This window comes from Micromonospora echinaurantiaca (assembly GCF_900090235.1).
GTDB classification, from domain to species: domain Bacteria; phylum Actinomycetota; class Actinomycetes; order Mycobacteriales; family Micromonosporaceae; genus Micromonospora; species Micromonospora echinaurantiaca.
Map to the genome: position 1 here is coordinate 1,881,036 of NZ_LT607750.1, position 115,343 is coordinate 1,996,378.

Sequence of the window (115,343 nt, forward strand, 5' to 3'; positions counted from 1 at the left end):
GTGCTGCGCGGCGTCGTCGACCCGGTCCGGGTGGAGGCGGCCGCCCGCGGGCTGCACGACGCCGGCCTGTGCTGGGACGGCGCCCGGCTCGCCGGGCAGGCGGCGATCCGCACCTCGGACCGGCGGGCGATGACCGCGCTGCTGGACTGCGCCCGGATGTTGCAGGGACGGCCGGCCGGCGCCAAGGGCGCACCGCGGGCCGAGGACGCCGAGGCCATCGCCAGCCCCGCACCGCACCGGCTCAGCGACCGGGAGCGCGAGGTGGGCGAACTGGTGGTGGCCGGGCTGACCTACCGCGAGATCGGCGACCGGCTGTTCATCTCCGCCAAGACGGTCGAGCACCACGTGGCCCGGATGCGCGCCCGGCTCAACTGCGCCAACCGGGCCGAACTGCTCGCGCTGCTGCGGACGCTGCTGGCCGACCGCTCGGGCGACGCGTCCGGCCGGCCCTGGCCGGAGAGGCCGACGCCGTGAACCGCGCCGACGCGGTGCGCCCCGCCGACGCCGTGAGCCGTGCCGACCCGGTGAGCCCTGCCGACGCCGTGAGCCGTGCCGGCGCCGTGGGTCGCGCCGGCGGGGTGGACCGTGCGGCTGCGCTGGCCTGGCCCGGCGATCCCCGGATCCGCCGGCAGCTCGCCGCGCTCGCCGTCGTGCTCCTCGCCCTCTGGTCGTACGCCGCCTTCCTGACCGGCCGGGACGCCGCCGACCTGCTCCGGGTGCGGGCGCTCGCGGAGACCGTCGGGCAGCCCACCGACCAGCTGATCCTCGATCTGCAGGTCGAACGCCGGATCAGCGCGGCGGCGATCGCCGGGGACGACCGGGCCCGTGCCGCGCTGACCGGCGTACGGGCGGACACCGACCACTCCGCCGGCGTCCTGCGGGCGGCCGCCGACGGTGTCGACCTCCGGTTGGTCACCGCCGGTGCCGTCCGGGACCGGGTCGACGACCTGCTCGGACGGCTGGCCGGGCTGCCCGGGCTGCGCGCCGAGGCGGACGTCGGCCGGGCCGCCGCGGTGGCCGGCTACCACGGCCTGATCGACGCCGCCTTCGCCGTGTACGGCCCGGAGTGGGGGGCACGGGAGAGCACCCTGGCCGCCGAGACCCGCGCGGTGATCGGGCTGGCCCGGGCCCGCGAGCTGCTCGCCCGGGAGGACACCCTGGTCACCGCCGCGCTGGCCAACGGCTGGCTCACCGCCGACGACCGGCTCCGGCTGACCGAACTGGTCAGCACCCACCGCCACGTCCGGGCCGAGGCGACCGCCGGGCTCTCCGTCGCCGACCGGAACGACCACCGTGCCCTGGTGGAGGGGCCGGGCTTCACCGCGTTGCTCTCGCTGGAGGATCGGCTGCTGCGCGCCGGTGAGGACGGGCCGGTGCCCACCGGCGAGCAGTGGCGCGCGGCGGTCGACCCGGCCCTGGCCGGGCTGCACCGGCTGGTGACGTCCGCCGCCCGGGGCAGCGTCGAGCGGGCCACCCCGGGCGCGGCGCTGGTGGTCACCCGGACTGGCGTGGTGCTGGGCCTCGGCCTGGTCGCGGTGCTCGTCGTGCTGGTCGGCTGGGTGGGCACCGTCCGCCGGCTGGCCGCTGCCGCCGGCGCCCCCGCGTCGCCCCGGCCGGGCGTGCCGACCGGCGACCCGGACCGCCGCAACGGCGCCCTCGCCGGGCCCGACCCGTCGACCGCCGGGTTCGCCGGCCACCTGGTCGGTCCCGCCGCGGCGGCACCGTCCACTAGGGACATCGTCGACCGACGCCCGCCCGAGGTGGCGGTTCGGCACGGCGGGACGGCGGTCACCGAGGCCATCCGGCCGGCGCCGGGTGCGGGGGAGCCGGCCCTGCGCGAGCTGTTCGTCCGGCTGACCCAGCGCAACCAGGTCCTGCTGCGTGACCAGCTCACCCTGTTGGACGCGCTGGAGCGCCGCGAGCGTTCGGCCGCCGAGGCCGCCGAACTGTTCCGGCTCGACCACCTGGCCACCCGGATCCGGCGCAACGTGGAGAAGGTGGTCACCCTTGCCGGCGGCACGCCCGCCCGGCGCTGGCGACGGCCGGTGCCGCTGCTGGACGTGGCGCGTGGCGCGGTCGCCGAGGTGGCGGACTACCAGCGCGTCCTCGTCGCGGCGCACTGGCCGTGGACGCTCGCCGGCCCGGCGGTCACCGACCTGGTCCACCTGCTGGCCGAGCTGATCGAGAACGCCCTGGTCTGCTCGCCGGCGAGCAGCACCGTGCGGGTCGCCGCCGAGGCCGCGGCACCGGGTTGCGCCGTCCTGGTCACCGACGACGGGCCGGGGCTGGACGCCGCCGCGCTGGCCGAGCTGAACCGCCTGCTCGCCGCCCCGCCGCCGGGCGGCCCCCCGGCCGGCCAGGCGGGGTTGTACGCTGCCGCACTGCTCGCCACCCGCCACGGCGTCCGGGTGTCGCTGCGGCCCGGCCCGCGGGGTGGCACGACAGCGGTCGTGTGGCTGCCGGCCGGCCTGGTCGCCCCGACCAGCCCGGATGGCGTCCCGGCCGCGACGGCTGACGAGCCGACCCGGGTGGGTGGCGTCCCGGCCGGGGTGGGCGGCCGTCCGGGCGGGCTGGCTGGCGCGCCGGCCGGCGCCGGTGGCCTTCCCGCCGGCCCGGACGGCGGACCGGACGGCGGGCCCGAGCGACCACCGGCCCGGTCCGGCGGGCCGGGCGACAGCGGCGGTCTGCCGGTACGAGACCGCAGACCCGGGTCGGTGCGGCCCGGGCCGGGCACCATCGGCTCCGACACGGTCGAGATGCCGGTTCCCCGAGCACCGAGAGGACGATGATGACGCAATCCTTGGTCAGCGCCGACAGCCTGACCGCCGCCCTGAACGACCTGGTCGACCGGGTGCCCGGGGCCGAGTTCGCGGTGGTGCTGTCCCCGGACGGGCTGCTGCTCGGCGCCTCCCGGGACGTCGACGACGAGCTGGCCGCCCAGCTGTCCAGCATGGTCGCCGGGCTGGAGGCGCTGGGCATGGCGGCCACCCGGGTCTGCGTCGGTGGCGCGCTGCGCCAGGTCGTGGTGCAGATGTCCCGGGCGTTCCTGTTCGTGGCCACCACCCGCAACGGGGCGATCCTCACCGTCCGGATCGGCGGGGACGCCGAGGTCGGCGACATGGCGTACGAGGTGGCGCTCTTCGTGGGGCAGGCCGAACGGCACCTGCCGGTGTACCTGGAACCGGCCTCGATGGCGACGAACGGGGGCCCGGGTGCGGGCGACCGGCGACGCTGACGAGGCGTGGTACGACGACGACGCCGGCCCGATCGTCCGGCCGTACGCGATGACGCGCGGCCGCAGCGCGCCCGACCAGGGGCGGTTCGACCTGATCACCCTGGTGGTGACCCGGCCCGCCGCCCCCGCCACCCAGCTCTTTCCCGAGCAGGCGCGGATCGTCGAGCTGTGCCGGCGTCCACTGTCGGTGGCCGAGGTCGGCGCGGAGCTGGACCTGCCGGTGGGCACCGTCCGGGTGCTGCTCGCCGACCTGGCGGCCGCCGGGCTGATCGAGACCCACGAGCCGCCGATGCTGTCCGCGCTGCCGACCGAGGCGCTGCTCAAGGAGCTGCTCGCCGGGCTTCGCGCACTGTGACCGGGCCGGGGCGGCCCGCCGCCCGCCGGGGCGGCAGCGTGCCCGGCGGACGATCTGTAGGGGGAAACGCAATGCCGGCAGCACCGCCGCAGCCACGGCGGACCGTGGCCATCATCGTGCTCGACCGGATCATGGCCGTCGTCGCATCGGTGCGGCAGGTGGCCACCGGCCGGGCTGACGGGGCGACCGTGGCCCGGCTCGCGTTGCTCGCCGCGGTGGCGGTGCTGGTCGCGACGGCGGTCGCCGTCGTCGTGGTGCTGCGGACCCCGGAGCGCCTGGCGCCGGTGGCCCTGGGCCCGCCGCCGGCGGTCGCGGTGCCGACCGGTCCCCCCGCGGGCGGCTCCGGGGTGCAGGCCGAGCCACCCAGCTCCCGCCCGACGTCGGCGCGCCCGAGCACGGCGACCTCCTCGGCCGCCCCGGCGACGAGCGGGTCCACGGCGACGCCGCCGGCCACCGGGCCGGCGCTCGGCGCCGAGTTCGCCATCGAGGAGCGCGCCCTGCTCAGCTACGGCGCGGCGGTGACCATCAGCAACCCTGGGCCGGGCCGGGTGACCGCCTGGACCCTGGTGATCACGTTGCCCCGGGAATCCCTGGAGGTCACCTCGGTCAGCGGTGCCCGGGCCAGCCGGGACGGCGCGACGTGGAGCTTCGTGCCGGACGGCGCCGGCGCGGCGGTGCCCGCCGACGGCTCGGTGCGGGTGACCTTCCGGGTGACCGGTTCCCCGGTCAGCGCCGGCCCGACCGCCTGCACCATCGACGGCACGCCCTGCACCGGCCTGAACTGAGCCGCCGGTCGCCGCCGTGCCCCGCCCGGGCCGCCGCCCCCGCGCCGTCGTGCCAACCGCGATCCGGGGCGGTGCGGCGGGGGTGTGACCCCGTCCCCGGGTGCCGGGCGGTGCCGGCGGCGCTGCCGGGCCGCCGGCGCGGCGGCGCTCAGCGCTCCGGGTGGCGGCGGACGAAGTCCTGGTACGTCTCGTTGGCCAACTCGATCTCACGAACCTGCGCGGCCAGCTCGGCTCGGCGGATCTCCGCCGTCGCCCGGGCGCGGGCCAGCCGCAGCTCGTGCCGCCGGTCGCGCCGGCGGGACCAGCCGCGGGCGGCGGCCCAGGCGATCCAGCCGCCCGACGCCGCCAGCCCGGTCAGCCCGAAGGCGAGCAGGAATTCCACGGTGCCTCCTTCCGGCTGCTCAGCCGACGTCCCGGCGGACCGCCAGCCAGGTGCCGAGCCCGAACGTCAGCAGGACGTATCCGGCCAGCACGGTGGCCGGCAGCACGGCGCTGGTGGCGTCGAGCACGCCGGGCGTACCGCCGTCGAACTGGGACCGGGAGCCCAGCGCGCCGGCCAGCGCGCCGGAACTCGGCGCCAGCAACAGCTTCTGCGGCACCGTCAGCGGGTCGAGGACGAGGGCGAGCCCGCTGACCGCGTTCTCCAGCACCAGCGTCCACACCAGACCGACGGCGATCGCGGTGGCGGTGCTGCGGAAGGCGATCGCGAGGAACCAGCCGACCCCGGCGTGGGCGGTGCAGATCAGCCAGGCGGCGGCCACCGCCCCGGCGACGTTCCCGGCCGGCGGCCAGTCGGGTCCCCGCCCTTCGATCGCGGCCAGCACCCCGGTGACCAGCGCCAGCGCCGCGAAGGTGGCGACCACGACCAGCAGGGTCAGCCCGCACAGGACGACGGCGTGCCCGGCCATCACCTGCGCTCGCCGCGGTCGCTGTGTGAAGATCAGGTTCAGCGTGCCCCAGCGGTACTCGTTGCCGACCACCAGCGCGCCGAGGATCACCACGATCGCCCCGCCGAAGAGCGGGAACAGTCCGATCCCGGTGGTGACCAGCTCGCCGGGCAGGACGGCGGCGAGCAGCGACTCGGCGGCCTCCGCCTGCTCCGGGTCGCCGGCCAGCGCCAGGTGCACCAGGTAGGGGATGCCGACGCCGAAGGCGAGCGCCAGGATCGTCCAGGTCGCGGTGATCGTCCACACCGCCGGTCGCTTCCGGTCGGCGAACCAGGCCGCGCGGATCGAACCGATCATCGGGCGCCTCCCGTCACGGTCGCGGACTCGTGCCGCTCGCCGGGCGCCGGCTCGTCGGGCTCCGGGGCCGCCGGCTCGGCGCGGTCGCGGCCCGGCGACCGGTCGCCGGGTGCGGCGGTCAGTTCCAGGAACGCCTCCTCCAGCGAGTGGCGCAGCGGGCGCAGTTCCCGTACGTCGACGCCGGCCTCGACCAGGCGTCGGTTGAGTTCCGCGGCCAGCGCCGGATCGGTGGTGACCCGCAGCAGCCCGTCGACCACCTCGACCGCCCGGACCCGGTCGTGCTCGCGCAGCTGGGCGACCGCCGCGTCCACCGGGTCGGCGTCGATCAGCAGCACGGCCCGGCCCAGCGCCTCGCGCAGGTCGTCCGGGCTGCCGTCGGCGACCAGCCGGCCGTGGTCGATGACCGCGATCCGGTCGCAGATCTGCTCCACCTCGCCGAGGACGTGGCTGGACAGCAGCACGGTCCGGCCCTGCTGCCCGAGCGAGCGGAGCAGCTCCCGGATCTCGGAGACGCCGGCCGGGTCGAGGCCGTTGGTCGGCTCGTCCAGGATCAGCAGGTCCGGTTCCTTGAGCAGCGCGGCGGCCACCCCGAGTCGCTGCTTCATGCCCAGCGAGTAGGTGCGGAACGCCGAACCCGCCCGCCCGGCCAGGCCGACCTCGGCGAGCACCCGCTCGGCGGCGCCGTCGGGCACCCCGGCGTAGCGGGCGGCCAGCCGCAGATTGTCCAGCCCGGACAGGTGCGGGTAGAACGTCGGCGACTCGATGAGGGCGCCGACCCGGGCCAGTTGCCCCGGCGCCCCGGGCGGCAGGCCCAGCACCCGGATCCGTCCGCTGGTGGGCCGGACCAGCCCGACCAGCATGCGCATGGTGGTTGTCTTGCCCGCGCCGTTCGGCCCCAGGAAGCCGAGCACCTCGCCCGCGGGCACCCGCAGGTCGAGGCCGTCGACAGCGGTCACCCCGCCGGGATAACGCTTGGTGACCCCGGCCAATTCAATGGCAAATCGGTCATTCCTCAACGCGGCGCCGCAATCGTACGCCCTCGCGCGAGGTTTCCGACGGCCCAATTTGACGCAATGTTCATCCGGCAGTCCTTAGAATTCCTGACCGCGACACAGGGTTAATTGCGTGCGGTCAACTAACTGCTCGTTAAGGCAACTGCCCAGGTCGCGACGGGGGTCGGGCCTGGGCCGTGTCATCGTGCCGCCGCCGGTCGCGGCCCTTGCCGTGTAACGATGTAAAAGCCTCTGACCTGCGGCGGGGCCGATGACGCCCACAGCGTAGCGGAGGTCGATCGTCGCCGGAAGGCCCCTCGGCGCGTGCCGCCCATCGATTTTGTCTTAGCCGCAGCTCAGCCCGTACGAATTCACCGTCACCACTGGTCGACGCGAAACATTCTGTTGACGAATGAATTGATCTTGGGCAGCATGAAGGCACTTTCGAGTTGACCGTGGTCGTTGGCATGGGGGCCGAAGATGAGCCAGTCGCCGGACGGTGGAATGACCCTTGAAATGCGTCCCAAGCTCCGGCACGACGTGGTGTTCCTGGACGCTCCGGCGGGTGCCTACCTGCGCGGCCCGGACACCGCCTTCCTGATCAAGGGACGGTCCGCCTTCCGGTGGCTGAGCTCGCTGAGCCCCTACCTCACCGGCGAGCACACCCTCGCGCAGCTCACCGCCACCCTGGAACCCGGCCAGCGGCAGACCGTGCTGACCCTGGTCCGGGCGCTGGTCGCCCGCGGCTTCGCCAAGGACGCCGGCGACCGTACCGAGCTGCCGGAGCCGGTGGCCCGCCGCTTCGCCGCCCAGATCGAATTCGTCGACCACTTCGCCGACGACGCGACCGGCCGGTTCCGCCGCTTCCACGCCGCCCGGGTGGCGCTCGGCGGTGGGGGAGCGCCGCTGCTGGCCGCGGCGGCCGGCCTGCTCCGCAACGGGTGCCTCCGGCTCGACCTGCACCCGGACGACGACCCCGCACCCTACCTCGAGGCCCTGCGGCCCGAACTGGACGAGCTGCGCGCCGACGGGCTGCCGGTCGAGGTCACCGTCGGCACCGGGCCGCTGGCCGCCACCGGCGCCGACGCGGTGCTCCACTGCGCCGGCCCGGACGGGCTGGCCGGCCTGGCCGAGCTGGCCCGCGCCAGCCACCGGGACGGCCCGCTGCTGGTGCCGGTGGTCTGGGACGGCGACCGGGCGGTGGTCGGGCCGACCGTGGCGGCCGGACAGACCCCCTGCTGGTGCTGCGCCCAGCTACGGCTGACCGCCACCGCCGAGCCGGCGGCGGCCGCCGACTTCTGGCGCCGCGCCGCCCTCGGCACCGGCGAGCCGGTCTTCCTGCCCGAGGTGACCGGGCGGATGCTGGGCAACGCCGCCGCCTTCGAACTCTTCCGCGCGCTGACCGGCGCCGTGCCGCCGGACACGGCCGCGGGCGTGCTGCTGCTCGACCCGACCACGCTGGAATCGAGCCGCGAGCGGGTGCTGCCGCACCCCGCCTGCCCGGTCTGCCGGGACGTCGAGGTGACCGCGCCGGCGGCGCCACCCGCCTCGGACGACGAGACCTACCAGCGGGCCGAGGCGCTGGTGTCCCCGTACGCCGGGGTGTTCACCCGGTTCGTGGACGACCCGCTGGAGCAGGCCCCGCTGAAGACGGCCCGGCTGCGGCTGCCGGGGCGGCGCGGGCCGCGCGAGGTGACCGCGTTCGACGTGCACACCGTGATGAACGCCCGGCTGGCCGCCTACCGGGTCGCGGTCCGGGAGCACGCCGCCCGCCATCCGGACCCGGCCGCCGTGCGGACGGCGTCGGCCGTCGAACTGCGCGAGCAGGGCGAGCATCCGGTCCCGTGGTTGGAACTGGACTCGGCCACCGGAGCGCCCCCGATGGACCCGGCACGGCGGACACGTTGGCTCCGCGCGGCGGTGCTCGGGCGGCCGGAGACCGTCTGGGTGCCGGCCGCGCTGGCGCTGCCCACCTCCGCGCTGAACGCCGAGGGCTGGGCCGAGCCGACCGTGGCCGGCGCGGCCGTCGCCGCCACCGTCGACGGCGTGATCGACCAGGGGCTGGCCGACGCGCTGGCGTACCGCGCGCTCACCGCCGCCCTGCGCGGCCGGGGCGACCTGCGGTCGCTGGCCGAGGAGGACCTGGTCGGCGACGACGACACCGCGTTCGTGGTCAAGGCGGCGCGCCGGTTCGGCCGGCGGCTGTCGGTCTTCGTCCTGGGCGCCGCCGCCCCCGCGCACGCGGTGCTCGCCGTCACCGAGGCCCCCGACGGCGGCGACCGCGGCTGGGCGCTGGCCGCCGGCTTCGACCCGGTGTCCGCCCGGCTGGCGGCCGTGCGGGACGCGGTCGGCCGGGTCCAGGTGCGGCACTTCGAGGGTACGGACGCCGACCTCGGCGACCCGCTGCTGCGCGACTTCGACCCGGCGGCGGTCACCGTCCACGCCACCACCGGCGCGGCCGCGCCGGCCAGCGCCACCGACCGGGCCACCGTGCTGGCCGCGCTGGCCGAGCGGGGAACCGACGCCCTGCTGGTCGAGACCACCACCCGCGACGTCCGGGCGAGCGGCGCCTTCCGTAGCGGGGTGGTCCTGCTGCGCCACCACGGCCGAGCGGCCGACTGAACCACCACACCAGTGGTCCCGGCGAGGCACGCACCCTGGAAGGAGGTGGACACATGCCGATCACCCTGAACGACGAGCTCCGTGAGCTGGAGACCGAGACCTTCGAGATCGAGGAGGTCGAGGACGGCGGCGAGGCGCTCGCCGCGAGCAGCTCCAGCTGCTCCTGCTCCAGCTGCTGCAGCTGCAGCACGTCGAGCTGCTGCAGCACCAGCACCAGCACCTCCAGCTGCGGCTGACCGGGCGTCCGGGGTTGACGCCCCGACGCCGACGACCTCCAGTCCTGGTGGGACACCGCAAGACGACGCACCATCCGCCGCCGGCCGACACCGGCGAGTAGCCCCTGCGTGCCTCCGCTGGATCCACCGTGGTGGTGCGGGCAGACCCACCGACGACTGGCACCGACCGCGGCTCAAGGAGAGGCCCGTGCCGACCCAACCCCTGACATCCGGCGCACTGCCCGACTCGGTCCGCAGTGAACTGCGCGATCTGCAGACCGAGACGTTCGAGGTCGAGGACATCGCGGATCTGTCCGCCGACCTCATGGACATCTGCAGCAGCAGCACGAGCACGTCGAGCTGCTCCAGCTGCAGCACGTCCAGTTGTTGCAGCTGCACCTCGTCGAGTTGCAGCAGCACCAGCTGAGCCGTGGCGCCGCCGGCCGCTCCGGACGGCCGGCCGGCGTCGGGGCCCCGAAACACCGAGGGGAGGTAGAAGTGCCGGAACTGACTGAGGAACTGCGCGCGCTGGAGACGGAGACGTTCGAGATCGAGGACGTCGACGCCGTCGACGCGATGGTCATGGACTGGTCCAGCTCCAGCTGTTCCTGCTCCAGCTGCTGCAGCTGCAGCACGTCGAGCTGCTGCAGCAGCAGCACCAGCACCGGATGCGGCGGCGGCTGACCGTCGCCACCGTCCCCGCCGGCGAGCCACGCCGGCGGGGCACCCCGGTCCGCCCCGCAACCGCAGCGAGCCAGACAGGTGAACCGCATGATCGTCGACGTCCGGACCACCTCCACCGGGTGGGACTCCAGCCTCAAACACCTCGGCGAGGCGTTGCACCAGCGACGCCAGGACCTGGCGCCCCGGCCCGCCGGCCCGCCGCGGCTGGACGGGATCACCGTCCGCGTCGCGGCCCTCGGCCTGACCGACCTGCAGCGCGACGACGCCGCCGGGCCGACCGGTGACGTGGTGCCGATCTGGCTGCACGGCGCCACCGCCCTGGTCGGCCCCCGCTGGTCGCCACCGGTGGGCGGGCAGCGGCCGGGCCCGTGCCCGGTCTGCGTGCAGCGCCGCTGGCAGGCCATCCGGCTCCGGGACGAGCGGCACGCCCTGGAACACGGCGCCGCCGTCGGCACCGTGGCGGCGCTGCCGCACCTGACCCCGTTCGCCGTCGACGCGGTCTGGCAACTGCTGCTCGACGCGTGCCGGCCGCAGCCCGGCCGGCCCGGCGTCGGCCGGTTGCGGCAGCTGCGGATGGACACCCTGGAGACGTCGATGGTCGAGGTGCTGGCCGACTCGGAGTGCCCGGCCTGCGCCACCCCGGCGCCGGACACCGCCGAGGCCGCGGTGATCCGGCTGACCAGCCGGCCCAAGCCGGACGTGTCCGCGTACCGGCTGCGGTCGGCCCGGGAGCTGGACCTGCCGGTCGGGGCGCTGGCCAACCCGGTCGCGGGCGCGCTGGGCGGCAACGCGCTGCGCGCCTACAACGCCACCGCCACCGCGCCGGTCACCGGCTACTTCCGGGTCCGCAGCCGCTACGACCTGCACGAGATGTGGTGGAGCGGGCACGCCGACAGCTACGGCGCGAGCGAGACGTACGCGCTGCTGGAGGGGCTGGAGCGGTACGCCGGGCAGTTCCCCCGCGCCCGGCGGACCACTGTCTTCGACAGCTACGCCAACCTGGCGCCGGACGCGCTGGACCCGGCCGGGCTGGGCTACCACCCGGCGTTCTACCACGGCCACGGCCTCTACTACGCCCCGTACTCGCCGACCGAGCCGATGCACTGGGTGTGGGGCTGGTCGCTGCGCGACCGGGCCCCCCGGCTGGTGCCCGAGCAGCTCGTCTACTACCTGGACCGGCGCACCGACCAGCGCAAGTTCGTCCAGGAGTGCTCCAACGGCTGCGCCAGCGGCAGCTGCCCGGAGGAGGCCCTGCTGCACGGCATGCTCGAACTGGTCGAGCGGGACGCCTTTTTGCTCGCCTGGTACGGCTCGGCCCGGCTCGCCGAGATCGACCCGGCCACCTGCCGCGACGAGCGGGTGCACTTCATGCTCGACCGGGTGGACCTGCTCGGGTACGACATCCGGCTCTTCGACACCCGGGCCGACCTGCCGGTCCCGGTGGTCACCGCGGTCGCGGTGAAGCGCGGCGACGGCCTCGGCCAGCTCTGCTTCGCCGCCGGCGCCAGCCTCGACCCCGAGGACGCGGTCCGCGCGGCGGTCTGCGAAACCGCGTCCTACGTGCCCGGCTTCGACGAGCGGGTCGCCGCCAGCGAGCCGGAACTGCGCGAGATGACCCGGGACTACACCAAGGTCACCGAGCTGAGCCACCACGCCCTGCTGTACGGGCTGCCGGAGATGACGCGGCACGCCCGGTTCCTCTTCGACGACCCGCCGCTGCGCTCGATGACCGAGCTGTACGGCGACTGGCTGGCGACCCGGCCGACCCACGACGACCTGCGGGCCGACACGGAGTACCTGTGCGGGCTGATCGCCGGACTGGGCGGCGACGTGGTGGCGGTCGACCAGACCTGCCCCGAGCAGGAGATCGCCGGGGTGCACACGATGGCGGTGGTGGCGCCCGCCCTGGTGCCGATCGACTTCGGTTGGCAGCGGCAGCGGGTGCTCTGGAGCGACCGGCTGGCCCGGCACCTGGCCCGCGGCCCGCAGGGGCCCGACCGGCTCGGCGCGACCGGCCGCAACCCGAACCCGCACCCCTTTCCCTAGGAGCACCGACATGCAGCAGCAGGCGATCGAGGTGGTCCGGGACTACGCCGGGGCGGTGTTCCGCCGGGCCCGGGTGCCGATGGAACCGCTCGACTACGAGGTGGACTGGGTCGACCAGCCGTCCCGGCACACCAGCTACCCCGGCGCGCCCCGGGTGCCGCTGCCGGCCGACCTGCCGGCGCTGCCCACCCTGCGCGAGCTGTTCACCGGGGAGCACCCGCCGCCGCGGGCCGGCTGGTCGCTGCCCCGGCTGGCGACGCTGCTGCGGCTGTCGTACGGGGTGCTCGACCGACGGCTGACGGTCAACTGGAACCAGGACGTCGCCAAGCGGACCCACTTCGAGCACGCCGTGTGGGGCCGGGGCACCGCCTCCGGCGGAGGCATGTATCCGGTGGAGCTCTACCTGGTCAGCGGGGCGTCCGGGCCGCTGCTGCCCGGCGTGTACCACTACCACACCGGCCAGCACGTGCTGGAGCGGCTGCTGCTCGGCGACGTCACCGGCACCGTACGCGGCGCCCTCGACCCCGCCGGCCGCCCTACCGGTGTCGGGGACAGCTTCCTGCTGGCCGCCATCCGGTTCTGGAAGAACTCCTTCAAGTACAACAGCTTCTGCTACCACGTGGTCACCCAGGACCTGGGCGCGCTGCTCGGCTCGTGGGAGCTGCTCGCCGACGCGCTGGGCGTACCGCTGCGCCGGCTGCTCTGCTTCGATCCGGCGCCGCTGGACCGGCTGCTCGGCTTCGACAGCGACCAGGAGGGCGTCTTCGCCGTCGTCCCGATCGAGTGGTCCGCCGACCGTCCGGCCGTCGATCACCCGGCCGCCGGTTACCCGGCCGCCGGTTACCCGGCCGCCGGTCACCCGGCCGCCGACCGCCCGGCCGGCGCCGTCCCGACCTCCCGCCCACCCGGCGAGATGTCGACCGGCGTCGCCCCAACCGATCGCGGTTTCGGGGACGGCCCGAACGGCGGGCCGTCCCCGGACGGGGCCGGGCTGGCAACCGAGCTGCGGGTGCGGTATCCGGCCTTTGAGCGGTCCCGGCAGGTCCGGCGGTTCCCGGCCGTCACCGCGGTGCACGGGGCGGCGGCGATGCCGACCAGGCCCGCCCCGGGCGCGCTCGCCGACGCCGCCCCTCGGCGGTGGCCGGGTGAACCCGTCGCCCTGCCCGAGCCGGCGCTGGCGTCGCTGGACCGTCCGCTGTCGACGGTGCTGGCCAGCCGGTCGAGCAGCTTCGGCCGGTTCCGCCGGCCGCCGGAGCTGACCGCCGCCGAACTCGGCACCACGCTGGCCTTCGCCGCCGCCGGCCGACCCCACCCGGCCGACGCCGACCCGGTCGCACCACCCCCGGCCGGCGCCGATCCGGTCGCGCCACCCCCGGCGGACGCCGCGCCGCTCGGGCCGCGCACCGGCACGGCCGAGCCGCACCCGGCCGGCACCACGGCGTCCGGCCGCGACCCGGGCAACGGTGCGGCGGCCGGGCCCGACCCGGCCGGCGGCACCGGGTCCGGCGGGCCGGCGCTGACCCGGCTCTGGGTCTTCGCCAACCACGTCGACGGCCTCGCCACCGGCAGCTACGCCTACTGCCCCCGCCGGCACGCGCTGCTGCCCGCCGGGGCGGCCCCCGAGGGTGGCATGTCCGCCTTCCTGCAACAGCAGTACTTCCTCACCAACTACACGATGGGGCAGGTGGGCGCGGTGCTGGCCGTCTCCGGCCGGCTGGACGCCGTGCTCGACGCCGTCGGCCCGCGCGGCTACCGGATCCTGAACGCCGAGATCGGCGCCGTGGCGCAGCGGGCGTACTGCGCGGCGACCGCGCAGCGCATCGGCTGCGGCGCCGTCCTGGGCTTCGACAACGTCGCCATGGACGAGGCGCTCGGCCTCACCGGCACCGACGAACGGACGGTGTTGTTCCTGCTGCTCGGGCGGCATCCGGACGCCGTCGCCGACCTGGCGTACCGGCTGTGACGTCCACCCCGCCGACGAAGGGAATCACCGTGACGGTCGCCCTGCCCGCGCCTTCGGCCACCGAGGTGTCCTGGCGGATGCCCGAGGTCTTCATGCTGCGTACCGCCGGCCTGCCGCTGGAGGTCGCCGACCGGCTGGCCTTCGACCGCAGCGCCGCCTGGGCCCGCCGGGTCCTCGACCTGGAGGACCAGCTCCGGGCCACCGGCCGGGAGCTCGCCGACGACCTCCAGGGCGCGGTCGCCCGCAACCTCGACGACGAGCGGCTGCGGCGGCGGCTGATCCGGCTCCGCCGCGACGTCTACAACCTGCGCCGGCCGGACCCCGACGACCCGGCCGGGTGGCCGGTGGAGCCGCTGGGCGAGCCGACCCACCGGGCGTTGGCCGACTGGCTGACGCGGCACGCCGCGTATCGGCGCGAGCTGGCCGGCGGCCCGGCGGTGCTCACCGAGGAGCTGGCCGAACGCCGGGGGCTGCTGCGCGACCTGGCCGACGACCCCGACCTGCGCGGCGGGATCCTGCTCGCCTCCCCGTCGCTGGACCAGTACCTGCCCGGCTACCTGGCGACGCCGGGCCGGCTCGGCAAGCGGGCCCGGCGGGTGGAGCGGTCGTTGCTGGAGTACGCGCTGCGCACCGCCTGCAAGACCAGCCCGTTCAGCCGGCTGACCACCGTCAACGTCGGCACCTTCGGCCCCGGCACCGGGCCGTTGCTCACCGCCGAACCGGTCCCCGGCGCGGCCGCCGACGCGAAACAGGGGGTGGCCCGGCTCAACCTCGCCGCGCTGGGCCGGATCTCCGCCATCGTGCTGGCCGACGAGACGCTCCGCGCCGACCTGCCGGTCACCCTCACCACCGGCTGGCGGATCGAGCGGGGCCGGCTGCGCTACCTGCGCCGGCGCCGGACCGGATCGGAGGACGGCGACGCGGCGGTCACCCTGGAGTCCATCCACGAGTCGCTCTTCGTGCTGCCCACCGGTCGGGTGCTGCACGACATCCTGGCCGCGCTCGCCGGCGGCCGGGTCCGACGGATGGCCGACCTGGTCACCGAGCTGGCCACCGCCGACCGCCCGGCGGCCGAGGTGGAGCAGTACCTGCACCACCTGCTCCGGGTCGGGCTGCTGGTGGTGCCGAACCTGCACCTGGACATCCACGCCGCCGACCCGGTCGACGGCTACCGGCGGGCGCTGCGGCGGATCGGCCGGGACTGGGCGGACCGGCTCGCCGACCGGGTCGGCATGGTCAACCGGCTGGCCACCGGCTACCCGGCCCACGACGTCGCCGGGCGCCGCCAGGTGCTCGCCGACATCCGCCGGGAACTGGCCGCGGCCCACGCCGACCTGGGTCGCTCCGACGTGCCGGCGCCGCGCACCCTGCTCTACGAGGACGCCACCCTGCGTACCCGGAGGCCGGTCACCGCCGCCCGCGGCAGTTGGGAACGGGACGTCCTGCCCGGGCTGCGGGCGCTGGCCCGGATCATGCCGGTCTTCGACATCAACCTGCCCCGCCGGCTGGCCACCAAGGGCTTCTTCCGGGCCCGCTACGGCGTCGGCGGCCGCTGCGACGACCTGCTCACCTTCGCCCACGAGTTCCAGCAGGACTTCTTCGAGCACTACACCGGGCGGATGATGCGCCGGCGTGCCTTCGACGCGGACAACGCCTACGTCCGGCAGGAGAACTGGTTCCGGCAGGACGAGATCACCGCGCTGGACGACGCCCGGATCGAGGTCGCCCGGCGGATCAACGAGGCGTACGGCCGGCTGCCGGCCGGCGCCGAGGAACTGCGCCTCGACGACGCGTTCCTGGCCGACGTCGCCGCGATGGTGCCGGAGAGCCTCGGCACGCTGGACCCCCGGTCCTTCTTCCTCCAACTGGCCGACCAGGGCGACCGGCACCGGGTGGTGGTGAACCGGGTCTACTCCGGAATGACCCTGCTCTTCTCCCGGTTCGCCCACCTCTTCGCCGACGCGGACCTGGCCGGCGCGCTCCGCGCCGAACTGGCCCGGTTGCAACCGCCCGGCGCGGTGCTCGCCGAGCTCAAGGGCGGGTACGACGCCACCAACCTCAACCTGCACCCGGCGGTCACCCCCTACGAGCTGGTCTGCCCCGGCGAGATCAGCTTCCGGCCGGACGCCGAGCAGATCCACATGGACGACCTCAGCGTCGAACACGACCCGGCGAGCGACCGGTTGCTGCTGCGCTCCCGCCGGCTCGACGCCGAGGTGATCCCGGTCTACCTCGGGTTCCTGCTGCCGATGGCGTTGCCGGAGGTGCAGCAGGTGCTGCTCACCTTCGCCTACCTGGGCATGGCGCAGCCGGACCTGTGGGCCGGCACCACCGTGCCGCTGCCGGGGCGGGGCATCGCCGGCTACCCGCGGATCGTGCACGGCGACCTGGTGCTGCAACGGCGGATGTGGAAGCTGCACCCGGACCACCTGCCACCGCCGCGCACCCCGGAGCAGGACGACGCGGACTGGTTCCTGCGCTGGCAGCGGTGGCGGCGCGACAACGGGCTGCCGCGCCGGGTCTTCGCCACCCCGGAGGGGACCCGGCTCGCTCCGGCCGCGGGCGACGAGACCGCGCAGCCCGGGGCGGCCGGCCGGCCGGACCACAAGCCGCTCTACGTCGACTTCGACAGCCACTTCTGCCTGCAGCTGCTGGAGGCGACCGGACGGGCGGCGGGCAGCCGGCTGGTGCTCACCGAGATGCTGCCGGACCGCGACGAGCAGGTGCTCCGCGGGCCCGGCGGCACCCACGTCACCGAACTCACCGTCGAACTCAACGGCGTCCGAGTGGGAAAGGCGGACCGATGACCAGGTATCCCTCGCCGACTGCGCACGGCTGGCTCAGCGTCCACGTCTTCTACGCCAGCAACGCCAACCCGATGCTGGTCGAGGGCGTCCGGCCGCTGGTGGACGAGCTGCGCGCCGAAGGGCTGATCAGCCGCTACTTCTTCATCAAGTACTGGATGGAGGGCCCGCACGTCCGGCTGCGGGTGCTGCCCGCCCCGGGCGTCGACCCGGCGGTGGTCCGGGCGCGGGTGGACGCCGCGATCGACGCGTTCCTGCGCCGCCGTCCCGCGCTCTACGAGGTGGACAGCGACGGGCTCGGCGACCTGTACAAGCAGATGTACCTCGCCGAGTACGGCCGGCAGCGGTGGGACGAGGAGTACGGGCCGGACGGCGTGATGCCGATGCGGGCGAACAACAGCCGGCACCACATCCCGTACGAGCGCGAGTACGGCCGCTACGGCGGACCGGTTGGCATCGATCTCGCCGAGTGGCACTTCGAGCACTCCAGTGACGTGGTGCTGGACCTGCTCGCCACCACCAACGTGCACGTCCGCCCGGTGCTGCTCGGCCTCTCCGCCCAGCTGACCATGATGATGTGCGCGGTCTTCCTCGCCGACGACCGGCGGATCGCCGGGTTCCTCGACGAGTATCGCCGGTTCTGGGAGGTCGCCTACGCCGAGCCGAGCGACGACTACCACGACAGCTTCGACACCAGCTACCGGCGGATGGACGACGCGCTGCGGGCCCGGCTGGCCGACATCCGGGCGGCCGCCCGCCAGGCCGCCGACGTACGCCCCGCCGGGGTGGAGGGCCGCTGGTCGGCGCACTGCCGCGAGCTGCGGGACCGGGTCGTGGCCGCGGCCGAGCGGGGTGACCTGGTGTTCCAGCGCGGCGCCGGCGAGCCCACCGTGGTGCGCGACCTCGACGCCGCGCTGCCCATCCTGCTCAGCTCGTACGTGCACATGACCAACAACCGGCTCGGGGTGAGCATCCTCGACGAGATCTACCTGTCGTACCTGATGCGGACCGCACTGCTGGACGACCTCGCCCCGGCGGCCCCGCGATGACTACCGTGGACGCGACCTGGGTCCGACCCCGGCTGCGGGCCGGGATCGTGCTCGGACCCGGCCAGTGGCGTGACGGGAAGCTCGTCCACCACGTCAAGGACCCGGAGACCGGCTGGTTCTACCGGATCGGGCCGCGCGAGCACTTCCTGCTGTCCCGGATGGACGGCACCCGGACGCTGGACGACCTCGCCGCCGAGTACGCCACCAGCTACCGGCGCCGGCTCGGGCCGGAGAACTGGCAGCAGCTCTTCGGCATGCTGCACCAGCGGCAACTGCTGGACGGCGCCACCGATCCGCAGGCGCTCGCCCGGCTGACCGCCACGGCCGCCGAGAACGCGACGCGCACCCGACGCGGGCCGCTGTCCGCCCGGTTCCCGCTGTTCGACCCGGAACGGCTCTTCACCCGGCTGCTGCCCGCGATGTCGCCGCTGTTCAGCTGGTGGTTCGTCGTCCCGGCGCTGCTGGCGGTGCTGGCCGTCGCCGGGTACGTGGTGGTGTGCCTGCCCGAGATGCTCGCCGGGGTCGGGCGGGGCGGTAGGCCGCTCGCCGCGGTGCTGGCCGCCGTGGTGATCACCTGGGCGGTGGTCTTCCTGCACGAGTGCGCGCACGGGCTGACCTGCCGGCACTTCGGCGGGCGGGTCACCGAGATCGGCGTGATGTGGCGGTTCCCGATGCTGGCCCCGTACTGCAAGGTCGACGACATCGTGCTGTTCACCCCGCGCCGGCGGGTGGCCACCGCGTTCGCCGGCGTCTTCGTCAGCATGCTGGCCCTGGTGCCGTTCGCCGTGCTGCACGGCTGGGGCCCGGCCACCGGCGGGCTGCACGACCTGGCCGGCGCGATGCTGCTCTTCGGCACCGCCACCGCCGCGATCAACCTGGTGCCGTTCCTGCGGCTGGACGGCTACCACATGCTCGGCCACGCGCTGAACCTGGCGGACCTGCGGGGAGACAGCTACCGGTTCTACGGCCGGCTGCTGCGCCAGGGCGCCGGAGCGGTACGCGGCTACCGACCGCGGGACCGGGCCGCGTACGCCCTCTACGGCCTGGCCTCGGCGGTGTTCGCGGTGACCGTGCTGACGCTACTGGTGCGCTACTGGTACGACGCGTTGCACGGCTGGGTCGGCGCCGGCTGGGCGGTCACCATCCTGGTCGCCGAGGCGGTGCTGGTGGCGGCGCTGCTCGCCCGCTTCACCGCCCGCCGCCCGACCGCGACGACCGGGACCGGCTGACCGGCCGCCCCGGTTCGGCGGCCGGCCGGCTTACTCGTCGGCGCCGGCCCGCTGCCGCAGCAGGGCGATCGCCTCGTCCACCCGGCCGTGTTCGGTGAGCAGCGTCAGCAGCAGCGGCAGCGACCGCCAGTCGTCGTCGGCGACCGCCTGCCGCAGCAGGCTCATCGCCTCGTCGTGCCGGCCCTGACCGGCGAGCAGCGCGGCCAGTTCGTGCCGGGCCCGGGGTTCGCCCTGGTCGGCGGCGATCCGCCAGTAACGCTCCGCCTCGTCGTCCCGGCCCCGGGCGGCCAGCAGCGCGGCGAGCCGGGAAGCGGCGTGCCAGTCGCCGTGCTCGGCGCGCAGCCGCAGCTCCTCGGTGCGGCCCCGGTCGGCCAGCAGGTCGACCAGCACACTGCCCGCGCCGGTCGCGCCGGTCTCCCCGGAGGCGGCCAGATCGCGCAGGTAGCCGGTCGGATCGGGGACCGCGACCAGCCCGGACGCCTCGGGGCCGAAGAAGCGGCTGCCGCCGAACTCCTGCCGGAGCTGGTCGTCCAGGTCGTCGGCGAGCTCGATCATCGCGCGCAGCGCCAGCAGCAGCTGAGTGGGTTGGAACTCCTGCCCGAACACCGGGATGGAGGCCCAGACCGTGTCGCCGGTGCAGTAGACCCGGCCGATCACCAGGCCGTTGGTGAGGTCGGACAGTCGCTGGTAGAGGGTCTCGGTGGCGTCGACGCCGGTGAGCAGCGGCGAGAAGACGTCCACCAGCGGCGGGTCCTCCTGGGTACGTACGAAGATCATGGCGGAGCCGGCCCGGATGCCGACGTCGCCGTCGGAGTCCACCCGCAGCTGGTCGGCGGTGGTGCCGAGGATGCCGGCCAGCACCTCCCGGACCCGCTGGGTCAGCTTGCCGTCGTGGTAGCGGTCGGCCAGCGGCGGGACCGGCCCGGAGCCCGGCCGCAGACCGGCCACCGGACGGGCCGCGAGCGCGGCGGCGAACCGGGTCCGGGTGGGCGGCGGGACGGTGGTGGCGGTGGTGGCCGGCCGGGCGGCCAGGGCGTCGGCGAGCCGGCGCAGGAAGCTGTCACGCGGCGTCATCGTGGCTGCCGTTCGGGCCGTCGCCGCTCGGGTCGGCGGGGCGGTCCGCCACCCGGAACTGGTCGAACATCTTGGCGATCACCAGCGGCGCGGCCACCCCGAAGGTGAAGCTGGCGAAGGCGGTGGTGGCCAGGCCGCCGGCGCCGGCCGCGGCGGCCAGCCCGGTGCCGGCCACCATCCGCAGCAGGACGGCGAAGAGCACGATCGGCCGGTCCTGCGGATCCCGCCACGGCCACTGCCACCGGTGCCCCGACTCGGTGGTCGGGCGCATCATCCCGTAGAGGTTCAGCGCCTCCGCCACCGCGCTGCCGACCAGTCCCCACATCGCGGCCATCCATAGAGACACATCCCTACCCTACTGATCGCCGAACCGGCTCCCGCACCAGCCCTCGGCGCGGGGGTGCCGGGCGTGCCCGGTTGGTAGCGCCGACTCCGACGGTAGGCAGCCGGGGCAACCGGCCCGGGGGAGGGGCGACGCCGCCGGTGCCGGGCCGACGCTGACCGCCAGGCGGGACGCCCGGCGGTCACCGTCCGTCGTCCGTCGGTCAGGCGATCCGCCGGATCCGGCGTACCGCGAGCAGCAGCAGGAGCGCGGCGAGCGCGACGAAGATGCCCGTCTCGATGTACTGGAACGCCCAGTACCGGTCCGCCGGCTGGTAGAGCTGCCAGTTGTAGGCGCCCGGCTCGAGGCCGAGTTCCGCCCCGCAGCGCCCACCGCTCGGCCCGGTTGCGCCGGGCGGGCAGGCGATCTGGGCGTTGGCCATCACCATGGTGCCCTCGGCGTCGCGGATGCCGTTGGCGAGGATCCAGTCGCCGTGGGCCTGGTGCGGCATCGGGCTGTCGCTTTCCACGGGGAAGGTACGCGTCCGCGCCGCGATGTAACGCGGCCGGGCGAACTCCGCCAAGGCGACGCGCAGGCCGATGAAGCCGGCCAGGGTGGCCCCCATGGCCGGCAGCATCCGCGGCCACAGCGTGCCGGCGAAGATCCCGAGCGCGACCGCGAGCACGGTGTAGCCGACCGGAACCAGCCCCTGCATGTCGAAGAGGAAGGGGTCGAGGCGGCCCTGCCGCTCCGCCTGGAGCAACGGGGTGAGCCACCAGGACATGCCCAGCCCGTAGCCGGCGGCCGCGACGATCGCGCCCGCCCCGACCAGCCCGAACTTGACAGCGGCCCAGCGGCGCCGGCTGACCCCCTGGGTCCACACCAGCCGGTGGGTGCCGTGCTCCACCTCCCCGGCGACCAGCGGGGCACCCCAGAACAGGCCGACCAGCAGCGGCAGGACGAGGAACAGCACGCCCACCAGGTTCAACGTGTCGTACTGGTTGCTGAACTGGTCGAACGCACGGTTGCAGGTCTCCACCACGCCCGGCGCCAGCTCGGAGCGGGCCAGTTGGCGGACGCACTCCGGACCGCCGAGGTCGGCGAACCGGTTCCGCATGGCGAGGCCGGTGGGGACCAGCACGGCGGCGAGCGCCGCCAGGCCGGCGAGGGTGAACAGCGCCTGCCGGCGGTGTTGGCGCCAGGTCAGCCAGATCATGCCGGCACCTCCCACTCGGCGTGGCTTGCCCCCGCGTCGCCTTCGGCGAGGTAGCTGAGGATGACGTCCTCCAGGGACACCTCGCGGACGGTCCAGTTCGGGTCGACGACCGCTCCGTCGGTACGCACCAGGAGGGTGGACTGGCGGTCGGTGTGGCTGGCTCGGACCACTGCCGCCACGCCGGGGATCGGCTCGCCACCGTGCCGCGGCCCGATCAGCTGCCGGTGCTCGGCGACCAGGTCCTCGACGGCGCCGATCAGCCGGGCCTGGGCGGCGTGCAGCACGATCAGGTAGTCGCAGACGCGTTCCAGGTCGGCGAGCAGGTGCGAGGAGAGCAGCACCGTGGTGCCGGCGTCGGCGACGCTGCCCATCAAGGACTGGAGGAACTCCCGCCGGGCGAGTGGGTCGAGGCTGGCCACCGGCTCGTCGAGCAGCAGCAGCCGGGGGCGCTTGGCCAGCGCGATGGCGAGCGCCACCTGGGCCCGCTGGCCACCGGAGAGCTGCCCGACCGGCTTGCGGGGCGGAATGCCCAGTTCGGCGAGGCGGTTGCGGGCGAGCGCCCCGTCCCAGCGCCGGTTCAGCTTGGCGCCCAGGGTGAGCAACTCGGCCGCGGTGAAGTCCGGGTAGAGCGGGGTGTCCTGCGCGACGAACCCGATCTCGGACAGGACGGCGGTGTTGCCGTACGGTGCCTCGCCGAAGATCCGCACCGCACCGGCGTCGGGCCGCAGCAGGCCCACCGCCAGGTGTAGCAGGGTGCTCTTGCCCGCGCCGTTCGGCCCGACCAGGGCGGCGATGCGGCCGGCGGGCAGCTGCAGCGTGCAGTCCTGTAGCGCCCACTTGTTTCTATATCGCTTACCGAGCTGGTCGGTCTCCAGCACGACGTCCATCCGGACTCCTCTCATCTGCTCACGCTTGCCTGTGGCGGCTCGGCCGGGAGGGTGGCCCGGATCGTCGTCTCCACCAGGGCGGTGATGTCCTCGTGGCCGAGCCCGGCGGCCCGCGCGCGGTGCAGCCAGGCCACCAGGTCGCCGCGGAGCTCGGCCTGGTGCGGCAGTGAATCGCCGGCGAGGGTGCGCCGGACGAACGTGCCCAACCCGGGGCGACCCTCCACCAGGCCCTCGATCTCCAGCTCCCGGTACGCCTTCAACACCGTGTTCGGGTTGATCGCCAGGGACTGCGCGACGTCACGGACCTTCGGCAGTTGGTCACCAGGGGCGAGCAGGCCGACCCGCAGCGCCTGCTTCACCTGCTGCACCAGCTGCACGTAGGTGTTCACCTTGGACCGGCCGTCCAGCACGAACTCGATCACCCGGAACGATCCCTCCTATTGTCCTACGTCAGTAAGACTATAGGACAGACGGATCGGCGAACAGCCCGGAATTCGTGGTGTGTTCGAAAGTGGAGTCAGCGCGGACGACGCCCGGACGCGCGGCGGCACCCGTGATCGCCGCGACCGGCCGGCGACAGCGAACGCTAAACCGGCTGATCGCCGCGGCCGAACGGGTGGGGTCCGGGCAACCGACGGGGATGCCCGGACCCCACCCGGCTCACCACCGTGCCGGTGGCGGCGGGGGTACGACCGGCGGCCGGTCGTCGCAGGTGATGGTGTTCGGCAGCTGCCAGGGAGCGAGCCAGCCGCCGTCGTTGCCGCCGAGGTCGGTGAGGGAGAACTCGGAACCCGCCGGGGTGAAGTGGAACGAGCCGCAGTTGTTCACGCCGACGGCGCCCACGTGCCGCGCGTCGACGTTCTGGAACGACGCCGAGCCCGCGGTCCGGGCGCTCACCACCGAGGTGCCGGCGCCGTCCACCCGGATGTCCCGGAAGTGCACGTCGCTGATCGAGTGGAGGTCCTTCACCGCCCACTCGCTGACCAGCATGATCGCGTTGTAGGTGTTGTCGAGGTACGCGTCCCCGACCACCTCGATCCGCGCGTCGATGCTGCGGTCCAGCGCGTAGAGCCAGATCGCGCCGAGGCCGATCTTCCAGTTCAGCTCGTACGTGCCGGCGCGGACGGTGGTGTTGTCCCGGATCCGGACGTACCCGGTGAACGGTTCCGCGCCGAACCGGGAACCGAGCTGGATGGCGCTGCCCTCGCGGACCGGGTCGGCGATCAGGTTGCCGGAGACGGTGTTGTCGGCGCCGCCGTAGAGGGCGATGCCGTTGGCGAGCACCGGCGACTGCACGGTGTTGTTGGCGAACGTGTTGCGGGCGTTCGCCGTCGACTCCGACCACATGGCCAGGCCGTCGTCGCCGGTGTTGCGGACGAAGTTGTGCGCGACCAGCGAGTCGGTGACGCCGGTGTGGAAGTTCAGCGCGTCCGCGATCTGGTCGACGATGATGTTGTTGGTGATCCGCACGTTGCGCATCGGCCCGTCGAACCACATGCCCACCTTGGTGTGCCGCAGATACAGGCCGTCGATGGTGGAGTCGCTGAGGGCGCCGCCGATCCCGTTGACCTGGTCGGTGTCGATGCGCTCCCGGACGTCGCCCTCGATAGCGAACCCGGAGAGGTGCACGTTCCGGCTGCCGCCGTCGGCGGCGGCCCGGCCGTAGAAGCCGACTCCGGTGTGCACCGAGCCGTCCGGCGCCGGGGTGGGCAGGGCCACCTCGCGGCCCTTGATGACCGTGTACCAGTTGCCGGCGCCCTCGATGGTCACGTCGTCGACGAGGATGTGCCGGTTGACCTGGTAGGTGCCGGGTGGGAGGTAGACGGGCAGCCCGGTGCGCCGGGCGAAGGCGATGGCCCGCTCGATGGCCGGGGCGGCGTCCCGGCGGCCGGTCGGGTCGGCGCCGAAGGCCAGCACGTTCGCCGCCGCCAGCCGCACCCGCGGCGGGCCTACCAGTTCGGAGTCGAGCAGGTCGATGACGGTCCACGCGGCGTTGCTGCCGGCGGGGACGGTGAGCCGGATCCGGTCGCCCGCCCGGTAGGTCCGGCCGAGCGGCAGGCGCTGCTCGTCGTAGAAGTGGCTGGGGCGGAACGGCTTGGCGATGCTCGGGAACGGGGTGGTCGCGGCCGGCACGCAGGAGCACTCCGTGATCCACCAGTCGGGGTGCAGCAGGTCGGCCTGCGGGTCGTTGGTGAACGGGTACTGGTTGTACAGCCAGGCGTACTGCGAGGTGAGGGTCATGGTGCGGACCCGCTTGCGGTTCACCGCCACGTCCAGCGGCGCGGTGATGCCGCCGCCCTCGGGCGCGTCCGGGATGCTGTAGCGCACGGTGATCGCGTTGGCCGCGGCGGGCAGCACGAACTCCACGTGCTGGCCGGGGGTCAGCCGCACCGCCCGCCGGCCGGACGCCTCCGACGGCAGCGTGTAGGCCGTCCGGTCGGGACCGATGACCTCGCCGTCGGTGTACGCGTTCTCCGCCTCCTGCTCGAGGAAGTCGACCCGGGCGCCCCGGCCGGCGACCAGCGCCGGGTCGAGGGCGGCCCGGGTCACGACCGGGCGTTGGCCGGAGCGGCCGGCCGGGTCGGCGGCGGAGGAGGCGGGCGCGCCGGCCAGCACGCCGACGGCGAGCGCCACCGCGGTGGCGGACGCCACGGTCCGCGCGGGCCGGCGCCGCCGCAGCGACCGCGGCGGACCTGGTCGGAGCATCGGCGAGCCGATTCTGTCGGTGCGGGCGGAAGCCGGCGGGACGGAACCGATCAGCTTGCGGCGGGAGAGCGCCATGACAACCGCCCCTTCACCAGGCCGGCGAGAATTGACGGCCATCATGCCAGCGCCGGACACCGTCACGCAATAGACCGATCAACGAACGAAAAAACATGTGTCTACATTGCAAGAAACGGTTGGCTGGTGGAGTTGCGAGGTCGGGTGGTGGCGGCGGGCACGAGGGCTTCCGCTGGATCCGATCGGGACCTGAGTGCCTCGGCCGGCTGGCCTCAGCGCGCACCGAACCGGGCCGGACCTCGGGCGCCGATCGTCGGTGCACCGGTGCACCGGTGCCGCGGTGGCTCGCCGGCACGGGCCACAATGGCCGGGTGGATCCGGAGGAGGTGACGGCCGAGGCGGTCCGGCCGCTGCGCCGGCCGGTGCTGGTGCAGCGCTGGGAGGATCTGGCCTTCCTGCACTGGCCGGTGGACCCGGCGGTGGTGGCGCCGCTGCTGCCGGCCGGCACCCGACCGGACGTCGTCGACGGGCGCACGTACGTCGGCCTGATCGGGTTCCGGATGGTCGGGCTCGGCCTGTTCGCCGGCCCGGGCCTGCCCTACCTGGGCACCTTCTGCGAGACCAACGTGCGGCTGTACAGCGTGGACGTCGCCGGCCGGCGGGCCGTGGTGTTCCGGTCCCTGGACGCGTCCCGGCTGCTGCCCGTGCTGGTCGCCCGGGCCAGCCTGCGACTGCCGTACCTGTGGTCGCGGATGCGCCTGCGCCGCGACGGCGACGTGCTGACCTACACCAGCCGCCGCCGCTGGCCGGGGCCGCGCGGCGCGGCCACCGCGTTCAGCGTCCGGGTGGGTGCGGCGATCGCCGAGCCGACGCCGCTGGAGCACTTCCTCACCGCACGCTGGGGGCTGCACACCCGGGCGTACGGGCGCACGCTGCACCTGCCCAACGTGCATCCCCGGTGGCCGCTGCACCGCGCGGAACTGGTGCGCCTCGACGACGGGCTGGTCCGCGCCGCCGGCCTGCCCGACCCCGGGGCGGCGCCGGTCAGCGTGCTCTACTCGCCGGGCGTCCCGGTGCGGTTCGGCAGCCCCGCCGTCGTCCGCTGACCGCGCCCTCCCGGGTCCGCCGCAAATCGAGCGCCGGGACTGGTGATTTCACCGATGCGGACGGCCACCGGCGCGCCGAAGACTGACTGACGTCGATATCCCCGACCTCAGGGAGTGCCCGACGTGTCCGCACCGACCACCACCCGTACCCGTCCCCTCGCTCGCGTCACCCGGCTGGCCGTGGCCACCGTCCTGGCCGCCGCCGGTGTGCTCGCGGCGGCTCCGGCGCAGGCCGCCGACAACCCGTACGAGCGCGGCCCCGCACCGACCGCCGCGCTGCTGGAAGCCAGCCGCGGCCCCTTCGCCACCGCCTCGCAGAGCGTCTCCTCGCTCAGCGTCTCCGGCTTCGGCGGGGGAGTGATCTACTACCCGACCAGTACCAGCGAGGGCACCTTCGGCGCCATCGCCATCTCGCCCGGCTACACCGCCGCCTGGTCCAGCATCAGCTGGCTCGGCCCGCGGATCGCCTCGCACGGTTTCGTGGTGATCGGCATCGAGACCAACAGCCGGCTCGACCAGCCGGACAGCCGCGGCCGGCAACTGCTCGCCGCGCTCGACTACCTGGTGCAGCGCAGCTCGGTGCGGGGCCGGATCGACGGCACCCGGCTCGCCGTCGCCGGTCACTCGATGGGCGGCGGTGGCAGCCTGGAAGCCGCCGTCTCCCGGCCCGCCCTGCAGGCCGCCGTGCCGATCGCACCGTGGAACCTGGACAAGACCTGGTCGGACGTCCGGGTGCCGACGCTGATCATCGGCGGGGAGAGCGACAGCATCGCGCCGGTCTCCTCACACTCGGTGCCGTTCTACAACAGCATCCCGGCGTCCTCGGAGAAGGCGTACCTGGAGTTGAACGGGGCGAGCCACTTCTTCCCGCAGACGGTCAACACGCCCACCGGCCGGCAGATGGTGGCCTGGTTGAAGCGGTTCGTCGACAACGACACCCGCTACGAGCCGTTCCTCTGCCCGGGCCCGAGCGGCTTCGAGATCGAGGAGTACCGCAACACCTGCCCGAGCGCCTGACCCGCCTCGGGACAGCCGCCCACGCGCAGCAACCCCGGCCCGTCGCCGCCGTACCGCGGCGGCGGGTCGGCGTCGCATCTGGAGTGCAGAATGCTCTGCCGCCTGCGAGCCGGCGGCTTGCGTCCGTGACGGCGACGATCCAGGCGCATCGGGGGCTATCGCCGTTCGGATACCGGCGGTGGGCATCGAAGGTATTGACGCGAGACTCGAGAAACGTACACTCCCAGTGTAAATAACGCCCCGCCGGAGCGAGGGATGGGTCAATGGAGCAAGGGCTCGCGCTGCACCACATCGGGGTGCGTTTCGGCGGCCTCACCGCCCTCGACGACGTCTCGCTGCGGGTGCCCCCCGGCCGGGTGGTCGGCGTGATCGGCCCCAACGGAGCCGGCAAGACCACCCTGTTCAATGTGGTCTGCGGCTTCGTCCCGCCGGACACCGGCACGATCACCCTCGACGGCCGGCCGCTGCGGCCCCAGCCGCACCGGCTGACCCGGCTCGGCATCGCCCGCACGTTGCAGGGCACCGGGCTCTTCGCCGGGCTCACCGTGCTGGAGAACGTGATGGCCGGCGCCACCCACACCGCCCGCGCCGGTTTCCTCTCCGCGCTGCTCGGCCTGCCGCGCAGCGACCGGGACGAGCGCCGGCTGCGCCGGCACGCCCTGGACGTGCTCGACAGCCTGGGCATCGCCGGGCACGCCGACGCCGCGCCGGGCACCCTGCCGTTCGCCGTACGCCAGCGGGTCGCGTTGGCCCGGGCGATGGCCGCGCGGCCCCGGCTGCTGCTGCTGGACGAGCCGGCCGGCGGGCTCGGCGGCGACGACATCGCCGAGCTGGCGGAGCTGGTCCGGCAGCTGCCCCGGCGGGACACCGACCTCTGCGCGGTGCTGCTGGTGGAGCACCACATGGACCTCGTGATGTCGGTCTGCGACGAGATCGTGGTGCTCGACTTCGGCCGGGTCATCGCCGCCGGCACGCCAGACGAGATCCGCGACGACCCGGCCGTCACCGACGCCTACCTCGGTGCCGCCGTCGACGAGGCGGCCGCATGAAGCGAGCGGAGCGAGCGGATCAGCAGGCTCAGCACGGTGGTGCCGGCATGAGTGGCGAGGACCTGCTGGTGGTGCGCGGGCTGGTGGCCGGCTACGGCGCCGCGCCGGTGCTGCACGGGGTCGACCTCACCGTGCCGGCGGGCACCATCGCCGCGGTGGTGGGGGCGAACGGGGCGGGCAAGACCACCCTGCTGCGCGCCCTCTCCGGCATGCTGCGCCCGCTCGCCGGTCGGGTCGCGCTGGCCGGCGACGACCTGCGCGGCGTACCGGTGGAACAGCTGGTCCGGCGCGGCATGGCGCACGTGCCGGAGGGACGGGGCGTGGTCGGCGAGCTCACGGTGGACGAGAACCTGCGGCTCGGCGGGTTGTGGCGGCGCGACCGGGCCGACGCGACGCGCGCCCTGGACGAGGTGTACCAGCTGTTCGAGCCGCTGGCCCGGCGCCGGCGGCACCTCGGCCACCAGCTCTCCGGCGGCGAACGGCAGATGCTCGCCCTCGGCCGGGCGCTCGTCGGGCGACCCCGGCTGCTGCTGCTCGACGAGCCGTCCCTCGGCCTGGCGCCGCGGGTGGTCGCCCAGACCATGGCCCTGCTGCGCCAGTTGCGCGACCGCACCGGGCTGACCGTGCTGCTGGTCGAGCAGAACGTGCGCAGCGCGCTGTCGGTCGCCGACCAGGGCGTGGTGATGGCGCTGGGCCGGGTGGTCAGCACCGCGCCGGCCGCCCGGCTGCGCGACGACGACGACCTGCGCCACGCCTACCTCGGTTTCTGACCACCTCGTCCCCGCGGGAGGACTGTTGGACCGCTTCGTCTTCCTCACCCTCGACGGCCTGTCCCGGGGTGCGGTCTACGCCGCGTTCGCGCTGGCCCTGGTGCTCATCTGGCGGGCCGCCCGGATCGTCAACTTCGCCCAGGGCGCGATGGCCGTGGCCACCGCGTACGTCGCCTACAGCGTGTCGGCCGCGACCGGCTCGTACTGGCTGGGTTTCCTGGCCGCGTTGGTCGCCGGGCTGCTGCTCGGCGCCGCGGTCGACCTGGCGGTGATGCGCTTCGTCGACCACCGGTCCCCGCTCAACCCGGTGATCGTCGCGCTCGGCCTGGTGCTGCTGATCCAGGCGGTCCTCGGCATGGTCTACGGCAACGAGTTCCTGCCCGCCGAGGCGCCGTTCTCCCGGTCCGCGCTGACCGTGGCCGGGATCGCCGTGCTCTCCCCGTACGACCTGTTCGCGTTCGCGGCGGTCGGGGTGGTGGTGGTCGGGCTGGCCTGGATCTTCACCCGCACCGCAGTCGGGTTGCGGATGCGCGCCGCGGCGTTCGCCCCCGAGGTGTCCCGGCTGCTCGGGGTCAACGTCGGCGGCATGCTCACCCTCGGCTGGGCGCTCGCCTCCGGGGTGGGCGCGCTGGCCGGCATGCTGGTCATCCCCACCGAGCTGGGCCTGCACCCGCACGCGATGGACCTGGTCTTCGTCTCGGCGTTCACCGCCGCCGTGGTGGGCGGGCTGGACAGTCCACCGGGGGCGGTGGTCGGCGGGCTCGCGGTGGGCCTGCTGCTTTCCTATGTCAGCGGCTACGCCGGCAGCGACCTCACCCCGCTGGCGGTGCTCGTGCTGCTGCTGGCGGTGCTGCTGGTCCGTCCCGGCGGGCTGTTCGCCCCGGTCGCCGCGAGGCGGGTGTGAGCGCCACCCGGGCGGCCACGCCGCCGCGCATCCCGGCGCCGGAGGTCGGCACCCGCCCGGCTGGTACGCACCGCGTCCCGACCCTGCTGCGCCATCTCGGCGTCGCGCTGGTCGCCGCGCTCCTGCTGGTGGTGGTCAGCTACGGCCTGGATCCGTTCCGCAACTTCCAGTTCGCGACCGTGGCGGCCTACCTCTGCGCCACCGCCGGGCTGACCGTGCTGACCGGGCTCAACGGGCAGCTCTCGCTGGGGCACGGCGCGCTGATGGCCACCGGCGCGTACACGGTGGCCTTCTGTCAGACCGCGTTCCTCGACGCCGGGCTCACCGGCGGCTGGTGGCTGGCCGTCTCGCTGGTCGCGGCGGTGCTGGCCGCGCTGGCGGTCGGCGCCGTGGTCGGGGCGGCCGCGGCCCGGTTGCGCGGCCCGTACCTGGCCGGGGTGACGTTGGCCGTCGCGGTGGTGGTGCCGGCGTTGACCGTCACCTTCGACGGCCTCTTCAACGGCGAGCAGGGGCTGTCGGTGCCGGTGGAGCCGCCGCCGGCCGCGCTCGGTGCGTACTTCCCCTACGAGCGCTGGCAGCTCTGGGTCGCCGCGGCGGCCACCCTGCTCGCCCTGGTGCTGCTGGCCAACCTGGTCCGCAGCCGGTACGGCCGGACCTTCCGCGCGGTGCGCGACGACGAGGTCGCCGCCCGCCTCGCCGGCATCCACGTGGCCCGCACCCAGGTGCTCGCCTTCGTGGTCAGCGCGGCCGGCGCCGGGCTCGGCGGCGCGCTGCTGGCCGTGCTCGCGCAGAGCGTCTCGCCCGGGGCGTTCTCGCTGACCCTGTCGCTCTTCCTGCTGATGGCGGTCGTCATCGGCGGCCTGGGCAGCCTCGCCGGCGCGCTCTGGGGCGCCGTCCTGCTGGTGGTCCTGCCCGACCTCACGCACAGCCTGACCGAGCAGCTCACCCTCTCCCCAGCCGTGGCGCAGCGGATGGAGGGCAACCTTCCGCTGGCCATCTTCGGGATCACCCTGATCGTCGTCATGATCGCCGCGCCCGGCGGTGTGCAGGGCCTGCTGGCCCGCCTCGGCCGGGCGGTGGCCGCCCGGCTGCCGGGCCGCCGGCGGTCCTGAACCGACCCGGGCCCCCGTCCGCACTCCGCTCCACCCCGCCACCCGCCAACCAGAACCGGACCGAGGAAAGGTCGGTGTCCCCATGCCACCCTCGACACGACGTGCTCTCGCGATCGCCACCGCCATCACCCTGCTCGCCACCTCCGCCGCGTGCAGCGGCGACGGCGGCGGGTCGTCGGGACGCGGGCCGGTGCCCGGCGTCACCGACGCCGAGATCGTGGTCGGCACCCACATGCCGCTGACCGGCCCGGCCTCGGCCGGCTACTCCAAGATCGCGCCGGCCACCAAGGCGTACTTCGACTACGTGAACGCCAACGGCGGCGTGCACGGCCGGAAGATCACCTACAAGATCATGGACGACGGCTACAACCCGGCGAACACCCAGCAGGTGGTCCGCCAACTGGTCCTGCAGGACAAGGTCTTCGCGGTGCTCAACGGGCTCGGTACGCCGACCCACACCGGCGTGCTCGACTTCCTCAAGAGCAACCGGGTGCCGGACCTCTTCGTCGCCTCCGGCAGCCGCAGCTGGGACCAGCCGGACAAGTATCCGGGCACCTTCGGGTTCAACCCGGACTACACGGTGGAGGGCAAGATCCTGGCCAACCACGTGAAGACCGCGCTGCCCGGCAAGAAGGTCTGCTTCCTGGGCCAGGACGACGACTTCGGCCGGGACAGCCTGGCCGGGGTGGAGCAGGTGCTCGGCGCCGGCGCGGTGGTGGCCAAGCAGACGTACGTCACCAGCAACACCAACGTGGCGCCGCAGGTCGGCGCGTTCAAGGCCGCCGGCTGCGAGGTGGTCGTGCTGGCCACCGTGCCCGGCTTCACCGCCCTCGCCGTCGGCACCGCGGCCCGGCTGGGCTTCAAGCCGCAGTGGCTGGTCTCCAACGTCGGCGCCGACCACCCCACCCTGGCCAAGCAGCTCGGTGACGCCGCGCCGCTGCTGGAGGGCATGATCGGCGTCAACTACCTGCCCATGCAGAACGACACGGCGAACCCGTGGATCCAGCTGTTCAGCAAGGTGAACAAGGAGCACAACGGGGACGCGCCGTTCGACGGCAACACCGTCTACGGGATGGCCGTCGGCTACCTCTTCGTGCAGGTGCTCCAGGCCGCCGGCAAGGACCTCACCCGGGAGTCGGTGCTGGCGGCGGTCAGCAGGGGCGGCTACCAGGGCCCGGGGCTGGCGCCGCTGCGCTTCAGCGACACCGACCACTCCGGCTACGGCGGCGAGCGGCTGACCCGGGTCAGCGGCGGCGTGCAGGCGTACTTCGGGCCGGCGTACGAGACGGACGAGGGTGACGGCCCGGTGCGGGAGTACGCCGTCGCCCCGGTTGCCCCGCCGGCCAACGGGATCCCCGCCGCCTCCTGAGCCCGGTGCCGGGTGCGGTCGGCTCGACCGCGCCCGGCACCGGGCCGGCCGGGCCCGGTCAGCTCAGCCGTTCGACGATCATCGCCATGCCCTGGCCGCCGCCGACGCACATGGTCGCCAGTCCGACCTGCCGGTCGTGCCAGCGCAGCGAGTTGAGCAGCGTGGTGGTGATCCGGGCGCCGGTCATGCCGAACGGGTGGCCGACCGCGATCGCGCCGCCGTTGACGTTGAGCCGGTCCCAGTCGACGCCGAGCTCGCGGGCGCTCGGCAGCACCTGGGCCGCGAACGCCTCGTTGATCTCGACCAGGTCGACGTCCGCGATGGACATTCCGGCGTGGCGCAGCGCCCGCCGGGACGCTTCCACCGGCCCGAGCCCCATGATCTCGGGGGAGAGCGCGCTCAGGCCGGTGGCGACGATCCGGGCCAGCGGGGTGACGCCCAACTCCCGGGCCCGTACGTCGGACATCACGACGAGCGCGGCGGCCCCGTCGTTGAGCGGACAGGAGTTGCCGGCGGTCACCGTGCCGTCCGGCCGGAACACCGGCGGCAGCGCGGCCACCGCCGCCAGGGTCACCCCGGGACGCGGTCCGTCGTCGGCGGCGACCACCGCGCCGCCGGGCACGGTGATCGGGGTGATCTCCCGCGCCCAGAAGCCGTCGGCGATCGCCTTCTCGGCCAGCAGCTGCGACCGTACGGCGAACTCGTCCTGGCTCTCCCGGGAGATCCCGCGCAGCTGGGCCACGTTCTCCGCGGTCTGTCCCATGGCGACGTAGACGTCCGGCAGCTCGCCGTCGGCGCGCGGATCGTGCCAGGCCGGCCCCGCGCCGCCGGCCCGGGTGGCGGTCCGCGTCACCGCGTCGCCGAACCGCGGGTTGGTGCTGTCCGGGTGCCCGTCGCTGCGACCCCGGTGGTAGCGGGAGACGCACTCCACCCCGGCCGAGACGAACACGTCGCCCTCGCCGGCGCGGATGGCGTGCAGGGCCATCCGGGTGGTCTGCAGCGACGAGGAGCAGTACCGGTTGACGGTGGTGCCGGGCAGGTGGTCGAGGCCGAGCAGGACGGCCACCACACGAGCGAGGTTGTAGCCCTGCTCGCCGGCGGGCTGGCCGCAGCCGAGCATCAGGTCGTCGATCCCGGCCGGGTCGAGCTGGGGCACCTGGTCCAGGGCGGCCCGCACGATGGTGGCGGCCAGGTCGTCGGCGCGCAGTTCGCGCAGCGAGCCCTTGTTCGCCCGACCGATCGGTGATCGGGCGGCGGCGACGATGACGGCTTCCGGCATGGTGGGGTCCTTTCCGGGGGAGTTATCTGCACTGACGGTGCGGTTACTACGGTGGCCGTGTCAACGGATTGTGAGATGGTCATCGGCATTCGTCGTTGACGAGTCGGTTCCGTCCTCCTACTATCTGCATCGTGAATGCAGATTCAGCTCGGTTGGCCGGTCGGGTCGCGCTGGTCACCGGGGCGAGCCGCGGCATCGGCCTGGCGGTCGCCCGCCGGCTGGTCGCCGAGGGCGCCCGGGTCGGCCTGACCGCCCGCCACCCGGAGCCGCTGGCCGAGGCGGTCGCCGAGCTGGGCGGCCCGACGCGCGCGGTGGCGGTGGCCGGTCGGGCCGACGACGCCGAGCACCGTCGGGCCGCGGTGCACCGGGTCACCGAGGCGTTCGGGCCGGTGGACGTCCTGGTCAACAACGTCGGCATCAACCCGGTCCACGGGCCACTGGCCGAACTGGACCTGGCCGCGGCCCGCAAGATCCTCGACGTCAACCTGGTCGGCACGCTCGGCTGGGTGCAGGAGGTCCGCGCCGCGGGGATGGCCGAGCGCGGGGGCTGCGTGGTCAACGTCTCCTCGATCGCCGGGCTGACGCCGTCGCCGGGCATCGCGTTCTACGGCGTCAGCAAGGCCGCCGTCAACCACCTCACCGCCTGCCTCGCCGTCGAGCTGGCCCCGGCGATCCGGGTCAACGCGGTCGCCCCGGCCGTGGTGAAGACCCGGTTCGCGGCCGCCCTGCACGAGGGCCGGGAGGACGAGGTCGCCCGGGCGTACCCGCTGGGGCGGCTCGGCGTACCCGAGGACGTCGCCGGCGCGGTCGCCTTCCTCGCCTCCGCCGACGCGGCCTGGATCACCGGGCAGACCCTGGTCCTCGACGGCGGGGTCGGCCTCGCCGGCCGGATCGCCGGATGACCGCGCCGGCCGCACCCCGCGGCCTGGTCGTGGCCGGGGCCGGCGTGGTGGTCACCGGGGCCGGCTCCGGCATCGGCGCCGCCCTGGCCACCCGGTTCGCCGCCGACGGCGCCCGGGTGGTGGTCAACGACGTCGACGCCGCGGCTGCCCGGGCGGTGGCCGCGCGGATCGGGGGGTACGCCTGCCCTGGCGACGCGGCCGACCCGGCCGCCGTGGCCGCCCTGGTCGGCTTCGCCCGCGACCGCCTCGGCGCGGTCGACCTGTTCTGCGCCAATGCCGGGGTGGCCCCGACCGGCGGGGCCGACGCCTCGGACGAGGCGTGGCAGCGGGCCTGGCAGGTGAACGTGTTGGCGCACGTGCTGGCGGCGCGCGAGCTGCTGCCGCACTGGCTCGCCGCCGGCCGCGGCCGGCTGCTGGTCACCGCCTCGGCGGCGGGCCTGCTCATCCTGCTCGGCAAGGCGCCCTACTCGGTGACCAAGCACGCCGCGCTGGCCTTCGCCGAGTGGTTGCGGGCCAGCTACGCCCACCGCGGCATCACCGTCCAGGCGCTCTGCCCGCAGGGGGTGCGGACGCCGATGCTGGCTGCCGCCGACGACGCCAGCGCCGCCCTGCTGGACGCGACCGCGGTCAGCTCCGAGCAGGTGGCCGACTGCGTCAGCGCGGCGCTGGCCGACGACCGGTTCCTGGTGCTGCCGCATCCGGAGGTCGCCGCCTGGTACGCGCGCCGCGCCGCCGACCCGGACCGCTGGTTGCGGGCGATGAACCGCACCCAGCGCGACATCGAGCGGCGCGGCACCGACCGGCCCGAGCCGCGGCCGGAGCCGCCGGACCTCGACCCGCGGCCGGCGGCGGCCGGCCCCGACCCGCACCGGAGCGCCTGATGGACTTCCGCTACGACGAGACCACCGAGCGGCTGCGCGAGAGACTGCTCGCCTTCATGGCCGAGCGGATCCATCCGGCCGAGCCCGTCTTCGCCGACCAGTCGGCGGCGCGCGTCGACCGGTGGGGCGCCCCGCCCGTGGTCGCCGAGTTGCAGGCCGAGGCGCGCCGGCACGGCCTGTGGAACCTCTTCCTCCCGGGCGAGCACGGCGCGGGCCTGACCAACCTGCAGTACGCGCCGCTGGCCGAGATCACCGGCTGGTCGCCCGAACTCGCCCCGGTGGCGCTGAACTGCGCGGCGCCGGACACCGGCAACATGGAACTGCTGGCCCTGTTCGGCACCCCGGAGCAGCGGGACCGCTGGCTCACTCCGCTGCTGGACGGCCGGATCCGCTCGGCGTTCGCGATGACCGAGCCGGCCGTCGCGTCGTCCGACGCCACCAACATCGCCACCCGGATCGAGCGCGACGGCGACGAGTACGTGGTCAACGGCCGCAAGTGGTTCGTCACCGGGGCGCTCGACCCGCGCTGCGCGGTCTTCGTCGTGATGGGACGGACCGATCCCGACGCGCCCCGGCACCGGCAGCAGAGCCAGCTGCTGGTGCCGCGCGACACCCCCGGGGTCACGCTCCGCCGGGGTCTGCGCACCTTCGGGTACGACGACGGCGACCACGGCGGCCACGCCGAGATCGACTTCGTCGACGTCCGGGTGCCGGTGGGCAACCTGATCGGGGCGGAAGGCGACGGCTTCGCCATCTCGCAGGCGCGGCTCGGGCCGGGCCGGGTGCACCACTGCATGCGGCTGGTCGGCATGGCCGAGCGGGCCGTCGAGCTGATGTGCCGGCGGGTGGCCGACCGGCACGCGTTCGGCGGGCCGCTGGCCACGCAGGGGGTCATCCGGGACTGGATCGCCGAGGCACGGGTCCGGCTGGAACAGGCCCGGCTGCTGGTGCTCAAGACGGCCTGGCTGATGGACACCGTCGGCAACCGGGCCGCGCACACCGAGATCCAGGCGATCAAGATCGCGGTGCCGGAGACCGTGCAGTGGGTGATCGACCGGGCCGTGCAGGCGCACGGCGCGGCCGGGGTCAGCCAGGACACGCCACTGGCCCGGCTCTGGGTGAAGGCCCGCGCGCTCCGGTTGGCCGACGGCCCGGACGAGGTGCACCGGCAGTCGTTGGCCCGTCGGGAGCTGCGCCGGCACCAGCCGGTCCGGCCGGCGGCCCGAGGCTAGACTCCCGGGGCGGTGGGGACGACGTGGCAGCGGTGAGAGGGAGAGCGCGGATGGGCGGGGCCGACGCGCCGGGCCGGGTCGACGGGCGGACCGCCCGGGCCGAGCGCACCCGGGCGGCCATCGTCGAGGCGCACCTCGCGCTCATCTCCGAGGGCGACCTGCGGCCGACCGGCGAGCGCATCGCCGAACGGGCCGGCATCTCGCTGCGCACGCTGTGGACCAACTTCAAGGACATGGAGACGCTCTTCGAGGCCAGTGGCGCGGAGGTGCTCCGCCAGCAGGATGCCGCGTACCGGCCGATCTCGCCGACGCTGCCGCTGGCCAAGCGGGTCGACGCGTACTGCCGGCAGCGGGCCCGCCTGCTCCAGCTGGTCGCGCCGTCGGCGCGGGCCGCCCAGATGCGCGAGCCGGTCTCGGCGCAGCTGCACCGTAACCGGCTCAAGCACATCGACCGGGTCCGCGACGAGGTCGAGCAGCTCTTCGCGGCGGAGCTGGCGCAGGCCGGGCCGGGTCGGGAGCAGCTGGTGCACGCGCTGGTCGCGGTGAGCATGTGGCCGGCCTGGTCGATGCTGCGGGACGGGCTGGGGCTGGGCGTGGACCAGGCCCGGGCGGTGATGGCCCGCACCGTGGGCGCGCTGCTGACCGACGTTTCCGAGCGCTGACCGACGCGCCGGGGCTGTTGCCGGCTGGCCCCCGCGCCGGTTGGGCCGCCGCGCCGGTTGGCCGCCACACCGGTCGGGTCGCTGCGGGGTTGGCCGGGGCGGCTCGCGCGGAAATCGACTCTTTCCTTCCGGTTTCCGATAGGTGACACTCGATGCATGGTTACTGCATCGACAGTGCAATTAACCGGGCTGCGGGGCCGCGACGCCGAGTGTGCGGCCATCCGGCGGCTGCTCGACGGACCACCGGACGCCGGGGGCGCGCTGCTGCTGTGGGGCGAGCCGGGCGCGGGCCGCAGCGCGCTGGTCGGCTACGCGCACCGGCAGGCCGGCGCCCGTACCGTGCTGGCCGGCGCCGGGCTAGCCGAGGAGGCGCTGCTGCCGTACGCCGGACTGCAACGCCTGCTCGACCCGCTGCTGGACCGGGCCGACGCGCTGCCCGAACCGCAGCGTGGGGTGCTGCGGGCGGCGCTGGCCGGCGCCGGCTGCCCGGCCCACCGCCGGCTCGCCCTGTCGATGGCCGTGCTCGGGCTGCTCACCGCCGCCGCCCGGGAGCGCCCACTGCTGTGCACCATGGACGACGTCGACCAGGGTGACCCGCAGACCGCCGAGGTGCTCGGTTTCGTGGCCCGGCGGCTGCGCGAGCTGCCGGTCGCCGTCCTGCTCACCGCCGGCACCGACGCGGTGGCCGGGGGAGTGCCCCGGCACCGGCTGCGGCCCCTCGACGACCGGGCCGGCGCCGCCCTGCTGGCCGACCGGCTGCCCCGCCTCGACCCGGCGGTGGCGGTGGCCCTCACCGCCGTCGCCGGGGGTAACCCGCAGGCCCTGGTCGACCTGGCCGAGGTGCTCACCCCCGGGCAGTGCCGGGGCGACGAGCCGCTGCCCGAGACGCCGCCGGTCGACGGCGCGCTGGGCCGCGGCTACCGCGCCCGGCTGGGCCGGCTGCCGGCCGACACCCGGCGCGTGCTGCTGCTCGCCGCGCTCGACCCGGACGGCGACCCGGCCACCCTGGCCCGGGCGGCGCGGGCCGCCGGCACCGCGGTCGAGGCCCTCGCCCCGGCCGAGGCGGCCGGCCTGGTCCGGGTCGACGCCCGGCGGGTCACCCTGCCGCAACCGCTGGCCCGCGCGGTGGTCGCGCAGAGCGTTCCACTGGCCGCGCGGCGCGCCGCCCACCTGCTGCTCGCCGGCGTGCTCGACGGCACCGACCAGCGGCTGCGTCGAGCCCTGCACCGGGCCACCGCGGCGGAACCACCGGCTCCGGCCCTGGCGGCGGAACTCGAGGCGGCAGCCGGCGACGCGGCTCCCGCGGCCGCGGCGGCGGCGCTGGCCCGGGCCGCCGAACTCAGCGCCACGCCCCGGCAGGCCGCCGCCCGGCTGGTCGGTGCCGCCCGGCACGCCTGGACCGCCGGCCGGCCACAGTGGGCCCGCCGGCTGCTGGCCGACTCCCGGGTGCGCGGTCCGGCCGACCCGACCACCGCCGCCCGGGCCGGGCTGCTCCGCGGTGAGCTGGAGCTGCGCTGCGGCGCGCCGTCGGCCGCCTCGGCCACCCTGCTGGCCGCCGCGGCGGCCGTGTCCGGCGTCGACCGGCTCGCCGCCCTCGGCGCGCTGGTCCGCGCCGGGGAAGCGGTCTGCTTCACCGGCGACCAGTACCGGTACGCCGAGGTGGCGCGCCGGGCGGCGGCGCTGCGCCGGCCCGGGGACCCGCCCGCCGCCGAGCTGATGACCGCGCTGGCCGCCGGAGTGGCGGCGACGCTGCGCGGCGACCACGAGCGGGGCGGGCCCGCGCTGCGCCGGGTCGTCGTCCTCGGCAACCGGTTGACCGGGCCGGCGCTCACCCCGGCCGCGCTGACCTGTGCGGCGGTAGCCGGCCTGCTGGTCGCGGTGGACGGCGCCGCCCACCGGCTCGCCGAGCGCGCCGTCGAGGTGGCGCGCGCCCGTGGCGAGCTGTCCCTGCTCTCCCGGGCGCTGGAGCTGCGCGCCATCGCGGAGTACTGGCTGGGCCGGCACGACGCGGCGGCGGACACCTCCCGCGAAGGGCTGCGGGTGGCCCGGGAGACCGGCCAGGTCACCTGCGCCGGCGTGCACCTGGGCATGCTCGCGGTGCTGGCGGCGGTACGGGCGGACCGGGACACCAGCCTGCGCCGGATCCGGGAGATCGGGGAGGCGGCCGCGCCGTACAGCCGGCCCCGGGCGCTGGCGCAGTGGGCCCTCGCGGTGCTCGACCTGGTGGACAACCGGCACGACGCCGCCGCCGCGCGGCTGACCGCCCTGGCCCGCCCCGGCATCGGCCGGGGGCAGGTGCTGATCCAGGTGATGGCGACCCCGTACCTGGTGGAGGCCGCCGCCGGCACGGCCCACCGGCCGGCGGCCACCGCCGCGCTCGCCGTCTTCGACCGGTGGGCCAGCAGCACGGCGAGCCCGTCCCGCCGGGCGCTGTCGGCGCGCTGCCACGCGCTGCTGGCGCCCCGGGGGAGCGCCGGGGCCGAGGACGGGTTCCGCACGGCGCTGCGGCTGCACCCGGCGGACGCCGGCGCGTTCGAGCGCGCCCGCACCGAGCTGCTCCTCGGCCGCGAGCTGCGCCGCAACCGCCGCCCCCGGGACGCCCGGGAACACCTGCACACCGCCCGGGAGACCTTCGGTCTGCTCGGCCTGACCGCCTGGGCCGAGCAGGCGACCACCGAGCTGCGGGCGGCCGGGGAGTCGGTCGGCACGCCGGACCAGCCGGCGGCGCGGCTGCTCACCGGCCAGCAGCTACGGATCGCGCAACTGGTCGCCGAGGGGGCCACCAACCGGGAGATCGCCGCCCGGATGTTCCTCTCCACCCGTACCGTCGACCACCACCTGCGCAACATCTTCCACCGGCTCGGCATCCGCTCGCGTACCGAACTGGCCCGCGCCCTCACCTGACGACCGCCTCGGCGGCCCGAGCCGCGGCGCCGTTCCGAGCGGTCCCGGTCGGGCCGGTGGCGAGCGGGGCGGTCAGGGCAGGACGACGGTGCGGGCGCCCTCGCCCCGGGCCATCCGGTCGAACGCCGCCGCCGCGCCGTCCAGCCCGGTCCGGTCGGTGATCAGGGGGGCCAGGTCGAGGGCGCCGTCGAGCACGGCCCGGGCGAGTTCGGGCACGTCCCGGTCCGGATCGGACGATCCGTAGACCGAGGAGCGCAGCGTCCGCGCCGAGTGGAAGATGTCCAGCGCGCTCAGCCCCACCACGTCGTCCTTCGCGCCCATGCCCACCACGGTCACCTGCCCGCCGCGCCGGGTGGCCCGCCAGGCGGTGCGGATGGTGGCGCCGCGTCCGACACACTCCAGCGCGTGGTCGACGCCGCGGCCCCCGGTCCGCGCCCGGATCGCCCTGCCGAGCGAGTCGTCGGCGAGCAGGAAGTCGGTGGCGCCGGCCGCGCCGGCCAGCTCCGCCTTGGCCGGCGACACGTCGACCGCGAGCACCGGATCGGCGCCGGCGGCCCGGGCGGCGGAGACCACCGACAGGCCCACCCCGCCGAGGCCGATCACCGCCACCGAGTCGCCGGCGGCCACCCGGGCGGTACGGCGCACCGCGCCGACTCCGGTGAGCACGGCGCAGCCGAGCAGCGCCGCGGCGTCGAAGGGCAGTTCCGCCGGCACCGGGATGACCGCGTCCTGCGGCACCACCACCTCGTCGGCCAGCGCGCCGAGACCGAGCGTGACGTGCAGCGGCTCGCCGGTCGACGTCCGGCCCCGCGCGGCGGCCGGGGAGCCGGCCCGCTCGCAGAGCCACGGCTCGCCGTGCCCGCAGTACCAGCACTGCCGGCACGGCGGCGCCCAGTTGAGCACCACGTGCGCGCCGGGGGCGACCCGGTCGACGTCGGCGCCGGCCTCGACCACCACGCCGGCGGCCTCGTGCCCGAGCACCAGCGGGTACGGCGGCGCCAGGGTGCCGTTGACCATGGACAGGTCGGAGTGGCAGACCCCGGCGGCCCGGATGGCCACCCGTACCTCGCCGGGCCCGGGGGCGGGCAGTTCCACCTCCTCGACCAGCAGCGGCCCGCCCACCGCCCGGGCGACCAGCGCCCTCACCGCTGGATGGCCTTGGTCTGCAGGTACTCGTCCAGCCCGTAGCGGCCCAGCTCGCGGCCGAGCCCGGACTGCTTGTAGCCGCCGAACGGGGCGAGCGGGTTGAACGGCGCGCCGTTGATGTCGACGGCGCCGGTGCGCAGCCGCCGGGCGACCCGCAGCGCCCGCTCCTGGTCGCCGGACCAGACCGCGCCGGCCAGTCCGTACCGGGAGTTGTTGGCGACGGCGACGGCCGCGTCCTCGTCGTCGACCGGGATGACCGCGAGCACCGGGCCGAAGACCTCCTCCTGGGCCAGCGCGCTGTCCGGGTCGACGTCGGCGATCACCGTCGGGGCGACGAAGTAGCCGCGCTCCGGCAGCGGGGCGTCCGGGCCGCCGGCGACCAGCCGGCCGCCGTCGGCCAGCCCCCGGGCGACGTGCCCGGCGATCCGGTCCCGCTGGGCGGCGGAGACGACCGGGCCGAGCCGGGTGGCCGGGTCGAACGGGTCGCCGAGCCGGTAGCCCTCGGCCACCTTGGCGGCCAGCGCCAGCGCCTCGTCGTAGCGGTCCCGGTGCACCAGCATCCGGGTCCAGGCGGTGCAGGTCTGCCCCGAGTTGAGGAAGGCGTTGCCCACCCCGACCTTGACCGCGGTGGCCAGGTCGGCGTCGTCGAGGATCACGTTGGCGGACTTGCCGCCGAGTTCCAGGGCCACCCGGGCGATCCGGTCGGCGGCCAGGTGGGAGATCCGCCGCCCGGTGGCGGTCGAGCCGGTGAAGGAGACCATGTCGACGTCCGGGTGCGCGGCGATGGCCTCGCCGACCTCCGGGCCGGTGCCGGGTACCAGGTTGACCACCCCGGGCGGGAAGCCGGCCTCGTGGATCGCGTCGACGAGCAGGTACGCGGTGAGCGGGGTCAGCTCGCTCGGCTTGAGCACCACTGTGCAGCCGGCGGCCAGGGCGGGCGCCAGCTTCGCCACCACCTGGTGCAGCGGGTAGTTCCACGGGGTGATCGCGCCGACCACCCCGACCGGCTCGCGGACGACCAGCGAGTTGCCGACCGACTCCTCCGCCGGTGGTTCGGCGGCCAGGTCGACGTAGCTGCGCAGCACGGTCAGCGGCAGCCCGGCCTGCACCCGGACGGCGATCTTCAGCGGGGTGCCCAGCTCCGTCGCGACGGTGTTGGCGACCGTGTGGGCCCGCGCGGTGAGCGCGGCGTGCAGCCGGTCCAGCGCGGCGGCCCGCTCGGCCGGGGCGGTGTCGGCCCAGCCGGGGAAGGCGGCCCGGGCCGCCGCGACGGCCCGGTCGACGTCGGCCGCCGTGCCCGCCGGCACGGTCGCGACGATCTCCTCGGTCGCCGGATTGCGCACCGCCAGGGTCTGCCCGGAGGAGGCGGCGACCCAGGCGCCGTCGAGGTAGATGTCGGTCCGTGTGAGATCCATGGCGCCCCTCACGTACGTCGGCCAAAACTAGCGGTGCAAGTTTTGACTCTAGTACGCCGTGCCGGCCGACGGGAGGGGCGGCAACGGCCCGATGTGCTCCTCGTAGGTGCGGGAGAGCCCGTCGATGAGCGCGTCGAGGCCGAGCGCGAAGGCGCCCTCGTCCACCCGCTGCTGGTGCTCGGCGAGCCGGTGCGCCTGGGTCAGGTGCGGGTACTGCTCGGCGTAGAGGCTCGGGTCCTCGACGAAGCCGCGGGCGAACGACCCGAGCGCCGAACCGGCGACGAAGTAGCGCATCAGCGCGCCGATGTGGGTGGCCCGGGCGGGCGGCCAGCCCGCGTCGACCAGTCCACCGTAGACGGCGTCGGCCATGGCCAGCGCCGCCGGGCGGCGCCCCGGCCCGCGGGCCAGGTACGGCACGATGTTCGGGTGCGCGGCCAGCGCCGCCCGGTACGAGTGCCCCCACCAGCGCAGCGCCTCGCGCCAGTCGACGTGGCCGAAGAACGACACGTCCACCTGGCCGGTGACGCTGTCGGCCACCGCGTCGAGGATCTCGTCCTTGGTGGCGAAGTGGTTGTACAGCGACGGCCCGCGTACCCCGAGTTCGGCAGCGAGTCGGCGGGTGGAGAACCCCTCCAGGCCCTCCGCGTCGATCAGCGCGGCGGCGGCCTCGACGATCCGCTGCCGGCTGAGCAGCGCCTGCCGCGGCCGGGGCATCCGTCCCTCCCTCGCTCGATGGTCCGCCGCAAACTCTGCCACAGCCGGGTCTGGACGGAATTAAACTTGCAGCGCTAGTTTATCGGCCATGGACCTTCAGCTCTCCGCCGAGCAGGCGTCGGTCCGCCGGCTCGCCGCGGAGTTCGTCGACCGCGAGGTGACCCCGCACGCTGCGGCCTGGGACCGGCGCGAGTCGGTAGATCCGGAGATCGTCGGCAAGCTCGGCCAGCTCGGCTTCCTCGGGCTGACCATCCCCGAGGCCGACGGCGGCTCCGGCGGCGACCACCTCGCGTACTGCCTGGTGCTGGAGGAACTGGGCCGGGGCGACTCGGCCGTGCGCGGCATCGTGTCGGTGTCGCTCGGGCTGGTGGCCAAGTCGATAGCCGCGCACGGCACCCCGGCGCAGCGGGCGCAGTGGCTGCCCCGGCTCTGCGCCGGCACCGCCCTCGGCTGCTTCGCGCTCACCGAACCGGACAGCGGTTCGGACGCCGCCGCGCTGACCACCCGGGCGGTCCGCGACGGCGGCGACTGGCTGCTCACCGGCACGAAGACGTTCATCACCAACGGAACCACCGCCGACGTGGCCCTGGTCTTCGCCCGCACCGGCGGGCCCGGCCACCGGGGCATCACCGCGTTCCTGGTGCCCACCGACGCGCCCGGGCTCACCCGGTGCGAGATCCACGGCAAGCTCGGCCTGCGCGGGCAGGCCACCGGCGAGCTGCGCCTCGACGGCGTGCGGGTGCCGGACTCGGCGCGCCTGGGCGAGGAGGGCGGCGGCTTCCGGCTGGCGCTGGCCACCCTGGCCAAGGGCCGGATGTCGGTCGCCGCCGGCTGCGTCGGCATCGCCCAGGGCTGCCTGGACGCCGCGGTCGGCTACGCCGGGCAGCGCACCCAGTTCGGCAAGCCGATCGCCGGCCACCAACTGGTGCAGCAACTGCTCGCCGCCATCGCGGTGGACACCAACGCCGCCCGGCTGCTGGTGTGGCAGGTCGCCGACCTGATCGACCGGGGCCAGCCGTTCGCCACCGAGGCGTCGATGGCCAAGCTCTTCGCCAGCGAGGCCGCCGTCCGCGCGGCGAACAACGCCGTCCAGGTCTTCGGCGGGTACGGCTACATCGACGAGTACCCGGTCGGCAAGTACCTGCGCGACGCCCGCGTCGCCACCCTCTACGAGGGCACCAGCCAGATCCAGCAGCTGCTCATCGGGCGCGCGCTCACCGGCGTGAACGCCTTCTGACCCCAGGGAGCAACCGTGACCAGATTCGCCGACCGGGTCGCCGTCGTCACCGGCGCCGCGCAGGGCATCGGCGCCGCGACCGCGCGGCGACTGGCCGCCGAGGGCGCCGCCGTCGCCGTGGTCGACCTCGACGCGGAGCGCAGCCAGGCCGTCGCCGACGAGATCACCGCGGCCGGCGGCCGGGCCGTCGGGATCGGCGCCGACGTGACCGACCCGGAGGCGGTTGCCGCGCTGACCGACCGGGTGGTGCGCACCTACGGCGGGCTGCACGTGCTGGTGAACAACGCCGGCATCACCCGCGACGACCTGCTGTTCAAGATGCCGCTGCAACGCTGGGAGGCGGTGCTGACCACCAACCTGACCAGCATGTTCCTCTGCTGCCAGGCGGCCCAGCAGCACATGGTCGCGGCCCGCTACGGACGGATCGTCAACCTCAGCAGCCGCTCCGCGCTCGGCAACCGGGGCCAGGTCAACTACGCGGCGGCCAAGGCCGGCGTGCAGGGCTTGACCGCCACCCTCGCCATCGAGCTGGGGCCCTTCAACATCACCGTGAACGCGGTCGCCCCGGGCTACGTGGCCACCGCGATGACCGCCGCCACCGCCCAGCGGGTGGGCGCCAGCCCGGAGGAGCACCAGCGGATGGTCGCCGAGCACACCCCGCTGCGCCGGGTCGCCCAGCCGGCCGAGATCGCCTCGGTGATCGCCTTCCTGGCCAGCGACGACGCCTCGTACGTCAGCGGCCAGACCCTGTACGTCAACGGCGGCGCGCGCTGAGGCGCGCGTACCAGCTCAGCACCCGGAGGGGACATGGACTTCGCGCTTTCCGACACCGAGCGGGCCATCCGCGACACCGCCCGCGACTTCATCACCAAGGAGGTCATGCCGCTGGAACAGGAGCTGCTGCGGCGGGAACGGGCGCACCGGCCCGGGCTGGAACCGGCTGAACTTCGCGAGTTGCAGCTCAAGGCGCGCGCGTTCGGCTTCTGGGGCCTGGCCACCCCGGAGGAGTACGGCGGCATGGACCTCTCCGCCGTCACCCAGTCGCTGATCTGGACCGAGATCGGCCGCTCGTTCGTGCCGTTCCGGTTCGGCGGCGAGGCCGACAACATCCTGTTCCACTGCAACGAGGAGCAGAAGCGGGAGTACCTGATCCCGACCATCGAGGGCGAGCGGCGCAGCTGCTTCGCGATCACCGAGCCGGGCGCCGGGTCGGACGCGGCCAACATCAAGCTCAGCGCCCGCCGCGACGGCGACGACTGGATCCTCAACGGCGAGAAGACCTTCATCACCGGCGGCAACGAGGCCGACTTCGCCATCGTGATCGCGGTGACAGACCGGGAGAAGGGGGCGCGCAACGGCGGCGCCACCGCGTTCCTGGTGGACCGGTCGATGGGCTGGCGGTCGGAGTTCATCCAGACCATGGGCGAGGGCGGGCCGGCCTCGCTGGTGTTCGAAGACGTCCGGGTGCCCGGGCGCAACATCCTCGGCGAACCGGGCCAGGGCTTCGCCCTCGGCATGGAGTGGATCGGCAAGGGCCGCTACACCATCCCCTCGCACGCGGTGGGCATCGCCGAGCGGGCCCTGCGGATGGCGATCGACCAGGCCAACAGCCGGCAGACGTTCGGCCGGCCGATCGGCGAGAACCAGGCGATCCAATGGATGATCGCCGACTCGGAGACCGAACTGGAGGCGGCCCGCTGGCTCATCCTGCGGGCCGCGTGGACGGTGGACCAGGGGATGGACCCGCGGCACGCCTCGTCGATGGCGAAGCTCTACGGCGCCGGCATGGTCAACCGGGTGGTCGACCGGGTGCTCCAGATCCACGGCGGGATGGGCTACACCCGGGAGCTGCCGATCGAGCGCTGGTACCGGCAGGTCCGGCTCTACCGGATCTTCGAGGGCACCGACGAGATGCAGCGGCTGATCATCGCGCGGGACCTGCTGCGTGGCTACACCAAGTTGGGCGGGCACCTGGCATGAGGACCTTCGCCTCCCTCGACGAGCTGGCCGCGGCGGTCGGCGAGACCATCGGCCCCGGCGACTGGCAGCGGATCGACCAGAGCCGGGTCGACCTCTTCGCCGACGCCACCGACGACCACCAGTGGATCCACGTCGACCCGCAGCGGGCCGCCGCCGGCCCGTTCGGCGGCACCGTCGCGCACGGCTACCTGACGCTGTCCCTGCTGCCGGCGCTGGCCGGCGGCCTCTACCGGGTGCAGGGCGTGCGGATGGGGGTCAACTACGGGCTGAACCGGGTGCGGTTCCCGGCCCCGGTCCGGGTCGGCAGCGCGATCCGGGCCAGCGCCACCATCGCCGAGGTGTCCCCGGTGGACGGCGGGGTGCAACTGGTCGCCGCGGTCACCGTGGAGAGCGACGCGGGTGGCAAGCCGGTCTGCGTCGCCGAGACGGTCAGCCGCCTCTACGCGTGAGTCGCGCGCCGGCCGGGCCCGGGTGGCCCGGCCGGCGGCCGCACTAGAAGGCGTACCGGATGCGGCAGTACGGCGTCCGGGCGGCGATCAGCTCGGTCAGCGCGGCGACGTAGCGACCCTTCTGGCCGGTGCGGTAGCGCACGTTCCAGCCGCCGGTCTGCGAGCGCTTCGGCTGCTGCAGGTCCGGGCGCCAGAGCAGCTCCTCGGCCTTCGGGTGCCAGCCGAGGTTGACCTCGTGCAGCCGGTCGTTGTGGGTGAGGAAGACGACCTCGGCGGCGAGCTGCGCCCGGGCCCGGGGCCCGATCCCGGCGTCGAGCTGGTCGAGCAGCTCCGCCCAGTCGTCGAGCCAGCCGTCGCGGACCACCACCGGGCTGAAGTTGACGTGCACCTCGTACCCGGCGGCGACGAAGTCGTCGATGGCGGCGATCCGCTCGGCGACCGGTGAGGTGCGGATGTCGAGCAGCTTGGCGTCCCGGGCGGGCATCAGCGAGAACCGGATCCGGGTCCGCCCGCGCGGGTCCCAGTCGAGCAGGTCCCGGTTGACGTGCTTGGTGGCGAAGCTGGCCTTCGCGGTGGGCAGGTCGCGGAAGCAGGTGACCAGGTCGCGGACGTTGTCGCTGACCCGGGCGTCCAGCGAGCAGTCGGAGTTCTCGCCGATGTCGTAGACCCACGCGTGCGGGTCGCACTGGTTCGGGGCGTCCTTCACGCCCTGCCGGGCGACGTGCCGGGACAGGTAGCCGGTGATCCGCTCGATGTTGGCGAAGACGGTGATCGGATTGCTGTAGCCCTTGCGCCGGGGCACGTAACAGTAGGCGCAGGCCATGGCGCAGCCGTTGGCGGTGGACGGGGCGATGAAGTCGCTGGAACGCCCGTTGGGCCGGGCGGTGAGCGACTTCTTCACCCCGAGCACCAGGGTCTCGCTCTTGATCCGCACCCAGCGGGCCACGTTCGTCTCGTCGCCGTACAGCTCCGGGATGCGGGTGTGGCTGTCGATCTCGATCCGCTCGGCGTCGGGGAAGCGGGCCAGCACCTGCTGGCCGCGCGGGAGCGCGGCGGCCTCCGGCTCCACGAAGATCCGCCGGATGTCGAGCAGCCGGGACTGCGGGACGACGTCGGTCACAAACCAGTACAACTGCGGACCGACCGCCCGTCTTCCCACCGGCGGCGACGTTTCCCGTCGGGCCCGCCGGGTATCCGCCGCCATGCCCGCACTGTCCCGCCGAGGCCGCTGACGTGCCCGAAGGGCACCTGATCCACCGGTACGCCCGCGAGCAGCACGCCGCGCTCGCCGGGCAGGTGCTGACGGTCTCCAGCCCGCAGGGCCGGTTCGATCCCGGCCCGTACGACGGGCGCCGGCTGCACGCCGTGGAGGCGTACGGCAAGCATCTGCTCTACCACCTGGACGGCAGCCCGACCCTGCACGTGCACCTCGGCATGCGCGGGCTGTTCCTGCGCCACGACGACCCGACCGCCGCCCCGCGCGCCGGGGTGCGGCTGCGGCTGGCCGGCGCCGCCGTCGCGTACGACCTGATCGCCCCGATCCGGTGCGAGCCGCTCCCGCCTGGCGGTGAAAGCGCGCTGCGGGCCTCGCTGGGGCCGGACCCGCTGCGCGCCGACGTCGACCCGGCGGAGGCGGTCCGCCGGCTGGCCGCCGCGCGGGGCGCGGTCGGCGCCGCGGTGCTCGACCAGGCGGTCTGGGCGGGCATCGGCAACGCCTGGCGGGCCGAACTGCTCTTCCTCGCCGGCCTGGATCCGGACACCAGGGACGTCGGGCCGGAAACAGCTCGGCGGCTGTGGGACCTTGCGGTCCGGTACCTGGCCCTGGGCCGCGACGCCGGGCAGGTGGTCAGCGACCCGGCGGCCCCGGACGAGCGGTGGGTCTACAAGCGGCAGGCGTGCCGCCGCTGCGGGGCGCCGGTGCGGGTGTGGGAGCTGGGCGGGCGCTCGGCGTACGCCTGCCCGGTCGACCAGCCCCGCGGCTGACCCGGCCGCGGCGGGGTTCAGCCGGCCCGGACGGGGGCGGCCGCCGCGCGCCGGGCCGAACCCGCACCGGCCTGCCCGGGCCCGGTGGGCCGAGTCGGCCGGGACACCTCCGCGACGGCCTCCTCGACGGTGTCGAAGACCGGGAAGAGCCCGTCCACGCGCATCGTGTGCAGCACCGTGCGGATGTAGCGGGACGGCGCGGCGAGGCACAGCACCGCCCCGCGCTCGCGGGCGTCCCGGTGGGCGCGGACCAGCAGTCCGAGCCCGGTGGAGTCGATCAGGTGGACCCGGGCCAGGTCGACCACCACGTGCCCGCGCACCTCGACCGCGCTGTGCAGCGCCGCCCGGAGCGCGTCGCCCCCGTCCAGGTCGATGTCGCCCGCGACGCTCACCACCGGCACGTCCTCGAGGTAGTCGATGCCGAGCACCTCGCCCGGGTGGCCACCGTCGGTGGGGTCGGTCGGGTCGGGCGGCAGCGGGGCGCAGCGCGGGCAGCGGTGCGGCCCGGTGGCGAAGGGCGAGCCGCTCCAGCCGTGCTCGGACACCAGGGTCCAGACCACCTCGGCGTCCGGCAGCACGCAGGCGGTCGCCCGGACGGTGTCGCCGCAGGCGTCGCAGATCAGCGTCATCAGGTTCTCGTCGGGTACGACGGTCATGTCCTCTTCCTCGCGTTCTGCCCGGGCCCGGCGGCCCTCGCGTCCCGGTCGCCGCCCCGCCGGCGTCCGTCGGGCGGGCCGCCGGAGCGGCCGGTCCGGCCCGGCGGCGGAATGGCCGGGCCGGGGAACCCGGATCAGGTCGGGTCGGATCCCTCGCGGCCGGTGGTGAGCGCGACCAGGGCGACGCCGGCCACGGCCGACCCGACCTGCACGACGAGGTCGAGCGGGCCGAAGCGGCCGCCGGCGTCGGCCAGGCCGACCACCACCGTGCCCAGCACCGCGGTGACCACCCCGACCACCAGCGCCAGCCAGACCGGTACGGCCCGCAGGCCCGGTACGGCGAACCGGCCCACCGCCCCGACGGCGAGGCCGATGGCCACCGCCGTGCCGAGACCGGTCGCGGTCATGCTGTCCTCCTCGGTACTCGGCCCGCGGCCGCTGCGCGGGCGATCACGACGGCGAGGCGACCGCCGCCCTGCCGTACGGGCGACCGTTCGGGCCGCTGGAGCGGCCCGCCCCACCGGCCGGCAGGGGGGTGGTGCCGGCCGGTGGGGGAGCCGTGCCGGCCGGCGGGGGAGCCGGACCGACCGGTGGGGGTGGCGCGTCGGTGGAGGGTGGCGCGTCCGCGGGGCGGACCGGCTGCGCGGTCTCGGTCACCGACAGCACCTGGTCCAGCCGGGCGGTCTGCAGGATCTTCCGGATCCGCGGGCTCGGGTCACGCAGGCTCAGCACCGCCTGTCGGCGGGCGAGCCGGCGGTGCACGTCCAGCAGCAGCCCGATGCCGGCGGCGTCGACGTGCCGGCAATCGGCGAGGTCCACCACCACATGCCCCGGGCGCAGCGCCAGCACCCGATCGAAGACCAGGCCCGTCACCGACAGGGCGGCCCGGTCCAGTTCCGTGCTGAACGCCACCTCGATCAGCGGCACCGACCACCCTGCCTGCTGTTCCGACACCGGTCGCCCTCCCCGCCCGTCGACTCCGGGACCCACCCTGCCGGCCGGCCTTGGCACTGGACGCGCGGTTGCATGACAGTTATGTGACAAATCCGTCCGGCGTCGGCCAGGGCTGGGCGCCCGGCAGGGCGCCGGGGATGATGCGGGTATGACGGGCGTACTGGTGATCGAGGACGACGACCGGATCCGTCTGGCCCTGCTACTCGCCCTGGAGGACGAGGGGTACACGGCACGTGGGGCGGCCACCGCGGAGGAGGGACTGCGGGCGCAGCGTCAGGACCCGGCCGACAACGTGCTCGTCGACCTGATGCTGCCGGGGCTGGACGGCTTCGAGTGCATCCGGCAGCTGCGCCGCGACGACGACGTGCCGATCGTGGTGATCAGCGCCCGCGACGACACCCACGACATCGTCGCGGCGCTGGAGGCGGGCGCCGACGACTACGTGGTCAAGCCGGTCGCGATCAAGGAGCTGTCCGCCCGGCTGCGCGCCCTGCGCCGGCGCGCCCGGGCCGCCGCCCCGGCGGTGTCCGTGCTCACCTTCGGCGAACTGGAGATCAGCCCGGAGGCCGGCGAGGTACGCCGCGACGGGCAGCCCGTGCCGGTCACCCGCACCGAGTTCCGGCTGCTCTGCGAGCTGGCCGAGCACGCCGGACGGGTGCTGTCCCGGCAGCAGCTGCTGAGCCGGGTGTGGGGCTACGACACCGGCGACGAACGGCTCGTCGACGTGCATGTCGGCCGGCTCCGGCAGAAGATCGAGAGCGACCCGGCCAACCCGCGCCACCTGGTCACCCTGCGTGGGCTCGGCTACAAGTTGCAACGATGAGGCGGCTCGGCCTGCGGGCCCGGGTCACCGCCGGCTTCGCCGTCGGCGCGCTGCTGCTGGCCGCCTCGATGGCCCTGGTGTCGTACGAGCTGACCCGGCGGTCCCTGCTCGATGAGCGGGAGCGCACCGCGCTGCGGGCGGCGTACTTCGACGCGGCCGTGGTGCGCACCGGCCTGGACGCCGAGGCGCCCGACGTGGCGGAGGTGCTGCGGTCGCTGGACACCGGCGGCAACCGCCGCCCGCTGCTGTACCGCGACGACCAGTGGTACCTGCGCACCGCCGACGACGGGCTGACCGCCGCCGTCCCCGCCGAGCTGCAACGCCTGGTGCGCGACGGGGAACCGGCGGTGCAGCGGGTCCGGATCGACGGCCAGCCGGCCCTGCTGGTCGGCGTGCCGCTGGCCGAGGCGGTCGGCTACTACGAGGTGACCTCGCTGCGGGAGCTGGAGGAGACCCTCCAGGTCCTCGCCCTGGCGCTGACCGCGGTCGCCATCGTGGTCGCCGGATCGGGCGCCGCCGTCGGCTGGTACGCCACCCGGCACAGCCTGCGGCCGCTGACCGCGGTCGCCGACGCGGCGGAGAAGATCGCGGCGGGCAGCTTCACCGCCCGGCTGGCACCGACCACCGACCCGGACCTGACCCGGCTCTCCACCTCGTTCAACCACATGGTCGACCAGCTCGCCCGGCGGATCGAACGGGACCGCCGGTTCGCCGCCGACGTCAGCCACGAGCTGCGCTCACCGTTGCAGACGCTGTCGGCCGCGGCGAGCGTGCTGGCCAACCGCCGGGAACACCTCGACGAGCGGACCGCGCTGGCCGCCGGCCTGGTGGCCGACGAGGTCGCCCGCTTCCAGCAGCTGGTCAACGACCTGATCGAACTGGCCCGCAGCGACCGGCCCGCCGACCGGGCGCCGGTCGACGTGGCGGCCCTGGCCCGGGAGGCCTGCCGGTCCCGGTCCCTGCCCGACTCGCTGGTGCAGGTCGCGCCGGGCACCGCGACGACCTGGTCGGTGGACCGGCGCCGGGTGGAGCAGATCCTGGTCAACCTGCTCGACAACGCCGTACGGTACGGCGGCGGGCCGGTCGCGGTGCGGCTGGCCCGGCGGGGCGGGACGGGCGTCGTCGAGGTCGACGACGAGGGTCCCGGCGTGCCGGTCGCCGAGCGGGAGGCGGTCTTCGACCGGTTCGTCCGGGCCCGGGCCGCGCACGCCCGGGCCGGCGGCGACGGCAGCGGCCTCGGGCTGGCCCTCGTCGCCCAGCACGCCGCCACCCATGGTGGCCGGGCCGAGGTCGGGGACCGCCCCGGCGGCGGGGCCCGGTTCCGCGTCGAACTGCCGGAGGCCCTCCGATGAGCCCTGACCGCGCCGGAACCGTCCCGGGCTCGGCCGCCGGAACCGGACGCAAGGCCGCCACGGCCCGGCGCACCGCAGCCGGGATGCGTCCGGGCCGCCGGGCGGCGGCTCTCGCCGCGTTGGTAGTGCTGCTCGCCGGCTGCGGGGTGCCGGTCGAGGACGCTCCCCGCACCGTGCCCGCGCCGCGCGGCCCGTTCCCGTCGGCGGCGAGCGGCGAGGCGACCTCCCCGGCGGGCCGGGTCGCCGAGGTGCTCTGCTTCGTCCGCGACGACCGACTGGTCCCCGTCGAGCGGCGGTTGGACGCCGCCCCGACGGCCGACGCCCAGCTGGCCCACCTGCTCGCCGGCCCGAGCGCCGCCGAACGCGACCGGGGGCTGACCAGCTCGCTGCCCGGCGCGGTCGGCGGGGCCACCGTCCGGGTCGCCGACACCCGCGCCGAGGTCGAGGTCGACGCGGTCGACGACGAGGCCGGCCGCAGCGACGAGATGCTCGCCTTCGGGCAGCTGGTCTGCACCCTGACCGCCCGCGCCGACGTGGAGACCGTGTCGTTCCTGCGGCGCGGGCAGCCGCTCGGCGTACCGCGGGCGGACGGGTCGCTGTCCCGGCAGCCGCTCAGCGCGGCCGACTACACCGATCTCATCACGCCGCGCTGACCGCGCGGCTCCGTCCGCGCGTGGCGCCGGTCCGCGCGTGGCGCCGGTCCGCGCGTGGCGCCGGTCTGCGCGCGGTCGCGGTCCGCGGCGCGGTGTCCCCGGGACCGGCTCCGGCACGCCGGCCGGCGCCCGGGACCGGATTGCGGCGCCGCTCAGCCGGTCAGCCGGCCGTGCACCACCAGAGCCCAACCGAGCAGGGCGAACGCGGCGGTCGAGGCGACCGCGCGGAGGACGTTCCAGCGCACCCAGGCGGTGGTGAACCGGTCCCGCACCGCGGCCAGGTCGGCCACCCGGTCCGGGTCGCCGGCGGCGGCCAACTGGTTGTTCAACGGCACGTTGACCGTCCCGGTGACCACCAGCACCACCAGGTAGAGCAGCAGCGCGGCGACGAGCCACGGCAGGACGGCCCGGTGCGCCGAGCCGAGGTGCAGCACCGCCGTCAGCGCCGTGCAGACCAGGGCGCCGAGGAAGCAGACCAGGAACCAACCGTTGATGATGGACTCGTTGATCCGCTGCATCGCGAGGACCAGGGTCCGGTCGTCCGTGCGGACCAGGCCGGGCATCACCGCGTAGGCGAACGCCGCGAACAGCCCGGCCACCAGGCCGGTGGACACCGCGGCGGCGAGCAGGCTGAGCGTACGCAGCACGGTCATCTCAGGCCGCCCACACGCCGGTCGCGGCGGTGGCCCGCGCGTACCCGGTGACGTCCCGGGGCGGTCGGCCCAGGGCCCGCCGCACGCCGTCGGCCAGGCTGGCGTTGCGCCCGTCGAGGACCTCGGTGAACAGGTACGTCAGCAGCGCGACCACCTCGGCCGGCGCGCCGGCCCGGCCCAGCGCCGCGGCGTAATCCGGCGCGGGGACCGGGGTGAACCGGACCGGCCGGCCGGTCGCGGCGGCGATCTCGGCGACCACCTCGGCGAACGTCAGCAACCGGGGGCCGGTCACCTCGTACACCTCGCTGGCGTGCCCGTCCCCGGTCAGCGCCGCGACGGCGACCTCCGCGACGTCGTCCGCGTCGACGAACGGCTCCGTTACCCCGTCGACCGGCAGCGCCACCTCGCCCCGCCGTACGTCGTGGACGAACGGGCCCTCGCTGAAGTTCTGCTGGAACCAGCTCGCCCGCACCACCGTCCACCGGCCACCGGCGGCGTCCACCACCTGCCGGACCGCCTGCTCGGCCTGCTCGGCCTCGGGCTCGCCCCGGCCGGAGAGCAGCACCACCCGGTCCACCCCGCGGGCGACCGCCAGCCGGGTGAACGACTCCACCGCCGCCACGGCGCCGGGCACCGCCAGGTCCGGCTGGTACGACAGGTACACCGTGCCGACGCCGTCCAGCGCTGCCGGCCAGGTCGCCCGGTCGGTCCAGTCGAAGGGGGGCGTGCCGGTCCGGGATCCGCGCCGGACGGGCCGGCCGAGCGCGGTGAGGCGGTCGGCGACGCGGCGGCCGGTCTTGCCGTTGCCGCCGAGCACCAGCACGGGGTGTTCGTTGATCGTCATGCCCTCCATCCAACGCCGTCCGCCGGCCGGGGGCCATGCGCGGGACGCGCGTCCACATGCGCGCGCGTCTCACCGCCGCCCGCCTTCCGCCGAACACCGCCCACCGGCCGCCGTCCGCCGGTTCTCCGGCCACCGGCCGCGGCCACCGGTCCTCGGGTCAGCGGCCGTGGGCCCGGCCGGCCGGCGGGTCGGCGCTGAACGCGGTCAGGAACCGGTCGCGGAAGGCGTCCATCGGCCAGACCGGCGCCTCGGGCCCCGGCCGCAGCCCGTCCTGCCAGCCCCAGCCGGCGATCCGGTCGAGCACCGCCGGGTCGGCGGCGACGATGCTGACCGGCACGTCCCGGCTGGCGTCGTCGCCGGTGACCACCGGGGCCGGCTGGTGGTCGCCGAGGAAGACCAGCACCAGGTCCCGGTCCCCGTACGTCTCCAGATAGGAGATCAACGTGCGCAGCGAGTACTCGACGGCCTTGCGGTAGCCGACGCGGGGCTGTGACTTCGGGTTGCTGACCGCCGCGTCGTGGTAGACGCTGCCGTCGCCGACGGCGGTCCAGTCGATCACCTTGGGGATCCGGGTCCAGGGCGAGTGGCTGGAGATCAGCGGGATCTCGGCCATCAGCGGCGGGCGGTCGGCGACGTCGCGCTCCCGGCGCTGGAAGGTGGCCAGGGTGTACTGGTCGGGCATCGGGGCGTAGCTGAACTTCGGCCCCTGGTAGTCCAGGCCGGCGGCGTCGTAGTACCGGTCGTAGCCGAAGAAGGAGCCCTCCGGCCAGGGCTGGGTGGCGGCGGGCATCACCCCGACGGTGTCCCAACCGGCCCGCCGAAAGGCGCCGCCGAGGGTGAGCCGGTCGCTGGCCAGCAGGCTGCGATGGCGCTGCTCGTTGTCGATCCACAGCCCGGACAGCAGGGTGTCGTGGGCCAGCCAGCTGCCACCCCCGGTGGTGGGCGAGGTGAGGAAGCCGCTGCGGGCGCCGAACCCGGCCGCCCGCAGCCGCTCGGTGCCGGCGTCCAGCACCTCGCCGACCCGCGCGAACTCCGGGTCCTCGACCGCGTCCCGGCCGTAGCTCTCCACAAAGGCGACGATCACGTCCTTGCCGCGCAGCGCGGTCAGCAACTCCGCACCCGGGGTGTGCCGGAACGGGTCGGCGCCCACCTGTGCGGTGAACGCCTCCCGGTCACGCAGCCGCGCCTGCGCCTGCCGGGCGTGGTCGCGCACCAGCGCGGTGGCGGCGGTGTCGGCGACCGGCACACCGGGCGCGACCCGGATGCCGGCGGCCGCGGCGGCCACCCAGAGCACCACCAGCGCGGCGACCACCCGCCGCGCCCCGACCCCGTGCCGGCCGGCCAGCCCGGCCAGCCGCAGCACCGCCGCGGCGAGGGCCAGCACCAGCACCACGACCAGCACCAGCACGCCGACGACGGCGCCGGTGCCACCGGCTCGGCCGAACGAGTCGGTGAGGAAACCGACCGCGTCGTCGAGCAGCGCCCAGTCGAGGACCAGGTCGAACGGCCGGCCGAGTGCCGAGCGGAAACCCAGGTCGGCGAGTTTCAGCACGGTCAGCAGGGCGAGCAGCGTCCCGGTCGCGGCGGCCACCAGCCGGCGTGCCCGGCCCGGCAGGGCGAGCAGCAGGGCGGCCACCAGCAGACCCTCCAGCGGAATGCGCAGGAAGGCGGCGGGGGTGAGCTGCCCGGGTCGGCTCGGCACGGTGAGCGCGACCAGCACCAGCGCGCCGGCGAGCACGGTGGTCACCCGGGCCGCCACGGCCCGGGCCCGCCGGCGGTCAGGTCCGGCGGGGGTACGCGTCGGGTCCGCCTCCGCTGTGCGGTGCTCGGACCCGGCGTCCGGGAGGGAGTGTCGCGGTGCGGCGACCCGACCGTCGGATGCGGTCGACTGTGGACGGGGTGGGGTCTGGATCGACATCACGGCTCCCGGGTCAGCGCAGCGACAGCACGGGTGGGGCGACCGGCAGGTCCCGGGCGCCGGCCGGCTCACCGGTTCCGCTCGGCTGCCGGCGGACCGGCAGCGTCACCCGGCGGGCGGGCAGCGCCGGCGCGGGCGCGGCGCGGCCGACCCGTGGCCGGGCCGGGCCGGCCCGGTGCCGCCACAGCCAGCCGACGTCGTGGCCGAAGGACTCCACCAGCAGCGCCAGCGCCACCACCAGCACCAGCACGGTCAGCGTCCGGGGCAGCGCCGCGGACGCGGCGACCAGCAGCAGCACTCCCTGCACGGCGGCGACCACCTTGCGCCAGTAGCGGGCCGGCAGTTGCCCGCGCAGCCAGGGCAGCGCCCGGGCCGCCGCGACGAAGGCGTACCGCATCGCGCCGATCGCGAGCACCCAACCGCCCACCGACGGCGCCACGTACAGGCTGAGCACCAGGATCAGGAACGCGTCGACCTCCATGTCGAAGCGGGCGCCGAACGCGCTCGCCGTGCCGGTGCGCCGGGCGACCCGACCGTCCACCGCGTCCAGCAGCAGCGCGACAGCGGTCAGCACGATCAGCACCCCGACCGGCGCGGGCCGGTGAGCGGAGTCGGCCACCAGCGCGGTCACGCCGCCCACCAGCACCGCCCGGGTCAGCGTCACCCGGTCCGCCGGGCCCAGCCCGGCCGCCGCGCAGCGGTGCAGGCCACGATTCAGCACGGCGTGACCGACCGCCGCGTACGCGAGCCCGGCGAGCCAACCCGCCCCGCCGAGTCCGACAGTTCCGGCGAGGCCGGCGAGCAGGACAATCTGGAAGATCAGCCCGATCACCGGACCAGTTCGAACCGTGGGCACCGTGCCTCCGTGTCTATGATCGACAACCCCCTGCCGGGGTACACGGAAAATCCGGCCGTTCGGTTCGGTCGGGTGAGGAGATGCCGGTGACCCGCGAGGCCCACGCCTTCTGGCTCCGCGCGCCGGGCCAGGGCGAGATCCGCCCGGTCCGGCTGCCCGCGCCCGGCTCCGACGAGGTCCTGGTCCGCACCCGCTTCTCCGGGGTCAGCCGCGGCACCGAGACGCTCGTCTTCGCCGGCCGGGTGCCGGCCAGCCAGTACGCCGCCATGCGCGCCCCGTTCCAGGAGGGCGACTTCCCGGCCCCGGTGAAATACGGCTACCTCAACGTCGGCGAGGTCGAGCAGGGCCCCGACGACCTGCGCGGGCGGACCGTGTTCTGCCTCCACCCGCACCAGACCGCGTACGTCGTACCGGCCAGCGCGGTGGTGCCGGTGCCGGACGCGGTGCCGCCCGCCCGGGCGGTGCTGGCCGGCACCGTGGAGACCGCTGTCAACGCGCTGTGGGACGCCCCGCCGCTGGTCGGCGACCGGGTCAGCGTGGTCGGTGGGGGAATGGTCGGCTGCAGCGTGGCCGCCCTGCTCGCCCGGTTCCCCGGCATCCGGGTGGAGTTGGTCGACGTCGACCCGGCCCGCGCCGGGGTGGCGGCGGCGCTGGGCGTGGAGTTCGCCACCCCCGAGCAGGCGACCGGCGGCCGGGACCTCGTGGTGCACGCCAGCGCCACCGGCGCCGGCCTGCAACGCGCGCTGGACCTGCTCGCCCCGGAGGGCACCGTGGTCGAGCTCAGCTGGTACGGCGACCGCCCGGTGCAGGTGGCGCTGGGCGGGAACTTCCACTCCGGTCGGCTGACCATCCGCGGCAGCCAGGTGGGCGCGGTCGCGCCGGCTCGGCGGGCCAGCCGCGGCTACGCCGACCGGCTCGCGCTCGCCCTGGAACTGCTCGCCGACCCCGCGTTCGACGCGCTGATCACCGGCGGGTCGCCGTTCGCGGAGCTGCCCGACGTGCTGCCCCGACTGACCACGGGCAGCCTGCCCGCCCTGTGCCACCTCATCAGCTACGACGGGAAGTGATCAGTGTTCAGCGTGACCGTCCGGGACCACATGATGATCGCCCACAGTTTCCGGGGGGAGGTCTTCGGCCCCGCCCAGCGGCTGCACGGGGCGACCTTCGTGGTCGACGCCACCTTCCGCCGGGCGGACCTGGACGCCGACGGCATCGTGGTCGACATCGGCCTGGCCACCGAGCAGCTCAAGGCCGTCCTCGCCGAGCTGACCTACCGCAACCTCGACGACGAGCCGGCGTTCGCCGGCGTGAACACCACCACCGAGGTGCTGGCCCGGACCGTCGCCGACCGGCTCGCCGACCGGGTGCGCGCCGGGGACCTGGGCCCCGGCGCGCGCGGCCTGGCCGGCATCACCGTCACCCTGCACGAGTCGCACATCGCCTGGGCCAGCTACGAACGGTCGCTGTGAGCGCGAGGAGTGAGCTTGCGAGCCCCGCAGTCGCGAACGGAAGGGGGCGCTGATGGATGTGGTGCACGTCGTGCTGCCGAACGACATCGACGACCCGGCCCGGCCGAGCGGCGGTAACCACTACGACCGGCGGCTCTGCCAGGGGCTCGCCGCCGCGGGTTGGTCGGTGCGGGAGCACGCAGTGCCCGGCGGGTGGCCAGACCCGACGCCGCCGGAGCGGACCGGACTGGCCGACCGGTTGGCCGCGCTGCCCGACGGGGCGCTGGTGCTCGTCGACGGCCTGATCGCCTCGGCGGTGCCGGAGGTGCTGACGCCGCAGGCCCGCCGGCTGCGCCTGGTGGTGCTGGTGCACCTGCCGCTCGGCGGGGACGCGGAGGCCGCCGCGCTGGCGGCGGCGACAGCGGTGGTCACCACCAGCGAGTGGACCCGCAGCCGGCTGCTGGCCGCGTACCCGTTGCCGGCCGATCGGGTGCACGTCGCCCCGCCGGGGGTGGACCCGGCGCCGCTGGCGCCCGGCACCGCGGCCGGCGCCGAGCTGCTCTGCGTCGCCGCGGTCACCCCGCACAAGGGACACGACGTGCTGGTGGACGCCCTGGCCGGGGTCACCGACATCCCCTGGACCTGTGTCTGCGCCGGGCCGCTGCACCGGGACCCGGACTTCGTCGCCGGGCTGCGGCGCCGGCTCGCCGCGCGCCGGCTCGCCGACCGGGTGCGGCTGGTCGGCCCGCTGGCCGGGGAGCGGCTCGCCGCCAGCTACGCCGGCGCCGACCTGCTGGTGCTCGCCTCGCGCGGCGAGACGTACGGCATGGTGGTCACCGAGGCGCTGGCCCGCGGGATTCCGGTGCTGGGCACGGCGGCCGGCGGGCTGCCGGAGGCGCTCGGTCGGGCGCCGGACGGCACCCCGCCGGGGCTGCTGGTGCCCCCCGACGACCCGGCGGCGCTGGCCGGCAGCCTGCGCCGGTGGCTCGACGACCCGCCGCTGCGCGACCGGCTGCGCGCGGCGGCCCGCGCCCGGCGGGACACCCTGGACGACTGGACGCTCACCGCGACGCTCACCGGCAAGGTGCTGAAGGAGGCGATGCCGGCATGACGGTTTCCCTGCCACCGGACTTCGCGCGCTGGCTCGCCCTGCGCGAGCCCGCCGACGCCGCGGCCCGCGCCGCGGACCTGGTGGACCGGGTCCGCGGCCGGCTGGCCGGCGGCGGCCCGCTGGTGGTCCACGACCTCGGTGCGGGCACCGGTTCGTTGGGCCGGTGGCTGGCTCCGCGCCTGCCCGGCCCGCAGCACTGGGTGCTGCACGACGGCGACCCGGACCTGCTGCGCCGGGCCGACGCCGGGATGGCCGGCGTGGTCGCCGCCGACGGCGCGCCGGTCACGGTCGCCACCCGGCACGGCGACCTGACCCGGCTCACCGCCGCCGACCTCGCCGGCACCTCGCTGGTGGTCGCCTCCGCGCTGCTCGACATGCTCACCGCCGACGAGGTCGACCGGCTGGTCGGGGCGTGCGCCGGCGTGGGCTGCCCGGTGCTGTTCATGATCTCGGTGACCGGGCGGGTGGAGCTGACCCCGGCCGACCCGCTGGACGGCGAGGTCGCGGCGGCGTTCAACGACCACCAGCGCCGCACGGTGGCCGGCCGCGCGCTGCTCGGCCCGGACGCGGTGGAGGCGACCGTCGCCGCGTTCGCCCGCCGCGGGGTCGGTGTCGACGTGCGGCCCAGCCCCTGGCGGCTCGGCGCGGACCAGGCCGAGCTGGCGGCCGAGTGGTTCACCGGCTGGCTGGACGCGGCCTGCGAGCAGCGGCCGGAGCTGGCCGGCCCGGCCGAGGCGTACCGGCGGCGCCGGTTGGCCGACGCGGCGGCCGGCCGGCTCGGCGTCGTGGTCCGGCACAGCGACCTGCTGGCCGCCGGTGATTGAACCGCCCGGCCCGCCGGCACGTGCCTACCAACAGGGAGATCATGCGGGGAGGGCTCGGGTGGGGGCAGAGGCGGACGGCGGGGCGTCGACCCGGCCGGCGCGACGGCCGGGTTGGGCGTGGGCGCGTACCCTCGCCGGAATGGGCGTGCTCGCCGTCCTGCTCGGTTGGTTCGGGGTCGGCCCGTTCCTGGCCGGGCTGCGGCTGATCGACGCCCCCGCGCTCGCGGCGGCGCTCGGCATCGGCGTGCTCACGACGCTCTGCTGCGCCTGGCGGTGGAGCCTGGTCGCCGGCGGGCTCGGGGTGCGGCTGCCGCTGCGCACCGCCGTGGCGCACGTCTACCGCGCGGTGTTCCTGAACGCGACGCTGCCCGGCGGGGTGCTCGGCGACGTGCACCGGGCGGTGCGGCACGGGCGGGACGTCGGCGACGTCGGCCGCGGCATCCGCGCGGTGGTCTGGGAACGCGTCGCCGGCCAGGCCGTGCTCGTCGGGGTCGCGCTGGTGGTGCTGCTGGCCTTCCCGTCCCCGGTGCGGCCGTACCTGCCGGCGGTCACCGCGTCGGCGGTGCTGGCCGGGCTGGTGGTGGCGCTGCTGGCCCGCGCGCTGCCCCGCTCCGGGCCGTCGCGGTGGGCGCGGGCGCTACGCACCGCGGCGGCCGACGTCCGCGCCGGGCTGCTCGCCCGGCGGACCTGGCTGGGCGTGCTGACCGCCTCCGCCGTCGCGGTGGCCGGTCACCTGGCGACGTTCCTGCTCGCGGCCCGTACCGCCGGTTCCACCGCGCCGCTGACCCTGCTGGCGCCGCTGACCCTGCTCGCCCTGCTGGCGATGGGGGTGCCCGCCAACGTCGCCGGATTCGGGCCACGCGAGGGCGTGGCCGCGTGGGCGTTCGGCGCTGCCGGCCTGACCGCCGCCGAGGGGGTTGCCACCGCGACGGTGTACGGGGCCCTCGTGCTGGTCGCGAGCCTGCCCGGCGCCGCCGTGCTGGTGGCCCGCCGTGTCCGCGTACCCGCCGGCACCGTCTGATGAGGAGTTCCATGTCCGAACCACTGCCACCCGCCACCGTCCGGACCCAGGTCACCGTCCCGCTGCGGTTCCCCGACGGGTACGCCACGGACGCCCGGGTGTTCACCTTCGACGGTCTGGCCGACGGCCGGGAGCACCTGGCGTTCGGGTTGGGGGACTGGCCGGGGGCCCGCGACCGGAGTGCCGCCGGCGGCGCCCCGCCGCTGGTCCGCCCGCACAGCGAGTGCCTGACCGGCGACGTCTTCGGCAGCCAGCGCTGCGACTGCGGCCCGCAGCTGCGGGAGGCGGCCGAGCGGATCAGCGACCGGGGTGGCTTCCTGCTCTACCTGCGCCAGGAGGGCCGGGGCATCGGCCTGTACGCGAAGCTCGACGCGTACGCCCTGCAGGATGCCGGGCTGGACACCTACGAGGCGAACGAGGCGCTCGGCCACCGGCCGGACGAGCGGGACTACACGGTGGCCGCGCAGATGCTGGCCGCCCTGGGCGTGCCCCGGATCGCGCTGCTGAGCAACAACCCGGACAAGGCCGCGCAGCTGCGCCGGCACGGCGTGACGGTCACCGGGCGGGTCGGCACCGGGGTGTACCTCTCCCCGGCCAACGCCGGCTACCTGGCGACCAAGGCCAGCCGCGGCGCGCACGCCCTCGACCTTCCGCTGGTCCGTGACTGAGCGCCCGTACGTCGTGCTCAGCTGCGCGACGTCGATCGACGGCTACCTCGACGACGCCAGCGAGCAGCGGCTGCTGCTGTCCAACGCGGCGGACCTGGACCGGATCGACGGGGTCCGGGCCGGCTGCGACGCCATCCTGGTCGGCGCCGGGACGGTCCGGCGCGACGACCCGCGGCTGCTGGTGCGCTCGGCGCAACGCCGGGCCGCCCGAGCCGACCGTGGCCTGCCCGCCTCGCCGACCCGGGTCACCCTGACCGCGTCCGGTGACCTCGACCCGGCCGGCCGGTTCTTCACCGTCGGCGAGACCGACCGGATCGTCTACTGTGCCACGGCTGCGGTGGAGAAGACCCGGGACCGGCTCGGCGCGCTGGCCGAGGTGGTGGACGCGGGCGAGCCGGTCGACCCGGCGTGGGTGCTGGCCGACCTGGGCGGCCGGGGCGTACGCCGGCTGATGGTGGAGGGCGGCGCGAACGTGCACCGGCAGTTCCTCGCCGCCGGGCTCGCCGACGAGCTGCACCTGGTGGTCGCGCCGTTCTTCGTCGGCGACTGCCGGGCGCCCCGGTTCGTCGGCGACGGCCGGTTCCCGTGGCACCCCGGCCGGCGGGCCCGGGTCGCCGAGGTACGCCAGATCGGCGACGTGGTGCTGGTGCGCTACGCCCTGTCGGACCGCTGCGTCGAGGGCTGACCGGTCGGTCGCGGTTGACGACGCTGCCGCCCGGCGGTGAAGGTGGCGGGAACCGGCGACGCGGAAGCCCGGCGCGTGCCGCAGCCACCACCACGAGGGGGTCCAGTGCGGCTGAGTGTCATCCTGCCCTACGCCGGCGACGTCCGGGCCACCGCCGAGCGGGCGGTCGCCTGGGAGCAGGCCGGCGTCGACGTGCTCTGGGTGCCCGAGGCGTACGGCTTCGACGCGGTCACCGTGCTGGGTTTCCTGGCGGCCCGGACCCGGCGGGTCGGCCTCGGGTCGGCGATCCTGCCGATCTACACCCGCACCCCGGCCCTGCTCGCGCAGACCGCCGCCGGGCTGGACGCGCTCTCCGGCGGCCGGGCGCTGCTCGGCATCGGCGCCTCCGGACCGCAGGTGGTGGAGGGCTGGCACGGGGTCGCCTACGACCACCCGGTGGGGCGTACCCGGGAGGTGGTCGAGCTGTGCCGGCGGGCGTGGCGCCGGGAGACGCTGCGTTCCGAGGGCCACTACCGGCTGCCGCTCCCGCCGGAGCGGGGCACCGGGCTGGGCCGGCCGCTGAAGATGCTGACCCGCCCGGTGCGGGAGCGGATCCCGATCTACGTGGCGTCGCTCGGCCCGGCCAACGTCCGGATGACCGCGGAGGTCGCCGACGGCTGGCTGCCGGCGCTGTTCCTGCCCGAGAAGGCGGCGCAGGTGTGGGGGGAGGCGTTGGCCGCCGGCGCGGCGAAGCGCTCGGGCGAGCTGGGCCCGCTGGAGGTGGTCGGCGGCGGCCCGTTCGCCATCGGGTCGGACCTGGCCGCGGCGCGCGAGCACGCCCGCCGCTGGATCGCCCTCTACGTCGGCGGGATGGGCGCCCGCGGCCGCAACTTCTACCACGACCTGGTGGCCCGGTACGGCTACCCGGCCGAGGCGGACCGGATCCAGGAGCTGTACCTGGCCGGGCGCAAGGCGGAGGCGGCCGCCGCCGTGCCGGCCGAGCTGCTGGAGGCGGTCTGTCTGATCGGCTCGCCCGGTCACGTCCGCGAGCGGGTGGCCGCATACGCGGCGGCCGGTGTCACCATGCTCCAGCTCGCGCCGGTCGGCCCGGACCCGCTGGGCGAGCTGGCCGCGGTGCGCAAGCTGCTGCCTTAGCGGGTGTTCAAGCGTGGAATTTCGCCGGACGACCGGCGGGGCGACCCGGCGTTACGGTGGGGCACCGTTGCGTGTCCACCGTCCGATTCGGAGAGTCCATGACCACGACACAACCGTTGACCGTCGCCGCCGATCCCACCGGTCCCGGCCGGGACTTCAAGGTGGCGGATCTGTCGCTCGCCGAGTTCGGGCGCAAGGAGATCCGGCTTGCCGAGCACGAGATGCCGGGTCTGATGGCGATTCGTCGTGAGTTCGCCGAGGCGCAGCCGCTGGCTGGCGCTCGGATCACGGGTTCGCTGCACATGACCATCCAGACCGCCGTGCTGATCGAGACGCTGGTCGCTCTCGGTGCGCAGGTGCGGTGGGCGTCGTGCAACATCTTCTCCACCCAGGACCGCGCGGCCGCGGCGATCGTGGTCGGCCCGGACGGCACCCCCGAGGCCCCCGCCGGTGTGCCGGTGTACGCCTGGAAGGGCGAGTCGCTGGAGGAGTACTGGTGGTGCACCGAGCAGGTGTTGACGTGGCCGGATGGTCAGGGTCCGAACATGATCCTCGACGACGGTGGTGACGCCACGCTGCTGGTGCACAAGGGTGCGGAGTACGAGAAGGCCGGTGTGGTGCCGCCGGTGGAGTCGGCGGATTCGGAGGAGTTCGCGGTCATCCTCGGTCTGCTGCACCGCTCCCTGGCCGAGGATGGTCAGCGGTGGACCCGGATCGCCGCTGGGATCAAGGGGGTGACGGAGGAGACCACGACCGGTGTGCACCGGCTGTATGAGATGCACCGGGCGGGCACGTTGCTGTTCCCGGCGATCAACGTCAACGACTCGGTGACGAAGAGCAAGTTCGACAACAAGTACGGGTGTCGGCACTCGCTGATCGACGGCATCAACCGGGCCACCGACGTGCTGATCGGCGGGAAGATGGCCGTGGTGATGGGCTACGGCGATGTGGGTAAGGGCTGCGCGGAGTCGCTGCGGGGTCAGGGTGCCCGGGTGGTGGTGACCGAGGTCGACCCGATCTGTGCTCTGCAGGCGGCGATGGACGGCTACCAGGTGGCCACCCTGGACGACGTGGTGGAGCAGGCGGACATCTTCATCACCGCGACCGGTTGCTATGACGTGATCACCAACGAGCACATGGCGCGGATGAAGCACCAGGCGATCGTGGGTAACATCGGGCACTTCGACAACGAGATCGACATGGCCGGGTTGGCCAAGCGGTCGGACGTGACCCGGGAGAACATCAAGCCGCAGGTCGACCTCTGGCGCTTCGATGACGGGCACGCGATCATCGTGCTGTCCGAGGGGCGGCTGCTGAACCTGGGCAACGCCACTGGTCACCCGAGCTTCGTGATGTCGAACTCGTTCGCCAACCAGACCATCGCCCAGATCGAGCTGTACACCAAGACCGACGAGTACCCGATCGGCGTGTACGTGCTGCCCAAGCACCTCGACGAGAAGGTCGCCCGCCTGCACCTGGACGCCCTCGGCGCCAAACTCACCCAGCTCACCAAGGAACAGGCCGCCTACCTCGGCGTGCCGGTGGAGGGGCCGTACAAGGCCGACTACTACCGCTACTGACCGGCACGAGAAGGGCGGGGCGGCGTCGGCCGCCCCGCCCTATCGGGGTACCCGCGGTCAGTCGGCCGGTTGCACCCGCTCGTACCGGATCGGCAGCGAGGTGAGCCCGCCCAGCGCCCGCGGCGTGCCCGGCGGCTCGGCGGCCAGCTCGGGCGCCACCACCCGGCGCAGGAAGGCCGACAGGGCCAGATTCGCCTGCAGCCGGCCCAGCGTGGCGCCGAGGCAGTAGTGCGGCCCGGCGCCGAAGCTCACGTGCTGCTCGGTGCGGTCCGGGTCGAGTCGGTCGGGGTCGGCGAACCGCTCCGGATCCCGGTTCGCCTGCGCCAGCACGATCACCATGCTGTCGCCGGCGCGTAGCCGCGCCCCGCTCGGCAGGGTGGTGTCCTGCTTGACGTGCCGCCACAGGCACTGCACCAGCGGGGTCAGCCGCAGCAACTCGTCCACCAGGCCGGGCATCTTCTCCGGCTCGGCCCGCATCCGGTCGGCCAACGCCGGCTCGGTGAGCAGGCTGTAGAGCCCGCTGGCGATCAGGCTGCTGGTGGTCTCGTGCCCGGAGACGACCAGCAGCCACAGGCCGTTGACCGCCTCGGCCCGGGTGAGCCGCTGGTCGCCGCCGCGGCTGGCCAGCATGGCGCTGACCACGTCGTCCCCGGGCTCGGCGGCCCGGGCGTCGACCAGCCGCTCCAGGTAGCCGCGCAGCTCACCGGAGACCCGGTCCACCTCGGCCGGGTCCACCGGGTTGGACGGGTCCATCGAGCGGGAGATGAAATGCGACCAGTCCTGCACCCGCTGCCGGTCGTCCTCGTCGGCGATGCCGAACAGCGCGCACAGTACCCGGATCGGGATCGCGTAGGCGTACTCCCGTACCACGTCGCACCCGGTGCCGCCGGCGAGCCGGTCCAGCAGGGCGTCCACCACCTGAGCGGTGGGCTCCGCGGCCCGGGCGGCGTGGGCCGCGAACGCCTGCCCGACCAGCAGCCGGTGCCGGGTGTGCTCGGGCGGATTCAGTTCGATGAACGGAGCGTCGGCGTACCGCTGCTCCTCCTCGGCGCTGACCTCGCCGGCCGCGGCCCGCTGCTGGTACCAGCGGCTGTCCCGCGGGTCGACGCTGACGGCGGGATCGGCCAGCGCGGCCTTGGCGTCGTCGTGGCCCAGGACGATGACCTTCCCGTCCGCGTCCACCACGACCGGGCCCTTGTCCCGCCACTCCCGGTACACCGGGTACGGGTCGGCCTGGTGCTTGACGTACATGTCCTCGATACGGTCGACAATCGCCGGTTGCATGAGCATCCCCTGACCGGTCGGCCTCTGACAGTGGCTGTCGAGGCTATGTCCCGTCGCGGAGCGGGGACAACGCGCTCGGATTGCGCGACCGCGCACCCGGTGCCGCCCGGGCGGCCAGGCCCCTATCCTCGCGTCGTGGCGGTCGGGCGGAGGCGGCGACGATGCGGGTGACCGCCGCGGTGGCACCCGCTCCCGACCACCCGCTGCGCCTGGAGGAGCTGCGCCTCGACGGCCCGGGACCGGGCGAGGTCCTGGTCCGGGTCGTCGCCTCCGGGGTCTGCCGCACCGACGCCGACGCCCGCTCCGGCCGTTCCGCCTTCCCGCTGCCCGGGGTGCTCGGGCACGAGGGCGTCGGCCGGGTGCTCGACGTGGGACCGGGCGTCCGGTCGCCTGCGGTCGGCGAGGCCGTGCTGCTCGGCTGGCCGGCCTGCGGCCGCTGCCGGCACTGCCGGGGCGGCCGGCCACGGTACTGCGCCGACCTGCCCGGGCTGCTCTTCGGCGGGCGCCGCCCGGACGGGGGCGCGGTGTTCCGCCGCGCCGACGGCACCCCGGTGGCCGGGCGCTTCTTCGGCCAGTCCTCGTTCGCCAGCCACGCGGTGCTGCCGGCTTCGGCGCTGGTGCCGGTCCGCACCAGCCTGCCGCTGGCCGCGGTCGCCGCGCTGGGCTGCGGGATCAGCGCCGGCGCCGGGGCGGTGCTCTACGCGGCCCGCCCGGAGCCCGGCGCGTCGGTGGCGGTGTTCGGCGTCGGCGCGGTGGGGCTGGCCGCCGTGATGGCCGCCCGGTGCACGGCGGCCACCACCATCGTGGCCGTCGACCGCGATCCCGCCCGGCTGGCCCTGGCCCGCCGGTACGGCGCCACGCACACCGTCGACGTGACCGGGGTCCGCAACGTGGCCCGGGCCGTCCGGGAGCGCTGCGACGGGCCGGCCGACGTCACGGTGGAATGCACCGGGGATCCCCGGGTGGTCCGGCAGGCTGTCGACGCGACCGGCATGCCGGGGACGTGCTGCCTGGTCGGGGCCGCCCGGCCGGGCGAGACGTTCGCCGTGGACCAGCAGACCATGCTGCGCGGCAAGCGGATCCAGGGCTCGCTGGGCGGCGACGGGCGCCCCGAGGAGCTGGTGCCGGCGCTGCTGCGGCTGGCCGAGCAGAGCCGGTTCCCCTTCCCCGAACTGGTCGCCTTCCGGCCGTCCGACGATCCGGAGGCGGCGCTCACCGATCTGCTCGCCGGTGCCGTGGTCAAGCCGGTGCTCGTGCTGGAACCGGCCGCGTTGACGGCGCGGACCGACGGATGTGAGGGTTCCGGACGATCGCGCTGAACGGTGCGTGCCCGTTCGCTCACCCGGGGGGCGCCATGTCTCTGCAGCTCTACTGGTTCATCCCCGCCCACGGCGACGGTCGGGAGGTGGCGAAGCCGCGCGCCGGCGGGCCACCCGGCGTGGCCACGCTCCGCCGGGACCCCGACATCGACTACCTGGCCCAGGTGGCCGGCGCCGTCGACCGGCTGGGCTTCGCCGGCGCGCTGGTGCCGTTCGGGATCTTCTGCGAGGACCCGTGGCTGGTGGCGGCGGCGCTGAGCCAGCGCACCGACCGGCTGCGCTTCATGGTCGCGTTCCGCCCCGGGCTGCTCTCGCCGACCCTGGCCGCCCAGATGTCGGCCACCTGCCAGCGGATCTCCGGCGGCCGCCTGCTGCTCAACGTGGTGGTCGGCGGCGACCCGGAGGAGCAGCACCGTTACGGCGACTGGCTGGCCCACGACCAGCGGTACGTGCGGGCCGACGAGTTCCTCGCCGTGCTGCGCGGCGCCTGGTCGGGGCCGGTGGACCTGGACGGGGAGCACTACCGGGTGGCCGGTGCGACGGTGATGCGCCGGCCGGACCCGCCGCCGATCTTCCTCGGCGGCTCCTCCGCCGCCGCGCAGCGGGTCGCGGCGCGCCGGGCCGACGTCTTCCTCACCTGGGCAGAACTGCCCGCGCAGACCGGCTCGCTGGTGGCCGGGGTGCGGGCGCTGGCCGCCGAGGCCGGGCGGGAGATCGCCTTCGGCACCCGGTTCCACGTGATCAGCCGGGACACCTCGGAGCAGGCCTGGGCGGTGGCGGACGCCATGACGGCCAACCTCGATCCGGCACTGGTGGCCCGGACCCAGGAGCGGTTCCGCCGCAGCGACTCCGAGGGACAGCGCCGGATGGCGGCGCTGCACGGTGGCCGTACCGACCGGCTGGAGATCTACCCGAACGTGTGGGCGGGTTACGGCCTGGTCCGCCAGGGGCCGGGGATCACCCTGGTCGGGTCGCACGAGGAGGTGGCCGACCGGATCGCCGAGTACCACGCCCAGGGGCTGGACCACCTGATCCTGTCCGGACAGCCGCACCTGGAGGAGGCGTACTGGTTCGGTGAGGGGGTGATGCCGGCGCTGCGCCGCCGGGGCCTGCTGGCCGGGCCGGACGGGCCGGACGGCGACCGGCCGGACCCGGCGCCGCCGCACCGCCGGGCCGGGCAGCGCCCGGAGGTGTCCGTCCGGTGAGTCCGCAGCTGACCCGGGCCGCCGCCGTCACCGGCAGCCTCGCCGACCCGGCCACCTATCTGGACGGTCCGCCGTTCGCCGAGTTCGCCCGCCGCCGCCGGGAGGCGCCGGTCAGTTGGGTGGCCGAGGTGCCGCTGCGGCGGCACTCGGCCCGGGGCACGGTGGTGCAGCGGGTCGGCGGCTACTGGGCGGTCACCGGGCACGTGGCGGTGGTCGCCGCGTCGCGCCGCCCGGAGGTCTTCTCCTCCGCCGAGCGCGGCGCGTTCCTCGCCGATCCGACCTCCCGGGCCGACCTGGAGCGCTCCCGGCAGCTGCTGGTCGGGATGGATCCGCCCGCGCACACCCGGTTGCGCCGGGTGGTCACCGCCGCCTTCACCGCCCCGGTGGTACGCGGCATGCGCGCGGCCATCGCCGAGCACGCCCGGCAGATCGTCCGGCGGGCCACCGCCGGCCAGCCGGTGGACGCGGTCGCCGAGGTCGCCGCCGAGCTGCCGCTGCTGGTCCTCGCCGACCTGCTCGGCATCCCCCGCGAGGACCGCGGGCTCTTCCTGCGCTGGAGCAACAATCTGGTCGGCTTCGACGACCCGGCCTTCGGCGGCGGGGACGTGGAGGTGTTCAAGCAGACCTTCGTCGAGGCGTTCGGGTACGCCCTCACCGCGGCGAAGGCCCGCCGGCGCGACCCCGGTGACGACCTGGTGAGCCGGCTGGTGACCGCCGAGGTGGACGGCCGCCGGCTCACCGAGAGCGAGTACTGCCACCTGTGGCTGCTGCTGGTGGTGGCCGGCAACGAGACCACCCGGCACCTGATCTCCGGCGGCCTCGACCTGCTGGCCGACCGTCCCGACCTGGCCGATCGGCTCGCCCGCCAACCCGACCTGGTGCCGACCGCGGTGGACGAGATGCTGCGCTGGACGACGCCGATCATGCAGTTCCGCCGGACCGCGGTGGTCGACACCGAGCTGGCCGGGCAACGGATCCGGGCCGGGGACAAGGTGGTGCTGTACTACATCTCCGCCAACCGGGACGAGTCGGTCTTCGACCGACCGGAAACCTTCCTGTTGGATCGCAGTCCCAACCCGCACATCGCGTTCGGCGTCGGGCCGCACTTCTGCCTCGGCTCGCACCTGGCCCGGGTGGAGGCCGCCGTGCTCTTCGAGGAGCTGGCGCCGCACCTGCGCCGGCTGCGCCGCACCGGCCCGGCGGTCCGGTTGGAGTCGAACTTCATGAACGGCCTGAAGCAGCTGCCGGTCACCTTCGCCGCCGGCTGACTGGCGCGTCTCCTCAGTTGCACACCACCCGAACCGGGATCCGGTCGTAGCCCCGGAAGCCCAGTCCGGTGCGGCGGTGCGCGGGGCCGGTGGCCTCGAACCGGCGCAGCCGGGTGGCGAGGTGACCGAAGACCGCCGCGCCCTCGACCCGGGCCAGGGTGGCGCCCAGGCAGTGGTGCGGCCCGGAGCTGAAGGCCAGGTGCGGGTTGGGGGAGCGGGCCAGGTCGATCCGGTCCGGCTCGGGGAACCGCCGCTCGTCGCGGTTGGCGGAGGCGAGCAGCAGCACCACCACCCGGCGGGCCCGGATCACCCGGTCGCCGACGGTGACCGGCTCGCGGACCACCCGGGACGTGGCGTGGATCGGGCAGTCCCAGCGGAGGAACTCCTCCACCGCGCCGGGCGCGAGGCCCAGGTCCCGGCGCAACCGGTCCAGCAGCTCCGGGCGGTGCAGCAGCAGCGCGCCGCCGGTGGAGAGCAGGTTGGTGGTGGTCTCGAAGCCGGCGAAGAACAGGAAGATGACGTTGTCGACCAGCTCCGCCCGGCTGATCGTGCCGGTCGCCTCGGCGTCGCGGAGCAGGTGCGACAGCATGTCGTCGCCGTCCCGGCCGGCCCGCTCGCGCAGCAGCCCGCCGACGTAGCCGCGCAGCCAGCCGACCGCCCGGACGGCGTCCGCCCGCTCCTGCTCGGTGGGAGCGCCGGAGCCGAACATCCGCCCCAGCGCGACGGCGTGCGGCTGCGCCTCCGCCCGGTCGGCCACCGGGATGCCGAGCAGTTCGGCCGCCACCGTGACCGGCAGCGGGTAGGCCAGGTCGGCGACCAGGTCGGCCGCCGGCGCGTCGGCCATCGCCGCGAACAGCTCCCCGACCAGCTCGACGATCCGTGGCCGCAGCGCCGCCACGGTACGCGGATTGACCGTCCGGGCCATCGCCCGGCGCAGCGTCGAGTGCTGCGGCGGGTCCCGGTTGAGCACGGTGGCCCGGAAGAAGTCGGTCAGCTCGTCGGGCTCGCCGGAGAGCCGGTAGACCAGGTCGGGGAACTCGTGACTGAGCCGCGGGTCGGTCAGCAGGGCGGTGACGTCGGCGTGCCGGGTGACCGCCCAGGCGCCCGGCCCGGCCGGCACCACCCGGCCGGCGGCGCGCAGCTCGGCGTAGTGCGGGTACGGGTCGGCGAGCCCGGCGACCTCGGCCTCGTCGTAGCGCAGCACTGTCACACCCGGGTCAGGCTGAGCGGCTCCGTGGGCCGGGCGGCCGCCGCCCGGGCCAGGGTGAGGTAGTCCGCCAGGAACTCCTCCGCCCAGGCCGGCTGGAACCGGTCGGTGGTGTAGAAGAGCATCGCCTGGCAGGCGCCGCTGTGCTGCGGGATCAGCCCCAGCTCCAGGCCGAACCGGCTGCCCAGCGAGTCCGGGGTGTACAGCTCGAACTCCACGCCGCGGGCCTGCACCTTGGTGCCCGGCGGCGGGGTGAGCAGCATCTGGAACACCACGTCGTCGACCCGGCCGGAGGTGTTCTGCAGGTTCAGCGGCAGCATCTGGTACGGGATGCCCTCGTGCAGGAAGCCGTCGATGACGGTGCCCCGGACCCGGCGGACCACCTCGACGAACGGAACGTCCGGATCGACCTGGTTGCGCAGCACCACCATGTTCGCGAAGAAGCCGACGGTGGTCTGGACGCCCTTGACCGACCGGTTCGCGAACAGCGACGCCACGGAGATGTCGGTCTGCCCGGTGCGCTGGGCCAACAGCAGGTAGTACAGCGAGAGCATCACCGCGAACGGGGTGGTCCGCTCGCCCCGGGCGACCGCCTTGAGCCGGTTGAACACGCCGGCGTCGATGGTGGCGACCTCGATCCCGGTGGGCCGGCCGCCGTCGGTGGCCGGCACCGCCGGCGGCAGTTCGACCAGCTTCATGCCGCGCAGCTGCCGGATCCAGTAGTCCTGGTGCACCTTCAGCGCCCCGGTGGTCAGCTGCTCGTGCTGCCACCGGGCGAAGTCCGGGTACTGCCACTGCACCGGGGGCAGCCCCGGGTCGCCGTCCGGCCCGGCGTCCAGGAACCGGATCAGGTCCTGCAGCACGATGCCGCACGACCAGGCGTCCGAGACCAGGTGGTGCATGTTGAGGCAGAGCATGTGCTCGTCCGGTCCGAGCCGCCAGAGGGTGACCCGCAGCGGGTGCCGACCGACGTCGACCGGCGTGTGCAGCTCCCGCTCGACGGCCTCGGCGACCACCGCGTCGAGCCGGTCCGGCTCGGCGGCCAGCGGCACCACCTCGAACGGCGGTGGCAGGTCGTCGTGGATGTGCTGGACGAGCTCCCGGCCGCGGCGTACCAGCGTGGTCCGCAGCGCCTCGTGCCGACGGGTCAGCCGGCCCAGGGCGACCTGGAGCTCGGTGACGTCGAGCGGGCCGTGCAGCTTGCACACGACGGGGCAGTTCAGCGACGCGGTGTCCGGGCGGTAGTGCTCCAGGAACCACAGTAGACGTTGACCGATGGATGCCGGCGCCTCCCGATGAGCCATGGGCAGCAACATAGTGGGCCACCGGGTCGCTGGCGAGAAAAGTCATCGGCCGAAAATGTGACTGTTCGTCATCGTCAGATAACCAACAGATGTCGATGTCGAACGTGCTGCCGATTGCGCGGGCGGCTTCCCGTTCATAGCTTTGTGTCCGCGCTCCGTGACGGGATGTTGCGGTTGGGGGCTGAGCAGCAACCTGTCCATTTCGGAGCGCATTGTGCCAATTGGCGGATCGAATTGGTCGAACGGACCGGACAAAGCGCAGGCGAAGTTGCATTGCAGACAACTCGGGGGAGTGCCTTGTCGATGCCCGCACACCAGCTCATGCCCACCTCGTCCGCGGCGACGGAGGCCAAGCGACCCATGCAGCCGCCACGGATCCCGAAGCCGTCTCCATCGCCCGAGAACCACCCCGTCACCATGCTGCCGATCAGCAAGCTGCTGCCGGCGGACTCGCCCCGGCTCTCCGGGGAGGACGTGCAGCACGTCCGGATGCTCGCCGACTCCGACGCCGACCTGCCGCCGATCCTGGTGCACCGGCAGACGTTGCGGGTCATCGACGGTATGCACCGGCTGCGGGCGGCCGTGCTGCGCGGCCAGGAGGAGATCGCCTGCCGGCTCTTCGAGGGCGGTGAGGACGCCGCCTTCGTGATCGCCGTCGAGACCAACATCGCCCACGGGCTGCCGCTCTCGCTGGCCGACCGGGAGGCGGCCGCGGCCCGCATCCTCCGGTCCCACCCACAGTGGTCGGACCGGGCGATCGCCGCCGTGACCGGCCTCTCCGCCAAGACCGTCGGCGTCATCCGGCGGGGAGCAACTGTGGACCAGCCGCAGTTGCACAGCCGGATCGGCCGGGACGGCCGGGTCCGCCCGGTCAACGGCGCGGACGGCCGCCGCCGCGCCGGGGAGCTGTTCGCGCTGCGTCCCGACGCCTCGCTGCGCGAGGTGGCCCGGCGCGCCGGGATCTCGCCCGGCACCGCCCGGGACGTGCGGGAACGGATCCGCCGCGGCGAGGACCCGATCCCGCCCCGCCAGCGCGGCAACCGGCCCCGGCCGGAGCCGCCGAGCCCGGAGCGGGAGCTGCGCCGGCTGATGAGCGTACGGGGCGGGCCGCTACGCGATCGGGAGACGATCCTGCGCAACCTGCGTCGCGATCCGTCTGTCCGGTTCACCGACAGCGGACGTAGCCTCCTGCGGTGGCTCGACGCGCGGGCCACCTCACCCGACGGGTGGGAGACGGTCGTGCACTCGATCGCGCCGCACTGCGCGTACGCCATCGCCGACCTGGCCTGCGCGATCGCCGAGGAGTGGGTCGCGGTGGCCGAGCACCTGCGCCAGCGGGCGGAGAACAGCGCCTGACCCCCGCGAACCCGTCCCGACCCCGCCCGACCCCTCCACCCCGGGGAGACCGATGGACAGTCACAGCACCCTGCCCGCGACCGGGACGCCGCTGACCGCCGACCGGATGCGTGCCGACATCGCCGAACTGGTGGGCGGGGAGACCGCGCTGGACGAGGCCGGCGGCGACCTGATCGCGGTCGGCCTGGACTCGATGAAGGTGATGCGGCTGGCCGCCCGGTGGCGCGCCGCCGGCGTGGACGTGAAGTTCGCCGACCTGTTCGCCCGCCCCACCTTCGCGCAGTGGCAGGACCTGATCGCACAGCGGCAGAGCGCCCCGGCCGAGCCGGCCACCAAGGCCGCCCCGGCTTACGTGGAGGTGGACGAGAGCGCGCCCTTCCCGCTGGCCACCATGCAGCACGCGTACTGGGTGGGGCGGGCGGAGAACCTGACCCTCGGCGGGGTGGCCACCCACTTCTACGCCGAACTCGACGGCGCGGCGGTCGACCCGGGGCGGCTGGAGACCGCCGCCCGGGCGCTGCTGCGCCGGCACGGCATGCTGCGGGCCCGGGTGCTCGGCGACGGCCGCCAGCAGATCCAACCCGAACCGAGCTGGCCCGGCCTCACCGTCCACGACCTGCGGGAGCTGCCGCCGGCCCGGGTGGAGGCGGAACTGGCCCGGACCCGGGACGCGCTGTCGCACCGGCGTTTCGACGTGGCCGGCGGCGAGGTCTTCGACGTCGGCGTCTCGCTGCTGCCGGCCGGGCGTACCCGGCTGCACCTGAACATCGACATGCTGGTCGCGGACGCGCTCAGTTTCCGGATCATCATCAACGACCTGGCCGCCCTCTACGCCGACCCGGCGGCGCAGCTGCCCGCCATCGGCTACAGCTACCCGCGCTACCTGGCCGACCGCCGGGCCCGGCCGGTGCCCGGTCGGGCGGACGCCGAACGGTACTGGGCCGACCGGCTGCCGGAGCTGCCCCGGGCGCCCCGGCTGCCGCTGGCCGTCGCGCCGGAGCAGCTCACCCGGCACCGGGTCACCCGCCGGCACCACTGGCTCTCCGCGGACCGCTGGGCGCGGCTCGCCGAGCGGGCCCGGGACCAGGGCGTGACCCTGTCGATGACGTTCGCTGCCGCGTTCAGCGAGGTGCTCGCCGGCTGGAGTGAGGAGCCGGACTTCCTGCTCAACGTGCCGCTGTTCGACCGGGAGCCGATCCACCCCGACGTGGGGCTGCTGGTCGGCGACTTCAGCAACCTGCTGATCCTCGGTGTGCACACCGCGCCGGGCGGCTCCTTCCTGGACCTGGTCCGGCGGACCCAGGCCCGGTTCACCGCGGACGCCGCGCACTCGGCGTACTCCGGGCTGGAGGTGCTGCGCGACCTGGCCCGCCGCGACGGCGCCGCGCAGACCCTCGCGCCGGTGGTCTTCACCAGCGCGCTCGGCCTCGGCGAGCTGTTCAACCGCACGGTGACCGAGCACTTCGGCACGCTCGGCTGGAACATCTCGCAGGCTCCCCAGGTGGTGCTCGACCACCAGGTCACCGAGCACGCCGGGGGGCTGCTGCTCAACTGGGACGCGGTCGACGAGCTGTTCTGCGACGGCGTGCTGGACGCGATGTTCGACGCGTACCTGCGGCTGCTCGACTGGCTGGCCACCGAGCGGGACTGGTCCGCGCCGACGCCCAGCCTGCTCCCCGCCGACCAGGCGGCGCGCCGGGCGGCGGTGAACCGCACCGCCGGCCCGGAACGGGAGCGTCGGCTGCACGAGTCGTTCTACCGGTACGCCGGCGACCACCCCGACCGGGTAGCGCTGGTCGCCGGCGACGGCACCACGGTCGGCTACCGGGCGCTCGCCGAGCGGGCCGACCGGATCGCCGGCCTGCTGGCGGGGCGGGGCTGCCGTCCCGGTGAACCGGTGGCGGTGACCCTGCCGCGCGGCCCGGACCAGGTCGCCGCGGTGCTCGGCGTGCTTCGCGCCGGCGGCGCGTTCGTCCCGGTCGGCGCCGGCCAGCCGGCCGACCGGCGGGCCGCCATCCACGCCGACGCCGGGATCCGGCTGGTGCTCACCGACGCGGCCACCCGGGCCGCGCTGGCCTGGCCGGCCGGGGCGACGGCGCTGACCGTCGAGGAGGCGGCCACCGCCGAGCCGCTCTTGCCCGCCGTCGAGGTCGACCCGGAGGAGCTGGCGTACGTCATCTACACGTCCGGCTCCACCGGCACCCCGAAGGGCGTGGAGATGAGCCACCGGGCGGCGGCCAACACCATCGAGGACATCGGCGACCGCTGGTGGGTCGGGGCCGACGACCGGGGCTTCGCGGTCACCTCGCTGGAGCACGACTGGTCGGTGTACGAACTCTTCGCCTACCTGTCGGCCGGCGGCGCCCTGGTGCTGCCGCCGGAGGAGGCCCGCCGGGACGCCCAGCGCTGGGCCGAACTGGTCGACCGGCACGGGGTCACCGTCTGGACCGGGGTGCCCGCCCTGCTCGACATGCTGCTCACCGCCGCCCGGCCCGGCCAGCTGCGCAGCCTGCGGCTCGCCCTGCTGGGCGGCGACTGGGTCGGCCTGGACCTGCGCGACCGGCTCGTCGCCCACGCCCCGGGCTGCCGACTGGTGGCGCTCGGCGGGGCGACGGAGGTCGGCATCCACTCCACCTGGCACGAGGTGACCGAGGTGCCCGCACACTGGCGCTCGGTGCCGTACGGCGCGCCGCTGCGCAACCAGCGGGTGCGGGTGGTCGACGCCCGCGGCCGGGACTGCCCGGACTGGGTGCCGGGTGAGCTGTGGCTCGGCGGCGTCGGGGTCGGCCGCGGCTACCGGGGCGACCCGGCCCGCACCGCCGAGCGGTTCGTCGAGCACGACGGCGGGCGCTGGTACCGCACCGGAGACCTGTGCCGCTACCACCCGGACGGCACGCTGGAGCTGCTCGGCCGGACCGACTTCCAGGTGAAGCTGCTCGGCCAGCGGATCGACCTGGGCGAGGTGGAGGCGGCGGCACGGTCGTATCCGGGGGTGGCCCGGACGGTGGCGCTGGTGGTCACCGAGCCGCGCCGGCTCGCCCTGGCGGTGGTGCCGGCGGACGCCGACCTCGCGGTGGACGACCTGGTGGCGCACCTGCGCCGGCGGCTGCCCGAGCACATGGTGCCCCGGCAGGTCGACCTGCTGACCGCGTTGCCGCTGAACGCCAACGGGAAGGTGGACCGGTCGGCGATCGCCGGCCTGCTCGCCGACCGGCCCGCCCCGCAGGAGACGGAGCCGCCGCGCGGCGAGACCGAGACCCGGGTGGCCGCGATCTGGGCGCAGCTGCTGGAGAACCGGGCCGTCGGCCGCTCCGACAGCTTCTTCACCCTCGGCGGCAACAGCCTGCTCGCCACCCGGGTGATCGCCGCGCTGCGCCAGGCCGGGTACGCCGACGCCAGCCTGACCCAGCTCTTCGCGACGCCGACACTGGCGGAGTTCGCCCGGCACCTCACCCCCGGCGGGCCGGCGCCCCTGAACGGGGTGGCGGTCCGGGCGGACGCGGAACACCGGCACGAGCCGTTCGACGCCACCGAGGTGCAGCGCGCCTACTGGCTGGGGCGCCGGCCGGAGTTCACCCTCGGCGGGGTCGGCTCCCACTGGTACTGGGAGTTCGAGGGCCGTGACGTCGACCTCGACCGGCTGGCGGCGGCCTGGAACCGGCTGGTGGACCGGCACGAGATGCTCCGGGCGGTCTTCGACGACGACGGCCGGCAGCGCGTCCTGCCGGAGGTGCCGCCGGTACGGATCCGGGTGACCGACGCCGGGGCGGACCCGGCGCCGCTGGTCGCCGCGATGCGCGCCGAGCTGGCCCACCACGTGTTCGCCACCGACTCGTGGCCGCTGTTCGACCTGCGGGCGGTCCGCTCCGCCGACGGCGTCATCCGGCTCGGGGTGAGCCTCGACTTCGCGGTGCTGGACGCGCTCAGCATCATGATCGTCTTCTCCGAGCTGTCCCGCCTCTACGCCGAGCCGGAGGCGGTCCTGCCGCCGATCGGGGTCTCCTTCCGGGACGTGCTGCTCGCCGACCCGGTCGAGCCGGCCCGCCGGGCGGCGGCCCGCGACCACTGGCTCAAGCGGATCGACGAGCTGCCCCCGGCGCCGCAGCTGCCGCTGGCCCGGGACCCGGCCCAGCTCTCCGGGCACCGGTTCAGCCGCCGCGAGTGCCGGCTCGACGCGGACGACTGGCGGCGGCTGACCGACCGGGCCGCGCGGCACGGGATCACCGGCTCCACCGTGGTCGCCACCGCCTTCGCCGCCGTGCTGCGGGCGTGGAGCGCCGCGGAGGAGTTCACCCTGAACTTCACCCTCTTCGACCGGCCCGAGGTGCACCCCGACATCCACCGGGTGGTCGGCGACTTCACCTCGCTGCTGCTGGTGGCCGACCGCCCGGAACCGGGGGAGAGCTTCGCCGCGGCGGCCCGTCGGTTGCAGCGGCAGGTCTGGTCCGACATGGAGCACAGCGCCTACTCCGGCATCTCGGTGCTGCGTGAACTGGCCCGCCGCACCGGGGCGCCGGAGGTGCTGATGCCGGTGGTGTTCACCAGCACGCTCGGCGTCCGGGACGCCACCGAACACCGTTTCGACCTGCGCACCCCGTTCGGCGAGTACCGCACCGGGCTGTCCCAGACCCCGCAGGTGCTGCTCGACCACCAGGTCACCGAGCACGACGGCGGACTGCTGCTCAACTGGGACGCCGTCGACGAGGCGTTCTGCCCCGGCGTGCTGGACGCGATGTTCGCCGCGTACCGGGACCTGCTGGTCCGGCTGGCCGGGGCGGCCGACTGGGACGCACAGGCCCGGGTGCCGCTGCCGGACGCCCAGGCGGCGGTGCGCCGCCGGGTCAACGACACCGCCGGCCCGCAGTCCGGCCGGCTGCTGCACGAGGGCTTTCTCGCCGTCGCGGCCACCCGGCCGGACGCGCCCGCGCTGACCTGGGGCGACGACGGCGTGCTCAGCTACGGCGAACTCGCCGACCGGGCCCGGCGGGTCGCCGCCGCGCTGCGCGCCGCCGGGGTGCGCCCCGGCGACCGGGTGGCGGTCACCGTGCCCAAGGGGCCCGGCCAGGTGGTCGCGGTGCTCGGCGTGCTGGCCGCCGGCGCGGCGTACGTGCCGGTCGGGGTGGACCACCCGAAGTTGCGCCGGGACCGGATCGTCGCCGACAGCGGCGCCCGCACCGTGATCGACGCGCCCTTCCTCGACCGGGCCGGCGAGCACGCCCCGGCCGAGCCGGTGGCCGTACCGCCCCACCAGCCGGCCTACGTCATCTACACCTCCGGCTCGACGGGCGATCCGAAGGGCGTGGTGATCTCCCACGCCAGCGCTGTCAACACCGTCGAGGACGTCAACCAGCGGTACGGCGTCGGCCCCGCCGACCGGGTGCTGGCCGTCTCCGCGCTCGACTTCGACCTGTCCGTGTACGACGTGTTCGGGCTGCTCGCGGCCGGCGGCACCGTGGTGCTGCCGGCCGAGGACGAGCGCCGCGACCCGGCCGCCTGGCTCCGGCTGGCCCGCGCCCACCGGGTCACCCTGTGGAACAGCGTCCCGGCCCTGCTGGACATGCTGCTCACCGAGGCCGGCGGCGACCTGCCGGCGGCGCTGCGGCTGGCCCTGGTCTCCGGCGACTGGGTCGGGTTGGACCTGCCCGGGCGGCTCGCCGCGGCCGGCGCCGGCCGGTGCCGGCTGGTCGCGCTCGGCGGCGCCACCGAGGCGGCGATCTGGTCCAACGCCTTCGAGGTGACCGAGGTGCCGCCGGGCTGGACCTCCATCCCGTACGGCTTTCCACTGCGCAACCAGTGCTACCGGGTGGTCGACGGGCCCGGCGGGGACCGGCCGGACTGGGTGCCCGGGGAGCTGTGGATCGGCGGCGCCGGGGTGGCCCTCTGCTACCACGGTGACCCGGAGCGCACCGCCGCCCGGTTCGTCGAGTACGCCGGCGAACGCTGGTACCGCACCGGCGACCTGGGCCGGTACTGGCCGGACGGGACGCTGGAGTTCCTCGGCCGGGTCGACCACCAGGTGAAGGTGCGCGGCCACCGGATCGAGCTGGGCGAGATCGAAACCGCGCTGGAGAGCCACCCCGCGGTGACCGCCGCGATCGCCTGCGCGGTCGGCGGGCGCACCCGCCGGCTCGCCGCCGCGGTGACCACCGTCGGCCAGGTGGACCCGGACGACCTGCGCGCCCACCTGGCCGCGCGGCTGCCCGACTACATGGTGCCCCGGCAGCTGGCGATGCTGCCCCGGCTGCCATTGAGCCCGAACGGCAAGGTCGACCGGGCCGCCGTCGGCGCGGCGCTGGCCGGCGCGGCCGGCATGGCGGTCGCGGAGCCGCCGCGCGGGCCGACCGAGGAGGGGGTGGCCGGGCTCTGGCGCGGCCTGCTCGACCTCCCGGTGGTCGACCGGGACGCCAGTTTCTTCGCCGCGGGCGGGGACAGCCTGCTCGCCACCCGGTTGGTCCAGCTGATCCGGCAGCGGTTCGGCGTGCAGATGTCGCTGCGGGAGGTGTTGAGCGCGCCCTCGGTGGCCGGGCAGGCCCGGGTGGTCGCGGCGCGGCTCGACCAGGCCGGGGCGACCTTCGAGGAGGGGGTGCTGTGATCGAGCCAGCGGTCACCGTGTCGGAGCTGGTCGACACCCTGGAGGCGCACGGCGTAGAGCTGTGGGAGGAGGACGGCCAGCTGCGCTTCCGGGCGCCCCGCGGGGTGCTCACCGAGGAGCGCCGGGAGACGCTGCGGGCCCGCCGCCCGGAGCTGCTGGCGTACCTCAAGGGGGCGCCGACGGCCGGGCTGGAGCCCGACCCGGCGGCGCGGCACGACCCGTTCCCGCTCACCGACATCCAGATGTCCTACGTGCTGGGTCGGCGCAGCGCGTTCGCCTACAGCGGGGTGGGCTGCCACGCGTACGGCGAGCTGACCTTCCCCGACCTCGACGGCGACCGGGTCGCCGAGGTGTGGCGGATGCTGGTGCGCCGGCACGACATGCTCCGCGCCCGGATCGACCCGGCCGGGTCGCAGCGGATCGTGCCGGACCCGCCGCCGCTGGTCGTCCCGGTGCTCGACCTGCGCGGCCGTGGCCCGGCCGCGGTGGCCGCCGCGATCGACGGGGTCCGCGCCGAACTGGACCACCGGGTGTACCCGCCGGACGGCTGGCCGCTGTTCGAGGTCCGGGTCACCCGCGCCGACGACCGCGCGGTGCTGCACCTGTCGATCGACTTCCTGGTCGCCGACTACGTCAGCATCCAGTTGCTGCTGGAGGAGTTCACCCGCTGCTACCACGACCCCGGGCACCGGCTGCCCCCGCTGGAGCTCTCCTTCCGCGACTACCTGCTCGGCGAGCGGCAGCTGCGCGGCACCCGCCGGTACGCCAAGGACCGCGAGTACTGGTGGCGCCGGATCGACACGCTGCCGCCGGCGCCGGAGCTGGTGGTGCTCGGCGACCGTCCCGCCGAGCCGGGCGGGGTGCGGTTCCGCCGCTGGCAGCTGCACCTGCCCACGGAGGCGTACGAGGGGTTGAAGCGGCTCGCCGCCGACCGGGGCGTCACCCCGTCGGTGGCGGTGCTCGCCGCGTACGCCGAGGTGATCGGGCGGTGGAGCAAGGGGCGCCGGTTCCTGCTCAACCTGACCATGCTCCGCCGCCTGCCCCTGCACCCCCAGGTCGACCGGCTGGTCGGCGACTTCACCTCGGCGGTGCTGCTGGAGGTCGACGGCGACGCCGGCGCCAGCTTCGGCGAGCGGGCCGGCGCGGTGCAGCAGCAGCTCTGGGCGGACATGGACCACCTGCTGGTCAGCGGCGTCGAGGTGCTGCGCGAGGTGGCCCGCCGCCGAGGCCAGGACGCCGCGCTGATGCCGGTGGTCTTCACCAGCGCGCTCGGGCTGGGCACCGCCGGGGAGTCCGGCCCGCAGCGGGTCGGCTTCGGCTACGGCATCAGCCAGACCCCGCAGGTCTGGATCGACTGCCAGGCGCTGGAGCGCTCGGACGGGCTGGTGGTCAACTGGGACGTCCGCCAGGGCATCTTCCCCGACGGCATGGTCGAGGCGATGTTCGGCGCGTTCCAGACGCTGGTGCGCCAGCTCGCGGCGGGACGGCGGTGGGACGACGCGGACCCGGTGGAGCTGCCGGCCGACCAGTTGGCCCGGCGGGCCGAGGTGAACGACACCACCGCCCCGCTCACCGGTGCGCTGCTGCACGACGGGGTGGTCGCGCAGTGCCGGCGTACCCCGGACCGGCCGGCGGTGATCGGCGCGGACCGCACGCTGAGCTACGGCGAGCTGCTGGCCCGGGCGGCGGCAGTCGCCGACGCGCTGCGCGCCGCGGGCGCCGCGCCCGGCGACCTGGTCGCGGTGCTGCTGCCGCCGGGGCCCGACCAGGTCGTGGCGGTGCTCGGCGTGCTGCTCGCCGGCGGCGCCTACCTGCCGGTGGACACCCGGGCCCCGGTCGCCCGCAAGGAGTCCCTGGTGGACGCCGCCGGCGCCCGGTACGCGGTGACCACCGCCGACGCCGAGGGCCTGCCCACCGGGGTGCACCGGATCGCGGTGGACGGGCTTCTGCCCGCCGACCAACCGCCGGCGCCGCTCGGCGTCACCGACCGGGACACCGCGTACGTCATCTACACCTCCGGCTCCACCGGCCGGCCCAAGGGCGTGGTCATCCCGCACCGGGGCGCGGTGAACACCGTCGAGGACATCAACCGGCGGTTCGCGGTCGGGCCGGACGACCGGGTGCTCGGCCTGGCCGGGCTCTCCTTCGACCTGTCCGTCTACGACATCTTCGGCCCGCTGGCGGTGGGTGCGGCACTGGTGCTGCCCGCAGCCGACCGGCGCGGCGACCCGTCGCACTGGGCGGAGCTGATCCGCGCCCACCGGGTGACCCTGTGGAACTCGGTCCCGGCGCAGTTGCAGATGCTCGCCGACTACCTGGCCGTGGCGGACACCACCGGGCTGGACTCGCTACGCCTGGCGATGCTCTCCGGCGACTGGATCCCGGTGCGGCTGCCCGACCAGATCCGCGCCCTGATCCCCGGCCTGGTGCTGCACAGCCTGGGCGGCGCCACCGAGGGGTCGATCTGGTCCATCGGATACCCGATCGACGAGGTGCCGGCGGAGTGGCCCAGCATCCCGTACGGGCGGCCGCTGACCAACCAGACCATGCACGTGCTGGACGAGGCGATGCGGCCCTGCCCGGACTGGGCGGTCGGCGAGCTGTACATCGGCGGGGTCGGCGTCGCGGACGGCTACCTCGGCGACCCGGAGCTGACCGCGCGGCGGTTCGTCCGGCACCCGGTCACCGGCGAGCGGCTCTACCGCACCGGCGACCTGGGCCGGTACCTACCCGGCGGGGACATCGAGTTCCTCGGCCGGGAGGACCTCCAGGTGAAGATCCGGGGGCACCGGATCGAGCTGGCCGAGATCGAGACCGCGGCGCAGTCGTACCCGCCGGTCGGCGCCGCCGCGGTGGTGGTCGAGGGCGACGCCCCGCTGGAGCGGCGGCTGGTCGCCTTCGTGGAGCCGGCCCGCCGCGCCGACGGCCCGGACGACCCGCTCGACCTGGCCGCCTCGGCGGTGCGGGAGTTGGCCGCGATCCGCGCCGAGCAGGACGGCGGGCAGGCCGTCCGGTTCGCCCGGCAGCTGGACCACACAGCGCTGCTGGCGATGATCCGCGCGCTGCGCGACCAGGGACTGTTCACCTCGGCCGAGGTGGGGCACACGGTGGACGAGGTGATGCGCACCGCCCGGGTGGGCGCCAAGCACCAGCGGCTGATCCGGCGCTGGTTGGCCGCGCTGGAGCGGCACGGGTTGATCCGGCGCGACCCGGCCGGCCGGCTGCGCCCGGCGCCGGAGAGCCTGACCGTCGACGCGGACACCGTGCGCGCCGCCTGGCAGGAGATCGACCGGATGCAGGACGCCGGCGGCCTGCGCACCGAGCTGGTCGGCTACTTCCGCACCGCCAGCGCCCACCTGCCGGAGCTGATGCGCGACGAGGTCGACCCGGTGCAGCTGCTCTTCCCGCAGGGCCGGCTGGACATCCAGGAGTCGGCGTACCAGGGCAACTTCCTCAGCCACAGCCTCAACCGGCTGGTCGTCCGGGCGATGTGCGACCTGGCCGCCGCCTGGCCGGACGACCGCCCGATGCGGGTGCTGGAGGTCGGCGCCGGCGTCGGAGGCACCAGCATCGACCTGATCCCCGCCCTCGACCGTTACCCGGTGCGGTACGCCTTCACCGACGTCTCCCAGTTCTTCCTGAACAGCGCCCGGGAGCGGTTCGCCGACTACCCGTGGGTGGACTACCACCTCTTCGACCTCAACGTGGACTTCCGCGCGCAGGGCATGACGGCCAACAGCGTGGACGTGATCCTCTGCGCCAACGTGCTGCACTACGCCCGCGACGCCGGCCAGGCGCTGGCCCGGTTCCGGGAGTTGCTGCGCCCCGGCGGCTGGCTGGTGTTCATCGAGACCACCCGGGACAACTACCAGATCCTCACCTCGATGGAGTTCCTCTTCGACGCCACCGCCGGGGACTTCGCCGACGTGCGGGCCGGGCGCGACGAGACCTTCATCTCCGCCCCGCAGTGGCGGGAGCTGCTCGCCGCGGCCGGCGCCGCGCCGGCGGTGCAGCTCTCCGCGACCGACGCCGCCCTGGACGCGATCGGCATGCACGTCTTCGCCGCCCGGTTCAAGCCCGACCGGGTCGACGTCGACCCGGCGGCGCTGCGCCGGCACCTCGCCGAGCGGCTGCCGGAGTACATGCTGCCCAGCCGGCTGGAGGTGCTCGACGCGATCCCGCTGACCGCCAACGACAAGGTGGACCGGGCCGCCCTGCGCGCCCTGCTGCCCCGGGCGGCGGCCGCCCGCGGCGCCGGATCCGCCGAGCCCAGCGGTGAGCTGGAGACCGCCATCGCGGCGATCTGGGCCGACGTGCTCAACGTCGAACGGGTGGGCCGGGACGACGACCTGTTCAGCCTGGGCGGCGACTCGCTGCTCGCGGCGCAGCTGGTCGGCCGGATCCGGGACGACGTGCCGGCCGCCTCCGGCGCGCTCTTCGACACCCTGCTGCGGGACCTGCTGGAGGGCGCGACGGTGCGTACGCTCGCCGCCGGACTCACCGGCGGGGACACCGGCGGGGACACCGCCGAGCCGGCGACCGGGCCCGCTGCGGCCCCCGCCCTGCCGTTCCCGGTACCGCCCGAGGGGCCGGTCCGGCTGGAGCTGCCCGGCGACGCCGCGGCCGAGGACCCGGAGCGGCGGGCCGCCGGCTACCTCCCGGCGCTCCGCGCCGAGCTGTGCGGCCGGCCGGTGGAGCTGACCGGGCGGGACCTCGGCGGCGTCCTGGCCGCGGAGCTGGCCCGGCAGCTCGGCGAGGCGGGCGTGACCGTCAGCGGGCTGACAGTGGTCGCCGGGCTGCCGCTGCCAGACGGCGCGCCCGGCGAGCTGGTCGGCGAGTACCTGTTCACCCGCGAGCTCGGGGTGGACCCGGCCGACCTCGGCCTGCCCGGTGAGGCGGAACTCGCCGGCGCCGTGGAGGCCGGCGACGAGAGCGTCTTCGGCGCGCTGGCCGCGGAGCCGGCCGACTGGCGGCTGGCCCGGATCGCCGCCGTGCTCGACGTCGACCCGACCGAGCTGACCGCCCGGCACGCCGCGTTCCGGTCCGCGCTCGACGCGCTGGTCCGGCACGGGCCACCGCTGTACGCCGGCGACCTCACCCTGGTGTTCGACTTCGACCGGCCCCGCTGGCCGCAAGCGGCGGCGCGGGTGGAACGGCGCTGGCGCGAGGCCTGCCTCGGCGAGCTGCGGGTGGTCGACGGAGCGCGGCCGTGAGCGCGAGGAGTGCGCCGGGGGCGCGCGCCGCGCGGTCGCGAACGAAGGGTGGGTGCCGGTGAGCGCGCTGATCGGGGTCGTCGGCGGGTCCGGCGCGGTGGGCGGCGCGGCGGCCCGCCGGCTGCACCGGCTGCTCGGGCCCGAGTACCGGCTGCGGATCGGCGGTCGCCGGCTGGCCGCCGCCGAGGACCTGGTCCGCCGCGAGCTGGCCGGCCGGGCCGAGGCGATGGCGGTGGACGTCTACGACGACGCGGCACTGCGCCGCTTCTGCGCCGGCTGCCGGCTGGTGGTCAACGCCAGCGCCGCCTCGTACCTGGTGGTCGACCGGGTGGCCCGGGCGGCCCTGGCCGCCGGCGCCGACTACGTAGACGCCGGCGGTGACCTGCCCCTGCTGGACCGGCTCACCCCGCTCGGGCTCACCGGACAGGGCCGGACCGCGCTGGTCACCGCCGGCCTGATGCCGGGGCTGACCGGGCTGCTGCCCCGCTGGCTCGCCGCCACCGAGTTCCACCGGCCCCGCCGGCTGGTCGTCCACGTCGGGGTGATGGACCGGCTGACTCCGGCCGGCGCGGTGGACTACCTGCTCAGCCTGCGCACCCGGGACGAGGAGTCGCAGGCGGTCTGGCTGGACGGCCGGCGGGTCACCCGGGCGGCGGGGGCGCTGACCGACGTGGAGCTGCCCTTCTTCCCGGGCCGGGTCACCGCCTACCCCTACCTCGGCTACGAGGGGGAGCGGCTCGCCGTGCAGCTCGGGCTCACCGAGCTGCGCTGGCACGCGGTCTTCGACGGCGGGGCGGCGATGATGGCCACGCTGAGCCGGTTGCAGGGCGCCATGAGTGGCGAGGGCGACCTGAGCGCCGCCGCCCGAGACCTGGCCGCCGCGGCGGAGCTGGACATGTTCGGCAAGCGTCCGTACCAGTTGCTGGTCTTCGAGCTGGGCGGCGTTGGGCCGGACGGGGACGAGCGCACCCGCACGCTGGTGCTGCGCTCGGCGGACACCTCCGAGATCACCGGTACGGTCTGCGCGCTCGCCGCGGCGCAGGTGCTCGCCGGCCGGGTGCCGCCGGGCGCGCACCTGGCCGCCGAGGGGCTCGCCGCCGCCGAACTGGTCGAGGCGTTGCGGGCCACCGGGGTGGTGCGCGCGTTCGACCTGTTCGACGGGGCGGCCGCCGACGCCGCGACGGTCGAGGAGGGGGTGCTGTGACCCGGCCCCGGGCGGTGGTCTGCGGCACCGGGTTCGGCCGCGTCTACCTCGCCGGGCTCGCCGCGCCCGAGTCACCGGTGCAGCTGGCCGGCATCCTGGCCCGGGGCAGCGACCGGTCGTCCGCCTGCGCCCGCCGGTGGGGCGTGCCGCTCTACCGGCACCCCGACGAGCTGCCCGGGGACGTCACGGTGGCCTGCGTGGTGGTCGGCTCGGCGATCACCGGCGGGCCCGGCGCCCGGCTGGCCCAGGCGCTGATGTCCCGGGGGATCCACGTGCTGCAGGAGCACCCGCTGCACGCCGACGAGCTGGCCGGGTGCCTGCGCGCCGCGCGGGCCAACCGGGTCGCGTACCGGCTCAACAGCCACCACGTGCACGTGGCGCCGGTGCGCCGGTTCGTCGCCGCGGCCCGGGCGCTGCTGCGCCGGCAGCCGCCGCTCTTCGTGGACGCGGCCGGCAGCGTGCAGGTGCTCTACCCGCTGCTCGACGTGCTCGGCGCCGCGCTCGGCCGGTTGCGACCGTGGGGATTCGCGCCGCCCGCCCCGCTGCCGGCGGCGGTGCGCGCCCTGACCCCGCTGGACGTGCCGTTCCGCAGCCTCGACGGGGTGTTCGCCGGAGTGCCCACCACGCTGCGGGTGCAGCACCAGATGGACCCGCGGGAGCCGGACAACCACGCCCACCTGTGGCACCGGATCACCATCGGCACCGAGGGCGGGCAGCTGACCCTGGTCTCCAGCACCGGCCCGGTGCTCTGGACCGTCCGGCCGCACCTGCCCCGGGAGGCGGCCGGCGCGGCCGGCTTCGACCGGCTCGGCGTCGACCACCTCGCCCTCGCCGGCACCACCCCGATCGGGCCACCGGCCGCGCCGAGCTGGGCGCAGACCCTCGACACGCTCTGGCCCGAGGCGGTCCGGGTCGCGGTGCGGCGGCTCACCGACGACGTGGCCCGCGGGGCGGACCCGATGACCGACGGGCAGTACCACCTCGGGTTGTGCCAGCTGACCCGGGAGATCACCCAGCTGCTGGGCCCGGTGGAGCTGGTCCGCCGGGACGAGCCGCGGTTCCTCGCGGCCGGGGACCTGATCGAGGGGGAGCACGAGGTGCTGACGTGAACGCCTATCCGGGCCGGGCGGCGGCGCCCTGGTTCCAGTGCTACCGGCCGGTGCCGGTGGCGACCGCGCGGCTGGCCTGCTTTCCGCACGCCGGTGGCAGCGCCAGCTTCTTCCGGCCCTGGGCCGACGAGCTGCCGGCCGACGTCGAGCTGCTGGCCGCGCAGTACCCCGGCCGGGAGGACCGGCTGCGCGAGCCGCCCGTCACCGACCTCGGCGAGCTGGCCGACCGGTACGCCGACGTGCTGCGCGCCACCGACGTGCCGCTGGTGCTGTTCGGACACAGCCTCGGCGCGGCGGTCGGCTACGAGGTGGCCCGCCGGCTGGTGACCGCCGGCGCGCCGCCGGCGCTGCTGGTGGTCTCCGGCCGCCAGGCGCCGTTCGACCCGTCCCGGGCGGTGCACCTGATGGACGACGACGCGCTCTGGGCGGACGTCGCCCGGGCCGGCGGCACCAGCCGGGCGGTGCTGGAGAGCCCGGAGCTGCGCGCCCTGGTGCTGCCGGTGCTGCGCGCCGACTACCGGCTCAGCGAGACCTACCGGCCGTCCGCCGGTCCGCCGCTGACCTGTCCCGTCCTCGCGGTCAGCGGCGACGCGGACCCGGACGTGGACCTCGCCGTGCTGCCCGGCTGGGGGACCGTCACCACCGCCGGCTGCGAGGTGCGGGTCTTCCCCGGCGACCACTTCTTCCTCCAACCGCACCGCCGGGCCCTGGTCGGCGAGATCGTCCGGCGGCTGCGCGCCCGCACCGACGCCTGGGCCACGCCGTGACCGGCCTGGACGCCCCGGCCGGCCTGGCCGACGGGGCCGACCTGGCCGCCGTGCGCGCCTGGTGCGCCGACGCGCTGGTCTCGCTGGACCGGCGGGACGCCCCGCTGGTCCGCCTCGCCCACGCCGAGCTGCGCCGCCAGCGCGGCACGCTGAACTTGGTCGCCGCGGCCAGCCCCACCCTGCCGGCCGCCCTGGTGGCGCACGCGCTGCTGTTCAGCTCGGTGACCGCCGAGGGCTACGCCGGCGGCCGCTACCACCCGGGCACCGAGGTGGTCGACCAGGTCGAGCAGCTGGCCCGCGGGCGCGCCGAGCGGCTGTTCGGCGCCCCGCACGCCAACGTGCAGCCGCTCTCCGGCTCGGCGGCCAACCTCGCCGTGCTCTACGGCCTGCTCGACCCGGGCGACACCGTGCTGGCCCTGGAACTCGACCACGGCGGGCACCTGACTCACGTCTCCCGGGGCGCCAGCATCGCCAAGCGGGTCACCGCCAGCTACTACGAGGTCGACGAGCGGGGCCTGATCGACCACGCCGCGCTGGCGGTGCTGGTCAAGCAGGTCCGGCCCCGGCTGCTGATCTGCGGCGGCTCGGCGTACCCCCGGCAGCTGGACTTCGCCGCGTTCCGGGCCGCCGCCGACGAGGTGGACGCGCTGCTGATGGCCGACGTCAGCCACGTCAGCGGGCTGGTCGCCGCCGGCGCGCACCCGTCACCGGTGCCGCACTGCGACGTGATCACCACCTCGACGTACAAGCAGCTCTGCGGGCCGCGCGGCGGCCTGCTGCTGCGCGGGGCGTCGTCCCGGCTGGACGCCCGGGCGCTGGACCGGGCGGTCTTCCCCGGCTTCCAGGGCACCCCGGACTTCGGCGGCATCGCCGCCAAGGCGGTCGCGCTGGGCTTCGCCGCCCGCCCGGAGTTCGCCGCGGCGATGCGCCGGGTGGTGCGCTACGCGCGGACGTTCGCCGGGGCGCTGGCCGACCACGGGGTGCCGGTGGTCTCCGGCGGCACCGACAGCCACCTGGTCCTGGCCGACCTGCGCGCGGTGGCGGTCACCGGCCGGCAGGTCGCCGACGTGCTGCGCCGCCTCGGCGTGCTGGTCAACATGAACCTCGTCCCGCGCGACCCCCGACCGGCCGCGGAGACCAGCGGCATCCGGATCGGCACCAACGACCTGGGCTTCCGGCGGGTCGGCGACGCCGAGGTGGCGGAGCTGGCCCGGGCCACCGCCGCGGTGGTCGCCGAGGTGGCCGGCGGCGGGCGGCCGGACGCCGTGGTGCGCGGCTCCCGAGGACGCGACCTGGCCGGCTGCGTGGCCGGCATCACCGCTCGCGGATACCGCGAGGACTGGCGCCAGGGAGGTGCGGTGGCATGAAACTCGTCGTCACGTGTCAGCCGGCGGTCGGCCACTTCCACGCGGTCGCCCAGCTCGCCCGGGCCGCGGTGGACGCGGGGCACGAGGTGGTGGTGGCCACCGGCCGGGGGATGGGGCACTGGGTGACCCGCGCCGGGTTCGCCGTCCGGGAGGTGGGGCCGGCCTGGCTCGCCGACGGCCCCCGGGCCGGCGCCTTCGACGACCCGCGGCGACGGCTGCGGCTGATGAGCCTGGCCACCGGCTCGATGGTGGCCGGCCTGGTCGACCTGCTCCGCGAGCTGCGCCCGGACGTGGTGCTGCACGAGTCGCTGGAGTGGGCCGCGCCGCTCGCCGCCGACGCGGCCGGGGTGCCGTACGCGGCCCTCGGGCAGCTGCCGCGACTGCCTCGGCCGGTGCTCGCCGAGGTGATGGCCGAACCGTGGAACGCGGCGCGGCGCCGGCTCGGCCTGCCCGCCGACCCGGGACTGGAACGGCTCTACCCGTACCTCTACCTCGACGCGTACCTGCCGAGCTGGCAGCCGCTGACCGCGAACCCGCTGAGCTGGTTCGACGGCCCGGCCGAGCCGGACGTGGCGCACCTGATCCAGCCGCCGCTCTACCAGGTCGGCGACGAGGTGCCGGCCTGGCTCGCCGCGCTGCCCGACCGGCCGGTCGTCTACGTCACCATGGGCACCGCGTTCAACCAGGTGGGGCCGCTCTTCGCCACCGTCGCCGAGGCGCTGCGCGACGAGGACGTGTCGGTGGTGATGACCGTCGGGTCCGGGGTGGACCCGGCCCCGCTCGCCGCGCTCGGCCCGAACATCCACGCGGCGCGCTACATCCCGCAGGAGGCGGTGCTGTCCCGCAGCGCCGCGGTGGTGCAGCACGCCGGCTACCTGACCACCGTCGGGGCGCTGCGGCACGGCCTGCCGATGGTCGCGATCCCGGTGGCGGTGGACCAGCCGTACCACGCGCACCGGCTCGCCGCGGCCGGCGCCGCGGTGCGGCTGGACCACCGCACCCTCGACCCGGCGCGGGTCCGCGCCGCGGTCCGCGCCGTGCTCGACGAGCCGCTGTACCGGGCCAACGCCGAACGGCTGCGCCGGGAGATGCTCGCCATGCCGCCGACCGGGCACGGTGTCACCCTGCTGGAACGGCTGGCCGCCAGCGGGCGGCCGGTGTTCGACGGCGCCGACGAGCTGGCGGCCGTCCGATGACCGCCGTACTGCTCACCGGCGCCACCGGCCGGGTCGGTGCTCGGTTCATCCCGCTGCTGCGGGCCCGGGGGCTGCGGCTGCGGCTGGCCGTCTGGAACCCGGCGGGCGGCCCCGCCGGCGGCAACCGGGACCTGGTGGTGGGCGACCTCACCGACCCGGACACCTGCCGGCGCGCGGTCGAGGGGATGGACGCCGTGGTGCACATCGCCAGCGCGTTCACCGGCATCGACGCGCGGGAGGCCGACCGGCTCAACCACCTGGCCACCGACCGGCTCGCCGCCGCCGCGCTGGCCGCCGGCGCCCACCGGTTCGTGCAGTTGAGCAGCTACCTCATCTACCGACCGACGCCCGGCCGGGCCACCCGGGAGGACGACCCGCTGCGCGACCCGGCCGGCGCGCCGTTTCCCGCCGCGAAGCTGGGCGCGGAACGGGCGGTGGCCGGCTACGTCGACAGCCCGCTGGGGGTGTGCGTGCTGCGGGTCGCCTACACCTACGGCGAGGGTGACCCGCATCTGGTGGACGCGTTCGCCTGGGCCCGCCGCGCCCCCGCCGGGCAACGGCTGCACCTGGTGCACCACGCCGACGTGCGGCAGAGCGTGCTGCACGCGCTGGCGGCCGGCGCGACCGGGGTGTTCAACATCGCCGACGACGCCCCGGTGACCGCCGCCGAGCTGGCCGAGCTGGCCGGGCAGGTGACGCTGCCGCACGGCGAGTCGGCCGACGCGCCGGTGCTGGACACCGACCAGTTCGGCGGCGAGGTGGACACCACGGCCGCGCGGGCCGGGCTGGGCTTCGCGCCGACGTACCCGTCGATCCACGTCGCCGCGTTGGCCGGGGCGGCGTGATGGAGCCGGTGCCGATGACGATCGACGGCGCCGACGTGCCCGGCGACCGGCAGGTCGAGGTGGTGAACCCGGCCACCGGCGCGGTCTGCGGGCGGGCGCCAGTCTGCACCCCGGGGCAGGTGGACGCCGCGATGCGGGCCGCGGCCGGCGCGTGGCGCCAGTGGAGCGCCGACGAGACGGCGCTGCGCGCGGGGCTGCGCGCCGCCGCCAAGGCGGTCGGCGCCGCCGCGGGGCGGCTCGGCGCGCTGGTCACCGCCGAGATGGGCAAGCCGCTGCCGCTGGCGGTCGGCGAGGCGTACGCCGCCGCGGCCACCCTGCGCCACCACGCCGACCTGGAGCTGCCTCCGGAGGTGCTCCAGGACGACCGGCGCGGCTACGCCGAGCTGGTCCGGCGCCCGCTGGGGGTGGTCGCCGCCGTCACGCCGTGGAACTTCCCGGTGGCGGTGGCCGCGGCGAAGCTGGCCCCGGCGCTGCGGGCCGGCAACGCGGTGGTGCTGAAGCCGTCCCCGTACGCGCCGCTGGCCACTCTGGAGCTGGGCCGGGTGCTCGCCGGCGTGCTGCCGGCGGGCCTGGTGAACGTGCTCAGCGGGGACGACGCGCTCGGCGCGGCGATGGTGGCCCACCCGGTGCCCGCACACGTCACGTTCACTGGCTCGGTGCCGGCCGGCCGCCGGGTCGCCGCCCGGGCCGGCGGCGACCTGAAGCGGTACGTGCTGGAACTGGGCGGCAACGACCCGGCAGTGGTGCTCGACGACGCCGACCCGGACGAGTTGGCCGAGCGGCTGTTCTGGGACTCGTTCGCCAACAACGGGCAGGCGTGCGTCCTGATCAAACGGCTGTACGCGCCGCGGCGGCTGCACGCCCGGCTGGTGGACGCGCTGGCCGACCGGGCTCGGGCGGCCCGGGTCGGTGACCCGACCACCAAGGGCACCCAGTTGGGGCCGCTGGCGCACCGGCGGCAGTTCAGCCGGATCGCCGACCTGGTGGCCGCGGCCCGGTCCCGGGGCGCCCGGGTGGCGGCCGGCGGCGCCGCGCCGGACGGGCCGGGCCTGTACTACGCCCCGACCGTGCTGACCGGCGTGGACGACGGCGACCCGGTGGTCGACCAGGAGCAGTTCGGCCCGGTGCTGCCGGTGGTGCCGTACCGGGACGTCGAGGACGCGGTACGCCGCGCCAACGCCAGCTCCTACGGGCTCGGCGGGTCGGTCTGGTCGGCCGACCCGGACCGGGCGTGGGCGGTGGCCGACCGGCTCGAGTGCGGCACGGTCTGGGTCAACGGGCACGCCCTGCTCGGGCCCGACCAGCCCGTCGGCGGCATGAAGTGCAGCGGGATCGGGCTGGAGGGTGGCCGGCTGGGGCTGACCGAGTACACCGCGGCCCAGGTGCGCCGGCGCCCACCGACCGGGCCGCGGTAGCTCCCGAACCGCCCGCTGTGGCGCGAGGGCTACGCGGCCCAGACCCCCGTAGCGCGGTGGCTGCTTCGGATCGGGCCGCGGTACCGCGGTGGCTGCTCAGACCAGGCCGCTGTAGAACAGCGCGCCGATGAAGGCGCTCTCCTGCTGCGGCAGCCGGGCGTGCGGCACGGCCCGGCCGGTGAGCGCGAAGCCCTCCCGGGGCCGGTAGACGAAGTCCCGGCCGCCGTCGGGGAACTGGCCGTTGTCGTGCACCCAGCGGTGCAGCGCGGCCGGACCGGTGGCGGTCCGGTCGAAGTAGGAGCGCATTGGGCCCGGTTCACCGTCCACCGTGAACAGCAGCGACACCTCGCAGGTCGGCTGGTCGGTGTGCACGCCGAGGAAGTCGCCCGGCCGGTACTCCAGGTAGGTGCACCGGGTCGGGTACATCCGCCGGCCCATCCGCGCCGAGATCTGCGCCACCAGCGCCGGATCCTCGTGGATCGCCACCAGCGTCGGCCCGGCGCCCAGGTAGGCGTTACAGGAGCGGCTGACCAGGGCGTCGTGCTCCTTGTCCCAGCCCGGGCTGAGCCCGCCGTCGTACGCGGCGCCGGCGCTGGCCGGCAAGGTGGCGATCTCGGCCACGCAGGCCCGCCGGGTGGCCTCCGAGATCAGGTCGCCGATCATCCACCAGGTGTCGTCGGGCAGCTTGCGCAGGTAGTCCTCCCGGCGGCGGGTGGAGGCGAGCATCATGGCCGCGTACTGCTCGTCGGTCTCCCGGGCGGCGACCTGCCGCACCACCCGGGCCTGCATCGCCTTGGCGATCAGCGGCCCCTGCGGGAACATCTCGTCGTAGCTGAGCGTGGTCAGCGCCCCGCCGACCTCGGTGGCGAGCGGGGCGGTGGCCGCCGGCGGCATTCCGGCGGCCACCGCGAGCCGCTCGAAGAGCTTGATCGAGCCGGGCGGGTCCTCGTCGGCGGCGAGCCAGCGGCGCAGCCGCCAGCGCCGCCACTCCAGGTCCACCTCGTTGAGCCGGTGCCGGGGCCACCGGTGCGGCCCCTGCGGGGCGGACAGTTCCCGGCGGACCGCCGAGGCGTCCAGTCCCGCCGCGTACGCCACGGCTTCCGAGATCAACTGCGACTCGTCGGGCCGGGAGTCCGTCATCCCCGATGTCCCTTCTGGTCGGTCGGTGGGGCCGGCCCGACCCGCGTCACGACACCAGCAGGTCGGCCGCCTCCCTGGCGCATCCCCACGACAGCATGACCCCTGTGCCGGCGTGGCCATAGTTGTGCACGATCCGCGCCCGGCCGAGCTTCTCCAGTTCCAGCCGGGGCGCGGGCCGGCCCGGCCGCAGCCCGACCGAGTGCTCCAGCACCGGCGCGTCGGCCAGCCGCGGCTCGACCACCGCGCACCGGCGGATGATCTCGGCCGCCTCCGCCTCGTCCGGGGTGGTGTCGGCGGAGTCGCGGTGGGTGCCGCCGAGCACCACCCGGTCGCCGTGCGGGATGAAACCGGCCCAGATCGGCCCCAGCGGCGCCTCGATGAAGAAGTGCTCGATGCCCGGGTTCGCCACCACGATCTTCGGGCCGCGGACCGGCTTGAGCTGCCGGTCGCCGGTCAGCTCCGCGGCGCCCAGGCCGGCGCAGTTGGCCACCAGCGGCGCGACCTCGGCCGCCTCGTCCAGCGAGCGCACCGGCTCCAGCACCAGCCGACCGCCGGCGGCGGTGAACCGGTCGGCGAGGTGTCGCAGGTACGGCGGCATGTCGACCACCGGCTGGCGGACCCAGAACGCGGTGCCGTAGCCCTCGGGCAGTTCCTCCGGGCGGCACGGGCGGTAGCCCTCGAACCGTTCCACCCCGGGCGGGACCATCCCCGCCGGCCGGGCCGCCATCCGCCCGTCCAGCACCCGTACGCCGGGGGTGTCCGGGGTGAGCCGGCGGACGGTCTCCCGGTGCCAGCCGAGCGCGGGGTCGCCCGGCGCGGCGAAGCTGGGCCCGATCATCGCCGAGGCCATCATCGAGGTGCTGCGTTCCGGTGGCTGGGTGGCCCGGACGAGCACCCGCAGCCCCGCCTCCTGCAGGCAGATGGCGGTGCTCAGCCCGCTCACCCCGGCGCCGATGACCAGCGCGTCGACCTCAGCGTGCACGGTGGCTCCCTCCGTTGACGTCGCGGAAGCGCTGCCACATCACGCGGCGTCTCGGCTTTCCGCTGGTGGTCCGCAGGATTGTACCGACGGGAACGCGGAGCGCGATCAACTCGGCACCCTCGGTGAGTCGACCGACGACCGCGCCGGCCCGCCGTTCCCAGTCCGGCTCGGCGTTCTCCAGCAGCACCATCGCCACCGGCCGGTCGGCGTGTCCGAGCAGGACGGTGTGCCGGTGCCGGGGCAGGCCCGCGGCCTCCAGGGCCGCCTCCACGTCCTCGGCGAACAGGGTGCGGCCGCGCAGCTTCAGGCTGTCGCCGAGCCGGCCGAGCACGTAGAGCTGCCCGTCGTGCAGGAACCCGCTGTCGCCGGTGCGCAGGGCGCCGGCGGTGAACCGGGCGGACGTCCCGGCCGGGTCGCCGAGGTAGCCGGCCGCGACGCAGCGCCCGCCCACCTCGATCTCGCCCACCCGCCCGTCCGGCAGCGGGCGGCCGGCGTCGTCGACGATCCGCACCGACACGCCGTCGAGCGGGGCGCCGCAGCCGACCAGGGGCGCGGCGGCCGGGCCACCGCCGGGCGCACCGCCGAGCGGGATCCGCGCCGGGTCCACCCGGGCCGTCCGCCACGGCTCGTCCAGCGCGCCGCCGGTCACCGCGAGGGTCGCCTCCGCCAGCCCGTACGCCGGCAGCAGCGCCCGCCGGTCCAGCCCGTGCGGGGCGAGCAGCCGCCAGAAGTCCGCCAGCGCGGCGGGGGAGACCCGCTCGGCCCCGACGATCACCGCCCGCCAGGCCGCGAAGTCCAGCCCGGCGAGCTGCTCGGGGCGTACCCGGTCGACCACGTGCCGCAGCCCGAAGGTCGGCATGGCGGTCAGCCGCGCCCCGCGCTGGCCGAAGCAGCGTAGGTAGCGCAGCGGGTCGCGGACGAACTGCTGCGGGGTGAGCAGCCACAGGTCGCCCTGGTGCGCCACCGGCGTGAGCAGGCAGCCGATCAGACCCATGTCGTGGTGCAGCGGCAGCCAGGAGGCGGTGGGATCCGCCGGCCCCTGGCGCAGCCACCGGCCGATCGCGGCGACGTTGTGCTCGAGCGCGGCGAACGGCACGCGTACCGCGCGGGGCCGGCCGGTCGAGCCGGAGGTGAACTGGAGCAGGGCCAGCCCGGCGCGCCGGCCGGCGGCCGGCTCGTCGGCGCCGTCGAGCAGGTCGGCGGTGCGGACCACGCCGGCGTCCCCGGCGACCGGGCGCAGCGGCTCGGCCAGCGTCCCGCCGGTCACCACCAGCCGGGGCGCGGCCGTGGCCACGATGTGCCGGACGTGCTCCAGGTAGCCGGCGAGGTCCTGGCCGAGCGCGGGCGGTGCGACCGGGGTCGGCACCGCGCCGGCGAGCATGGTGCCGAAGTAGCCGGCGACGAAGCCCGGGCCGGTCGGCTCGACCAGCACCACCCGGTCATCGCGCCGCACCCCGGCGGCGCGCAGCCCGCCCGCCACCCGGCGCACCGCGGCGGCCAGCCGGGGGTACGGCCACTCGTCCCAGTCGTCGCCGGCGGCGGCGAACCGGACCACCCCCGGGCCGGGGCGCTCCACCCAGGACAGCAGCCGGGACCCGGTCGCCGGTCGGTCGTCTTCAGCGGTGGTCGGCATGGCGGTATCTTGCGGCCGTTGTCGGCGGCCGGCCAGGCGGGTCAGGATGACACCGCTCCGGCTGCGTGGCACCTGGACGCGACCCGCGCCCGGTGACCAGCGCCCCGCTCGAGCGGGGCGGGGTGAGCGAGTGCGGACACTGCCCACTTGAACAACCGGCGGGCCGGGCGCCGCGGCGCCGGGGAGGAACGGCACTCCCAGCCACGCGGCGGAAGGCTTCGACATGACCGGTACGGCAGTCATCTGCGGACTCAAGCTGACCCACGACGGCGCCGTCGCGGTGATCACCGACGGGCGCCTGCTCTTCTCCACCGAGGCGGAGAAGATCGGCAACTCACCCCGCCACTGCGGGCTCACCGACGCCGGCCAGATCCTCGACGAGCTGCGGGCCAGCGGCGTCGACCCGGCCGAGGTCACGCACGTCGCGGTCGACGGGTGGACGCCCCGGGTGGACGGCTCCTCGTACGTGGAGCTGCGCGGCCGGGACGGCCGGACGCACCCGCTGGCGGTCGCCGGGTACTCCGACGAGCCGGGCGGGCCGGCGGGGCCGGTACGGCCGGTGCACGGCGACGGCCTGCCGCTGCACCCGATGCCGGGCGGCTTCGCCAGCTACACCCACTCCGCCGGCCACCTGTTCGCCAGCTACTGCACCTCGCCCTTCGCCGAGCGGGACCGGCCGGCGCTGGTGGTGGTCTGGGACGGCGGGATGCCGCCCTTCCTCTACCGGTACGACCCCCGCGGCGGCGCGCTGCGCCGGGTCGGCTGGGTCGGCCCCGCCTCGGGCGGGCTCTACCCGATCTTCGCCTCGCACTTCCCGCCGTTCCGGGTGGACCGGCGCAGCCCCGACCGGGACCGGATGTTCGGCATGGAGGCGCTCTTCCCGGTCTCCGGCAAGGCGATGGCGTACGCCGCGCTCGGCAAGCCGGACGAGGACGCCATCGCGGTGATGGAGCGGGTCACGGCCGACCTGCCGCCGGCGGACACCCACCTGCGGATGTACGGCTGGACGCGGGAGGTGCTGCGCCGGCTCGACGGCTCGGGCCTGCCCGACGCGACGGTGATCTCCTCGTTCCAGGAGTACCTGTTCCGGGTGCTGCTGGCCGGGGTGCGGGCGGCGCTGCGGGACGCCCCGGAGCTGGCCGGGCTGCCGCTCTGCCTCTCCGGTGGCTGCCACCTGAACATCACCTGGAACGCCGGGCTGCGCGCCAGCGGCCTCTTCGAGGAGGTGTGGGTGCCGCCGTTCCCCAACGACGCCGGCTCGGCGATCGGCGCCGCCTGCGCCGAGATGGTCCGGGTCACCGGCCGCTCCGCGGTGCGCTGGTCGGCCTTCGCCGGGCCGGGCATCCGCTGGGACGGGGTGGTCCCGGCCGGCTGGTCGGCGCGGCCCTGCGACGTCGCCGGCCTGGCCGAGCTGCTGCACCGGGAGAACGAGCCGGTGGTGGTGGTCAGCGGCCGGGCCGAGCTCGGGCCGCGGGCGCTGGGCCACCGCAGCATCATCGCCCCGGCGGTGAACGCCGGCATGCGGGACACCCTCAACCGGCTCAAGCACCGGGAGGGGTATCGGCCGGTGGCGCCGATCTGCCTGGCGGAGCACGCCGCCGAGGTCTTCGCGCCCGGCACCCGCGACCCGTACATGCTCTTCGCCCACGACGTCCGTCCGGAGTGGGCGGACCGGGTGCCGGCGATCGTGCACGTCGACGGCAGCGCCCGGTTGCAGACCGTGGACGCCACCAGCAGCCCGACCTACGAGCTGCTGCGCGCCTACCACCGGCTCAGCGGCGTACCGGTGCTCTGCAACACCAGCGCCAACCACCCGGGCAAGGGCTTCTTCCCCGACCCCGGCTCGGCCATGGCCTGGGGACAGACCCGCTACGTCTGGTCGGAGGGAATTCTCTACACCCGCGGTGACAACTGAGTTGTGCAACTGAATACGCGCGCACTTCCGCATCCGCGAGGGTCGAACTAACGTCCACGACGTGCCGACTCGAACGGAATCAGAAGTCAGAACGCAGCTCCGGGACATCATCCTGGACCTCGCGCCGAACCCGCAGCCTGAGGTCACCGACGAGGCTCTTCTGGTCGAGGATCTCGAGTACCACAGCCTGGCTCTCCTCGAACTCGCATTCGCGCTCGAGGACGAGTTCGACCTGCCGCCCATCGACGAGGAAAATGCGCGCAACATCCGGTCCATCAAGGACATCGAGGACTACGTGTTGCGCCAGATGGATGCCAAGAATGGCAATCCGTCAGCCGCCTGATCAATTCCACGGGTAATTGTCGTCGGGGCGTCGTACGACGCCGAGCGCCGCACCGGCGGCGGGTGGGGGTGGTGGTAGGCGTGACCGGTCGACAGGTGATCTGCGGCCTGAAGGTGACCCACGACGGCGCGGTGGCGGCGATCGACGGAGACCGGCTGCTCTTCTCCGTCGAGGCGGAGAAGATCGACAACCGGCGCCGCCACGCGCACCTGTCCGACCTCGCCGACGTCGCCCACCAGCTCGCGCTGCACGACGTCGACGTGGCCGACCTGGTGGCGGTCAGCGTGGACGGCTGGGTGCAGTCCCGCGACGGCCGGGCCGGCGCCGAGGTGGTCCGCGAGGACGGCTCGGCGGTCACCCTCGACCTCGCCGGCTACGCGGTGCTCGGTGGGCCGGGGGAGAGCCCGGAGGCGCTCACCGGGATCACCGGCGCCGGGCTCACGGTGGCCGGCCGGGAGCTGCCGCACACCAGCTACCCGCACGCCACCGACCACGCCCTGGCCAGCTACTGCACCAGCCCGTACGCCCGCACCGGCCAACCCGCGCTGATCCTGGTGTGGGACGGCGGGATGCCGGCGGTGCTCTACCGGTTCGACCCGGTGGCCCGGTCGCTGACCGCGCTCGGCCCGGTGCTCGGCACCGCCGGCGCGCTCTACCCGGTCTTCGCCTCGCACTTCGCCCCGTTCCGGGTCTCCGCCGAGCAGCGCCGCTCGCTCGGCGGGCTGGGCGACTTCGCCCAGCTGGAGGCGCTGCTGCCGATCTCCGGCAAGGCGATGGCGTACGCCGCGCTGGCCGAACCGGACGAGGCGGCGATCGCGGTGATGACCGAGCAGACCCGGCGGCTGCTGCCGATCGAGGTGACCCGCGGCTTCATCTGGAGCGCCCAGGTGCTGCGCAAGCTGGCCCCGCTGGGGCTCTCCGACGCGGCCGTGCTGGCCAGCTTCCAGGAGCACCTGCTGCGGCTGCTGCTGGCCGGCCTGCGCGCCGGTCCGGCCGCCCGGTACGCCGCGGCCGGCGAACCGCTCTGCCTCTCCGGCGGCTGCGCGCTGAACATCAAGTGGAACTCGGCGATCCGGGCCAGCGGGATGTTCTCCGACGTCTGGGTGCCGCCGTTCCCCAACGACGCCGGCTCGGCCATTGGGGCGGCCTGCGCCGAGCTGATCCGGCGTACCGGCACCTCCGCGCTGACCTGGTCGGTCTTCGCCGGGCCCGCGGTCGGCTACGGCGACGCCCCACCGGCGGGCTGGACCTGGCGGCCGTGCGAGATCGAGGAGGTCGCCGAGCTGCTGCACCGCGAGCGGGAACCGGTGGTGGTGCTGCACGGCCGCGCCGAGTTGGGGCCGCGGGCGCTGGGGCACCGCAGCATCATCGCCCCGGCCGACGACCCGGGGATGCAGGACCGGCTCAACCGGATCAAGCTGCGCGAGGCGTACCGGCCGGTGGCGCCGATCTGCCTGGTCGACCGGGCGCCCGAGGTGTTCGACCCGGGCACCCCCGACCCGTACATGCTCTTCGAGCACCAGGTGCGCGCCGGGTGGCGGGACCGGGTGCCGGCGGTCGTGCATGCCGACGGCAGTGCCCGGTTGCAGACCGTGGGGCCCGACCATCCGCTGCTGTTCCGGCTGCTCACCGCGTACCACGCCCGCAGCGGGGTGCCGGTGCTCTGCAACACCAGCGCGAACCTGCCCGGCCGGGGCTTCTTCCCGGACGCCTTCTCGGCGATCAAGTGGGGCGGGGTCCGGTACGTCTGGTGCGACGGGCGGCTCTACTCCAGCGGGGACGCCGGTGCCGGGTCGGGGCCGGCATGACGCTCCGCCGCGGCGACATCTCCTCGATGCTGGAGGTGCTTCCGCCCTTCGCCATCCGGGTGGCCGCCACCCTGCGCCTCTCCGACCACCTGGGCGACGGCCCCCGGTCGGCCGGCGAGCTGGCCCTGGCCACCGGCGCGGACGCCGACGCGCTCGGTCGGCTGCTGCGCTACCTCTGCTCCCTCGGCCTCTACCGGGAGGACGCGCCGGACCGCTTCGCGCTCACCCCGGCCGGCCGGATGCTCACCGGCCGGTCCACCGGCGACCTGCGGCAGTGGCTCGACCTGGACGGCGCCGGCGGCCGGATGGACCTGGCGTTGACCGGGCTGCTGCACGCGGTGCGCACCGGCGGGCCGGGCTACCCGGCGGTGTTCGACCGGCCGTTCTGGGACGACCTGGCCGCCGACCCGGCCCGGGCGGTCTCCTTCGACGAGCTGATGGCCGCCAAGTCCGCCCGGGTGGTGCCGGACCTCGCCGCGCTGGACTGGAGCGGGGTGCGGCACGTGGTGGACGTCGGCGGCGGGGTGGGCCGCACCCTGGGCGCCCTGCTGCGCGCCCACCCGCACCTGCGCGGCACCCTGCTGGACCGGCCGCCGGTGGCCGAGGAAGCCCGCCGGCGGCTGGCCGAGGCCGGGTTGGCCGGCCGGTGCGCGGTGGTCGGCGGGAGCTTCCTGACCGAGGTGCCCGCCGGCGGCGACGCCTACCTGCTCTTCGACATCCTGCACAACTGGGACGACGAGACCGCGCGGGAGATCCTCGGTCGGTGCGCCGCGGCGGCCGGCCCGACCGGCCGCGTGCTCGTGGTCGAGGAGGTGCCCGCCGACGACGACCGCAACGGCCGGGCGATGGACCTGAAGATGCTGGTCCTGTTCGGCGGTCGCCAGCGCACCGAGGCGGGCTTCGCGGCGCTGGCCGCCAAGGCCGGCCTGGGCGCGCCCACCGTACGCCGGCTGCCCTGCGGGTTCTCCGTGGTGGCGACGGCCGGCACGAAAAGCCGGGGGGACGGATGAGCGAGCGGATCAGGCCGGGTGCGCCGGAGCCCGACGCCGGCGGGAGCGGGCACGTGCTGGTCACCGGGGCGTCCCGGGGCATCGGCCGGGCGGTCGCGCTGCGGCTGGCCGCCGCCGGCTTCGACGTCACCGGCTGCTACGCCGGCCGGGCCGACGACGCGGCGCAGACCGAGAAGGCGGTCGCCGACCTCGGCGTCCGGACCTGTTTCGCCGCCTGCGACGTCGGCGACCTGGCCGCGGTGACCGCGCTGGTGACCGACGCCGAGGAGCGGCTCGGGCCGCTGACCGCGGTGGTCAACAACGCCGGCATCACCCGCGACGCGACCACCGTGCTGATGGCCGAGCGGGACTGGGACGCCGTGCTGCGCACCAACCTCACCGGCACCTGGAACGTCTGCCGCACGGTCGGCTACCGGTTCCTGAAGCGGCGCCGGGGCGCGATGGTGAACATCTCCTCGGTGGCCGGGGTGTACGGCCACGCCGGGCAGTCCAACTACGCCGCGGCCAAGGCCGGCATCATCGGGCTGACCCGGTCGCTGGCCAAGGAGATCGCCCCGTACGGGCTGCGGGCCAACGTGGTGGCGCCCGGCTTCATCGAGACCGAGATGACCGCGGGGCTGCCCGACCGGCTGCGCGTCAAGGCCCGCGAGTCGATCCCGCTGCGCCGCTTCGGCACCCCCGACGATGTCGCCGGGCTGGTCGCCTTCCTGCTCTCCGCCGACGCCTCCTACATCACCGGCCAGGTGTTCCAGGTGGACGGGGGGATCGTGCTGTGACCGACCTCCTCGACGCCGTCCGGCCGCTGGTCGCCTGCGACCGGGTGACCGCCATCGTGGACGGCGACGTCCGGCGGATCACCGGCGAGCTGCGGGTGCACGGCGACGGCCCGTACCTGCCGGACCACTTTCCCGGGCTGACCATCTTTCCCGGCGTGTTCGTGCTGGAGGCGGTGGTGCAGGCGGCGGCCGCGGCATTCGGCGAGCCGGACGGCCGCCGGCTGCGGCTGACCGCCGTGCGGTCGCTGCGTTTCCTGGTGCCGCTGCGCCCCGGCGACCTGCTGCGGGTGCTCGCCGAGGCGACCGCGGTGTCGCCGCCGCACCCGGTCCGGCTGCGCGCCGACTGCCGGCGCGGCGACGGGGTGCGGGTGGCCACCGCGACGGTGGAGTGCGGGTGGTCGGGGTGAGACTCGACTTCCCGCAGCTGCGCCGGACGCTGCCGCACGGGCCCGGCATGCTGCTGCTCGACCGGGTCGAGGAGCTGCGCCCCGGGGTGGGGCTGACCGCCGTGAAGACCGTCTCCGGGATCGAGCCGTGCTACGCCGGGCTCGACCCGGCCGACGGCGTCGAGGCGTACGCCTACCCGTCCTGCCTGCTGCTGGAGTCGTTCGGCCAGGCCGCGGCGGTGCTCTGGCTGCACAGCGCCGGGGCGACCCGTCCGGACGAGGTGCTCATGCTCGCCGCTGCCCGGGACTGCGAGTTCGTCGGGCGGGCCTACCCGGGCGACGTGGTGCGCCACGTCGTCGAGCTGGAGCACCGCAGCGACGGGGCCGCGTTCGTCACCGGCCGCAGCAGCGTGGGCTCGCGCCCGATCGCGACCTACGGCTCGCTCACCGCGGTCGTCCGGCCGCGCACCGCCCTACCGGCACGGCCGGACGGCACGTGACCACCAACCGATCGGAGGGAGCAGTTGACCATGGCTGACGGCGACACGCGTCTGGCGGAGCTCAGGGAACTCGTCGCGGAGGTCCTCGAGGTCGAGCCGGAGGAGCTGACCGACACCGGGGACTTCCAGGAGGAGTACGAGGCGGACTCGCTGCGGGCGATCGAGATGCTCGCCCGGATCGAGAAGAAGTACAAGATCGAGATCCCGCAGCAGGAGCTGGCGAACATGCAGAACCTCAAGGCCGTGTACGCGGTGACGGCCGGCTACGCCGGCTGGTCCGAATCGTGACATGAGGCGGGTGGTGATCACCGGCCTCGGACCGGTGTCGAACATCGGGATCGGGGCGGCGGCGTTCGAATCGGGGCTGCGCGGCGGACACAACGGCATCTCCGCCATCACCAGCTTCGACACCGCCGGCTTCCCCCGGACCATGGCCGGTGAGGTGCGGGCGTTCGAGCCGGAGCCGATCCTGCGCCGGCTCGACACCGCCGCCTGGGGCCGGTCCAGCCTCTTCGCGGCCGCCGCGGCGCGGCTCGCGGTGCGCGACGCCGGCCTGCGCGTCGACCGGGTGCCACCGCACCGGGTCGGCGTGGCGGTCGGCACCACCAGCGGCGAGTCGAAGGTGACCGAGGAGATGGGCCGCCGGATCGTCGACCACGGCTTCCCGGCGCTCCCCGGTGACCTGGCCGAGCACCTGCCCGCCGGGCGGCTCGCCGCCGCGGTGAGCGAGGAACTGGGCGTCACCGGGGAGTCGGTCACCCTCGCCACCGCCTGCTCGGCCAGCAACTACGCGTTGGGTTACGCGTACGACCTGGTGGCCAACGGTGACGCGGACGTGATGCTCACCGGCGGCGCGGACTCGGTGTGCCGCTGGGCGCACGCCGGGTTCGTCCGGCTCGGCGCGGTCGCCGACAAGGCCTGCGCGCCGTTCGACCGGGACCGCTCCGGCATGATCACCGCGGAGGGCGGCGCCATGCTGCTGCTGGAGTCCGCCGACCACGCCCGCGCCCGGGGCGCCACGCCCTACGCGGAGGTGCTGGGCTATGGCCTGAACTGCGACGCCCGGCACATGGTCGCCCCGGACGCCGCCTCGATCGCCGAGTGCATGCGGCTGGCGCACCGCAACGCGGGCGTCCGTCCGGACGACATCGACTATGTCTGCGCGCACGGCACCGGCACCGCGGCCAACGACGCCACCGAGGCGGCCGCACTGGAGGACGCCTTCGACGGGCGGGTGCCGCCGGTCAGCTCGATCAAGTCGATGCTCGGCCACACCATGGGCGCGGCCAGCGCGTTCGGGGTGATGGCCGCGGCCCTGGCGATCGCCCGCGGGTTCCTGCCACCCACCATCAACTGGAGCAACCCGGACCCGGCGATGGCCCGGCTGGACCCGATTCCCAACCACGCCCGGCCGGCCCGGGTGCGGGTGGCCCAGAACAACGGCTTCGCCTTCGGCGGCAACAACGCCATCGTGCTGCTGGGAGCTGTCTCGTGAGCGCGCTGCAGATCATCGGCTGGGGTGTCACCAGCCCGGCCGGCACCGACCACCCGGCACTGGTCGGGGCGCTCGACCGGCCGCCGGCGCCGGTCGAGGTCGCCGGCCGGTACGACGCCCCGCTGCCCACGCCGCGCGCGCACGCCCTGCTCGACTTCGACGTCCGGGCCGAGCTGGGCCGCAAGGGCACCAGCTTCTTCGACCGGCGGACCGCGCTCACCGTGGTCACCTGCCGCCGGGCGCTGGCCGACGCCGGGCTCCAGGTCACCGACGCCAACCGGCACCGGATCGGGGTGGTGCTCGGCACCACCGCCGGCAGCGTCCGGTCCTCGGTGGACTACGCGGTGGACACCTTCACCCAGGACCCGCCCTACATGGTGAACCCGGCGCTGTTCCCGAACACGGTGATGAACTGCGCCGCCGGGCAGTCGGCCATCTGGTTCAACCTGACCGGCGTCAACGCCACGCTGGCCGGCGGCCGGGTGGCGTTCCTGTCGGTGCTGCGCTGGTGCGCCAACAGCTTCCGCTCCCGGCAGGCCGACTACCTGCTCGCCGGCGCGGTCGAGGAGTTCACCCCGCACACCGCCTGGCTGTCCCGGCACGGCCGCGACGACGACCTGCCGGCCGGCGAGGGCGGCGCGGTGTTCGTGCTGCGCCCGCCCGGCGGCACCCACCTGCGCGGCCCGGACGCCGAGGTGCTCGCCGTGACGCTGGGCTTCTGCCCCCGGGGTCGGGAGCGCGCCGAGGCGCTCGCCGGCTGCCTGCGCGGCGCGCTGGACCGCTGCGGGGTAGACGGCGGCGAGGTGCGGATGGCGGCGATCGGCGGGGCCGACGACGGCGCGGCCCGGGTCGCCGCGTGGCGGGCGGTCGAGTCGGCGCTCGGCCACTCCCGGGCCCGGCGGATCGCCGTCGACGAGGCGATGGGCGACAACCCCACCGCCGGGGGCGCGCTGGAACTGGCCACCGTGCTGGCCGCGCACCGGCAGGATCCGCGGCTGGACGGGCAGCTGTCGGTGCTGGTGGCGCAGAACCGCGAGGGGGCGGTGGGCGCCGCCGTCGTCCGGGGGTGGGGCCGTGGCACTGATCGCGGCTAGCGCGGTACGCAGCTGCTTCGGCGACGGCGCCGCCACCTTCGACCGGCTGCTGGCCGGCGAGTGCGGCGTCGGCCCGTTGCGCCACGTCGACCCGGCCGCGGTCAACGTCACCCACGCCCACCACCTGCCCGCCCCGCGCGGCGCGGACGAGCCGGACCTGCCCGCCAGCGACTGGCTCGCCGGGTGCGTCACCGCCGCGCTCGCCGCGGCCGGGCTCGACCCGGCGACCGCCCGGGTGCCGGTGCTGGTCGGCACCGGCCTGCGCGAACTGCGGGCGGTGGAGCGGCAGGCGGTGTCCGGCCGGCCGGTCCGGGCGGCCCGGCTGCACTTCACCGGCGCGCTGCGGGCCGCCGCCCCGCGGCTCGGCCCGGTGCTCACCGTCGCCAACGCGTGCAGCGCCTCCGGGCACACCCTCGCCCTCGCCGCCGACCTGGTCGACAGCGGGGCGGCCGACGTGGCGGTGGCCGCCGGCACCGACGCGATGACCGCGTCCATGCTCGCCATGATCGGACGGGTCACCGAGGAGCCGACCGAACAGGTGCGGCCCTTCGACGCCGACCGCACCGGGGTGCTGCTCGGCGAGGGCGCCGCCGCGGTGGTGGTGGTCTCCGGGGCGTGGCGCGGGCCGGTGGCGGCCCGGCTGCTCGGCGTCGGGCTCTCCTGCGACGCCCACCACGAGACCGCCCCGTCGCTGGCCGGCATCAGCCGGGCGATGACCGACGCGCTGGCCCGCGCCGGCCGGTCCCCGTCCGAGGTGGACGTGGTGGTCAGCCACGGCACCGGCACGCTGCTCAACGACGTCACCGAGGCGGAGGCGATCCACCGGGTGCTGGTCGAGGCCGGCGGCGACCCGTACGTGACCGGCATCAAGGGGGCGCTCGGCCACACCTCCGGCGCCTCGGCGCTGATGAGCCTGGACGTGGCGATCCGGTGCCTGCGCGCCGGGCGGGTGCCGCCGGTGGTGGGGCTGCGCCGGCCGTTGCCGGAGGCGAAGGCGCTGCGCCTGGTCACCGGCGCGCCGGTGCGCTGCGCCGCGCGGGTGGCCCAGGTCAACTCGTTCGGCTTCGGCGGGGTCAACGCGGTCACCCTGGTGGCGGCGGCGTGACCGGGTACGGCGTCGCGGTCACCGGGTGGAGCGCGCACCTGCCGGCCCTGCCGCCCGGTGCCCGGCTCGCCGGCTGGGAGCCGGGTCCGGCGTGCCCGCCCGAGGACGCCGCGACGCTGCTCGGCCGCAAGGGGCTGCTGGCCAAGGAACCGGCGACCCGGCTGGCGCTCTGCGCCGTGCACCGGGCGCTGGGCCGGCCGGCGCGGGCCGGCCGCCGCGTCCCGGACACGCCACCGGATCCGGACACCGCCGTGGTGGTCGCCACCAACCTCGGCAACTGCGCCACCGTCGCGGCGGTGGCCACCGCGGTCGCCACCGACGGGGTACGGGCGGTGAGCCCGCTGGACGCGCCGAACGCGTCGAGCAACGTGGTCAGCAGCACCGTGGCGATCTGGTTCGGCTGGGGCGGCCCCAACCTGACGGTCTGCTCGGGCCACCCGGCCGGCCTGGACGCGGTCGCGCTCGGCGTGCTGCTGCTGTCCGCCGGCCGGGCCCGGCGGGTGGTGGTGGTCGGCGCGGAACCGGCCGACCCGGTCGCCGCCGGGCTGCTCGACGCCGCCGCGCCGCTGCGCCCGCTGGCCGCCTGCGTGCTGCTGGAACGCGACGGTGACCTGCGGCTCGGCCCGGTCGAGGAACTGACCGGGCCGCCGCCCGGGGGAGCGGACCTGCTGCTCGCCCCGGCCGGCCTGGCCGCCGACGCGGTCGACCTGACCGGCGCGGTCGGCGCCGGCTACGGCGCGCTCGGCGTCCTCCAGTTGGCGGTGGCCGCCGCCGTGCTCGCCGAGCGGGGCGGCAGCGCCCGGATCGTCTGCGGCGACCCGGACGACGGGTACCGCACCACCCGGCTGTCGAGGGGGACCGGATGACGTCGCCGCAGGCCCACCTGCTCTCGCCGGGCACCGACACCGGCCCGTGCGCGGTGTTCGTGCACGGCATCGAGGACACCTGGCGTACCTGGACCCGGCTGTCGCGCTGTCTCGGGCCGCAGTGGCGCACGGTCGCCCTGGACCTGCCCTGGCGGGCCGGCAACGACTACCGCTGGCGCTGGTCCGGCGGCCCGGGGGACTGGGTCGGCGCCGGGCTGGAAGCGCTCGGCGGCCGGCCGTTCCTGCTGGTCGGCCACTCCTTCGGCGCGAACGCGGTGCTCGCCCGGCTGGCGGCCGGAGAGCCGCGGGCCACCGCCGCGGTGCTCGCCGCGCCGTTCTTCCGCCCGGCCGAGCACCGGGTCACCTGGGAGACCTTCGACCTGTCCCGGGAGACCTTCCAGCGGCAGATCAGCGACGGGATGCGGCTGCGGCTGCGGCGTACCGCCCCGCCGGACGTCTTCGAGGTGATGATCGCCCGCACCTGCGAGCGGATCGGCCCGGTCGGCTTCCTCGCCGTCTTCGAGCAGTACGTCGCCAGCGGCCACCTGCCGCTGTCGCACGTGGACATCCCGGCGGCCATCCTCATCGGCGAGGCGGACCCGGGGATGTTCCGCCCGCACATGGAGGCGCTGGCCCGCCGCCTGCCCCGGGCCACGGTGGCCGCCGGCGACGACTTCGACCACTTCTGCCACGTGAACCACGCACCCGAGGTGGCCCGGCTGATCGAGGAGTTGGCGGCCGCCGGCGCCGGCCTCCGACCGACCGATTGAGGAGGGGATCCATGTCCAGTCCCGAACCGGAGCGCGGCACCGTCCGCCGGCTCCGTCCCCGGTACGCGGGCGCCAACATCCGCACCTGGATCGGCTTCAAGACCTTCATGTACCTGGCCGAGGAGGCCACTCTGGCCTGGTTCCGCGAGCGGGACCTCGGCCCGCAGACCCTCTACCACCGGTACGGCCTCGGACTGGAGGTCGTGGACAGCTCGGTGCAGCTGCCCGCCGTCCTGGAGGTCGACGACGAGGTGGAGGCGCGGGTCGAGCCGCGCGGGCCCGGACGGTTCGGGGTGCGGCTGCACCTGCGTCGCGACGGGCAGCCGGTCACCGTGCTGCGGGGCACCGTGACGGTGGCGCTGGTCACCGAGCGCGGCGCCCCCGCCGGGGACCCGCCGCCGGCGCTGGCCCCGCTGGTGGTGCCCGGCGTGGCCGCGGTGGCCCCGGCCGACCCGCCGCCGCCGGCCGCGGAGGCGTACCGCTTCGGGTGGCGGGCCCGCTACTTCCACTGCCACTACTCCGACCGGGTCCAGCACGGCAGCCACGTCGCCGCGCTGGAGGAGGTGGTCGACCGGTTCCTCGCCGACCGGGGCCTGTCGGTGCCCCGGCTGCTCGCCGAACGCAGCTGGATCCCGGTGGTGTCCCGGGCCCGGGTGCGGCTGCTCGCCGACGCGCACATGGACGACGAGATCGAGACCACCTTCACCGTCACCGAGATCGTCAAGGACCGCGCCTTCGACGGCCGGATGGACGCCTTCGCCACCGGGCCCGGGCGGGACCGGCCGCGGCACGTAGCGACCGCCCGCATCCTGCACGGCTACGCGGTGAGCGCCGGGTCGGCCGCCGGCACCCTGGCCGAGCTCGACGCGGAGACGGTCAAGGCCCTCACCGGGGGCGCGTCGTGAAGCGCGGACCCCGGGTGCACTTCTCCTTCCGCAGCCCGTTCAGCTGGATGGCGATCCACCGGCTGCGCCGCCGGCTGCCCGACGCCCACCAGCGGCTGGACTTCATCCCGTACTGGGACCCGGACGAGCGCACCAGCGCCGACCTGGCGGCCGCCGGGGCGGAGTTCCACTACACCCCCATGAGCAAGGCCAAGCACCTCTACATCCTGCACGACACCCGGCGGCAGGCGGCCAAGCTCGGCCTGCGGATGGTCTGGCCGGTCGACGTCGACCCGTGGTGGGAACTGCCGCACCTGGGCTACCTGCTGGCCCGGCGGCTCGGCCGCGGCGAGCAGTTCTACGACGCGGTCACCGCCGCCCGGTGGGAGCGCGGCGAGAACGTCTGCGAGCCGCCGGTGCTGCGCGCCGCGGCCGAACGGGCGGGGCTGGACGGCGACCGGATCGTGGCCGCCGCCGAGTCCGCCGAGATCCGCGCGGCCGGGGTGGACTGCCTGGTCACCGCGTACCACGACGACATCTTCGGGATCCCGTACTTCCGGGTCGGGCCGCACCGGTTCTGGGGGCTGGACCGGCTCGACGACTTCCTCACCGAACTGCTCGGCCCGGCCACCGTGCCGGTGCCCACCGGCGCGCCGGAGCGGGTGCTCGTCGACACCGACACCGCGGGCGGCTGCGGATGAGCGGCACCGCGGTCCGCGCAGCGGCGCTGTTCGACCCGGCGGACCCGGCCGTCGCCGACGACCCGTACCCCAGCTACGCCCGGCTGCGCCGAAAGGCCCCGGTGCTGCACCTGCCGGCGGCGGACGTCTGGGCGGTGAGCCGGCACGCCGACGTGGCGGTGGTGCTGCGCGACCCGGCCACGTTCTCCTCGAAGGTGGGCATGAGCCCCGACTTCGGTGGGCGCAAGGTGATCCCGGACGCCGGGGTGCGCTACCGGATCGGCGCGCCCGACGTGCGGGTGCTGATCGCCACCGACCCGCCCGAGCACCAGGTGTTCCGGCGGGCGGTGGCGCGCGCCTTCAGCCCGTCCGCGGTCGCCGCCCTGGCGCCGCGGGTCACCCGGATCGCCCGCGACCGGGTCCGCCGGCTGCTGGCGTACGACGGGCCGGTCGACTTCTTCGCCGAGGTGGCCGAGCCGGTGCCGGCGCTGGTGCTGGCCGAGATGCTCGGCGTCCCGGCGGAGATGCAGCACGAGTTCCGGCAGTGGTCGGCGGTCATCACCGCCGACCTGAGCCAGGCCGGGTCCGGCGCCGACGGCATCGGTCGCGGCATGGACATGTTCCGGTTCTTCGGGCGGCGGCTGCGGCACGGCACGCCGCACGACCCGCCCGACCTCTTCGACGCCATCGCCGCCGGGCGTCGGGCCGGCATCACCGACCAGGAGGTGCTGGCCTTCTGCGCGTTCCTGCTGGTCGCCGGGATCGAGACGACCACCAGCCTGGCCACCAACCTGCTGCACACGCTGATCGGCCAGCCCGAGCTCGCCGACCGGCTGCGTCGGCACCCCGAGCTGGTGCCGGCTGCGGTCGAGGAGGGCATCCGGTACGACACCTCGGTGCAGGCGCTGTGGCGCGGCACCACCCGCGAGGTGACGCTGCGCGGGCAGCGCATCCCGGCCGGTGCCCGGGTGCTGGTCCTCTTCGGCTCGGCCAACCGCGACGAGACGGTCTTCACCGACCCGGACACCTTCCGCCTCGACCGCCACCCCAACGACCACCTGAGCTTCGGCGGCGGGGTGCACTACTGCCTCGGCGCCCGGCTGGCCCGACTGGAGCTGACAGCGGTCTTCACCGAACTGCTCGCCGCGACCCGGGCGATCGAGGCGGCCGGCCCCGGCCGGCGTACCGGCAGCCTGGTGCTGCGCGGCTTCACCCACCAGCCGGTCCGGGTGGTGCCGCGGTGACCGGGCTGACCGACGCGGTGATCGTGGACGCCGTCCGCACCCCGATCGGGCGGCGCGACGGCGCGCTGTCCACCGTCAAGCCGGTGGCGCTGCTGCGGCACGTGCTGCTCGGGCTGATCGAGCGCACCGGCGTCGACCCGGCGGCGGTGGAGCAGGTGATCGGCGGCTGCGTCAGCCAGGTCGGTGAGCAGGGGCTCGGGGTGACCCGCAACGCCTGGCTCGCCACCGGGCTGGACCCGGGCGTCGGCTGCACCACCGTCGACGTCAGCTGCGGCTCCGCGCAGCAGGCCAACCACCTGGTCGCCGCGCTGATCGCGACCGGGGCGATCGAGGTGGGCATCGCCTGCGGCGTCGAGTCGATGAGCCGGGTGCCGGCCGGCGCCAACGCGCCCGGCGGCGTGGACGAGCACAAGCTGCCCGACTACCCGTGGGACGACCCCCCGGGCGTGCAGTTCGGCGGGGCCGAGCGGATCGCCCGGCGCGAGGGGCTGACCCGCGCCGACCTCGACGGCTACGGCGCGCTGTCCCAGCAGCGGGCCGCCCGGGCCTGGGCGCACGGGCGGTACGCCGCCGAGGTGCTGCCGCTGGGCGGCCTGGCCCGCGACGAGGGGCTGCGCCCCACCACCGTCGAGACGCTGGCCGGGCTGCGCCCGGTGATGCGCGGCGGGCTGCACACCGCCGGCAGCACCTCGCAGGTCTCCGACGGCGCCGCCGCGGTGCTGTGGATGTCCCGCCGCCGCGCCGACGAGTTGGGGCTGCGGCCCCGCGCCCGGCTGCTGCACCAGGTGGTGACCGGCGCCGACCCGTACTTCCTGCTGGACGGGCCGACCGTGGCCACCCGGCGGATCCTCGACCGGGCCCGGCTGAAGCTCACCGACCTGGACGTGGTGGAGGTCAACGAGGCGTTCGCCGCGGTGGTGCTCTCCTGGGCCCGGCACCACGGCGCCGACCTGGACCGGGTGAACGTCAACGGGGGAGCGATCGCGCTCGGGCACCCGATGGGCGCCACCGGCGCCCGGCTGCTCACCACCGCCCTGCATGAGCTGGAACGCATCGACGGGGAGCTGGCGCTGGTCACCATGTGCTGCGGCGGCAGCCAGGGCACCGCCTCGGTGCTGCAACGGATCGCGGGGTGAGCCGGTGCGGATCGGACTGCTGCTCGACCGGTTCGACTGGCCCGGTGGCCCGGCCGCGCAGGGCCCCACCCTGCGCCGGATCGCCGTCGAGGCGGAGCAGGCCGGGGTGGCCAGCATCTGGATCAACGACCACTTCCTACAGATCCCGCTCTTCGGCGAGGTCACCGACCCGATCCTGGAGTCGTGGACGG

At 75.3% G+C, this 115,343-nt stretch carries 99 protein-coding genes and 1 pseudogene (2 of these 100 cut by a window edge); 74 read left to right on the plus strand and 26 right to left on the minus strand.

The window, feature by feature from the left end; all coding sequences use genetic code 11:
* The 5 genes from GA0070609_RS08565 to GA0070609_RS08590 form a co-directional block, all read left to right on the plus strand.
* Positions 1–474, plus strand: partial view of a LuxR family transcriptional regulator gene (locus GA0070609_RS08565; protein WP_088997584.1) — the final stretch only. Its footprint begins 2,061 nt before the window's first position; only the last 474 of its 2,535 coding nucleotides appear in the window; the start codon falls outside the window, past its left edge; the stop codon is at positions 472–474.
* On the plus strand, positions 471–2,789 hold the full coding sequence (locus GA0070609_RS33095; protein ID WP_172899312.1) for a sensor histidine kinase: 2,319 nt from the start codon (positions 471–473) through the stop codon (positions 2,787–2,789). Before GA0070609_RS08565 ends, GA0070609_RS33095 begins: the two co-directional genes overlap by 4 nt.
* Positions 2,789–3,235, plus strand: coding sequence for a roadblock/LC7 domain-containing protein (locus GA0070609_RS08580; protein WP_088993318.1), 447 nt, complete (start codon positions 2,789–2,791; stop codon positions 3,233–3,235). Before GA0070609_RS33095 ends, GA0070609_RS08580 begins: the two co-directional genes overlap by 1 nt.
* Complete coding sequence (locus tag GA0070609_RS08585; protein WP_088993319.1) at positions 3,213–3,590, plus strand: DUF742 domain-containing protein; 378 nt, start codon at positions 3,213–3,215, stop codon at positions 3,588–3,590. Before GA0070609_RS08580 ends, GA0070609_RS08585 begins: the two co-directional genes overlap by 23 nt.
* Positions 3,591–3,661: 71 nt before the next feature.
* A complete protein-coding gene (locus tag GA0070609_RS08590; RefSeq protein WP_088993320.1) occupies positions 3,662–4,375 on the plus strand; it encodes a cellulose binding domain-containing protein in 714 nt (237 codons plus the stop codon).
* A gap of 148 nt (positions 4,376–4,523) precedes the next feature.
* Here the strand turns inward: GA0070609_RS08590 and GA0070609_RS08595 are convergent, their stop codons facing one another.
* The 3 genes from GA0070609_RS08595 to GA0070609_RS08605 are packed head-to-tail and all read right to left on the minus strand — an operon-like array spanning position 4,524 to position 6,575.
* A complete protein-coding gene (locus tag GA0070609_RS08595; protein ID WP_088993321.1) occupies positions 4,524–4,757 on the minus strand; it encodes a hypothetical protein in 234 nt (77 codons plus the stop codon).
* A gap of 19 nt (positions 4,758–4,776) precedes the next feature.
* Entirely contained in the window at positions 4,777–5,619 is an 843-nt protein-coding gene (locus tag GA0070609_RS08600) for an ABC transporter permease subunit (RefSeq protein ID WP_088993322.1), read from the minus strand.
* Positions 5,616–6,575, minus strand: a complete 960-nt coding sequence (locus GA0070609_RS08605) for an ABC transporter ATP-binding protein (RefSeq protein ID WP_231928587.1) — start codon at positions 6,573–6,575, stop codon at positions 5,616–5,618. Before GA0070609_RS08605 ends, GA0070609_RS08600 begins: the two co-directional genes overlap by 4 nt.
* A gap of 552 nt (positions 6,576–7,127) precedes the next feature.
* Here GA0070609_RS08605 and GA0070609_RS08610 point away from each other — a divergent pair.
* From GA0070609_RS08610 to GA0070609_RS08650, 9 genes are all read left to right on the plus strand, one after another.
* Positions 7,128–9,233 (plus strand): TOMM precursor leader peptide-binding protein, encoded by a 2,106-nt coding sequence (locus GA0070609_RS08610; RefSeq protein WP_172899313.1) that lies wholly within the window; start codon positions 7,128–7,130, stop codon positions 9,231–9,233.
* A gap of 53 nt (positions 9,234–9,286) precedes the next feature.
* Complete coding sequence (locus GA0070609_RS08615) at positions 9,287–9,469, plus strand: hypothetical protein (RefSeq protein WP_088993325.1); 183 nt, start codon at positions 9,287–9,289, stop codon at positions 9,467–9,469.
* Positions 9,470–9,656: 187 nt separating this feature from the next.
* Positions 9,657–9,875: a thiazolylpeptide-type bacteriocin gene (locus GA0070609_RS08620; protein WP_231928588.1), complete on the plus strand. Its 219-nt coding sequence runs from the start codon at positions 9,657–9,659 to the stop codon at positions 9,873–9,875.
* 71 nt (positions 9,876–9,946) lie between these two features.
* Positions 9,947–10,132 (plus strand): thiazolylpeptide-type bacteriocin, encoded by a 186-nt coding sequence (locus tag GA0070609_RS08625; protein ID WP_088993326.1) that lies wholly within the window; start codon positions 9,947–9,949, stop codon positions 10,130–10,132.
* Between the two features lie 87 nt (positions 10,133–10,219).
* On the plus strand, positions 10,220–12,178 hold the full coding sequence (locus GA0070609_RS08630; RefSeq protein WP_088993327.1) for a TOMM precursor leader peptide-binding protein: 1,959 nt from the start codon (positions 10,220–10,222) through the stop codon (positions 12,176–12,178).
* Positions 12,179–12,188: 10 nt separating this feature from the next.
* Positions 12,189–14,141, plus strand: a complete 1,953-nt coding sequence (locus tag GA0070609_RS08635) for a nitroreductase family protein (RefSeq protein ID WP_088993328.1) — start codon at positions 12,189–12,191, stop codon at positions 14,139–14,141.
* Between the two features lie 29 nt (positions 14,142–14,170).
* A complete protein-coding gene (locus GA0070609_RS08640; protein ID WP_157748084.1) occupies positions 14,171–16,948 on the plus strand; it encodes a lantibiotic dehydratase in 2,778 nt (925 codons plus the stop codon).
* Positions 16,945–17,994, plus strand: a complete 1,050-nt coding sequence (locus GA0070609_RS08645) for a thiopeptide-type bacteriocin biosynthesis protein (RefSeq protein WP_088993330.1) — start codon at positions 16,945–16,947, stop codon at positions 17,992–17,994. Before GA0070609_RS08640 ends, GA0070609_RS08645 begins: the two co-directional genes overlap by 4 nt.
* Before the next feature lie 5 nt (positions 17,995–17,999).
* Positions 18,000–19,223, plus strand: a complete 1,224-nt coding sequence (locus tag GA0070609_RS08650) for a M50 family metallopeptidase (RefSeq protein WP_088993331.1) — start codon at positions 18,000–18,002, stop codon at positions 19,221–19,223.
* 30 nt (positions 19,224–19,253) lie between these two features.
* Here GA0070609_RS08650 and GA0070609_RS35015 read toward each other — a convergent pair whose 3' ends face one another.
* From GA0070609_RS35015 to GA0070609_RS08680, 6 genes are all read right to left on the minus strand, one after another.
* Positions 19,254–20,297 (minus strand): T3SS (YopN, CesT) and YbjN peptide-binding chaperone 1, encoded by a 1,044-nt coding sequence (locus tag GA0070609_RS35015; RefSeq protein WP_088993332.1) that lies wholly within the window; start codon positions 20,295–20,297, stop codon positions 19,254–19,256.
* Positions 20,284–20,643: a hypothetical protein gene (locus GA0070609_RS08660; protein ID WP_157748086.1), complete on the minus strand. Its 360-nt coding sequence runs from the start codon at positions 20,641–20,643 to the stop codon at positions 20,284–20,286. The genes GA0070609_RS35015 and GA0070609_RS08660 overlap by 14 nt, the downstream gene beginning before the upstream one ends.
* Before the next feature lie 199 nt (positions 20,644–20,842).
* Positions 20,843–21,835, minus strand: coding sequence for a transporter (locus GA0070609_RS08665; RefSeq protein WP_088993334.1), 993 nt, complete (start codon positions 21,833–21,835; stop codon positions 20,843–20,845).
* On the minus strand, positions 21,832–22,722 hold the full coding sequence (locus tag GA0070609_RS08670; RefSeq protein WP_088993335.1) for an ABC transporter ATP-binding protein: 891 nt from the start codon (positions 22,720–22,722) through the stop codon (positions 21,832–21,834). The genes GA0070609_RS08665 and GA0070609_RS08670 overlap by 4 nt, the downstream gene beginning before the upstream one ends.
* 11 nt (positions 22,723–22,733) lie before the next feature.
* Positions 22,734–23,144, minus strand: a complete 411-nt coding sequence (locus GA0070609_RS08675) for a GntR family transcriptional regulator (RefSeq protein ID WP_088993336.1) — start codon at positions 23,142–23,144, stop codon at positions 22,734–22,736.
* A 238-nt stretch (positions 23,145–23,382) separates the two neighbouring features.
* Positions 23,383–25,428, minus strand: a complete 2,046-nt coding sequence (locus GA0070609_RS08680) for a glycosyl hydrolase family 28-related protein (RefSeq protein WP_088997586.1) — start codon at positions 25,426–25,428, stop codon at positions 23,383–23,385.
* A 386-nt stretch (positions 25,429–25,814) separates the two neighbouring features.
* On the opposite strand from GA0070609_RS08680, the gene GA0070609_RS08685 reads away from it, so the two are divergent.
* From GA0070609_RS08685 to GA0070609_RS08715, 7 genes are all read left to right on the plus strand, one after another.
* Complete coding sequence (locus GA0070609_RS08685; RefSeq protein ID WP_231928589.1) at positions 25,815–26,549, plus strand: YqjF family protein; 735 nt, start codon at positions 25,815–25,817, stop codon at positions 26,547–26,549.
* A gap of 123 nt (positions 26,550–26,672) precedes the next feature.
* Positions 26,673–27,566 (plus strand): alpha/beta hydrolase family protein, encoded by an 894-nt coding sequence (locus GA0070609_RS08690; RefSeq protein ID WP_088997587.1) that lies wholly within the window; start codon positions 26,673–26,675, stop codon positions 27,564–27,566.
* A gap of 263 nt (positions 27,567–27,829) precedes the next feature.
* Positions 27,830–28,615 carry an ABC transporter ATP-binding protein gene (locus tag GA0070609_RS08695; protein WP_088993338.1) on the plus strand — a complete coding sequence of 262 codons (786 nt, stop codon included), beginning with the start codon at positions 27,830–27,832 and terminating at the stop codon, positions 28,613–28,615.
* Positions 28,616–28,662: 47 nt separating this feature from the next.
* Positions 28,663–29,385, plus strand: a complete 723-nt coding sequence (locus tag GA0070609_RS08700) for an ABC transporter ATP-binding protein (RefSeq protein WP_088993339.1) — start codon at positions 28,663–28,665, stop codon at positions 29,383–29,385.
* Between the two features lie 25 nt (positions 29,386–29,410).
* Positions 29,411–30,289 carry a branched-chain amino acid ABC transporter permease gene (locus GA0070609_RS08705; protein WP_088993340.1) on the plus strand — a complete coding sequence of 293 codons (879 nt, stop codon included), beginning with the start codon at positions 29,411–29,413 and terminating at the stop codon, positions 30,287–30,289.
* Positions 30,286–31,401, plus strand: a complete 1,116-nt coding sequence (locus GA0070609_RS08710; protein WP_088993341.1) for a branched-chain amino acid ABC transporter permease — start codon at positions 30,286–30,288, stop codon at positions 31,399–31,401. Before GA0070609_RS08705 ends, GA0070609_RS08710 begins: the two co-directional genes overlap by 4 nt.
* An 82-nt stretch (positions 31,402–31,483) precedes the next feature.
* Complete coding sequence (locus GA0070609_RS08715; RefSeq protein WP_088993342.1) at positions 31,484–32,770, plus strand: ABC transporter substrate-binding protein; 1,287 nt, start codon at positions 31,484–31,486, stop codon at positions 32,768–32,770.
* 58 nt (positions 32,771–32,828) lie between these two features.
* Here the strand turns inward: GA0070609_RS08715 and GA0070609_RS08720 are convergent, their stop codons facing one another.
* Entirely contained in the window at positions 32,829–34,049 is a 1,221-nt protein-coding gene (locus tag GA0070609_RS08720; protein ID WP_088993343.1) for an acetyl-CoA C-acetyltransferase, read from the minus strand.
* A 131-nt stretch (positions 34,050–34,180) separates the two neighbouring features.
* Between GA0070609_RS08720 and GA0070609_RS08725 the strand changes: the two genes are divergently transcribed.
* The 5 genes from GA0070609_RS08725 (at position 34,181) to GA0070609_RS08745 (ending at position 40,630) form a co-directional block, all read left to right on the plus strand.
* Complete coding sequence (locus tag GA0070609_RS08725; protein ID WP_088993344.1) at positions 34,181–34,951, plus strand: SDR family oxidoreductase; 771 nt, start codon at positions 34,181–34,183, stop codon at positions 34,949–34,951.
* A complete protein-coding gene (locus tag GA0070609_RS08730; protein ID WP_088993345.1) occupies positions 34,948–35,832 on the plus strand; it encodes an SDR family NAD(P)-dependent oxidoreductase in 885 nt (294 codons plus the stop codon). The genes GA0070609_RS08725 and GA0070609_RS08730 overlap by 4 nt, the downstream gene beginning before the upstream one ends.
* A complete protein-coding gene (locus GA0070609_RS08735) occupies positions 35,832–37,064 on the plus strand; it encodes an acyl-CoA dehydrogenase family protein (protein WP_088993346.1) in 1,233 nt (410 codons plus the stop codon). Before GA0070609_RS08730 ends, GA0070609_RS08735 begins: the two co-directional genes overlap by 1 nt.
* A gap of 50 nt (positions 37,065–37,114) precedes the next feature.
* The gene (locus GA0070609_RS08740; RefSeq protein WP_088993347.1) at positions 37,115–37,726 is read left to right on the plus strand and encodes a TetR/AcrR family transcriptional regulator; all 612 of its coding nucleotides are present in this window, start codon (positions 37,115–37,117) and stop codon (positions 37,724–37,726) included.
* Positions 37,727–37,882: 156 nt separating this feature from the next.
* Positions 37,883–40,630 (plus strand): helix-turn-helix transcriptional regulator, encoded by a 2,748-nt coding sequence (locus tag GA0070609_RS08745; protein ID WP_088993348.1) that lies wholly within the window; start codon positions 37,883–37,885, stop codon positions 40,628–40,630.
* A 72-nt stretch (positions 40,631–40,702) separates the two neighbouring features.
* On the opposite strand, the gene GA0070609_RS08750 is transcribed toward GA0070609_RS08745, so the two are convergent.
* From GA0070609_RS08750 to GA0070609_RS08760, 3 genes are read right to left on the minus strand one after another with little or no spacing between them, the layout of a single operon-like run.
* Positions 40,703–41,776: a Zn-dependent alcohol dehydrogenase gene (locus GA0070609_RS08750; protein WP_088993349.1), complete on the minus strand. Its 1,074-nt coding sequence runs from the start codon at positions 41,774–41,776 to the stop codon at positions 40,703–40,705.
* Positions 41,773–43,191: an aldehyde dehydrogenase family protein gene (locus GA0070609_RS08755; protein WP_088993350.1), complete on the minus strand. Its 1,419-nt coding sequence runs from the start codon at positions 43,189–43,191 to the stop codon at positions 41,773–41,775. Before GA0070609_RS08755 ends, GA0070609_RS08750 begins: the two co-directional genes overlap by 4 nt.
* 48 nt (positions 43,192–43,239) lie before the next feature.
* Positions 43,240–43,905: a TetR/AcrR family transcriptional regulator gene (locus tag GA0070609_RS08760; RefSeq protein WP_088993351.1), complete on the minus strand. Its 666-nt coding sequence runs from the start codon at positions 43,903–43,905 to the stop codon at positions 43,240–43,242.
* 88 nt (positions 43,906–43,993) lie between these two features.
* Here GA0070609_RS08760 and GA0070609_RS08765 point away from each other — a divergent pair, with 88 nt between their 5' ends.
* From GA0070609_RS08765 to GA0070609_RS08780, 4 genes are read left to right on the plus strand one after another with little or no spacing between them, the layout of a single operon-like run.
* On the plus strand, positions 43,994–45,142 hold the full coding sequence (locus tag GA0070609_RS08765) for an acyl-CoA dehydrogenase family protein (protein ID WP_088993352.1): 1,149 nt from the start codon (positions 43,994–43,996) through the stop codon (positions 45,140–45,142).
* 15 nt (positions 45,143–45,157) lie between these two features.
* A complete protein-coding gene (gene fabG / locus GA0070609_RS08770) occupies positions 45,158–45,916 on the plus strand; it encodes a 3-oxoacyl-ACP reductase FabG (RefSeq protein WP_088993353.1) in 759 nt (252 codons plus the stop codon).
* A 33-nt stretch (positions 45,917–45,949) separates the two neighbouring features.
* Positions 45,950–47,122, plus strand: a complete 1,173-nt coding sequence (locus GA0070609_RS08775) for an acyl-CoA dehydrogenase family protein (protein ID WP_088993354.1) — start codon at positions 45,950–45,952, stop codon at positions 47,120–47,122.
* On the plus strand, positions 47,119–47,571 hold the full coding sequence (locus GA0070609_RS08780; RefSeq protein WP_088993355.1) for a MaoC family dehydratase: 453 nt from the start codon (positions 47,119–47,121) through the stop codon (positions 47,569–47,571). Before GA0070609_RS08775 ends, GA0070609_RS08780 begins: the two co-directional genes overlap by 4 nt.
* 43 nt (positions 47,572–47,614) lie before the next feature.
* Here the strand turns inward: GA0070609_RS08780 and GA0070609_RS08785 are convergent, their stop codons facing one another.
* Positions 47,615–48,691, minus strand: coding sequence for a spore photoproduct lyase family protein (locus GA0070609_RS08785; protein ID WP_231928590.1), 1,077 nt, complete (start codon positions 48,689–48,691; stop codon positions 47,615–47,617).
* Positions 48,692–48,804: 113 nt separating this feature from the next.
* On the opposite strand from GA0070609_RS08785, the gene GA0070609_RS08790 reads away from it, so the two are divergent.
* On the plus strand, positions 48,805–49,554 hold the full coding sequence (locus GA0070609_RS08790; protein WP_088993357.1) for a DNA-formamidopyrimidine glycosylase family protein: 750 nt from the start codon (positions 48,805–48,807) through the stop codon (positions 49,552–49,554).
* 17 nt (positions 49,555–49,571) lie between these two features.
* Here GA0070609_RS08790 and GA0070609_RS08795 read toward each other — a convergent pair whose 3' ends face one another.
* From GA0070609_RS08795 to GA0070609_RS33820, 3 genes are all read right to left on the minus strand, one after another.
* A complete protein-coding gene (locus GA0070609_RS08795; RefSeq protein WP_088993358.1) occupies positions 49,572–50,210 on the minus strand; it encodes an STAS domain-containing protein in 639 nt (212 codons plus the stop codon).
* A gap of 134 nt (positions 50,211–50,344) precedes the next feature.
* On the minus strand, positions 50,345–50,617 hold the full coding sequence (locus GA0070609_RS08800) for a GlsB/YeaQ/YmgE family stress response membrane protein (protein ID WP_088993359.1): 273 nt from the start codon (positions 50,615–50,617) through the stop codon (positions 50,345–50,347).
* Between the two features lie 43 nt (positions 50,618–50,660).
* Positions 50,661–51,164, minus strand: a complete 504-nt coding sequence (locus GA0070609_RS33820; protein ID WP_231928591.1) for an STAS domain-containing protein — start codon at positions 51,162–51,164, stop codon at positions 50,661–50,663.
* Positions 51,165–51,312: 148 nt separating this feature from the next.
* Between GA0070609_RS33820 and GA0070609_RS08810 the strand changes: the two genes are divergently transcribed.
* The 3 genes from GA0070609_RS08810 to GA0070609_RS08820 all read left to right on the plus strand — a co-directional run bounded on the left by GA0070609_RS08810 (position 51,313) and on the right by GA0070609_RS08820 (position 53,992).
* Positions 51,313–51,987, plus strand: coding sequence for a response regulator transcription factor (locus GA0070609_RS08810; RefSeq protein ID WP_088993360.1), 675 nt, complete (start codon positions 51,313–51,315; stop codon positions 51,985–51,987).
* Complete coding sequence (locus tag GA0070609_RS08815; RefSeq protein WP_088993361.1) at positions 51,984–53,339, plus strand: sensor histidine kinase; 1,356 nt, start codon at positions 51,984–51,986, stop codon at positions 53,337–53,339. Before GA0070609_RS08810 ends, GA0070609_RS08815 begins: the two co-directional genes overlap by 4 nt.
* An 83-nt stretch (positions 53,340–53,422) precedes the next feature.
* Entirely contained in the window at positions 53,423–53,992 is a 570-nt protein-coding gene (locus GA0070609_RS08820) for a GerMN domain-containing protein (RefSeq protein WP_088997589.1), read from the plus strand.
* Between the two features lie 152 nt (positions 53,993–54,144).
* Here GA0070609_RS08820 and GA0070609_RS08825 read toward each other — a convergent pair whose 3' ends face one another.
* From GA0070609_RS08825 to GA0070609_RS35170, 3 genes and pseudogenes are all read right to left on the minus strand, one after another.
* The gene (locus tag GA0070609_RS08825) at positions 54,145–54,645 is read right to left on the minus strand and encodes an anthrone oxygenase family protein (protein WP_088993362.1); all 501 of its coding nucleotides are present in this window, start codon (positions 54,643–54,645) and stop codon (positions 54,145–54,147) included.
* 1 nt (position 54,646) lies between these two features.
* Positions 54,647–55,489 (minus strand): NmrA family NAD(P)-binding protein, encoded by an 843-nt coding sequence (locus GA0070609_RS08830; RefSeq protein ID WP_088997590.1) that lies wholly within the window; start codon positions 55,487–55,489, stop codon positions 54,647–54,649.
* Positions 55,490–55,639: 150 nt separating this feature from the next.
* Positions 55,640–58,263 (minus strand): annotated as a pseudogene (locus GA0070609_RS35170) (CDP-alcohol phosphatidyltransferase family protein); the annotation flags it as partial.
* 86 nt (positions 58,264–58,349) lie between these two features.
* Here GA0070609_RS35170 and GA0070609_RS08845 point away from each other — a divergent pair.
* From GA0070609_RS08845 to ahcY, 9 genes are all read left to right on the plus strand, one after another.
* Positions 58,350–59,330, plus strand: coding sequence for a zinc-dependent alcohol dehydrogenase (locus GA0070609_RS08845; protein ID WP_088997591.1), 981 nt, complete (start codon positions 58,350–58,352; stop codon positions 59,328–59,330).
* A gap of 3 nt (positions 59,331–59,333) precedes the next feature.
* A complete protein-coding gene (locus GA0070609_RS08850; RefSeq protein WP_088993364.1) occupies positions 59,334–59,732 on the plus strand; it encodes a 6-pyruvoyl trahydropterin synthase family protein in 399 nt (132 codons plus the stop codon).
* Between the two features lie 52 nt (positions 59,733–59,784).
* The gene (locus tag GA0070609_RS08855; protein ID WP_408630640.1) at positions 59,785–60,822 is read left to right on the plus strand and encodes a glycosyltransferase family 4 protein; all 1,038 of its coding nucleotides are present in this window, start codon (positions 59,785–59,787) and stop codon (positions 60,820–60,822) included.
* Positions 60,819–61,646 (plus strand): class I SAM-dependent methyltransferase, encoded by an 828-nt coding sequence (locus GA0070609_RS08860; RefSeq protein ID WP_088993366.1) that lies wholly within the window; start codon positions 60,819–60,821, stop codon positions 61,644–61,646. Before GA0070609_RS08855 ends, GA0070609_RS08860 begins: the two co-directional genes overlap by 4 nt.
* A 139-nt stretch (positions 61,647–61,785) precedes the next feature.
* Positions 61,786–62,667, plus strand: coding sequence for a lysylphosphatidylglycerol synthase transmembrane domain-containing protein (locus GA0070609_RS08865; RefSeq protein WP_088993367.1), 882 nt, complete (start codon positions 61,786–61,788; stop codon positions 62,665–62,667).
* A gap of 11 nt (positions 62,668–62,678) precedes the next feature.
* Entirely contained in the window at positions 62,679–63,335 is a 657-nt protein-coding gene (locus GA0070609_RS08870) for a GTP cyclohydrolase II (RefSeq protein ID WP_088993368.1), read from the plus strand.
* Positions 63,328–64,020: a RibD family protein gene (locus GA0070609_RS08875; RefSeq protein WP_088993369.1), complete on the plus strand. Its 693-nt coding sequence runs from the start codon at positions 63,328–63,330 to the stop codon at positions 64,018–64,020. Before GA0070609_RS08870 ends, GA0070609_RS08875 begins: the two co-directional genes overlap by 8 nt.
* Before the next feature lie 105 nt (positions 64,021–64,125).
* Positions 64,126–65,154 carry an LLM class F420-dependent oxidoreductase gene (locus GA0070609_RS08880; protein WP_088993370.1) on the plus strand — a complete coding sequence of 343 codons (1,029 nt, stop codon included), beginning with the start codon at positions 64,126–64,128 and terminating at the stop codon, positions 65,152–65,154.
* A 98-nt stretch (positions 65,155–65,252) separates the two neighbouring features.
* Complete coding sequence (ahcY, locus tag GA0070609_RS08885) at positions 65,253–66,734, plus strand: adenosylhomocysteinase (protein WP_088993371.1); 1,482 nt, start codon at positions 65,253–65,255, stop codon at positions 66,732–66,734.
* A 57-nt stretch (positions 66,735–66,791) separates the two neighbouring features.
* Here ahcY and GA0070609_RS08890 read toward each other — a convergent pair whose 3' ends face one another.
* On the minus strand, positions 66,792–68,018 hold the full coding sequence (locus GA0070609_RS08890; RefSeq protein WP_157748087.1) for a cytochrome P450: 1,227 nt from the start codon (positions 68,016–68,018) through the stop codon (positions 66,792–66,794).
* Between the two features lie 161 nt (positions 68,019–68,179).
* On the opposite strand from GA0070609_RS08890, the gene GA0070609_RS08895 reads away from it, so the two are divergent.
* Genes GA0070609_RS08895 through GA0070609_RS08905 form a run of 3 tightly spaced genes read left to right on the plus strand, consistent with a single transcriptional unit; the run spans position 68,180 to position 71,810 of the window.
* Positions 68,180–69,337: an NAD(P)-dependent alcohol dehydrogenase gene (locus GA0070609_RS08895; protein ID WP_088993373.1), complete on the plus strand. Its 1,158-nt coding sequence runs from the start codon at positions 68,180–68,182 to the stop codon at positions 69,335–69,337.
* A gap of 35 nt (positions 69,338–69,372) precedes the next feature.
* On the plus strand, positions 69,373–70,542 hold the full coding sequence (locus tag GA0070609_RS08900; RefSeq protein ID WP_088993374.1) for an LLM class flavin-dependent oxidoreductase: 1,170 nt from the start codon (positions 69,373–69,375) through the stop codon (positions 70,540–70,542).
* Positions 70,539–71,810 carry a cytochrome P450 gene (locus tag GA0070609_RS08905; protein WP_231928592.1) on the plus strand — a complete coding sequence of 424 codons (1,272 nt, stop codon included), beginning with the start codon at positions 70,539–70,541 and terminating at the stop codon, positions 71,808–71,810. The genes GA0070609_RS08900 and GA0070609_RS08905 overlap by 4 nt, the downstream gene beginning before the upstream one ends.
* Before the next feature lie 13 nt (positions 71,811–71,823).
* Here GA0070609_RS08905 and GA0070609_RS08910 read toward each other — a convergent pair whose 3' ends face one another.
* Entirely contained in the window at positions 71,824–73,020 is a 1,197-nt protein-coding gene (locus GA0070609_RS08910) for a cytochrome P450 (protein WP_088993375.1), read from the minus strand.
* Positions 73,017–74,321 (minus strand): condensation domain-containing protein, encoded by a 1,305-nt coding sequence (locus GA0070609_RS08915; protein ID WP_157748088.1) that lies wholly within the window; start codon positions 74,319–74,321, stop codon positions 73,017–73,019. The genes GA0070609_RS08910 and GA0070609_RS08915 overlap by 4 nt, the downstream gene beginning before the upstream one ends.
* A gap of 417 nt (positions 74,322–74,738) precedes the next feature.
* On the opposite strand from GA0070609_RS08915, the gene GA0070609_RS08920 reads away from it, so the two are divergent.
* Genes GA0070609_RS08920 through GA0070609_RS08965 form a run of 10 tightly spaced genes read left to right on the plus strand, consistent with a single transcriptional unit; the run spans position 74,739 to position 95,385 of the window.
* Positions 74,739–75,677, plus strand: a complete 939-nt coding sequence (locus GA0070609_RS08920) for a ParB/RepB/Spo0J family partition protein (protein ID WP_197700238.1) — start codon at positions 74,739–74,741, stop codon at positions 75,675–75,677.
* A gap of 52 nt (positions 75,678–75,729) precedes the next feature.
* Positions 75,730–82,269, plus strand: coding sequence for a non-ribosomal peptide synthetase (locus GA0070609_RS08925; protein WP_088993377.1), 6,540 nt, complete (start codon positions 75,730–75,732; stop codon positions 82,267–82,269).
* Positions 82,266–87,482, plus strand: coding sequence for a non-ribosomal peptide synthetase (locus GA0070609_RS08930; protein WP_088993378.1), 5,217 nt, complete (start codon positions 82,266–82,268; stop codon positions 87,480–87,482). Before GA0070609_RS08925 ends, GA0070609_RS08930 begins: the two co-directional genes overlap by 4 nt.
* Positions 87,483–87,540: 58 nt before the next feature.
* Positions 87,541–88,686 carry a saccharopine dehydrogenase NADP-binding domain-containing protein gene (locus GA0070609_RS08935; protein ID WP_172899314.1) on the plus strand — a complete coding sequence of 382 codons (1,146 nt, stop codon included), beginning with the start codon at positions 87,541–87,543 and terminating at the stop codon, positions 88,684–88,686.
* On the plus strand, positions 88,683–89,795 hold the full coding sequence (locus GA0070609_RS08940; RefSeq protein WP_088993380.1) for a Gfo/Idh/MocA family oxidoreductase: 1,113 nt from the start codon (positions 88,683–88,685) through the stop codon (positions 89,793–89,795). Before GA0070609_RS08935 ends, GA0070609_RS08940 begins: the two co-directional genes overlap by 4 nt.
* Positions 89,792–90,562: a thioesterase II family protein gene (locus GA0070609_RS08945; protein ID WP_088993381.1), complete on the plus strand. Its 771-nt coding sequence runs from the start codon at positions 89,792–89,794 to the stop codon at positions 90,560–90,562. The genes GA0070609_RS08940 and GA0070609_RS08945 overlap by 4 nt, the downstream gene beginning before the upstream one ends.
* The gene (locus tag GA0070609_RS08950) at positions 90,559–91,929 is read left to right on the plus strand and encodes a serine hydroxymethyltransferase (protein ID WP_157748089.1); all 1,371 of its coding nucleotides are present in this window, start codon (positions 90,559–90,561) and stop codon (positions 91,927–91,929) included. Before GA0070609_RS08945 ends, GA0070609_RS08950 begins: the two co-directional genes overlap by 4 nt.
* A complete protein-coding gene (locus GA0070609_RS08955) occupies positions 91,926–93,125 on the plus strand; it encodes a glycosyltransferase (protein ID WP_088993382.1) in 1,200 nt (399 codons plus the stop codon). Before GA0070609_RS08950 ends, GA0070609_RS08955 begins: the two co-directional genes overlap by 4 nt.
* Positions 93,122–93,970: an NAD-dependent epimerase/dehydratase family protein gene (locus GA0070609_RS08960; RefSeq protein ID WP_088993383.1), complete on the plus strand. Its 849-nt coding sequence runs from the start codon at positions 93,122–93,124 to the stop codon at positions 93,968–93,970. The genes GA0070609_RS08955 and GA0070609_RS08960 overlap by 4 nt, the downstream gene beginning before the upstream one ends.
* Before the next feature lie 14 nt (positions 93,971–93,984).
* Positions 93,985–95,385 (plus strand): aldehyde dehydrogenase family protein, encoded by a 1,401-nt coding sequence (locus GA0070609_RS08965; RefSeq protein WP_231928593.1) that lies wholly within the window; start codon positions 93,985–93,987, stop codon positions 95,383–95,385.
* A 96-nt stretch (positions 95,386–95,481) separates the two neighbouring features.
* On the opposite strand, the gene GA0070609_RS08970 is transcribed toward GA0070609_RS08965, so the two are convergent.
* Genes GA0070609_RS08970 through GA0070609_RS08980 form a run of 3 tightly spaced genes read right to left on the minus strand, consistent with a single transcriptional unit; the run spans position 95,482 to position 99,140 of the window.
* Entirely contained in the window at positions 95,482–96,525 is a 1,044-nt protein-coding gene (locus GA0070609_RS08970) for a hypothetical protein (protein WP_088993385.1), read from the minus strand.
* A 46-nt stretch (positions 96,526–96,571) separates the two neighbouring features.
* On the minus strand, positions 96,572–97,507 hold the full coding sequence (locus tag GA0070609_RS08975) for an FAD-dependent oxidoreductase (protein ID WP_197700239.1): 936 nt from the start codon (positions 97,505–97,507) through the stop codon (positions 96,572–96,574).
* Positions 97,497–99,140, minus strand: a complete 1,644-nt coding sequence (locus tag GA0070609_RS08980; RefSeq protein WP_088993386.1) for an AMP-binding protein — start codon at positions 99,138–99,140, stop codon at positions 97,497–97,499. The genes GA0070609_RS08975 and GA0070609_RS08980 overlap by 11 nt, the downstream gene beginning before the upstream one ends.
* 223 nt (positions 99,141–99,363) lie before the next feature.
* Between GA0070609_RS08980 and GA0070609_RS08985 the strand changes: the two genes are divergently transcribed.
* The 18 genes from GA0070609_RS08985 to GA0070609_RS09075 form a co-directional block, all read left to right on the plus strand.
* Positions 99,364–101,055, plus strand: coding sequence for a carbamoyltransferase C-terminal domain-containing protein (locus GA0070609_RS08985; protein WP_088993387.1), 1,692 nt, complete (start codon positions 99,364–99,366; stop codon positions 101,053–101,055).
* A 61-nt stretch (positions 101,056–101,116) separates the two neighbouring features.
* Positions 101,117–101,398: a phosphopantetheine-binding protein gene (locus GA0070609_RS08990; protein ID WP_088993388.1), complete on the plus strand. Its 282-nt coding sequence runs from the start codon at positions 101,117–101,119 to the stop codon at positions 101,396–101,398.
* An 80-nt stretch (positions 101,399–101,478) separates the two neighbouring features.
* The gene (locus GA0070609_RS08995) at positions 101,479–103,206 is read left to right on the plus strand and encodes a carbamoyltransferase N-terminal domain-containing protein (RefSeq protein ID WP_088993389.1); all 1,728 of its coding nucleotides are present in this window, start codon (positions 101,479–101,481) and stop codon (positions 103,204–103,206) included.
* Positions 103,203–104,216 (plus strand): methyltransferase, encoded by a 1,014-nt coding sequence (locus tag GA0070609_RS09000; protein WP_088993390.1) that lies wholly within the window; start codon positions 103,203–103,205, stop codon positions 104,214–104,216. Before GA0070609_RS08995 ends, GA0070609_RS09000 begins: the two co-directional genes overlap by 4 nt.
* Entirely contained in the window at positions 104,213–104,992 is a 780-nt protein-coding gene (gene fabG / locus GA0070609_RS09005) for a 3-oxoacyl-[acyl-carrier-protein] reductase (protein WP_088993391.1), read from the plus strand. The genes GA0070609_RS09000 and fabG (GA0070609_RS09005) overlap by 4 nt, the downstream gene beginning before the upstream one ends.
* Positions 104,989–105,399 (plus strand): FabA/FabZ family ACP-dehydratase, encoded by a 411-nt coding sequence (locus GA0070609_RS09010; RefSeq protein ID WP_088993392.1) that lies wholly within the window; start codon positions 104,989–104,991, stop codon positions 105,397–105,399. The genes fabG (GA0070609_RS09005) and GA0070609_RS09010 overlap by 4 nt, the downstream gene beginning before the upstream one ends.
* On the plus strand, positions 105,387–105,878 hold the full coding sequence (locus tag GA0070609_RS09015; protein ID WP_231928594.1) for a 3-hydroxyacyl-ACP dehydratase FabZ family protein: 492 nt from the start codon (positions 105,387–105,389) through the stop codon (positions 105,876–105,878). The genes GA0070609_RS09010 and GA0070609_RS09015 overlap by 13 nt, the downstream gene beginning before the upstream one ends.
* 30 nt (positions 105,879–105,908) lie before the next feature.
* Entirely contained in the window at positions 105,909–106,166 is a 258-nt protein-coding gene (locus tag GA0070609_RS09020) for an acyl carrier protein (RefSeq protein ID WP_088993393.1), read from the plus strand.
* A gap of 1 nt (position 106,167) precedes the next feature.
* Positions 106,168–107,373, plus strand: coding sequence for a beta-ketoacyl-[acyl-carrier-protein] synthase family protein (locus GA0070609_RS09025; protein WP_088993394.1), 1,206 nt, complete (start codon positions 106,168–106,170; stop codon positions 107,371–107,373).
* A complete protein-coding gene (locus GA0070609_RS33825) occupies positions 107,370–108,467 on the plus strand; it encodes a beta-ketoacyl synthase N-terminal-like domain-containing protein (RefSeq protein ID WP_197700240.1) in 1,098 nt (365 codons plus the stop codon). Before GA0070609_RS09025 ends, GA0070609_RS33825 begins: the two co-directional genes overlap by 4 nt.
* Complete coding sequence (locus tag GA0070609_RS09040) at positions 108,448–109,572, plus strand: beta-ketoacyl synthase N-terminal-like domain-containing protein (protein WP_088993396.1); 1,125 nt, start codon at positions 108,448–108,450, stop codon at positions 109,570–109,572. Before GA0070609_RS33825 ends, GA0070609_RS09040 begins: the two co-directional genes overlap by 20 nt.
* Complete coding sequence (locus GA0070609_RS09045; RefSeq protein ID WP_231928595.1) at positions 109,569–110,438, plus strand: beta-ketoacyl synthase N-terminal-like domain-containing protein; 870 nt, start codon at positions 109,569–109,571, stop codon at positions 110,436–110,438. The genes GA0070609_RS09040 and GA0070609_RS09045 overlap by 4 nt, the downstream gene beginning before the upstream one ends.
* The gene (locus GA0070609_RS09050; RefSeq protein WP_088993397.1) at positions 110,435–111,208 is read left to right on the plus strand and encodes an alpha/beta fold hydrolase; all 774 of its coding nucleotides are present in this window, start codon (positions 110,435–110,437) and stop codon (positions 111,206–111,208) included. The genes GA0070609_RS09045 and GA0070609_RS09050 overlap by 4 nt, the downstream gene beginning before the upstream one ends.
* An 11-nt stretch (positions 111,209–111,219) precedes the next feature.
* Positions 111,220–112,113, plus strand: a complete 894-nt coding sequence (locus GA0070609_RS09055) for a hotdog family protein (RefSeq protein WP_088993398.1) — start codon at positions 111,220–111,222, stop codon at positions 112,111–112,113.
* A complete protein-coding gene (locus GA0070609_RS09060) occupies positions 112,110–112,793 on the plus strand; it encodes a 2-hydroxychromene-2-carboxylate isomerase (protein ID WP_088993399.1) in 684 nt (227 codons plus the stop codon). The genes GA0070609_RS09055 and GA0070609_RS09060 overlap by 4 nt, the downstream gene beginning before the upstream one ends.
* Complete coding sequence (locus tag GA0070609_RS09065; protein ID WP_088993400.1) at positions 112,790–114,016, plus strand: cytochrome P450; 1,227 nt, start codon at positions 112,790–112,792, stop codon at positions 114,014–114,016. Before GA0070609_RS09060 ends, GA0070609_RS09065 begins: the two co-directional genes overlap by 4 nt.
* Before the next feature lie 5 nt (positions 114,017–114,021).
* Positions 114,022–115,152 (plus strand): steroid 3-ketoacyl-CoA thiolase, encoded by a 1,131-nt coding sequence (locus tag GA0070609_RS09070; protein ID WP_088997598.1) that lies wholly within the window; start codon positions 114,022–114,024, stop codon positions 115,150–115,152.
* A 4-nt stretch (positions 115,153–115,156) separates the two neighbouring features.
* Positions 115,157–115,343: the 5' end (the start) of an LLM class flavin-dependent oxidoreductase gene (locus GA0070609_RS09075; protein WP_157748090.1), read on the plus strand. It continues 713 nt past the right edge of the window; the window shows 187 of its 900 coding nt (coding positions 1–187); its start codon is at positions 115,157–115,159; its stop codon lies off the right edge, out of view.

Excerpts from the sequence above, each read along its gene's own strand:
- GA0070609_RS08580 (WP_088993318.1), top strand. The coding sequence starts at position 2,789 with ATGACGCAATCCTTGGTCAGCGCCGACAGCCTGACCGCCGCCCTGAAC.
- GA0070609_RS08590 (WP_088993320.1), top strand. The coding sequence starts at position 3,662 with ATGCCGGCAGCACCGCCGCAGCCACGGCGGACCGTGGCCATCATCGTG.
- GA0070609_RS08600 (WP_088993322.1), bottom strand. The coding sequence starts at position 5,619 with ATGATCGGTTCGATCCGCGCGGCCTGGTTCGCCGACCGGAAGCGACCG.
- GA0070609_RS08610 (WP_172899313.1), top strand. The coding sequence starts at position 7,128 with ATGCGTCCCAAGCTCCGGCACGACGTGGTGTTCCTGGACGCTCCGGCG.
- GA0070609_RS08615 (WP_088993325.1), top strand. The coding sequence starts at position 9,287 with ATGCCGATCACCCTGAACGACGAGCTCCGTGAGCTGGAGACCGAGACC.
- GA0070609_RS08630 (WP_088993327.1), top strand. The coding sequence starts at position 10,220 with ATGATCGTCGACGTCCGGACCACCTCCACCGGGTGGGACTCCAGCCTC.
- GA0070609_RS08635 (WP_088993328.1), top strand. The coding sequence starts at position 12,189 with ATGCAGCAGCAGGCGATCGAGGTGGTCCGGGACTACGCCGGGGCGGTG.
- GA0070609_RS08645 (WP_088993330.1), top strand. The coding sequence starts at position 16,945 with ATGACCAGGTATCCCTCGCCGACTGCGCACGGCTGGCTCAGCGTCCAC.
- GA0070609_RS35015 (WP_088993332.1), bottom strand. The coding sequence starts at position 20,297 with ATGACGCCGCGTGACAGCTTCCTGCGCCGGCTCGCCGACGCCCTGGCC.
- GA0070609_RS08665 (WP_088993334.1), bottom strand. The coding sequence starts at position 21,835 with ATGATCTGGCTGACCTGGCGCCAACACCGCCGGCAGGCGCTGTTCACC.
- GA0070609_RS08670 (WP_088993335.1), bottom strand. The coding sequence starts at position 22,722 with ATGGACGTCGTGCTGGAGACCGACCAGCTCGGTAAGCGATATAGAAAC.
- GA0070609_RS08680 (WP_088997586.1), bottom strand. The coding sequence starts at position 25,428 with ATGCTCCGACCAGGTCCGCCGCGGTCGCTGCGGCGGCGCCGGCCCGCG.
- GA0070609_RS08695 (WP_088993338.1), top strand. The coding sequence starts at position 27,830 with ATGGAGCAAGGGCTCGCGCTGCACCACATCGGGGTGCGTTTCGGCGGC.
- GA0070609_RS08700 (WP_088993339.1), top strand. The coding sequence starts at position 28,663 with ATGAGTGGCGAGGACCTGCTGGTGGTGCGCGGGCTGGTGGCCGGCTAC.
- GA0070609_RS08715 (WP_088993342.1), top strand. The coding sequence starts at position 31,484 with ATGCCACCCTCGACACGACGTGCTCTCGCGATCGCCACCGCCATCACC.
- GA0070609_RS08720 (WP_088993343.1), bottom strand. The coding sequence starts at position 34,049 with ATGCCGGAAGCCGTCATCGTCGCCGCCGCCCGATCACCGATCGGTCGG.
- GA0070609_RS08730 (WP_088993345.1), top strand. The coding sequence starts at position 34,948 with ATGACCGCGCCGGCCGCACCCCGCGGCCTGGTCGTGGCCGGGGCCGGC.
- GA0070609_RS08735 (WP_088993346.1), top strand. The coding sequence starts at position 35,832 with ATGGACTTCCGCTACGACGAGACCACCGAGCGGCTGCGCGAGAGACTG.
- GA0070609_RS08740 (WP_088993347.1), top strand. The coding sequence starts at position 37,115 with ATGGGCGGGGCCGACGCGCCGGGCCGGGTCGACGGGCGGACCGCCCGG.
- GA0070609_RS08745 (WP_088993348.1), top strand. The coding sequence starts at position 37,883 with ATGGTTACTGCATCGACAGTGCAATTAACCGGGCTGCGGGGCCGCGAC.
- GA0070609_RS08755 (WP_088993350.1), bottom strand. The coding sequence starts at position 43,191 with ATGGATCTCACACGGACCGACATCTACCTCGACGGCGCCTGGGTCGCC.
- GA0070609_RS08760 (WP_088993351.1), bottom strand. The coding sequence starts at position 43,905 with ATGCCCCGGCCGCGGCAGGCGCTGCTCAGCCGGCAGCGGATCGTCGAG.
- GA0070609_RS08765 (WP_088993352.1), top strand. The coding sequence starts at position 43,994 with ATGGACCTTCAGCTCTCCGCCGAGCAGGCGTCGGTCCGCCGGCTCGCC.
- GA0070609_RS08775 (WP_088993354.1), top strand. The coding sequence starts at position 45,950 with ATGGACTTCGCGCTTTCCGACACCGAGCGGGCCATCCGCGACACCGCC.
- GA0070609_RS08780 (WP_088993355.1), top strand. The coding sequence starts at position 47,119 with ATGAGGACCTTCGCCTCCCTCGACGAGCTGGCCGCGGCGGTCGGCGAG.
- GA0070609_RS08795 (WP_088993358.1), bottom strand. The coding sequence starts at position 50,210 with ATGACCGTCGTACCCGACGAGAACCTGATGACGCTGATCTGCGACGCC.
- GA0070609_RS08800 (WP_088993359.1), bottom strand. The coding sequence starts at position 50,617 with ATGACCGCGACCGGTCTCGGCACGGCGGTGGCCATCGGCCTCGCCGTC.
- GA0070609_RS08810 (WP_088993360.1), top strand. The coding sequence starts at position 51,313 with ATGACGGGCGTACTGGTGATCGAGGACGACGACCGGATCCGTCTGGCC.
- GA0070609_RS08815 (WP_088993361.1), top strand. The coding sequence starts at position 51,984 with ATGAGGCGGCTCGGCCTGCGGGCCCGGGTCACCGCCGGCTTCGCCGTC.
- GA0070609_RS08820 (WP_088997589.1), top strand. The coding sequence starts at position 53,423 with ATGCGTCCGGGCCGCCGGGCGGCGGCTCTCGCCGCGTTGGTAGTGCTG.
- GA0070609_RS08825 (WP_088993362.1), bottom strand. The coding sequence starts at position 54,645 with ATGACCGTGCTGCGTACGCTCAGCCTGCTCGCCGCCGCGGTGTCCACC.
- GA0070609_RS08830 (WP_088997590.1), bottom strand. The coding sequence starts at position 55,489 with ATGACGATCAACGAACACCCCGTGCTGGTGCTCGGCGGCAACGGCAAG.
- GA0070609_RS08855 (WP_408630640.1), top strand. The coding sequence starts at position 59,785 with ATGGATGTGGTGCACGTCGTGCTGCCGAACGACATCGACGACCCGGCC.
- GA0070609_RS08860 (WP_088993366.1), top strand. The coding sequence starts at position 60,819 with ATGACGGTTTCCCTGCCACCGGACTTCGCGCGCTGGCTCGCCCTGCGC.
- GA0070609_RS08865 (WP_088993367.1), top strand. The coding sequence starts at position 61,786 with ATGGGCGTGCTCGCCGTCCTGCTCGGTTGGTTCGGGGTCGGCCCGTTC.
- GA0070609_RS08870 (WP_088993368.1), top strand. The coding sequence starts at position 62,679 with ATGTCCGAACCACTGCCACCCGCCACCGTCCGGACCCAGGTCACCGTC.
- ahcY (WP_088993371.1), top strand. The coding sequence starts at position 65,253 with ATGACCACGACACAACCGTTGACCGTCGCCGCCGATCCCACCGGTCCC.
- GA0070609_RS08890 (WP_157748087.1), bottom strand. The coding sequence starts at position 68,018 with ATGCAACCGGCGATTGTCGACCGTATCGAGGACATGTACGTCAAGCAC.
- GA0070609_RS08895 (WP_088993373.1), top strand. The coding sequence starts at position 68,180 with ATGCGGGTGACCGCCGCGGTGGCACCCGCTCCCGACCACCCGCTGCGC.
- GA0070609_RS08900 (WP_088993374.1), top strand. The coding sequence starts at position 69,373 with ATGTCTCTGCAGCTCTACTGGTTCATCCCCGCCCACGGCGACGGTCGG.
- GA0070609_RS08915 (WP_157748088.1), bottom strand. The coding sequence starts at position 74,321 with ATGGCTCATCGGGAGGCGCCGGCATCCATCGGTCAACGTCTACTGTGG.
- GA0070609_RS08920 (WP_197700238.1), top strand. The coding sequence starts at position 74,739 with ATGCTGCCGATCAGCAAGCTGCTGCCGGCGGACTCGCCCCGGCTCTCC.
- GA0070609_RS08925 (WP_088993377.1), top strand. The coding sequence starts at position 75,730 with ATGGACAGTCACAGCACCCTGCCCGCGACCGGGACGCCGCTGACCGCC.
- GA0070609_RS08955 (WP_088993382.1), top strand. The coding sequence starts at position 91,926 with ATGAAACTCGTCGTCACGTGTCAGCCGGCGGTCGGCCACTTCCACGCG.
- GA0070609_RS08960 (WP_088993383.1), top strand. The coding sequence starts at position 93,122 with ATGACCGCCGTACTGCTCACCGGCGCCACCGGCCGGGTCGGTGCTCGG.
- GA0070609_RS08965 (WP_231928593.1), top strand. The coding sequence starts at position 93,985 with ATGACGATCGACGGCGCCGACGTGCCCGGCGACCGGCAGGTCGAGGTG.
- GA0070609_RS08970 (WP_088993385.1), bottom strand. The coding sequence starts at position 96,525 with ATGACGGACTCCCGGCCCGACGAGTCGCAGTTGATCTCGGAAGCCGTG.
- GA0070609_RS08980 (WP_088993386.1), bottom strand. The coding sequence starts at position 99,140 with ATGCCGACCACCGCTGAAGACGACCGACCGGCGACCGGGTCCCGGCTG.
- GA0070609_RS08985 (WP_088993387.1), top strand. The coding sequence starts at position 99,364 with ATGACCGGTACGGCAGTCATCTGCGGACTCAAGCTGACCCACGACGGC.
- GA0070609_RS09000 (WP_088993390.1), top strand. The coding sequence starts at position 103,203 with ATGACGCTCCGCCGCGGCGACATCTCCTCGATGCTGGAGGTGCTTCCG.
- fabG (WP_088993391.1), top strand. The coding sequence starts at position 104,213 with ATGAGCGAGCGGATCAGGCCGGGTGCGCCGGAGCCCGACGCCGGCGGG.
- GA0070609_RS09020 (WP_088993393.1), top strand. The coding sequence starts at position 105,909 with ATGGCTGACGGCGACACGCGTCTGGCGGAGCTCAGGGAACTCGTCGCG.
- GA0070609_RS09025 (WP_088993394.1), top strand. The coding sequence starts at position 106,168 with ATGAGGCGGGTGGTGATCACCGGCCTCGGACCGGTGTCGAACATCGGG.
- GA0070609_RS09050 (WP_088993397.1), top strand. The coding sequence starts at position 110,435 with ATGACGTCGCCGCAGGCCCACCTGCTCTCGCCGGGCACCGACACCGGC.
- GA0070609_RS09055 (WP_088993398.1), top strand. The coding sequence starts at position 111,220 with ATGTCCAGTCCCGAACCGGAGCGCGGCACCGTCCGCCGGCTCCGTCCC.
- GA0070609_RS09065 (WP_088993400.1), top strand. The coding sequence starts at position 112,790 with ATGAGCGGCACCGCGGTCCGCGCAGCGGCGCTGTTCGACCCGGCGGAC.